This window comes from Hymenobacter algoricola (genome assembly GCF_039539525.1).
GTDB classification, from domain to species: domain Bacteria; phylum Bacteroidota; class Bacteroidia; order Cytophagales; family Hymenobacteraceae; genus Hymenobacter; species Hymenobacter algoricola.
This window is the reverse complement of the sequence record NZ_BAABDH010000039.1, coordinates 172253-257921: the sequence shown is the minus strand read 5'-3', so window position 1 is coordinate 257921 and position 85669 is coordinate 172253. Positions and strand designations below refer to the sequence as shown.

Sequence of the window (85669 nt, the reverse complement as noted above, 5' to 3'; positions counted from 1 at the left end):
GCAACAAATCCGCCTCTTTTAACGACCGAATCATGGCCGTAGCTTGTGGAATCTGGAATTGGCATCTGACTAAAAAGAAAGAGGCTATTTAGGAACAAGTCTTTTCTCTAAAAGTAGATACCTCGTCTCCATCAATTAAAGCATCTAGGGCAATAGTCCTCACAGATTCGCATTCCTCGTTTCTATCAGGCCAGCAATGGTCCACGATTTGGCTAGGGGTTAGCTTGCTGCATGTATCCAGATGGCCTAAGAGTAGTTTATAACGCTCTATCAACTCGGTGCAGTAACGAGGTGCTTTTGCCTCTTCTGCAAGTACCAAGTCAAGAAACTCTTTGGGGCTAATCCCTGCGGCTTTAGCTTCTGCCACCAAGCTTCTATAGGGCGCAACACGTTTGTCTGGTCTATCAATACCCAACCAAGCTCGTAGGGCCGTTCTATCGTTTGGGTCTACCAAAAGGCTAAGGATGCTGAAGCCTTGCTTAGCAATTTCAGTATTCAAGCAGTCTTCCGCAAAAAAGCTTTGAGCAGGCACACCCGTTCCGTTAAGCATATTTCGCAATGCATATCCGGACTGCTTACGCGGAGATAGGATTAAGACTTCGCCAGGATTTACGTCCGGATTTTCTGCCAAGTACCATTTGATGTAAGCAGCAGTAAGGCTAACCTCATGCGAGTCTGATTCATGCTGCACAATGTGAACATCGCCTTCTGGATTAGTTGCGAACGGCAGTAGGATTGCATCATTGCCTCTCTCGTTATGGAGTATTAAAGCGTTGGCCATCTTGAGCACCTTCTTAGGGCACCTTCTGCACTCTAATAGCTCTACATCATGAGTTTCGGGATGTACATCATCGAACCCCGTTATAGCCTCGGGATGAGCGTGACGAAAGCTGTATATTGATTGGTCTTCATCTCCGATGGCAGTCAATGCACCGTCACTAGCTAATATTTCTATCAGTTCTTGGTCAGCGCGGTTTAGGTCTTGGTATTCATCTACCAGAACATGAGCGTAGCCAAGAGCTTCCGCAGCAGCAGGATTGGTTTTTAAGTAGCGGAGTGCTAAAACAACCACCTCGCCAATAAGCATCGATTGATGATAACGGAGCCACCTTTCCAATGCGATTTCGAATCGTTGTTCGGTTGGGTCATCAGATGGATTAGGGTCTTCACTCTGTAAAGTGGCCCAGTAGCTTTCAAAGGATTCTAATAAGTCTCTCGTCTTATCGATACCATCGAAGGAATACGCCAAATCCGCTATCAAACACTCAACTTCAAAATCCATCATCGGCCTTGAATTGCGGTTCAATGCCTCAAAAACAGCTTTTTTGTTGAGGATACGAAATGCCAAGCTATGTAGAGTACAGGCATTTACTAGCTCTGCACCTGGGGCATCTAACTCTTGCAGCTTTGTAATAAGGTCTTGTGCTGCTGTTCTGGTAAAAGAGACAGCCAAAATTGTCTTGGGGTCTACTCCTTCTTCCAACAGCCGAGTTACTCGACGCATAAGAGCGTAAGTTTTTCCTGTACCTGGACCTGCTTTTACTCGCAAGTAATCGGTCCCATCGTAAGCGGCCATTTCCAAATGTGGACCTATCAGGCCGGCATTCCATTTTGGGGTAAGCATGATTATATAGCTGAAAACATGTGGTGAGGTTAAAAAATAAGGAAGAGGTCAACCCTCTCCCTTATGAAACTTACGACCCACACGCCTCGCACCCTTCCGGGTTATCCAGCGAGCAGCTCATGTCGGATTGGTTCTGCTCCACCAGGGCCATGGGCTCCAGGGTTTCGGCGGCTTGCTTTTCCACCGTGAACTTGATGGCGTCGGCGGCGGCTTTGGTGCGCAGGTAGTACATGCCGGTTTTCAGGCCGCGCTTCCAGCTGTGGAAGTGCATGCTGGTGAGCTTGCCGAAGTTCACGTTCAGCACGTGCAGGTTCAGGCTCTGGCTCTGGCAGATGTAGGCCCCGCGGTCGGCGGCCTGGTCGATGATGCGGCGCTGCGAAATCTCCCACACCGTCTTGTACAGGTCCTTGATGTGCTGCGGGATGCGGGCAATGCCCTGCACCGAGCCGTTGGCGGCGATGATTTCCTGCTTCATGGCGTCGTTCCAGAGGCCCAGGGCCACCAGGTCCTTCAGCAGGTGCTTGTTGACCACCATAAACTCGCCTGAGAGCACGCGGCGCACGTAGATGTTGCTCGTGTAGGGCTCAAACGACTCGTTGTTGCCCAGAATCTGGGCGGTGCTGGCCGTGGGCATGGGCGCCACCAGCAGCGAGTTGCGGGCCCCGTGCTTCACCACCTCGGCGCGCAGGCTCTCCCAGTCCCAGCGGCCCGAGTCGGGCGTCACGTTCCAGAGGTCGAACTGGAACTTGCCCTGGCTCAGGGGCGAGCCAGGGAAGGTTTCGTAGGCCCCGTCCTTGATGGCGAGGTCCTTCGAGGCCGTCATGGCCGCGAAGTAGATGGTTTCGAAGATGTCCTTGTTCAGGCCCGAGGCTTCGTCGCTCTCGAAGGGCATGCGCAGGGCAATGAACGTATCGGCCAGCCCCTGCACGCCCAGCCCGATGGGGCGGTGGCGGAAGTTCGACTTCTGCGTTTCGGGCACCGGGTAGTAGTTCACGTCAATCACCTTGTTCAGGTTCAGCGTGGCCTGGTAGGTCACCTCGTACAGCTTCTGGTGGTCGAAGGTGGTGTTACCCTTGGCGTCGGTCACGAGGTAGCGGGGCAGGGCCAGCGAGGCCAGGTTGCAGACCGCAATTTCGTCGGCGTCGGTGTACTCAATAATCTCGGTGCAGAGGTTGCTCGACTTAATCGTGCCCAGGTTCTGCTGGTTGGATTTGCCGTTGGCGGCGTCCTTGAACAGCATGTAGGGCGTGCCCGTCTCGGTCTGGCTTTCCAGGATGGCGAACCACAGCTCCTGCGCCTTGATGGTTTTGCGGCCCCGGCCCTCGCGCTCATACTTCATATACAGCTTCTCGAATTCCGGACCCCAGCTGTTCTCCATGCCGGGGCACTCGTGGGGGCACATCAGCGTCCAGTCGCCGTTTTCCTCCACGCGCTTCATAAACAAGTCGGGCGTCCAGAGGGCGTAAAACAGGTCACGGGCGCGCATTTCCTCCTTGCCGTGGTTCTTCTTCAGGTCCAGGAATTCGAAAATGTCGGCGTGCCAGGGCTCCAGGTAAATGGCGAAAGCGCCCTTGCGCTTGCCGCCGCCCTGGTCCACGTAGCGGGCCGTGTCGTTGAACACCTTCAGCATGGGCACCAGCCCGTTGGAGTTGCCATTCGTGCCCTTGATGTAGGAGCCCGTGGCCCGCACGTTGCTCACCGAAAGCCCGATGCCGCCGGCCGACTGCGAAATCAGCGCGCAGTTCTTCAGCGTGTCATAAATCCCGTCAATCGAGTCGTCCTTCATCGTGAGCAGGAAGCACGACGACATCTGCGGCTTGGGCGTGCCGGCGTTGAACAGCGTGGGCGTGGCGTGGGTAAACCACCGCTCACTGAGCAGGTTGTAGGTTTTGATAACCGAGTCGATGTCGTCCTTGTGGATGCCCACCGACACGCGCATCAGCATGTGCTGCGGCCGCTCCACCACCTTGCCCTCCAGGCGCAGCAGGTAGGAGCGCTCCAGGGTCTTGAAGCCGAAGAAGTCGTAGTTGTAGTCGCGGTCGTAGATGATGGCCGAGTCCAGGGTGGCGGCATTCTTATGGATCACCTCCCACACGTCGGTAGCCAGTAGCGAGGCATTGTCGCCATTCTTGGGGTCCTCGTAGGTATAGAGCCGCTTCATGGTGCTGCTGAACGACTTGGAGGTGACCTTGTGCAGGTTGCTGACGGCAATGCGGGCGGCCAGGATGGCGTAGTCGGGGTGCTTGGTGGTGAGCGAGGCGGCGGTTTCGGCGGCCAGGTTGTCGAGCTCCACCGTGGTCACGCCGTCGTAGATGCCATCAATCACCTTCTTGGCGACCTCAATCGGGGAGATGAAGTTCTGGTTGAGCCCGTAGCAGAGCTTTTCGATGCGCGCCGTGACTTTGTCGAATTTCACGGATTCGCGGCGGCCGTCGCGTTTGATTACCAGCATGAGCGTGCGAGGTTGGGTTGGTTGGGAGTATGGAAACGCCACGCCGGGAACGGGCGGGCACTAGTTCGAAAAGCGGGGCGCCGGGAGCCATTCCGGCATTCTTGATGCGGAAGATATCCGCTTCTGCCGGGTACGACAAGCCTAACGTTTAGAAGTTTTCCACATTAGGCTAAAACGGTGCGGTTCAGGCCCTTTTTTGGAATTGGCAGTGAGCTGTACGACCCCAAAATGAACCCGCAAATAGGGTTGAGGTTCTGCCGCAAATTTGATAGTATCGGAGTTGCCGCCGAGGTGATACACGCAAAAAGCCCCCGACCTTCTGCGGGGGCTTTTGGGCTATTCAGGAGCAGGGCTACTTCCAGGCGTAGCTAAAGCAGCTGCTCAACCTACGAATGCTTTCCTGCTTGAGAAACGGATACGCTACCCGCAGGGCCTGTTATACGCTGGCTATGGCTTCAGAGTAGGTTGTCACTGACCAATCAACCGGGTAGTCGACGGAGAAGCGGTAGGCTTCCTGCACGAAGCAATAGGTCGCGAAGCCATACTCGGCCTGGATAGCAGCACCGCGTTTTTCGTCGAGCCAGGAGCCCAGGTGGAGCAAAATGGCGTCGTTAGCCCGGGCTTGAACCGTTGGTAGAATTTCCGTGCGTAAACCCACAACCGCCGGCTACTGCACCACCAGGCGCGCCAGCGGGCTGAAGCCCGCTGCCGTCACGACCTGCACCGTGTAGAGCCCCGCCGCTACCCCTGCCAGGGGAAGAGGGACTTTGGTAGCGGCAGCGGCAAAAGCAACCTGCTGCACGAGGCGGCCGGCCAGGTCGCGCATTACTACGTAGCCCACGTGGGGCTGGGACGGCAGGCTTACCGTCGTCGTAGCGTCGGTGGGGTTGGGATACACCGCCAGGGCCGGCAGCACCTGGCCGGGCTTGGCGGCCGTTATTCCCGACGTCAGCCGGGCAATGAAAGGCTCATAGGTGGCACTGTTGGCGGCCAGCAGGAAGCTGCCGAGCTGCACCGGCCCCACGGCGACCCCGGCAATATAGACCTGACCACTCGGGTCGAGGCCAATGCCGCTGCCGCCCATCTCGCCACTGTCGTTGCGCAGGCTCCAGCGGAGCGTGCCCTGGGGCGTCAGGGCAATAACGCAAAGGTTGACGGCCGTAGGCGCGGAGCCGGTCAGGGTGACGCCGGCCAGCGTGATGCTGCCCATGAAGGCCTGATCGAGGTAGCTGTTGCCCGCGGCATCCGTCACGATACCAACGTTGTAGCTATCCTCGGAGGGGCTGGAAAGGAAGCTCCACGCCAGAGCGCCCTGGGGAGTGTAGCGCGCTACAAAGGACCGGAAATTAGAGGGGCCGGCCGGGGGCCGCTCTTCGCCATTGCCGATCAGGCTTACGTTGCCGGCCGGGTCGGCGCTCAGGTGCCGCACAATGTTCTCTCTCAGGCCGGCAATAGCCGGGGGCATGCCGGTAGCCCATTGGGGGGTACCGGCCGCGCTGTACTTGGCCACAAATCCCTCGGTCTTGTAGAGCGTACCCGGCAGGATTATCGTGCCAAAGGTGGCATCGCCGCCGTAGCTGCCGCCGACGTAGATGTTGTTGCTGGCATCGACGCTCAGGTCCGAGGGGCCTTCGCCGCCCTGGCCGCCATCGTGGCGCGCCCACAGCACCGTACCCTGGGGGTCGAGCTTGGCCAGCAGAATATCCTGGCTGGGATAGGAGCCGTTGGCGTCGACGTACAAGGTGCTGGTGAGCGTGGTAGTACCTATCGTCACGGACCCGGAAAACCACCCGCCCAGCACTACGTTGCCCGCGGCATCCACGGCGATGCCACTACCGCCGGCGCTGCCGCTGCTACCAGTGGCCGCGCCCAGGCGCTGGGCCCAGAGTAGGGCCCCCGTGGGGCTGAACTTCGCCACGTAGCCGTTCAGCTGGGTGCCCCCAGGGGTGTAGGTAGGGTCCGTAAGCGTGATGCCCCCGACGCTGACAGACCCGTAGAAGGAGCCGGTCAGGTAGGCGTTGCCGCCGGCATCCAGCGCTACGGCGGGCGCCACGGTTTCGTAGTTGGCGCCGTTCAAGTGCTTGGCCCAGAGCAGGGTGCCACTGGGGCTGTACTTTGCCAGGTAGCTGTCGTAGCCGTCCGGCGACGACAGGACCGTGCCGCCTACGTCCAGAGTGCCGTGAAAGTCGCCCACCACGTACATGTTGCCGCCGGCATCGACCCGGATACCGTCGGCCGAGCCACCATCCCGCGTGGGGTCGATGCCGCCACTGGTCAGCCGCCTGGCCAGCGTCCAGCCCGGAGCAGTTTGGGCCCAGGACGGTGCGCCCGGGAGCAGGAAGCCCGCGCAAAGAGCGATTCGGAGGCCGGCCAATCCGTGTGTAAAAAATTGCATTGAGGACAAAAAAAGAGGTAACACAAAAAAGCCCGGCCGCCCCTGGCGTAGTAGTAGTAGTAGGCCGCAACCAGTAAACTTGAAATAGAACGGCTTGCCCAGAACGCAGCGCGCATTACCGCCCGGGCCTATCGGACGCCCAGCCAGTATCCTGCGGGCAGCTGGTTGTTGCGGCAAACTTAACCCCTGCGTATTCAGGCCGCAAATCCGGCAAAATCAAGCCCGGCTCTCTTTGCAGATGAGCCGGGCTGAAAACGGGCGGTACTACGTTCGAAAAGTGGGGCGCCGGGAGCCATTCCGGCGTTCTTGATGCGGAAGATATCCGCTTCCGTCGGGTACGACAAACCAAAAGTTTAGAAGTTTTCCACAAAGCCCGGAACCACACGGTATGAGGGGTTTTGATTGCTAAAGGGAATAGCCGCCAGCCTATGGTAAGAAGGCGAAATGAGGTTGCGGGTTTTGGGGAAAAGTGGTAGGCGGGTGGCCCCGGAAAGCAAGACGCCCGCGGCTGACAGCGCGGGCGGAGTGAGGTGGCCTGGTTAGGCAGGCTTACTTGGTTTGAGTCAGGCCCGTGTACTCCAGCCCAAACCGCTTGGCGTAGGTAGCCAGCGGCTCCATACCAAGGGCGGCCCGGCGCTCGTCCACGTGGGCTTCGTCTTCGATGGGCGAGAAAACGGTTTTGTTGGTTACCGGGTCGGTGTGGAGTTGGCTGCCATAAATCTGGGGTTTACCTTGGCCTACCAAAATCCGGTCCTGTAGTAGCGCCAGCGCCGATCTGGACAGGTCGCCGCGCTCAGCCGCTTGTTTGGCCATTGGGAAATACTTTTCCATGGCCGGCAGGTTGGAGTGCTGAATGACCAGGAAAACCGTTTCATTACCCATTTTGCCAACCTGGGCTTTCGTCGGCCAGCCGTACTGGTCCAGCAGCGCAGTTATTATCTTCAGATTACGGGCGTCTGTTTCCTCCATCTCCTTCCACAACGCCTTCATCTGCGGCGATTTCACGCCGTATTGCTTCTCAACGGCATCATACTTCACGCGCCCGCCCTGGTCGGAGGCGTAGATGGAGTCGAGCTGCTGCTTGAGGGGCTTGTTGTAGCCGGCCTCCATCCTGGCCAACGGCAGCCTCCAGCTTCATGAGCATGGGCTGCCAGCGCTTATCGGCGTGGAGGGTGGTCAGGTCGGTGTCCTGCTTCACGTGGCCCACGTTTTCCCAGCCCGCCGTGGTGGCCCGATCCAGGTACTGGAAGGCCTTGGTAGCCTCGCCGGCCCGCGCCCAGCTGCAGGCCGCGTTGTAGAGTTCGGCGCTGGAAAGTTGGGCCTGCGGCTGTCGAAAAGCCTGGTCGTAGAATTCACCCGACTGCCGGTAGTTTTTTGCGCTGTAGGCGTCGGCTGCCCGCTGATTCAGGTTTACGGCTTTGCCCTGAGCCACCAGCAGATGGCCGGTGAGTAGCAGCGCGGCAAGGATGGAAGCGTTTTTTTGCACAGTGGGTAGTAGATGGATAAGGGTCCGATTTGGGTTGGATATCCGCAGGAATCGCTACAGTCCGGCCGCTATTGCAGGCGCCCAAATAAAGTAATTTGCTATACTAGCTATACTAAACGAATAGCGGGAGCCCGTCCTACGACCGGCTCCCGCTGATTTTCAACGCCCAAGACCGGCGTGGGCTCAAAAGTCCTCGTCGAGCGAGAAGGCATTTTCGGTCCGCTCGCTCATCACGCCGGCTTTCTGGTACTCGGCCACGCGCTTCTCGAAGAAGTTGGTTTTGCCCTGCAGCGAAATCATTTCCATGAAGTCGAAGGGGTTGCTGGAGTTGTAGATCTTGCTGTAGCCCAGGCTCTGCAGCAGGCGGTCGGCCACAAACTCGATGTACTGCGACATGGTCACCGAGTTCATCCCGATCAGGTTCACGGGCAGCGCGTCGGTCACGAACTCCTGCTCGATGCTCACCGCGTCGCGGATGATGGCATGCACGCGCTCCTCGGGCAGCTTGTTTTGCAGGTAGCTGTAGAGCAGGCAGGCGAAGTCGCAGTGCAGGCCCTCATCGCGCGAAATCAGCTCGTTGGAAAACGTCAGGCCCGGCATCAGGCCGCGCTTCTTGAGCCAGAAGATCGAGCAGAACGAGCCGGAGAAGAAGATGCCTTCCACGGCGGCAAAGGCAATGATGCGCTCGGCAAAGTCCTCGGAGTTGATCCACTTCAGGGCCCACTCGCCCTTCTTCTTCACGCAGGGCACGGTTTCCAGCGCGTTGAAGAGGCGGTCCTTCTCCTTGGGGTCTTTGATGTAGGTGTCGATCAGCAGGGAGTAGGTTTCCGAATGGATGTTTTCCATCATGATCTGGAAGCCGTAGAAGCAGCGCGCCTCGGGCATCTGCACCTCCTGCATGAAGTTGACGGCCAGGTTCTCGTTCACGATGCCGTCGGAGGCCGCAAAGAAGGCCAGCACGTGGCTGATGAAGTGCCGCTCGCCGTCGTTGAGGTTGTCCCAGTCCTTCTGGTCCTGGCTCAGGTCGATTTCCTCGGCGGTCCAGAACGAGGCTTCCGCCTTCTTGTAGAACTGCCACACGTCGTTGTTCTGAATCGGAAAAAGAACGAAGCGGTTGGGGTTTTCGGTGAGCAGCGGTTCCATAGGCGAGGAAGAAAAGTAAGCTTAAAATAACCGGCATCCGGACGGAAGCAGTGGCTTCGGAACCCGGGGCGCCAGGAAATGTTTGGCGCTCCCGGCCCGGGAAAAAACCGGTGGCCGGAGCATCAAATATAAACCTGACGTTCGGGAACCCAGCCCCGGCTGGCCGTTTTTTCTGTGTTAATTTTTCTGTATGCCCGGTCCCGGCGCTGCTGTTACCGGGTTGCCTGGCGGTGGCTAAAACCGGCCGAAATCCGCCCAGAAACCGCTGATTTACAAAAGTTATCCACATTTTAACTGTGGACAATTTGACTTATCCACAAAAATGCTATGCGCGGGCCCGTTCGGGCGTCCTTCATGAGTAAAGAATTACCGGCGCTTACGGGGGCATCAGGGCCGTTCTGCCGCCGAGTAGATGATGATTAGTGAGTTAGGTTTGGTTTTGTGAAAGGATACTTCTACTTTTGCCTTCCAATTTTCAGAAAACGCGAAGACGCCGATGTACGCAATTGTCAACATAGCCGGGAAGCAGACCAAGGTCGAAGCCAATAAATTTGTATACGCTCACCGCTTGGCTGGCAACGTCGGCGATACGGTGGAGCTGGGGAAAGCCATGATGACCGACAGTGACGGGACCATCACCATTGGCTCGCCCCTGCTGGACGTAGCCGTAATGGGCACCATCCTGTCGCACGTAAAGGGCGACAAGGTATTGGTATTCAAGAAGAAGCGCCGCAAGGGCTACAAGAAGCTGAACGGCCACCGTCAGCAGTTCACCAAAGTAATGATCAACAGCATCGGCTAATTATTGAGCTGCAAGCTGTCAGCTGCAAGCTGCAAGCTTTTGATTCAATTTGCCGGGCTTATCCCTTCCAACACACAGCTTGCAGCTTATAGCTGTCGGCCTGAAGCTCAAACAATATGGCACACAAGAAAGGCGTAGGTAGCTCCAACAACGGCCGCGAATCTCATTCTAAGCGCCTGGGCGTGAAGATCTTCGGCGGTCAAGAAATCATTGCCGGCAACATCATCGTGCGTCAGCGCGGCACCAAGCACCACCCCGGCCAGAACGTGGGTATCGGCAAGGACCACACGCTGTTTGCCATGGTCGACGGCCGCGTGCAGTTCCGCAAGGGCCGCAAAGACCGTTCGTTCGTGACGGTAGTGCCGGTGGCTGAAGCCGCCGCCGCTTAGTTTTAAAGTTCACCCGGCTTTCCCAAGCCGTTTGTGCACCGGAAAGGGACCCTCCGCAAGGACGGTCCCTTTTTGCATTGGCCCGGACGGATGCGGGGCTAACTCAGCGCGTACAGCACGGGCTTGCTGGGGCTGGCATCCAGCTCCAGACTGGTGACCTGCAGATTAAGCAGGTACAGGCCGTCTGCCACGCCGTCGGGCACGAAGACAAGCTCGGTGATGGTGGCGGCCGTGCGCGGGGCCTGAGGGTACTGCCAGAAGGCGTGGTGGGCCAGCAGCGCGCCCTGGTCCTCCTCCCGATCTACGCTGGGCAGGTCGAGGAGCAGGTGCTGGATGTGCTGGGCTACCAGATAGTGCGCCAGCGCCGGCTCGACATACGTCGGGTTGGTGCCCGAATACTGGCGGTGGCGCTTGGCCAGCTCGTTGGGCAGGGTCCGCAGAATCAGGGCTTCCGGCGCGGCCCCGGCGGCCTCCAGCAGCGGCTGTACGTCGGCCAGCAGCACGACCAGGTCGCCGTTGGGCTGGCGGCGCGGCAGCACCGACACCAGCTGGGCCACGAACAGAAAGCGGCGCAGGCAGCGGTTGAGGGTGGCGGCCGGGTCGGGACTGATATGGCCGTAGCACTCGGTGTGGGTACCGTTGCCGTGGGGCGTGAGGTGGACGCGCTGGTAGTTGGTGCTGCCGCCCAGCGCCACGCTGCCCACAAAGCTGCCCACCCGAATGGTATCGAACTGCACCGGCTCGGCCCAGAAGCAGCTGACCTGATCGGGGCCGGGGGCCAGCGGCAGCGAAATATCCAGCGGGGCGGTGGGGTCGAAGGAAAAGGCGCGGTCTTGGTGGGGGTAGGTAGCGAGCATCGGACAGACGAGCGAAAGGCAGCAACGGGCAACAGGGCCCAAGGTAGCAGCCGGCCAGCTCAACTTCCTAAACGCGCCGCCGCTATTCTGCCTCCGCCAGCCCGTTGAGAATCCGGCTGATTTCCTCCGCCCGGCTCAGAATCATGAAGTGGGTGCCGCCCTGAATCAGGTAGTCTACGGGCGCGGCGCCCCGGGGCAGCACCCGGTCGTGGGTGCCGTGAATCCGAATGGCGGCGCCGATGCCGCGGCTGTCCCAGTGCAGGAGCCGGTAGATAGCCCAGCGGGCGTAGGCGGGGTCGGTATCCTGCAGAATCTGCTTGAACAGCTGGTAGTCGGCGCCGTTTTTTATCCCGAAATACCACTGGCCGGCGCGGGGCAGCCGCTTGAGCAGCTGGGGCGGCCCCGCGCCTATACACGCCGCTGGCGCGCATCAGCCGAAGCAGCGGCGGCAAGGCCCCCGCCGTCGGAATGCCGGACACCAGCACAACCGTGGCGTGGGGCCGCAGCCGCCCGATTTCCAGCGCGACTACGCCCCCGAACGATACCCCCACGACGAAACACGGCTGCCCCGGGGCAATTCCTTCGGCCACCCGGGCCGCGTACCCGGGCAGCGTTTCGGCCGGCGCCGGGGTGAGCCAGGGCATTACGTGGGTTTCGCCCCGCAGCCGGGGCAGCAGGTCGCGAAACACCCGCTCATCGGCTCCAAGTCCCGGAATCAAATAGAGTACTGGTGGCCACATATATTTTTAAAGCGGAACGGCTAGGGCTCGATGCGCAGAAACACGCCTTCGAGGTAGAAGATGTTGTGCGGGGCGCTGGCTTCGCAGTCTTCTTCGTCGTCATCGTCTTCCCCATCCTCAGTGCCCGGATCCAGCTCCGAGAGGTCCTCCGGGCTGCCTTCCTCGTCATCGTCGTCCTCGAAGTCTTCGGCGGGATAGGTGCAGGAAACCTTCATGGCCACGCCCGGCAGCGGCACCGGCGGCTTCTTGGCGGTGGTATATTCCAGCAGGCAGGGCCACTCGGTCACGGTAGCCAGGGCATCGGCCACGTCTTCCTGCAGCGCCTCGGCGCGGGGGCCCGCCAGGCGCAGCAGCAGGTCGAGGGACGGAAACTGCAGGCCCAGGTGGAAGAAATGCTGGCTTTCGTCAAAAAACGTGGTAGCCCACACCGTCACGTCGTCCGTGTTGTCGAAGACAATGGCCGTAATCTGGACTTGCTCGATGAAAAAGTCGGCATCGTCGGCGAGGGCGTCAATCAGGCGTTTCATTGCCTGAACATACGCAAAACTACCGCTTCCATCTAGCGGCAGGACCGCGGAATCAGCCGGCCAAAAACAGCTCCAGCGTGATGTGGTCGGCCAGCAGCTTGCCCCGGTCGGTAAGGCGCAGCGTGACACCCTCCAGCGTAGCCCAGCCGTTTTGCTGCAGCGCCCCCAGATACTCAGCGCGTTGGCCGGGCAAGTCGACGCCCAGCGCGTCGCGCAGGTAAGCCAGGTCGCAGCCGCGGGCCGTGCGCAGGCTGGTCATCAGGTACTCGTTGGCGCGGTCGGTGGCGGAAAGAATTTCGTGGGTAACCGGCACCTGCCCCTGCTCCAGCACCGCCGTCACGTACTGCGGGTTGCTGGCCACGGCATACTCGCGGCTCAGCCCGTTGAAGGAGTGGGCGCTGGGGCCCACGCCCAGGTAGGGCACCCCGCGCCAGTAGTTGGCGTTGTGGCGCGACTCGCGCCCGGGCCGGCAGAAGTTCGATATTTCGTACTGCTCGTAGCCCCGGGCGGGCAGCGCGGCGAGCAGCATTTCAAACTGGGCGGCCACAAACTCGTCGGGCGGGGCCACGAAGGTGCCTTTGCGCAGGCGGCGGCCGAAGACCGTATCGGGCTCGATGGTGAGGGCGTAGCAGGACAGGTGGGGCACCTGCAGGGCAAAGGCCTGCTCCAGGTCCCGCGCCCAGATGCCGTGGTCGGGGGCCGGCACGCCGTAGATCAGGTCGATGGAGATATTCTCGAAGCCCGCCGCCTGGGCCCGCCGCACGCTGGCCGCCGACTCCGGGGCCGAGTGGGCCCGGTTCATCAGGCGCAGGTGGGGCTCATGAAAGCTTTGCAGGCCGATGCTGAGGCGGTTGATGGGCGACGCCGCCAGCTCGCGCAGCTTGGCGGCCGTGAGGTCGTCGGGGTTGGCTTCCAGGGTTATTTCCGCGGCCGGCGCCACCCGGAAGTTCCGGTGGATGGCGTCGAACAGCTGGTCCAGCTCGGCGGCCGTGAGCAGCGAGGGCGTGCCGCCGCCGAAGTAGATGGTTTCCAGCTCCGGCGCCGGCCCCAGGTACTCCGCCCGCAGCGCCAGTTCCCGGACCAGCGCCTCCACCAGCCGGCTTTTCAGCCCCAGCGAGGTGCTGAAGTGGAAGTCGCAGTAGTGGCAGGCCTGCTTGCAGAAGGGAATGTGAAGGTACAGGCCGGGCATCGGGGGAGGCAAGCAGCCCGCCGCGGTAGGCGGCGGGCCTGGGTGAAAGGAAGAATGGTGGCACCGCCCGCTTTTTGTTGGGCCGGGGCTAGCCGACAGCTGCCCGCTTCTTCAGACCTTCGGGAAATTAAAAGCGCAGTTCTGCGTTTGTGTTCCCAAATGTACGCCCGGGCCCTCGTTTTCTTCCTGCTGAGTCTGCTGCTGGCGTGGCCCGGGGCCGCGTGGGCCCAAACGCTGCCCGCCCCCGGCCTGGTTCCGACGCTCACGCCCGCCTTTCCGCCCGCCCAATCCCGGCCCGACAGCCTCCGGCGCCGCAAGCTGCCGCCGCCGGCGCGCAAAGTCATCCGCCTGCGCACCGAAGCCGCCGACGCGCCCCTGCTCAGGCACTACCGCCACCGGGCCTCGGCGTCCGACTCGCTGAGTGCCCTGCGCGAAGTGCGCAACCTGGTGCTGGCCTTGCAGGCCGACGCCTACCTGACGGCCTCCGCCGACGACCTGCGCTGGCAGCACGATACGCTGAGCGTGCAGCTGTACGTGGGCGAGAAGTTCCGCTGGGCCCGCCTGCGCAACGGCAACCTCGGCGACGCGCTGCTCACCCGGGCCGGCTTCCGCGACAAGCTCTACCAGAACCGGCCCTTCGAACCGAGCGAGTGGGCCAAGTTCCAGCAGAAGATTCTGGCCGAAGCCGAAAACCAGGGCTACCCCTTCGCCACCGTCCGCCTCGACTCGGTGCAGCTGCGCGGGGCCGACATCGAAGGGCGGGTAGTGCTGGACCGGGGCCGGGTGGTGGTGTTCGACTCGATTCAGATTGTGGGCAAAACCAAAACCAAGAAGCGGTTTCTGACCAAGTACCTGCAGATTTTCCCCAACCAGCCCTACAGCCAGCAGCGGGTAGATGCCGCGGCCCGGCTGCTGCGCCAGCTGCCCTACCTGCAGGTGCGTGCCGACCCGGAAGTGCGCTTCGCCAAGGGCCGGGCCCGGGTGTACCTGCTCATCGACGATAGGGCCGCCAACCAGTTCGACGCCATTGTGGGGGTGCTGCCCAATCCGGCCCCGGCCGCGGGCCAGAAGAAAGTGCAGATTACCGGCGACGTGACCATCAACCTGCGCAACATCAGCGGGGGCGGCAAGCAGCTGGGGCTGCAGTGGCGCAAGCTCGACGTGGCCTCCCAGTTGTTTGATGCCCAGTATGTGCACCCCAACTTTTTCGGCACCCCGCTGGAGCTGGGCGGCTCCTTCAATCTGTACAAGCAGTCCAACGCCTTTCTCACCCTCCGGCCGCGGCTGCAGCTCACCTACCCCAGCGCCCGGGTCGGCCGCCTCACCTTCTTCACCGAGCGCCGCAGCTCCCGCCTGCTCTCCGACTCCACCTACCGCACCCGGACCGTGCTGCCCGACACCATCGACTCGCAGTTCAACTCCTACGGCCTGGAGTTTGTCCGCAACACTCTGGACGACTTGTTCTTTCCCCGGCGCGGGCTGCTGGCCAGCGGCCTGGGCGCCGTGGGCACCAAGGTCATCAGCAAAAATGCCGACCTCAACGACACACTCTACCGGCGCCTGCCGCTGCGCTCCACCCAGGTCACGCTGGGGCTGCGGGTAGAGCAGTACTTCCCCGTGGGCAAAGGCGGCGTGGTGCTGGTCCGCTTCCGGGGGGAGTCACTGGTAAACAAGCGGCTGTTTCTGAACGACATGTTCCGCCTGGGCGGACTGGCCACGCTGCGGGGCTTCAACGAGTACGCCTTTTACGCCAGCTCCTACGGCATCGGCACCGTCGAGTTCCGGCAGTTCACCGGCGGCGACGCCTACGTGTTCGTCTTTGCCGACCAGGGCTACCTGCGCCGCGACCTGAGCAACGACCAGACCAGCAGCACGCCCACCGGCCTGGGGGCGGGCCTGAGCTTCCGCACGGCGGCGGGCCTGTTTCAGTTCGTGTACTCCGTTGGCCGCACCCAGGGCCAGCCATTTTCCCTGAACGCGTCCAAAATTCACTTCGGCATCACCAGCCGGTTTTGATGAGCGGCCGGCCAGCGCTACCATTGCCAGCAGGGCGCCGTTTGTGTACGGCTCTGCATAAACGCAGAAAGCCCCGACGTATGTCTACGCCGGGACTTTTTGTTCATATGAGCTTGCAGGGTTGCGCCGGACGGATTACCGCCGCTGGCTACGCGGCCGGCCGTTTTGCCTCGCCATAACGAGGCGCCCGGACGCTAGCCGTATTTGGTCCAGCAAAGAACCTGCTCCTTACTGCAGGGCTTTCTTCAGCTCGCCGGCAGCCAGGGCCTGGGCTTCCTTCGCCTGGGGCACTACGGCGCCCATGCCGAAGAATTCGTGGGTCACGTTGTCGTAGAGCTGGTAGGTGACCGGAACGCCGGCGGCCTTGAGCTTGTCGGCGTAGGTTTTACCCTCGCTCATCAGCGGGTCGATGCCGGCTCCAATGACGGTAGCGGGGGCCAGGCCCTTCAGATTGGGGGCCGTTACCAGCGAAATCATCGGGCTCTTGCCGTCGGCCGGCGTGCGCAGGTACTTATCGAAGAACCAGGCCATAAACGGCTTGCTCAGCGGCTTGGCAGCGGCATTTTTCTGGTAGGAAGGCGTGTTCAGGTCGTAGCCGGCAATGGGATACACCAGCAGCTGGTGCTTGGGCTGCATGATGCCCTTGTCGCGGGCCATCATGCACACGGCGGCGGCCAGGTTGCCGCCGGCACTTTCCCCGGCCACGGCCACGCGCTTGGGGTCACCCTTGATGGAGGCGGCATTTTTCAGCACCCACTGGTAGGCGGCAAAGGAATCGTTATGGGCCGTGGGAAACTTGTTCTCCGGAGCCTGCCGGTACGCCACCGACACGAAAATGGCGCCCGTCTGCTCGGCCAGCGCGCGTACCGAAGGATCATACGTGTCAAGGTTGGCAATAACCCAGCCGCCGCCGTGGTAATACACCACCACCGGCAGCGGACCGGTAGCGCCTTTAGGCACGTAGATGCGGGCTTTCACGCCCGGCGCCACTTCCCGGCTCATCGTATCCAGCGGCGAGGGCGGCGTCTGAATGCCGAAGTCCTTCATCACGGCCATAGTGGCATCGGTAGCCGAAGGGCCTTTGCGCACTTCCGCCACGGGCAGCTTTTCGGGCGGTGTGGGGCCACTCAGGCTGGCCAGCTTCTCGATGACAGTCTGCATTTCCGGCGCAATATTCGGAGCCCAGGCGGGGGCGGCGCCGGCGGGCTGCACTGGTTTCGGGGCGCCCATGGCACTGGTATCCATAGCCATGGCGGTGGAGTCAGTGGCCATACCCGCCGAGCTGGTTTCGCTGGTAGTGTTGCTGTTGCAGGCGGCCAGGCCGACCAGTGAGGCCACCAGCGGCGTAAGCAGCCAGAACCGGCTACCGGCAAAAAGGGAGGAAGAACGAGTCATGTGGTTTGGCAGAAAAAGTAGTAGATGAAAGAATAACACCCTCTACGCGCTGGCTACCCGTTCCGGTTAAGAAAGGCCCTAATATTAACGAGGCTGCCCACCTACCGCGGAGCCTTCAGTCGGGCAGGACTGCCAGGCCGGCAAAATAATCTAACTGATACTCAGCCCGGAAGCCGCTGTGGGCGAGTAATAATGACCCTGCATGACGTTTTTCCCGAAAACCCTCCTACATTTGCAGAACCAAACAGTGCGGGGTGGAGCAGTTGGTAGCTCGTTGGGCTCATAACCCAAAGGTCACAGGTTCGAGTCCTGTCCCCGCTACCTAAAAGGGCGTTTCCAAGCTGGAAACACCCTTTTTCTTTTGCCCCTAGAACAGCTTATTAGGCAAAAGCGAGGCAATCACAGGAGTAACGGACAGTGAAAGGACGGATAGCTCTTCTGTTACGGCGGCAAAAACCAGGGGACGGTGCCCGCCAAACGACGTAAACACGACGAGGCCTTTAAGGTTGAAGCGCTACGTCTGGCTTCTGCAACATTGAGTCCGAGCCCCAAAGTAGCAAGCAAGCGAAAGATGCTTCGCAAGCGCCTACCTGCTGACGGGCAACTGCTGCCCGCTACCGCCGGCACTGATTCACCAACAGCGCCGGCAGCACGAACGGTGAAAAGCAAGGAACTAACCCTGGTTTGACCGATCCACTGCTCACTGGCCTTCATTACCCTGGCGGCTGTAGGCGGGGGACCAGAACCTAAGGGGACTACAAACTGACTCCCCGTTTAAAGTCCAGGCGGGAGGCAGCCCGGAACCCGTGCGGGCCGTAACAGGCCGAGGCGGGCCCCTGGCCGCTTGTTTTGCAGCTGATTACTTTACTTCGCCTTCTGCCATGTCTGTCCGTCCCTATATTCTCGCCGAAACCACCTGGCAAACCGTGCGCGCCACCAAGTACCAGGTGGTCGTGCTGCCCTGGGGTGCCACTGAGGCGCACAACTACCACCTGCCTTACGCTACCGACAACTTTCAGTGCGACTACGTGGCCGCGGAGGCCGCCCGCAAGGCCTGGGAGCAGGGAGCCAAAGTGGTGGTGCTGCCCACGGTTCCCTTCGGCGTGAATACCGGCCAGCTTGATATTACGCTCAATATGAACCTGAACCCGAGCACCCAGCTGCTGATTTTGCGCGACCTGGTGCAGGTGCTCGACCGGCAGGGCATACCGAAACTGGTGGTGCTGAACGGGCACGGCGGCAACGACTTTCGGCAGATGCTGCGCGAGCTGCAGGCCGAATTCCCCGCCGTGTTCCTGTCCACGGTCAACTGGTTCAAAGCCGCTGACCGCAGTCAGTACTTTCAGGCCCCTGGCGACCATGCCGATGCCTTGGAAACCAGTGCGATGCTGCACATTGCGCCCACTTTGGTCCGGCCGCTGGCGGAAGCCGGCAGCGGGGCGGCCAAGCAGTTCCGCATTCAGGCGCTGCGGCAGGGCTGGGCCTGGGCCCAGCGCGAATGGAGCCAGGTTTCGGCCGACACCGGCGTGGGCGACCCCAGTGAGGCCACGGCGGCTCAGGGTCAGGCATTTCTGGACGCCGCCACTACCAACATCGCCCGGTTTCTGGTGGAGCTGGCCGCCGCTGACCCGCAGGACCTGTACGAGTAAGAGCCAGCGTAGACAGCACTGGTACTGCTCGCCGGCAGCGGTAGCCAGCCTGTTCGTTATTCCAGGTGCCGGTAGCCCCCTCAGGCTACGCATGCTCGCCGGCCAGCCCGGTCAGAGCGTCCACCAACCGCCGCCGGAGCCCTAAAAGATTCAGCCGCACCTTCCCGAAGGAAAGTGCGGCTGAGGCAGTGAATTGACGGTAGTCCGGCAGGTTATTGCGGCTGCTTGGGCATAGTACCCGTTGGCGCATCTACCTTGATGACACCCTGTGGCTTGCGTACGGCGCGCGGGGCAGTGCGCTTCAGCTTGGCCTGACGACGCAGCTTCATACGGCGGAACATACCCGGCTTGCGGTGCTTGCTGCGGCTGTTGCCGCGGTAGCGCTTGTATACGGGGCGCGGCACCCGGGGGTAGGCCACGGTTTCGGTCAGGGCCGCAGTACCCTCGGCTGATTCGGCTTGGGCGGCGGTAGGCTCTCCCAGCATCAGGAAGGCGCACAGCAGGAAAAGAAGGAATTTCGTCATACAGAGGAGGGTAAAGCGGGTTCAGCCTGGGCGCTGGCTTTGTCAAAGATTAAGCCAACCTCGCCGCACTTGCTTTTTCCGGGGTTCTGGTGAGCTTCGTAACGAACGGCCGGGAGCCGACGACGTCCAGTCGCGGCCTAAGCTGGCAGCGGGAACGGGCAGACCCTGCGAGCAAAATGCAGTTACCTAAGATACGTGCAACTTGCCAGGAAGGATTTCATGCCGGCCACGCGGCGGGCTGCTGGCCGCCCCTACTGCTGCGCTTCCAGATTCTGCAGCGGCATAGGCACTTCCACGTTGATGGACTTTGGGAAAGCCAGAAAGTGCGTGACATGGGGCGGAACGGAGCCGGTGTGAAACTGCTGGACCTGCGCCTCGATGGCCTGATCTTCCTTGGTAAACCGCAGGTGCTGCCGCTGGTGCTCTCCCCAGGTAGCCACGTAGAAAAACTCGGTAATCCGCTCCGGGTGGGCCATGTCGGCAAACACGCCGGCCCGCAGGGCCCCGTCGCGCAGCCGCAGCCGGGTGAGCAGCTCGGCCGCCTGCCGGAACGCGGGCCAGTCCTGGGGCGCTACCAGGTATTCGACCATCACCACCACCGGGCCGTCGTCGGGGTCCACTTCGCCCTGTACTTCGGGCGTGGGCCAGTGCCCGGCCGGGTCCAGGTTCAGGTTTTCGCCGGAGCGCATGGGAAAAGGAAGGGCCAGCCCGGAACTCAGCAGCATCCAGCCCGCGGCCCCCAGCAAAGCTACCGTTAGCGTGGTGCGGTCGGCCAGCTCCCCCCACACGAGGCTACCCACCGAGAGCCCCGCCTGAAACACGAGCATGTAAATGCTGATAACGCGGGCCTGCACCCACTTGGGCACGTTCAGCTGTACCGTCGTGCTGAAGCTGGTCATCACCATCAGCCAGGCTATTCCGGACAAAAACATGACCGGATACAGCCAATAGACTGCCGTGAACAGCGCCAGCGCCACATTGGTCCCCACAAAGGCCAGCCCGCCCAGCAGCACCCGCTGGTTGAAGTTGAGGCGGGAGCCGGCCCGGCCCATCAGAAAGGCTCCGGCCACGGCCCCGGCGCCCAGCCACGACAGCATGGTGCCGTAGTGCCCGGAGCTCAGGTGCAGCTTGCGGGCAACGACCACCGACACCAGCGCCCACATGGCGCTGGCCCCGAAGGAGAAGGCAAACGTCCGAACCAGCACTCCGTACAGCGCCGGCGAATACTGCACGTAGCGCATCCCGGCCCGCAGGGCCCCGATGAAGTTCTCCGCCGGCCCGGCTACGGCCGTGGGGGTGCGGCGCCAGGCATACACCACGGCCCAGGTACCCAGAAATGAGAGGCCATTGAGCAGAAACACGAACCCCGGCGAATAATACGCAATGACCAAGCCGCCGATAGCCGGCCCGATAGCCCGGGCAATATTGTTGCTGACCCCGTTCAGCGTAATGGCAAAGGGCAGCACCGGCCGCGGCACCAGCTCCGTCACCACCGTCTGCCAGATGGGCGCGTTCAGGGCTGACCCCATGCCCAGCAGAAACGTGAAGCCCAGCACGGCCAGCGCCGAAATGCCTCCCGTCAGGGTGAGCACGCCCAGCACGGCGGCTACCACGGCCATGAAAGCCTGGGTGAACAGCAGCAGCCGGCGCCGGTCAATCAGGTCGGCCAGGACGCCCGAAGGCAGGCTCAGCAGGAAAGCGGGCAGGCTGGTGGCCGTCTGCATCAGGGCTACCAGCAGCGCCGAGGTGGTCAGCGTCGTGACCAGCCACACCCCGGCCACGTTCTGCATCCAGGTGCCCACGTTCGACACCAGGCCGGCAACCCAGATGGCGCGGAAAACGGCGTGGGCAAAGGGCGTCCACAGCGTGGCCGGGGCGGCAGGCATAGTAGCAGCAGGGGTAGTCATAGCGCGGCGCCGGAAACGGCCGGCCTACCTGGTGCGGGAGCCGACGTAGCTGAAACAGCTTGGTACGGCGTTTGGCCGGATCAGGATCCTGAAACACGTGACAACCGGGCAGCAACGCCCCGGCTACCGCGTTTGAGGCGGTCAGCGGCCGGGCCAGGGACCGTCGAGTCAGACTGCTGTCAGCGTAGGTGTCGCTTCATTAAGACGCGGCAAGGAGCTCGAAGCAGCGGTAGGTGCGCTGGCGGAAAATCAGGTTATCCTTGAACTCGAAAATCATGCTCATCTGGGCCGCTAGTCGCGTCCCGCGCTGCAGCAGGCTGAAGTTGCCCATCACGCTGGCGTGCCAGTAGGTTTCCAGCAGCACGCTGTCGGGCGTAACGGACTGCAGCGTCGTATTCTCGAACTGCGGATTCAGCAGCAGCTCGCGGCCGGCGCGCACATTGTCGATAATAGCCTCGAAGGAGCGCACCTGCGTGGTTTTGGTGAGCAGGTTGGGGTATTCGGTCTGCTCTACTTCGGGGTGCAGCACGGGCCCGTACGCCGCCGGATCAATTTCCAGAGCCTGACTCAATCGGAGGTAAGCTTCAACAACAGTGAAATGGGTATTCATACAAAAGCAATAGGCGAGTGGAAAATGAGAGCGAAAGCAAGACAGGGCAAGATAAGGATGCGCGCGGGCTTCTCCTTTACATCTGGCAGGGGCCTGATCCGGCGCAAAACGGCCGGGCAGCGGTTTTCGTGTATGACCGAAAGGCATTGGCGGAACAAATAGCGCCTTCCTCAACTATTGCCTGCTGCTCTCGGCCCCGCAAAAGAATTCCGCCGGTTCTACAATGCATTAAAGATGCTCCCGACTCAGCTTCTCGTACTGCCATTTCCCGCTACCGTCGCGGTACCGCCCCGTGGCCCGGTGCCGGCAGGGCCGCAGCCCTGTTTTGCTAAACAACTGCTGAATGTACCGTTGCCGGCCACGTACCACGGGCCGGAGTGGCAGCCTAGTAAAACACAACTATCCCTGCCGCGTGCCATCTGGAAGAGGCACACGACAGGGACAAGCTGCCGGCGAGGCAATACGCCGGGTTTAGAGAGTGGTGCGTCTTGCGCGGGTCGGGGCCATTTTGTGCGCTTTAGCCTTGTGCTTGGCCTTGACGCGGAGCCGCCACCGCTTCCACACCCCGAGTTTTCGGGGCTTGTGGCGGCTGTTGCCGCGGTAGCGCTTGTAGTTAGGGGAATGGGCTGTTTCGGTAACGCGGCTTTTAGCTCGGAACAGGAAAATACCGGGAGGGGCGGCCAATACCGGTTGCGCATCTGCAAAGATCATCAATGCGCAAAACAACAGGAGTAGTATTTTGGACATAAGAGAGATGAAGGAGGTTGAGCACTTCTGCTGCAGAGAACAAAGGATGGGTCATCATCCAATCCGAACGCTACATATAACGAATATAAAGCCTTTGTATTAGAAATATTCAAGTTCTTGAAAATAAATATTTTTCAAATATTAGTATGATAAAATTTAATTATTCCACTACATTATTTCGAATTATTCCGACATTAATTTAGTACCGCCAAGCAATCCACCTAAAGCCTTTATCGGATAAATACAAATTTTACCGAAGTATCCCAGCTGCCACCCACTACCTGCTGCCCTACCCTGCTGCCAAAATCGGCGCCTGCATCCTGAGAAGGGGGTTTAGGGCCAGCATAGCGGCTTGGCGGGAGCCGCATATCGAGGTAACCAGCTGTCCTGCTGAGCAAAACCCGGAACAGCCCCTGCTTCTGCCAGCCAATTCCCGGATTCAGCGGGGCCTGCTTACTCTAACGCTGGGCGGCAGACTGCGGGCACGCTGGCGCTTCTGCCCGTTCGTTTGGGCGGTAGGTGCCGGCCCGGCGGTTGCGGGGGGCAGCAGAAACAATCGGGCGGGAAGCACGGTATGCGGGGTCCTGCGGTTCCTTTCCCGCTTTTTCCCGTTTCCCTATACGTACCGTCAAAAAACAGCACCCTGCCATCAGCGCCCCTATTGCCGGCCTGATTACGTACCGGGCCCTGCCGGCGCCGGCGCTGGAGCACCTCGACCCGTTTTTGTTTCTGAACCACCACGGTCCGCAGCACTACGCGCCCCACAACCGCGGCCTGCCATTTGGGCCGCACCCGCACCGGGCTTCGAAACCGCCACGTTTATCCTGGCCGGCGACATCACGCACCAGGACAGCGGCGGCCACCAGAGCGTGATTGAAGCGGGTGGCATTCAGTGGATGACGGCCGGCAGCGACCTGATTCACAGTGAAATATCATTCCCCGAATTCAAGAAATCTGGCGGCAACCTGGAAATGCTGCAGCTCTGGGTGAATCTGCCGGCCAAGGACAAGATGGTGGCGCCGCGCCACCTCGGGCTGCAGCAGACCGATATTCCGGCCGTAGTACCGCCCGCAGGCCGCGTGACGGTACACGCCGTGTCGGGCGAATGGCTCGGGACGGCCGGCGCCGTGCAGCCCCTCACCGATATGAGTCTGGCCACGACTGACTTTCAAGCCGGGGGCCAGCTGCAGCTCGCCATGCCGACCGACCACACCGTATTCTTCTATGCCATCCGGGGCCGGCTGCGGGTAAACGGGCAGCAAACCGAGGCCCGCAAGCTCCCCGAGTTCCACTACGACGGCACGGAGCTGCAGATCGAAGCGCTGACCGATGCCGTGCTTTTGTTGGGCCACGCCGCGCCGTTCCAGGAGCCTAATATAGCCTATGACCCTTTCGTGATGAATACGGCAGCGGAAATCCGGCAGGCCTACCAGGCTCATGAGGCCGGCAGGTTCGGCACCTGGCAAGGCTAGCCGGCGGCGGGCTGGTCGGGTTTAGCATAGTGCTAGCTTCCCGGGCTGCCGGCCGCTGCCGGGCTTTTTAGCGGGCGCCGTCTTTCGGCCGGGGCTGGGCACGAGCTCCGGCGGCTAGGCCTCGATTATCAGCTCGTGCTGGCTGAGCAGGCCGGGCAGGCCACTCAGGGCAAAGCGGGCTTTGCGCAAGACGTTGGTTTCGGGGTTGATGCTGAAGCCAGTGGCGGTGGTAAGGTCGGCGCCGGAAAGCTGGGTGCGCTCAAACAGCGCCCCGGTCAGGTTGCAGTCGAAAAAAACCGCTTCCGTGAGGTCAGCACCGCCGAAGTCGGCATCGGTCAGGGTGCAGCCGTGGAAGCGCGTGTGGGGCATCTTCCGCCCGTAGAATGAGGTGTAGGGCATCTGGCACTGCTCGAAGTACACGCCGAACAGCAGGTCGCGGCAGGCCGCGAACTGCAGCCCCGAGAGCTTGCAGGCGTCGAAGGCCACGTTTTGCAGGCCGGTGCCCGCCAGCGTGGCCGAGGCCAGGTTGCAGCGCTCAAACAGGCAGTCGACAAACAGCAGGTTGCCCAGGCTGGCCCCCGAGAAGTCGGCGCCGATAAAGTGGCACTGCTCAAACTCGCGGCCGTGGCGCAGCAGCCGGGCCGCGTCCCAGCGCTCAAAGACGTTTTCGGCGGGAAAGGAATCCGGCTTGCGCGAAAGGCTGGGTTTGCGGCGGGGCTTCACGAGAACCGGGAAGGGGTGGTAGTACGGATGAGGCTTTTCAGCCGTTGGCGGCAGTAGCAGACTGCTGCTGGTTGAGCCAGCTGATGGCGTCGCCCTCGTCGCCGAAGAAAGCAATGACAAACGGCTGACCATCGTAGGCAGCCGGTCCCACAAATCCGGGACCCGCCAGAATGGCTTCCATCAGCGTGGGGCCGACGAGGTAGGCAACTGACAGACGGCCGCCCAGCAGGTGCCCCATTTCGGGGAAAAACTCGGTCAGCAGCCACTGGGTTACTTCCGGATCATTGAAGGAGCGCCGCCGGATGTCCTGGAGCCAGAAAGGGCAACCCGCGGCCAGGGCCTGCTGCTTCAGCTCCTGGTACACGGCGGGCAGTGCAGCGGCCGTGGGCTGATACCCCCAGCGCCCCACGAAGATACCCAGATCGGTGCGGTGGGTCAGGTGAAGTAGTTCGGAGGCGTCGGAGTTCATACGGCAGATTGAGGCTGCAAAGTAGCTACTATCCGGCCAGCAGCACCCGCGCCCGGTGGGCCGACCCGGGGCGTAAACAAAAGCAGGGCGCCCTGTGCATTACAAGGCGCCCTGCTTCGGGAGTCACGGCTTCAGCCTGGCTTACCAGATCTTGGCGCGCTCGTTCTGGGCGCGCACCATCTTGGCGTCGTCCTTGCAGCCGAAAGCCTCGAAGAACTCGGGCATGTTCATCAGCGGGCCGTTGGTGCGGAACTGGGCCGGGGAGTGCGAGTCCGTCAGCACCTGCTGGCGCAGGTACTCGGGGCGGGCATTGGTGCGCCACACCTGCGCCCACGATAGAAAGAAGCGCTGCTCGGGCGTGAGGCCGTCGTACAGGGGCCGGGGGTTGGCGCCGTACTGCTTCTGCAGCTGCTTTTGCAGGGCTGAGTACGCCAGGCTGAGGCCGCCGAAGTCGGCCAGATTCTCGCCCATGGTCAGCTTGCCGTTCACGTACACCGAGTCCAGGGGCGCGAAAGCCGAGTACTGCCGGCCCACCATGTCGGCGCGCTGGGTAAACTTTTCGGCGTCTTCCTTGGTCCACCAGTCGCGCAGGTTGCCGTCGGCATCCGACTGCCGGCCCCGGTCGTCGAAGCCGTGGGTGATTTCGTGGCCGATAACGGCGCCCATGCCGCCGTAGTTGACGGCATCATCGGCTTTGGGGTCGAAGAACGGCGGCTGCATGATGCCGGCCGGAAACACAATTTCGTTGAGCGACGAGTTGTAGTAGGCATTTACCGTGGGCGGAGTCATGCCCCAGTCGCCGCGGCGGATGGGGCCGCCAAAGCGCTTCAGGTTGTCCTTGCTTTCCCACTCGCGGGCCGTCAGCACATTCTTCACGTACGACTCGCGCGAGATGGCGAGGCCCGAATAGTCCTTCCACTGGTCGGGGTAGCCGATTTTCACGACGAAGGCGTTCAGCTTCTTCGTGGCTTCAACCTTGGTGGCCGCACTCATCCAGTCGCTCTGCTGAATGTGCTCCCCCATGGCCTCACGAATGTTGTTCACCATTTCCAGGGCCTTCTTCTTGGTTTCGGGCGAGAAGGCCTTGTCGACGTAGAGCTGGCCGAAGGCTTCGCCCAAAGAGCCATCGGTGGCGCGCAGCATGCGCTTCCAGCGGGGCTGCTGCTGCTTGGCGCCGCTGAGCACCTGGTTGTAGCGGAAGTTCTCCTCGACAAATGCCCTGGGCAGCGCCCCGGCCACCGACGACACCAGGTGCCAGCGCAGGTAGGTTTTCCAGTCGCCCAGGGGCTCCGTCTTGAGCATGGTGCTGGCTTCCTTCAGAAACTCGGGCTGCCCTACGATAACCTCCTTGGCCGAGGCCAGGCCCGCCTGCTGCATCTGTACCGGCAAGGCCAGGTTGGGAAACTGCCGGGCCGCCTCGGCCACGGTCATCTTGTTGTAGTTGGCGTACGGGTCGCGCATCGCCACCCGGTCCTTGGACGCCTTGGCGAGCCGGGTTTCCAGGCGCAGCACGGTGGCCGCATTTTTCTGGGCCGCAGCGGCATTGTCGCCGAGCTGGCGGAAGGTGTTGGTCAGGTAGGTGACGTAGGCCGCCCGCACGGTCTTGGAGCGGGCGTCGTCCTTGAGGTAGTAGTCCCGGTCGGGCATGGTGAGGCCGCCCTGGTTGAGGTAGACGGCGTACTCGGTGCTTTTCTTGCGGTCCTGGCCCACGCTCAGGCCAAATACGGGACCGGTACGCAGCATCTGCTGGTGGCTGAACGCCAGCTGCAGGCCTTTGAGGTCTTTGATGGCCGCCAGGCGGTCCAGCTCGGGCTTGAGATACTTCAGCCCCGCGGCCTCAATGGCTGCCGAGTCCATGGAGGAAGCATAGAAGTCCCCGACCTTTTGCAGGTTGCTGCCCTTGGGCGCGCTGATACTGGTGGCGGCCTCGTCCAGAATCTGCCGCATCACGGCCTCATTCTGATTGATGAGCAGGTTCCAGGAGCTCCAGCGCGACTCAGCGGCCGGCACCGGGTTGTTTTTCAGCCAGGTGCCCGAGGCATACTGGAAGAAATTGTCGCACGGCGACACCGACTTATCGGCGTTGGCCATGTCCAGGCCCACGCCTTTCAGCACGGGTGCCTCCGTGGCCATAGCCGTTGGGCTGACGGCTTCCGGCGTGGCGGACACGGCGGTGGGGTTGGTGGTTTTGCTGGTGGCGCAGCCCCAGAGCGTGAGGCCGGAGGCCGCACCCAGGGCGAGCAGCAGGTTCGTTTTTCTGATCATGGGAGTTGGAAACGGTGGGAAATTCAAGGTAGAGGGGTAGATACGGCGCATCCGCCAGCCCCGGCCGGACCGCGGGCCGCGGCTACCAGATTTCGGCCCGCTCGGCGTCGGGGCGGACCATCTTCTGGCCGGGCTGGCAGCCGAAGGCCTGGTAGAACTGGGGCATGTTCATCAGCGGGCCCATGGTGCGGTACTGGTCGGGGGAGTGCGGGTCGGTGAGGATCTGCTGGCGCAGGGCTTCAGGCCGGATGTTGGAGCGCCGCAGCTGGGCCCACGACAGGAAAAAGCGCTGCTCGGGCGTAAGGCCGTCGTACAGGGGCCGGGGGTTGGTGCCGTACTGCTTCTGCAGCTGCTTTTGCAGGGCGCCATACACCACCGTGAGGCCGGCAAAGTCGGCCAGGTTCTCGCCCATGGTCAGCTTGCCGTTCACGTGCACCGAGTCCAGGGGGAAGAACGTGTCGTACTGGCGGCCCACCACGGCGGCGCGCTTGGTAAACTCGGCCCCGTCGGCGGCGGTCCACCAGTCGCGCAGGTTGCCGTCTGAGTCGTACTGCCGGCCGTTGTCGTCGAAGCCGTGGGTCATCTCGTGGCCCATCACTCCGCCGATGGCGCCGTAGTTGACGGCATCGTCGGCGTTGGGGTCGAAGAACGGGGGCTGGAGGTAGCCGGCCGGAAACACCATCTCGTTGAGCGACGCATTGTAGTAGGCGTTGATGGTCGGCGGCGTCATGCCCCACTCGTTGCGGTCGATGGGGCCGCCGTACTTTTTGGCTTCCTCCCGATAGTCCCACTCCCGGGCCGCCAGCACGTTCTTCAGGTACGACTCCCGGCTTATACTCAGGGCCGAGTAGTCCTTCCACTGGTCGGGGTAGCCGATCTTTACGCGCAGGGCGCTGAGCTTTTTCAGGGCTTCGGCCTTGGTGGGGGCACTCATCCAGGTGTTGGTCCGGATATGGTCGGCCATGCTTTCTCTGATGTTGCCCAGCATTTCCAGGGCTTTCTGCTTGGCCGCCGGCGAGAAAGCCTTGTCGACGTAGAGCTGCCCGAAGGCTTCGCCCAGGGCCCCGTCGGTGGAGGCCAGCAGGCGCTTCCAGCGGGTGGTCTGCTGCTTGGCCCCGGTCAGCACCTGGTTGTAGCGGAAGCTTTCCTCGACAAACGCCTTTGGCAGCGCCCCCGCCACGGAATGCACCAGGTGCAGGCGCAGGTAGGTTTTCAGGTCGCTGAGCGGCTCGGCTTTCAGGGCCGCGTTCAGCTCGGCGAAGAACTCGGGCTGGCCCACGTTTATTTCCTGGGCCGCGCCCAGCTGCACGCCGGTCAGCAGGCGGGGCAGGTCCAGGTTGGGGTAGCGCTGCCGGGCCGCGGCCAGGGGCAGCTTGTTATAGTTGGCCTGAGGGTCGCGCAGGGCCACGCGGGTGCGCGAGGCCTGCGCCAGCCGCGTTTCGATGCGCTCCACGGTGGCGGCGTTCTTCTTCGCCGTGGCCGCGTTGTCGCCCAGCAGGGCAAACAGGTTGGTCAGGTAGCTCCGGTACGCCGTCCGGATGGTCTGGGTGCGGGCGTCGTCCTTGAAGTAGTAGTCCCGGTCGGGCAGGGTCAGGCCGCCCTGGTTGAAACCGACGATGTAGACGGTGGAGTTCTTATCGTCTACTTCCACGCCGCCGCGGAAAAAGGAGCCCATGCCGAGCATGAAGTGGCGGGCCATAATATCGGTCAGGCCGCGGGCATCCTTGACCGCCGCCAGGCGGGCCAGCTCGGGCTGCAGGTATTTGAGGCCGGCCTTTTCGATGGCGGCCGAGTCCATGCCGGCGGCGTAGAAGTCGCCCACCTTCTGCTGATTGCTGCCCCTGGGAGCCGTGGTGGAAGCCGCTGCCTCGTCCAGAATCTGGCGCAGCAGGGCCTGGGTCCGCTCCCCGAGCAGGTTGCGCGGACCCCAGCGGGTGGCGTAGCTGGGCACCGGGTTGGCCCGCAGCCAGTTGCCGCCGGAGTACTGATAGAAATTGTCGCAGGGCGACACCGAGCGGTCCAGGTCGTTCAGGTCCAGCCCTACGCCTTTCAGCACGGGGGCGGCGGCCGTGGCCGGCTCGGGGGCCGCCTGGGCCGCGGCGGTAGTGGCCGGGGCAGTCTGGCTGGTAGCGCAGCCGGCGAGCAGCAGGGCCGAAGCGGCGGCCAGCAGGCGGGCGCGGGGGGAAGCAGATGAAATCATACGGCAGGAGGACGGGGAAGGAACGGAAGAACGGCAGTCAGCCAAAGATACCAAGCCGGACGAAAGGCTGCATCAGTCCCCGGCCGCCCGACGCGCAACTATTGCGGCCGCAGCCGGACGACGGGAGAAGACGGGTTTCGCTCTTCCCCGTGCAGTCAGGTATTGCCCGCGCCGAGCCCCCGTGGCCAGTCCACGACCGTACCAGCCGGCCCCAAAACCCGGGCCGCGCCTTCGGAAGCCTGGCTGACGGTTTTCACCACGCGCCGACGCCGGTGCCGCGCTTAGCGCTGCCGGCGCGGCCTGGCCCGCTCGTACTGCACGGGCCAGGCTACGTCGGCGCCCAGCTCGAAGGCCGCGTGCAGCGGGAAGTATGGGTCGCGCAAAAACTCCCGGGCCATGATAACCAGGTCGGCCTGGCCGGTGGTGATGACGGCGTCGGCCTCGGCCGCGGTGGTGATCAGGCCCACGGCCCCGGTGGGCATACCGGTTTCGCGCTTCATCCGCTCGGCAAATTCCACCTGGTACAGCGGTCCGACGGGAATGGGGGCCGCGGGCACGTTGCCGCCGGTCGAGCAGTCGACAAGGTCCACGCCTTTGGTCTTCAGAATGGCCGCCAGGGCTACCGACTCGTCGGCGGTCCAGCCGCCCGCGGTCCAGTCGGTGGCCGAGATGCGCACGAGCAGGGGCAGCGCGGCGGGCCATACGGCGCGGGTAGCCGCCACCACTTCCAGCAGCAGGCGGATGCGGTTGTCGAAGGAGCCGCCGTACTGGTCGGTGCGCTGGTTGCTCAGGGGCGAAAAGAACTCGTGGAGCAGGTACCCGTGGGCCGCGTGGATTTCGATGAGCTGAAACCCGGCGGCCAGCGCCCGGACGGTCGCGGCGCGGAAGTCGGCCACCACCCGGGCCAGGCCGGCCGCGTCCAGGGCCACCGGCGTGGGGTAGGCATCGGCAAATGGTACGGCGCTGGGGGCCACCGTGGTCCAGCCCCCGTCGGCCTGGGCCACTTGGCCCGCCCCTTTCCACGAGGTGTAGGTGCTGGCCTTGCGCCCGGCGTGGGCCAGCTGAATGCCGGCCGCCACGCCCTGGGCCCGGATAAACGTAGTAATACGCCGCAGCCCCTCAATGTGCTCGTCTTTCCAGATGCCCAGGTCGTCGGGGGTGATGCGGCCCTCGGGGGCCACGGCGGCGGCTTCGGTGATGATGAGGCCCGCGCCGCCCACAGCCCGACTGCCCAGGTGAACCAGGTGCCAGTCGTTGGCGAAGCCGTCGTGGCTGCTGTACATGCACATGGGCGAGACAACGATTCTGTTGGTGAGCGTGAGGCTACGCAGGGTCAGGGGAGTGAAGAGGCTGGACATGGCGTTGGGGAGAAGCAGGAAGCCGGCTGGGGCCGTGAGTTGCTCTAAACTCCGGGCCGGGGCTTAGGGTTTGCCAAATGCCGCGCCGTACTTTTGAGCGCGCCCGGCGTATCCGGCCCCATCGTCCCCGCTCCCCTGATGACCAGCATCGACAAAATTGCCTGGCTGCACCTGTCCGCAGGCCGGCTGCTGAGCACCCGCAGCTTCGGCAAAGACCGGTATTACATTCCCGGCGGCAAGCGCGAAGCCGGGGAAACCGACGTCCAGACCCTGCTCCGCGAAATCAAAGAGGAGCTGACCGTGGACCTCGACCCGGCCAGCCTGCGCTACGCGGGCACGTTTGAGGCCCAGGCCCACGGCCATCCTACCGGCCTGCTCGTGCGCATGACGTGCTACTACGCCCACTACCAGGGCACGCTGCAGCCCGCCGCCGAAATCGAGCAGCTGGTCTGGCTCACCTACCGCCACCGCCCCGAAGTGTCGCCGGTCGACCAGCTGATTTTCGACTGGCTGCGGGCTCAGGCCCTGCTGGCCGACTAAGGCCGTAAGCTGGGCTGCGGGCCGCACTACGCTTTGCAAGCCGGTTTTTGTAGCTTGACGGCCTCTTTCACGCTCATTCGTCTCCGTTGTATGCTCCAAGGCCTGCGCACCATCGTGTACCCGGTTGGTAACCTGAACAAAGCACGCGAGTGGTACCGCGCCGTGCTGGAGCAGGAGCCCTATTTCGACGAGCCCTACTACGTCGGCTTCAGCGTGGGCGGCTACGAGCTGGGCCTGGTACCCGACGGCCCGGTGGCGGGCCCGGCCGGGCCGGTTACCTACTGGGGTGTGCCCGATGCCCAGGCGGCCTACGAGCGGCTGCTGACCCTGGGTGCGCAGGCCCACGAGGCCGTCCACGACGTGGGCGGCGGCATTCTGCTGGGCTCGGTGCAGGACCCGTTTGCCAACCTGCTGGGCATCATTCAGAATCCGCACTTTGCCCTGCCCACCACCTAGAGCCTGCCCTTCCCACGAGCATGAGTACTCCCATTCAGACCGGCCTGCTGGCCTACGGCATGTCGGGCAAGGTTTTCCAGGCCCCGTTTCTCAGTGTCCATCCCGGCTTCGGGTTCCGGGCTTTGGTGGAGCGCAGCCGCCGGGAAGCTCACGAAACCTACCCCGGCGTCGTCAGCTACGCCTCGGTGGCGGAGCTGCTGGCCGACCCGGAAATCGAGCTGGTCATCGTCAACACCCCCAACGACACCCACGCCGAGCTGACCCGGCAGGCCCTGCGCGCGGGCAAGCACGTGCTGCTGGAAAAGCCCGTGGCCACGTCGGTAGCCGAGTTTGAGGAGCTGTGGGCCCTGGCCCGGCAGAGCGGCCGGCAGCTGCTGGCCTACCAGAACCGCCGCTGGGACTCCGACTTTCAGGCCGTGCGCCAGGTGGTCGACAGCGGGCAGCTGGGCCAGCTTATCGAGGTCCATTTCCGCTTCGACCGGTTTAAGCCCGCCCTGCACTTCAAGAAGTTCAAGGAAGAGCCCGTGCCCGGCAGCGGCCTGCTCTACGACCTGGGCCCCCACCTGCTGGATCAGGTCATCAGCCTGTTTGGGCGCCCGCTGCGCAGCCGCAAAACCACCGGCCGCTACCGCCCCGGCTCCCAGGTCGACGACTACTTCACCTACCACCTGCAGTACCCGGCCGGGCTGAACGTGTTCGTGACCAGCGGGCTGCTCATTGCCCAGCCGCTGCCGTCGTTTGTGCTGCACGGCACCCAGGGCAGTTTCGTCAAACCCCGCAGCGACGTGCAGGAGGCGCAGCTGCTGCGGGGTATGTCGCCGCGGGCCCCGGAGTATGGCCTGGACCCGGAGCCCGGCACGCTGACCCTGGCTGCTGCCGACCACAAAGTCACCACCGTCTACCCTACCCCGCCGGGCAACTACGCCGGCCTGTTTGAAGCCGTGTACCAGAGTATTCGCCACGGGGCGCCTTTTCCGGTCCGGGAAGATGAGCTGCGCTGGCAGAATGAGCTGCTGGCCCAGGCGCCGGACTAGCCCCGGCCGCGCGGCGTTTACTCAGACTTCGCGGCCTGGCCCAGTGGTGCCGGCCCGGAATGTCGGCCGGTCTGCAGCCACTCCACCGCCTGCCGCTCATCCACAAACCGGGTTGCGTCGTAGGGCTTATCGGCAAAAAAGGCGGCGGGGGGAAAAGCGCCATCGGCCGCCAGGTCGCGCAGCTGGGGCGGGGGCAGCAGGTAGGCCAGGCGCACGCGGCCCCCCAGCCGGGCGGCCGCACCGTCCAGGAAGCCGCTGATCAGCCAGCGCTGAATGCCCGGGTCCGTATTGTTGCGACGGCGCGCGTCGAGCAGCCAGCCGCGGCAGCCGGCCGGCGCCGCCACCTCCAGCAGCGCCTGGTAGCCCTGCTGCAGCTCCGCCAGCGACGCCTGGCGCATCCAGCGGCCTACCACCACCTGCAGATCGGCGCGATACTCAAGCTGCAGAAAGTCAAGGGTGTAGGTTTCGGGCATAATAAGCAAGGCATCAGGGCAGACAGCGGCGCGAAATACGAATGTAGCTACCAACCCCGGGTGGGCTGCTTTGTTGGCGCCAGCTACCTGGGGCGGGCTTTTTTGTTTGGCGGAAACTGCGGGTTCATGGCCAGCAGCGCGTCGCGCAGGGTTCGGGCCACTACGTGCGCCTTGTACCAGTTCTGGTCGGCGGGCACCAGGTGCCAGGGGCAGCCGGGCGGGCTGCAGTGCCTGAACACGTCGGCGTACACGGCCCGGTACCGCGGCCACTGCCTGGCTTTGTCAGCGTCGCCGGCCTCGTACTTCCACTGCTTGTTGGGGTCTTGTTCGCGCTCCTGCAGCCGCTCGTGCTGCTCCTGCTCCGATATATGCAGGTAAAACTTAAGGATGGTAGTCCCGGCCTGCTGCAAGAGCTTTTCGAAGGCATTGATGGCCGTGAAGCGCCGCCGGGCCTCCCCGGCCGTCACCAGTCCCAGCACCCGGGTAATCAGCACGTCCTCGTAATGGGAGCGGTTGAAGACCTGAATCATGCCGTGCCGGGGAGTGTGCTGGTGAATACGCCACAGAAAATCGTGCGCCAGCTCTTCAGCAGTAGGCTCCTTGAACGGCTGCACCCGCACGCCCTGCGGGTTGATACCGCTGAACACCTTCCGGATCAGGCCATCCTTGCCGCTGGCGTCCATCCCCTGTAGCACAACGAGCACGCTGCGCTGGTTTTCGGCGTACAGGCGCTCCTGCAGGCCAACCAGCTCCTGCCGGATGCGCTTCGTTTCGCGCTTGGTGTCGTCTTTGTGAATAGCATGTGGAGCCCGGGCCGAGACGCTGAGCAGGTCGAAAGGATTCACTGAGTTCATACCGATCGGGAAAGGGAGGAGCCGGGCAGGGCTGTACGCGCCCGGGTTGCCATAGCGCATTCGGCAGCCTGAAGCAGCCTATCTGGGGCTTGAAATACCTTTATTTCAGCCACTATGGCTGGCAAAATATTCTCTGCATTCGTATTTCAGGACATTATGACCTGATTTATACTCATGAGCCGGGAATTCCATGTTGGTACAGCATTTGACTTATCCCCGCTGTACCAAGAAATAGGAGAAGCAGAAACCATGAATCTAATCAGCAAGCAATTCATCCGCAACATTGCCCCGCAACTCGACCTGCTGAACACGGTAGGGGGCGGTAGTGCGCAGGTCATGCTGCGCGTGGACAAGGGCGAGCAGGGCGTGGTCGTACGGGTAGCGGCCCCTTCGGTGCGGCCCGAGAACTTCCACGTCGTGCTCAACGACAGCAACCTGACCGTGTACTGCGAATACCGCCATCAGCCCGGGGACAAGCTGGGCGCGCCGCTGTTCAGCCAGACGCTGGCGTTGCCGCTGAACCTGGACCTGAGCCGCATCGACGCCATCTTCGAGGGCCACGAGCTGCGCGTGCGGATTCCGTATAAGGACCCCGCCGCCCAGCAGCGCGAAATCGACATCACCCAGCGCTAGCCGCTGCCTTTTTATATCGTCGGGGCCGACCGACGCTTTTGTCTCACCCAAGCCGCTGCTAGCCACAGGGGCTTTTTTTAGGGCCGGCTGCTAATAGTCGAACAGCGGAATCAGCAGCAGGAAGCCCGTGAGCAGCGACAGGTAAAACCAGCCCATGACCTGCCCGCGGTAGCGGCGGGGCAGGCCGTTGCTGAGCACCAGCACTGCCGCCACCACCAGCCCCAGGTGCAGCAGCATGAAGACCACCGTCTTCACCCAGTTGCTGACAATCGTGTTTTCGGGCTGCATCTGATTCTGGATGCCCAGCCCCGAGGTGGCAAACTTCAACAGGTAGTAGGCGCCGACTTCGAACAGCACAAAGCAGCCAAAGCCGGCCATCAGGGCCAGCCCACCAGAATTCTTGGAAACGTCGGCCATGAGTACACGGAGTGGAGAGCCGTAAAAAAACAAAAATCATCCTGGACCAGGATGATTTTTGTTTTTAAGCCGCAGAAAGCGCCGGGGACTACTTCTTGTTTTTGCCTTTCCCATTGCCGTTGGGCTTACGCTCAAACGTGAGGGTAACGGCGCCGGAAGTTTCAGTCGTGGCTACCGAATTGTACACCTGGCCCTTCGTGGGGCCGTCGACTACTTCGGTGTAGGTTGAGTTGAAGACGACGCGCTGGGCCGGCCGCTGGTTTTCGGGCAGGGTGCCTTTCCAGGTAGCAAAGGAATTACCGCTAGGCGTCACGATGAATTTCTCCTGGGTCATGTTGACGCAGCCATTGGCTGGCACCGTAGGAATGCCCAGCAGGGTGTTGGTCATGCACTCGGCCCGCTCGGTTTTGAGCACGTAGGCCCCTTTGCCCTGCTGCACGGCGTCGCCGATGCGGTTTTGGGCCAGGGCGGCGTTGCCCGCCAGGGTCAAGCCAACGAATAGCACGGCACTGGCGAGTTTTTGGATGAGCTTTTTCATGAGAAGCAGTAGATAGCGTGAGAAGCAGAATTGCTGGCTAGAGCGAAGCCAATAACTATACCAAGCCCCTGCCTATCACCGCGAAAGGGGGATCCTACGCCAAAAATTTTATTTGGTTACTGCTATTTTTCCTCTTTTTTCTCCTGCCCCGCCGCCACGTCGACACTGCGGGTCTGCACGTATAGTTCTTCTACTTTAGCCCGCGCCCAGGGAGTGCGGCGCAGAAACGTAAGGCTGGACTTAATGCTCGGATTCACCGAAAAGCAGTTGATGCGGATCCGCTCATCCAGCCCCGGCCAGCCGTAGCGGGCCACCAGGTATTCCAGAATCTGGGCCAGGGTAATGCCGTGCAGTTCGCGGATCAGGTGGCCGGATTCGTCGCGGGCGTCAGAAAGCTTGGTCATGCAGCAGGGAGGTAAGTAGCGGGAGGCGCAAAGGTCGGTAAAAGCCGGGCAAAGGTCCGGGCCTGAGGGCGGCGGGGCGGCCAAAACCAGGCTTTTACTCCGCCCCGGACACCTTGGGCCCCGCATTGTACGTTACCTTTGGGATGGCCATGCTGAAGACTCCGACCAAACGTCCTGCCTCGTCCCGCCGCCCGGCGGCCCGCTGGCGCCGTCCGCTGGGACGGGCCGCGCTGCTGCTGGCGCTGGTGCTGCTGCTGGGCTATGGCTTCTACCGCCGCCAGATAAACCGCTACGTGCGCCGGGCCTACGCCACGCTCACGCTGAGCCACCTCACCGGCCGGGAAAAAACGCCCCTGCTGGCGGGCTACTCCGTACACGGCATCGACGTCTCCGCCTACCAGGGCCGCATCGACTGGCCGATGGTGGCCCGCCACCAGGTGCGCTTTGCCTTCATCAAGGCCACCGAGGGCATCACCCTGCACGACTCCCGCTTCCGGGCCAACTGGCAGGCGGCCCACCGGGCGGGAGTATACCGCGGCGCCTACCACTACTTCCAGCCCAACTACGACGGCGCCCAGCAGGCCGACCTGTTTGTGCGCACCGTGCCGCTGGCTCCCGGCGACCTGCCGCCCGTGCTTGACGTGGAGGCCCCGCAGTTTCACGATGTGGCCTACATGCGTCGGAACGTGGCTACCTGGCTGCGCCTGGTGGAGCGCCACTACGGCGTGCGGCCCATTCTGTACTCCAACTACACCTTTTACAAGCGCTACCTGGCCGGGCACTTCGACCAGTATCCGCTCTGGCTGGCCCATTATGAGGTAGAGACGCCGCAGCTGCCCCGCGAGCGGTGGATTATCTGGCAGCACAGCGACGAGGCCCACGTGCCCGGTATCCGCGGCGCCGTTGACTTCAACGTCTTCCAGGGCAACTTTGCCAACCTGCTGGCCCTGCGCATCCCGGCCGCGGACAAAGCCGCCCAAAGCCCCGACTAGAAACCCGTTCCCGATGAAAGCAACGCTGCTCCGTATTACGGGCCTGATCCTGCTGCTGGCCGCCCTCAACGGCTGTGCCGCCAGCCGCACCTTCACCCAGAGCGGGCAGGCGTCGTTCTACGCCGACAAATTTGAGGGCCGCGCCACCACCAGCGGCGCCATCTACCGGCACAGCAAGCTCACGGCGGCCCACAACACGCTGCCCTTCGGCACGGTGGTGCTGGTGACCAACGAGCGGACCAACAAATCAGTGAAAGTCACCGTCAACGACCGGGGGCCGCACGCCAAGGGCCGCGTGATTGACCTCTCGAAGAAGGCGGCCCACCAGATCGGGCTGGTCGATGGCCTGGCGCCGGTGACGCTCAAGGTGGTGAAAGCCGCTACGCCGGTTCGCCGCTGATTACCCGTTTACTTCACCCTCGCTTTTGCCCCACCATGAGAATCCGTAAGAAAATCCAGTGGACACCCCCCGCCCAGGCCGACCGGTTTGCGGCCCTGAGCGACTTCGTAAAAACGGCCGAAGCCGAAGGCTGGACCGAGGCGGAAGTGCAATTTGTAATCGATGAGGTAGTGGAAGCCCGCGACGAGGCCGAAGTGCAGGCCATCTGGCAGGATTATTCCAAAAGATAAAAAAGCAGCGGCCCGGAAACGCTCCGGGCCGCTGCTTTTCCTGGGTTTCAGCTGTTGCTGCTTACTTGGTCTTCATCTTCAGTTTGCCCTTCTTGCCATACTTGGCCATCAGCGCCAGGCTATCCTGCTCGGCTTTCATGGCCATGGTGGTCAGGCGGCCGCTGAGCGATAGTACGTCGCCTTCCCGGAGCATCGCCGTGGTGCCGTCGGCCATGGTTAGGGAGCCGTCGGCCATGATTTTGGTGCCATTGACGAGGCTGACGGGCTGGGTCACGGGGCTGGTCTGGCCCTGCTGGGTGAAGAACACCTTGCCCTCCTTCATAATGGCCCCGTCCTTCATAGTCTCCCCTTTGATGACCACCTTCTGGCGGGGAGCCACCGGCTTGCGGGGGGGCATCTTGGTTTGGGCCTGGACCGTCAGGCTGGCACCGGCCACGAGGAGCAATGCAACGAGAGAAACGCGTGATTTCATAAACTGTGGGATTGAGAGGTGGGAGAACGGAAACTGTAAAGGCTTGTAAAATACAAAAAGCCCGGTAAAAGTTCGCCGTGGCCCCATAACCCGAGGCATGGCTCCTGCGTTGAGCCGGCAAGAGGCCTGCGCGGGCCTAATACGGGCTTGCTATTGCGCTTTTGCCCGGCAGCCGATGGCAATGCAGGCCCGGCGCGGAGCCGCTCAAAGCAGAGCTCCCGTCAGAAAGTCCCACCTTGCACCCCACCAACCGGCAGGCAAAGGCTGGGCGCCGGCCCCATAGGTTGACCCGCCAGGAAACCAGCATTCAAAATTCTCCGATTGTGGATTACAAAGACTACTACAAGATTCTGGGCGTCGAGAAAACCGCTACCACCGACCAGATCAAGAAAGCCTACCGCAAGCTGGCCCGCCAGCATCACCCCGATGTGAACCCCAACGACCCGAAAGCGGAACAGAAGTTCAAGGAGGTAAACGAGGCCAACGAAGTCCTCAGCGACGAAGACAAGCGCCGCAAGTACGACCAGCTCGGCGCCGACTACCAGCGCTACCAACAAGGTGGCGGGCGCCGCCCGGGCAGCGGCGGCTTCGACTGGTCGCAGTACTCGCAGCAGGGCAGCGGCGCGGGCGGCGGCCAGGACCCGTTCGGCGGCACCGACTTCTCCGACTTTTTCAGCTCCATCTTCGGGGGCATGGGCGGCGGGCAGCGGGCCGGCGGCCAGCGGGCCGGGGCCGGCCAAGATTACCAGGCCGAGCTGGAGCTAACCCTGGAAGATGCGTTCTGCGGCGGCCCCCGCACGCTCACCGTCAACGGCAAAAGCCTGCGCATCAGCATCAAGCCGGGGGCCGAAGACGGGCAAACCATCCGCCTGCGCGAGCAGGGCGGCCCCGGCCGCCACGGCGGCCCCGCCGGCTCCCTCTACATCACGCTGCGCCTGCAGCCCGACCCGCGCTACACCCGCACCGGCGACGACCTGACCATGGACGTGCCGGTGAGCCTCTACAAAGCCGTGCTGGGCGGCGAGCAGGTGGTTGAAACGCTGTCGGGGCCGGTCAAAATCAAGATCAAGCCCGATACGGCCAGCGGCACCCGGCTGCGGCTGCGCGGCAAGGGCTTTCCAAACTACCAGAGCCCCGGCCAGGTCGGCGACCTGTACCTGCGGCTCACCCTGACGCTGCCCCACAACCTGACCGACCAGGAAAAGGCTCTCTTTGAGCAGCTGGCGGCTCTGCGTCAGGAATAAGGCCGCCGCTGGCGGCGGCGGTGCCGTCCTGCATTTTTGCTTCGTCCACACCTACCACGCGCTTGGCATCAGCAAGGAGGCCATCGACATTGTAGTGGCCATGCGCCGGCGGCGGCTGGATATGCAGGAGGCCCTGGCCCGGCAGACCGCCCGGGCCGCCCAGCCGGAGCGCTACCTGCACGGCAGTGGCCCGGTGCTGGACTCCGACGGCGAGTAGCCGCCAAACGACTCAGGGCTGCACGATGTCTACGGCCAGCGCCAGGGCGCAGCCGGCCAGCGTAGCCGCCAGCTTGGGCCAGTTGAGCTTGTGCTCCGGGCTGATTTCGAAGAGAATGGTGGTGGAGACGTGCAGAAAGTTGCCGGCCACCAGGCCCAGCAGCGCGGCATACAGCCCGCCGGTCAGCAGCTGCTCCAGCACCACGTAGTTGCTGACGATGATGCCTGCTGGCGCGGCCAGGGCAAACAGCACCAGATAAGGCAGCGCCCGCCGGAAGCTGTTCAGCCGCAGCAGCAGCGCGGCCATCAGGGCGAAGGCGGCCGGAATGTGGTGCAGGGCCACGCCGGTCAGGATGGCGTAGAAATCCTGGCTGACGGCCCCGACTTCGGGGGATTTCACCAGGATGCTGCCTTCCAGAAACGAGTGAATGACCAGGGAAAACAGCAGCATAAACGGCACCTGCCCGGCGTGGGCAGTATTGTGGTGTACGTGGCCGTGCTCGACGCCCTGAGAAAACACTTCCAGAATCAGCTGCCCGAAAAAGCCGGCCAGCACGTAGTAGCCCACGCGGTGCGTGGCCGTGGGCGCCAGCGCCAGCGCCTCGGGCAGCAGGTGCGTCACGGTGAGCGTAAACAGGTAAGCGCCGCTAAAAGCCAGCAGCGGCTTCATCCAGGTGGTGCGGGCCGTGGGCACGAAGCGGGTGAGCCACCCGGCCCCGAGTACGGTAAGAAACAGCAGCAGAACGGCAATCCACATAGTAATTGGGTATTTGTTTGGTGCGCGAGGCGGCCAGCCCGGCACGACCAGCTGCTGCGGCTCCCGTGCCGGCCCGGCACCTCAGCCCAGCGGCCTACTTTTTCAGCACGAAGATCATGCGCGGGCTGCGGTGCCCGTCATAAGGCGTCAGGTGATAGTCGCCCAGGACTTCGGCCAGGCGCAGGCCAGCCATCAGGAAGTACTCCTCGAACTGCACCCGCCGCAGGGCCCGCACCCGCTCCTCGAAAAACTGGGCCCGGCCTTCGGGGTCGGTAAAACGGATTTCCTTCACAATAAAGCCGTTGTCGAGGTGGCGGCGCAGGTGGAAGGTGATGCCGTCGACAGTTTTTTCCTCGCGGCCCACCAGCTCAAATACGGCCCGCTCGGTGTTCATGAAGTCGATGACCATCTTGCCGCCGGGGCGCAGCGCCGCCGCTGCCGAGCGCAGCGCCACCACGTTCTCAGTTTCCTCGGCGAAGTAGCCGAAGCTGGTAAACAGGTTGAAGATGAAATCGAACGGCCCCCAGGGCAGCGGGTCGCGCATGTCGTGCACCTCAAAGTGCAGCTGCGGCTGAGCAAACTGGCGGGCATAGACAATGCTTTCCGGGGAAAGGTCGACCCCGGTTACATCGTACCCTTTTTCGCTCAGGTAAATGGCGTGCCGGCCTTTGCCACAGGCCAGATCCAGCAGCCGCGTCCCGGGCTTGGGGTGCAGGTGCACCAGCAGCGCGTCGATAAAGTCCCGGGCCTCCTGTTGGTCTCGGTCGCGGTACAGCAGATGGTAGTACGGCGAGTCGAACCACGTGCTAAACCACTCGATTTCGGTTGACATCAGAACGAAAAAAAAAGCCTGGCCGCCCCGGCGCGGACGGCCGGTACCAGTGGAAAGAAACCCGCTTCGGAAAGGCGCCAGACCACCGGGCGGAGTGGTAGTTGCCCCAAACGATAACTGCCGCCAACTCAGCGTCGGCGGCAGTTAGTGCCCGGCAAACGCTGCCGAACTATTCCTCTTTCAGCTGGCCGCCGCTGGTACCGCGGGGCATGGCGTGGGGCTCGGCTTTCAGCTTGGCGGCATCAGAGCCCTGCTTGGTACGCTCCACCTCTTCCGCGTTGGCGCTCATGGCTTTCTCGGCCGAGGGCTTGTTGCGCACGTTCACATCGACCTCGTCCACTGCACCGTTGGTGCTGATGGGGTGCGCAATAGCCGCGCCCTTGGCTTGGTGCGGAGCTTCCGCCGAGGCCTGATCGAAGTTGTCAGACGAGCGGGTACCGGGAGCCACCATGTCCAGGGACACTTTCTTGTCGGGGCGGTAGTCGGAAGGCTCGCTGCTGCAGGCGTTCAGCGCGAGGGTAGCCAGGGCAAGGCCGGAGAGCAGAAGATTTTTGGTCATAATCGTGAGCGGTTGAAGAGCCGCCGGGCGGCAGAAATGGAGAGCACCGCACGAGTGCGGCGCAAAAGTAAACACGGAAGAGCAAATGCCGCGGCCTGGGCGCCGCCGACCTCGGCCGGCAAGCTGATACCGGCCGCCGCCGCGAAAAGTTACGCGGCCGGGGGGCCGGCGGCGGCGGGCGGCGCCGCTACCGGCACTTCCAGCGCGGGCAGCAGGTTTTTGCGGCGCAGCATCGAGTCGAACAGCTTGATGTCGTTCGGCGAGTTGAAGATGCGCAGGGGCAGGTGCAGGAATACGGGCACGGTGAACGTGCGGCCCAGCCAGCCGCGGAAGCCCGGCAGCTGCTCGGCCTCGGCGGGCGGCTGCAGCCAGAGCAGGTAGGCGTCGGCGTCGCGGCGGGCCTTGCCAATCATGTCCCAGGTCAGGCCCATGCCCTTGGTCTCGTTCAGGCGCAGCAGAATCTGCTTGTTGTCGATTTCATAGTTCAGCCGCTCAAACAGGGCCTTGCTCTGCTCCATCTGGGCCACGCCGGTAATCTGGGCCGAGCGCAGCAGCACGTAGAGCAGCGTGAGCACCACGGCCAGCAGCAGCCACCACCACGAGGGCCAGATGGCGGCGGGCAGCACCCCGACGGCAAAGGGAATCAGGGCGTACCACCACTCCTTTTTCCACACCTGGCTCATGGCCATGCGGGTATAGGTGTCGGTGCTGAGCTGGTATTTCTTGGTGCGGATGGCCATCGGGCTCGGGCCCTGGCCCTGCGCCTGGCGGTAGCCACCGCGCTGATTGGGTTGTTGCATTGACGTAATGGGCTGTATTTGGTTCAGGTGCGGAGGTACTGCTTCTTGATGCGCCGCTTGGCCGGGGTCCGCTCGACCAGGGGCCAGCCCCGCCACAGCGCTTGGCTCATCAAACAAACCGCACCTCAATAAGCTTTCAGGCTCAGGTCCAGGCTTTTGACGGAGTGGGTCAGGGCGCCGACGGAGATAAAGTCGACGCCGGTACCGGCCACTTCGGCAATGGTCTGCTCGTTGATGCCGCCGGAAGCCTCGGTAGGGAAGCGGCCGGCCACCAGCGCCACGGCCTTGCGCAGCAGCGTGGGGGCCATGTTGTCGAGCATGATGCGGGTGATGCCGCCGGTGTCGAGCACCTGCTGCACCTCGGCCAGCGTGCGGGTTTCCACCACGATGGGCAGCTGCCGGCCAGTGCGGGCCAGGTAGGCGTGGGTAGCTTCAATGGCCAGCCGGATGCCGCCGGCGTAGTCGACGTGGTTGTCCTTGAGGATAATGCCGTCGAACAGGCCGTAGCGGTGGTTGACGCCGCCGCCGATGAGCACGGCCCACTTCTCGCAGAGGCGGAAGTTAGGGGTCGTTTTGCGGGTATCGAGCAGCTTGGCGCTGGTACCGGCCAGCAGGCTGGTAAGGTGGGCCGTGTAGGTGGCAATGGCGCTCATGCGCTGCATGCAGTTGAGCACCAGCCGCTCGGCAGTCAGGATGCTCTGGGCTTTGCCTTCCACGGTAAAAGCAATGTCGCCGTGCTTGACGCGGGTGCCGTCGTTGAGTAGCTGGGTGACGCGCAGGTCGGCGTCTACTTCGCTAAAGATCAGGTGGGCCAGCTCGATGCCGGCCAGCAGGCCCTCACTTTTCACTAAAAGATGGGCGCGGTTCCGGGCCTCGGCGGGAATGGAAGCCAGGGAAGAATGGTCACCGTCGCCGATATCTTCGGCCAGGGCCGTACGAATAAAGGCGGTGAGGGCTTCCGGGGTGAGGTAAGGAGCTTTTTGCACGGTGCAAAAATAGAAAAAGGCCCCGACTTGCGCCGGGGCCTTGGCAAAGAAAGCTGAATTTCGGAAGCTACGAACCGGGGAAAAGCAACCGGAGTAAGTAGTTTTTTCTCAAACGGTTACCGTAGCGCGTTAGCAGGCAGCAGGTTATTCCTTGGTGAAGTCGATGGTGTCGATGACCAGGTTGCCCTGCGCCGATTTCATCTTGACGAACATCCGGTAGGCGCCGCTTTTGCTCACGTACTTGCCCACGGCGTAGGGCGTGCCCTCGTTGCTGCCGCCGTAATGCACGAAGTCGAAGCCGGCGGGAGAGTTCTTGGCGAAGAAGTCTTTCATCACAAACTCGGCCTGCGTGGCGCTGTAGCTCTGCTTGTCGCCGTCGAAGCTCAGCTCCACGGTAGAGCCGAAATGCTGCGCCAGCTCTTTGGACGAACCGCCCCGGATGGCGTTACGCACCGGTGCGAACCCTTCACCCTGGGCGTTTACTGTTACGGAGAGGAGCACCAGCCAGACGATGGCCACTGCATGAAGGAGGGTACGTTTCATACTAGGGGAGGGAATGCATCAGGCTGTTTGCTAAAACTATGCCAACTGCCCCATACGAATAAAAGATTCTGATGGCCGAACCGTGCTGGGGGTAAGTTAACGTAAATGAACAGAAACCAACTTAATGCGTACGTTCCGGGCCTCGGCCCCTATCTTTGCAGCTATGAACAAACAGGTATTGTTGGTGATTCTGGACGGCTGGGGTCTGGCGCAGAACAAAGAGGCGTCGGCAGTAGACAAGGCCCAAACGCCTTTCGTTGACTCCTTGTTCCAACGCTTCCCGCACAGCAAGCTTCAGGCCTCCGGCGAGGCCGTGGGCCTGCCCGACGGACAGATGGGCAACTCCGAAGTCGGCCACATGAACATCGGGGCCGGCCGCGTGGTGTACCAGGATCTGGTGCGCATCAACAAAGCCATTCGGGAGCGGAAGCTGGGCACGGTACCGGCGCTGGAAAAGGCGTTTGAGTACGCCCGCACCACCGGCAAGAATCTGCACTTCATCGGCCTGCTCTCCGACGGCGGCGTGCATTCCCACATCGACCACCTCAAAGCCCTTTGCACCCTGGCCCACGACGCCGACGTGCACAAGGTGTTCATCCACGCCTTCACCGACGGCCGCGACACCGACCCCAAAGGCGGCGTGAACTACGTCAACGACCTGGAGCAGCATCTGGAGCGTAGCGGCGCCAAGATTGCCTCCATCGTGGGCCGCTACTACGCCATGGACCGCGACAACCGCTGGGAACGGGTGAAAGTGGCGTATGACCTGCTGGTGAATGGCACCGGCACGCCCTCGCAGAACCTGATCCAGAACATGCTCGACTCCTATAAAGAGGGCGTGACGGATGAGTTTCTGAAGCCCATTGTAAAAGTAGGGGCCGATGGGCAGCCGCTGGCCACCATTCAGGAAGGCGACGTGGTTGTCTGCTTCAACTTCCGCACCGACCGGGGCCGCGAAATTACGCAGGCGCTGACGCAGCAGGACTTCCATGCCTTCAACATGCACCGCCTGAACCTGAACTACCTGACCCTGACCAACTACGACGCCACCTTCGTGGGCGTCACCCCGGTTTTCGACAAGGACAACCTTGAAAATACCCTCGGGGAAGTGCTGGCCGCGCACGCCAAAAAGCAGATCCGCATTGCCGAAACCGAGAAGTACCCGCACGTGACGTTCTTTTTCAGCGGCGGCCGGGAGCTGGAGTTCGAGGGCGAAACCCGCATCATGCGCGCTTCGCCCAAGGTGGCCACCTACGATTTGCAGCCCGAGATGAGTGCCTACGACCTGCGCGACGCCCTGGTGCCGGAGCTGCAGGCCCGCTCGGCCGACTTCATCGTGCTCAACTTCGCCAACCCCGACATGGTGGGCCACACCGGCGTGTTTGATGCGGTGGTGAAAGCAGTGGAAACCACCGACACCTGCGCCCGCGACGTGGTGGAAGCCGCCCTGGCCAATGACTATGCCTGCATTATCATCGCCGACCACGGCAACGCCGAGGTGATGATAAACCCCGACGGCAGCCCCAATACCGCCCACAGCACCAACCTGGTGCCCTGCATCCTGGCCGACAACGACTACCAGGGCAGCCTCACCGATGGCCGGCTGGGCGACATTGCGCCCACGATCCTGGAGCTGATGGGCCTGCCCCAGCCGGCTGATATGACCGGACTGTCGTTGCTGCACCCAAACGGCGCGGCGCTCCTGCTGCCGAATGCGTAGCCCCTGGCTGGCCGCGCCGCTGCTGCTGCTGGTCGGCGCCTGCGGGCCCGAGGAAGCCGCGCAGGCGGGCCAACCCACCCGGCCGCCGCTGTACTTTGACGTAAAGGGCCTGCTCGACGCCCAGACGGCCCTGCTCACCCGGCAGAACCCGGCGGTGGAAAAGCAGGTGCAGCTGCGCGGCGGAGCGCAGGAAACGGCGCGGGTAGCGCACGTGGACTGGAGCAAGGAGCTCCAGGTTTTCTACCAGGCCGACATCAACAAAACGGCGCTGCTCGGGGCTTACGCGGCGCTGCCCCCCGAGCCCACGGCCGCCGGCCTGCGGCAAACCTACGTGCGCAAGCCCGGCATCGAGCACGCCGTGGAGCAGCTGGCCGTAGTGTCCGACCGTGCAGGGGTACGGGAAGTCACGGCCACTCTTTCCCAGGACAATCCGCTGTTTTTCTCGCAGAAGAAGCTGGTGCTGAGCTACGAGGCCGGCAGGCTGCGCAGCTACCGGGTGCGGGGCCTGCAGAAGCTGGTGCTGTTTGACACGCTGCGCTATTCGGCGGCGGTACGGGTACTGTAGCGCGGCTACTCGCCCATGAGCGTCACTACCACCCAGCGCCGGCCGCCATGGTTGCGGTGCTCCCCCAGATAGATTCCCTGCCAGGTGCCCAGCGCCAGCTGCCCGTTGGTAATCGGGATGGTGACGGACGCGCCCAGCAGGGCCGCCTTCAGGTGGGCAGGCATGTCGTCGGGGCCTTCCTGGGTGTGGTGGAAGTAAGGAGCATTTTCGGGGGCCGCGCGGTTGAAGAACTCCTCGAAGTCGTGGCGGACCGTGGGGTCGGCGTTTTCGTTGATGCTCAGGCTGGCCGAGGTGTGCTGCAGGAAGAAGTGCGCCGTGCCCACCGTCAGTGCTTCCAGCTCGGGCAGCTCGGCCACCAGCAGATCGGTAACGAGGTGGAAGCCCCGGCGCACGGCCGGCAGCCGCAGGCGTTTCTGAATCCAGCGCATCGTACAGTCTAAGGGTTAGTCCGCTCGTAGGCGCCCAAGTCGGGAGCAGCGCCGCGGGGTACGTGCAGCAGGTCGAAGTCGAGGCGGGCCCCGCGGGCGGGCCGATTGCTGGCCGGGGAAAGCGTGTCGAGGCGGTAGTCGAACTTATCGGCAAACCCGTTGTCGGGGGCGCGCCTGAACTTGGGGTTGCTGTTGATCAGGTTGTCGTTGACGCCGAGCTGGGTGCGGAAGGCCTTGGTGCGCAGGATGCTGTTCTGCACCGCAATCGGGTAGGGCGTCCCGTTGTTTTCAAAGCCCAGCTCGTCCTCCAGGGAACCCCAGATAATCGAGTTCTGAATCGTGATGCTGGTCTGAATCGGGTTGGCCAGGTTGGCCCGCAGGGCTTTATTGGTAAAAAACAGCGAGCTGGTTTCCCGCCGGAACTGGGGCGTATAGTTGGCCACCGTGCAGAAGTTCAGATTGTACTGGCCCCCGCCCACGGCGCGCAGGGCGTACTCGCCGCAGTTGGTGAGCAGGCAGTTGTTGAGGGTAAAATCGCCGGAGAAGCTGAAGATGCCGGCCCCTTCAAACGCCTGCCCGCCGTTGGCAAACGACAGCGTGGCGCCGGAAATGTTCTTAATCACCGTATGCTCAAGCAGCACGTTGGGGCGGGGCTGCTGGTTGCCGGGGTTGTACACGAGCAGGGCAAACGAGGCGTTCTTGATTTCGGCGTAGCGCACCACGTTGTTGCGGCTGGTAGAGTCGAACTGGATGCCCGCCCACTGCCCCGGCACGTCGTTGTAGGCCGGTTCCAGCCGGTCGGCGGCAAAGCGGACGATGTTGCGGTCATCGGCCTTGAGCGGGGTGGTGGGCGCAAAGTCCGGATTGACCCGCAGCGTGCCCCGCACGATGATGGCCGCGCCGGCGTGCGAGTACACGCGGGTACCGGGCTGAATGGTGAGCACGCAGCCCGGCCTCACCAGCACGGCCCCGAAGATGACATGGGGCCGGTCATTCTTCCACTCCTCAATGCAGGGCAGAATCTGGTTGCGGTGGAAGTAGGCGTTGCGGCCGTACGATATCAGCTTCACGTCCTGGTTGTTGCCGTTGGTGCGAAACTGCAGCCGGTCCTCCACCAGAAACGGCTTGTCCTCGGTTTGCTGCCCGGGACCGAGCAGGGCGCGCACCAGGATCTGCAAACTGTCCTCGCCCCGGATTTCCACGTTGTTGGCGGCCGGGCCCTCGTTGCCGTTGATGACCAGCGAATACGGCGTGCCGCCGGGATTCGCCAGCGTAATCTGCTCCACCTTCACGGCCCGGCGGTTGCGGTTATACACCCACAGCCGCTTGGTCACGGTGCCCACCTGGGCAAAGACCGTGTCGAACATCACCGTGTCGGTCGAGAATGCCAGCCGGGCGCCGGCATCCGTAGTCAGCAGATTTTCCTTCGGCTCGCAGCCGGGCAGCGCCGTGAGCAGGCAGGAGGCAACGAATAGCAGCGGTAGCAGAAAGCGCATGAGAGGCGGGCAAGAGCAGCTTAAAAACGGGTCATCCTGGGCTTGTAAAGGACCTTATCCCGGGCCACGACGCGCGCCGGGGGGATAAGGTTCTTCGCAGGCTCAGGATGACAAACGGTTTGGGAACCGGCTTAGTGCAAAAGACTACGAAACGCCTTCCTTCAAGCGCTCTGCGCTTTCGGCAATGCGCAGCTGCTCCACGAAGTCGTCGATGTTGCCTTCCATCACGCTGGCCAGGTTGTGCACCGTGTAGCCGATGCGGTGGTCGGTCACGCGGCCCTGGGGGTAGTTGTAGGTGCGGATTTTGTCGCTCCGGTCGCCGCTGCCAATCATGCTTTTGCGCTGGGCGCCTTCGGCCTCGTTTTTCTTGGCCAGCTCGATTTCGTAGATCCGCGAGCGAAGTACCTGCAGGGCCTTGTCGAAGTTCTTGAGCTGCGACTTCTGGTCCTGGCACTGCGCCACCAGGCCCGTGGGCAGGTGGGTGAGGCGCACGGCCGAGTAGGTCGTGTTTACCGACTGCCCGCCGGGGCCCGATGACATAAACAGGTCCTTGCGCACGTCGTTCATGTCGATCTGCACGTCCAGCTCCTCCGCTTCGGGCATCACCACGATGGAGGCCACCGAGGTGTGAATGCGGCCCTGGGTTTCGGTGGCCGGTACGCGCTGCACGCGGTGCACGCCGCTCTCAAACTTGAGCTTGCCGTACACGTCCTCGCCCTTCACGGCCAGAATAATTTCCTTGTAGCCGCCCGAGGTGCCTTCGGTGGCGTCGATGAGGTCCATCTTCAGGCCGTTCTTTTCGGCGTAGCGCATGTACATGCGCTGCAGGTCGCCGGCGAAAATGGCCGCTTCGTCGCCGCCGGCGCCGGCCCGGATTTCCATGATAACGTCCTTGGAGTCGTTCGGGTCGCGGGGCAGCAGCAAATCCTTGATGACGGTTTCGAGGCGGTCCTGCTCGGGCAGCAGGCCTTCGAGCTCGTCCTTGGCCATCTGGCGGAAGTCCTCGTCCTTCTCGGTCGAAATAACTTCGCGGGCTCCTTCAATATTGGACAGCACCTCCTGGTAGCGGCGGTACTCCGTCACGATTTTGCCCAGGTCCTTGTATTCCTTGTTCAGAGACTTGTAGCGCTTCATGTCGCTCATAGCCTCGGGCTGCATCAGCTGTTCGTTGACGTCTTCGTAGCGCTGGCGAATGGCTTCCAGTTTATCTAGCATCTTGCCTTCAGAGAGTTGTATTAGGCTGTAAAGATACGGAATCTAACACCACAAATCCGGGCCCTTGTTGCCGCTTCCCAGCACTACCAGCCGGACCAGCGCCGGCCGATGCACGCCGGCGCTGGTCCGGCCGGGCGGTAGTACCTTTCTTATTGGGTACTGGTTTGGCCGGGAAAAATTCCTACTTTGGCCCCACACTCCTGCCCGAATGGTTCAGCGTCTCCCGAATCTTCCGTTTGCCCCCGCCCCGACTGCTTCCTTCGCAGTCACGCCCACACGCATGGTCACTACCCGCTAGCGGGCTGCCCATTCCCCCCACTCCTTCTTCGAGTTCAGCAGCCCGCCGCCCCCCGCATTCTTCGGAATCCGGACGGACGCAGCGGGCTTTTTCATGCGCGTTCCAACTCCCTCGTTTATGCAGGTTCTAAAATTCGGCGGTACGTCCGTGGCCAATGGGGCCAACATTCTCAGGGTACTGGACATCGTTCTGGAGGCCGCGCGGCAGGATACCGTAGTGGTCGTGGTGTCGGCCCTGGGTGGCATCACCGACGCGCTGATGGCGGCCGGGCAGCGGGCCGCCGCGGGCCAGGCAGCCTACCAGGAGCTGCTGCTGCACATCGAGCAGCGCCACCTGGAGGCGGTGAAAGAGCTGATTCCGGTGGCCAGCCAGAGCGCGGCGCTGAGTCAGGTGAAGCGCCGCTGCAACGAGCTGGAAGCCATCTGCAGCAGTGTGTTTGCCCTCGGCGAGCTATCCGCGCGCACCTTGGACCGGCTCATGAGCTTCGGCGAGCTGCTCTCCTCGCAGCTGGTGGCCGCGCGGCTGCAGGCCACCGGCACGGCCCACGCCTGGCACGACAGCCGGGCGCTGATTCGCACCAACTCCCGCTTCGGCGCCGCGGAGGTAGACTTCGCCACCACCAACCAGCTGATCCGCGACTGCGTGGCCGCCGGGCCGCAAGCCATCCACGTGGTGCCGGGTTTCATTGCCGCCGACGCGGCGGGCACCACCACCACGCTGGGCCGCGGCGGCTCCGACTACAGCGGGGCCATCTTCGCCGTGGCCCTGCAAGCCAGCCGCCTGGAAATCTGGACCGACGTGAGCGGCATGATGACGGCCGACCCGCGGCTGGTGCGCCACGCCCAGCCCATTGCGCACATTTCCTACCAGGAGGCCATGGAGCTGTCGCACTTCGGGGCCAAGGTGCTGTATCCGCCCACCATTCAGCCGGTGATGCACGCGGGCATTCCGCTCCGGATCAAAAACACCTTCGCCCCGGCCGACTACGGCACCCTGGTGGAAGTGGCCCCGCCCCGGACCCGGGACACGGTGCGCGGCATCTCCAGCATCGGCGGCCTGACCCTGCTTAACCTGGAAGGCAGCGGCATGGTGGGCGTACCGGGCTTTAGTAAGCGGCTGTTTGAGGCCCTGGCCCGGGAGCGCGTCAACGTCATTCTCATCACCCAAAGCTCCTCGGAGCACTCCATTTCGGTGGCCGTGGGCGCAGCCGATGCCGAACGCGCCAGGACGGCCGTGGACGAGGAGTTTGCCCACGAAATCAGCACCCGCCGGCTGGAGCCGCTACGGCTGGAAACCGGGCTGGCCATTGTGGCGCTGGTGGGGGAAAGCATGAAGAACCATCCCGGCATCAGCGGCCGCCTGTTCAGCGCCCTGGGCCACAACGGGGTCAACATCCGCGCCATCGCCCAGGGCTCGTCGGAGAAGAACATTTCCACCGTCATTCAGGCCTCGGATGTCAAGAAGGCCATCAACGTGCTGCACGAAGCCTTTTTTGAGGTCGAGTACAAGCAGATCAACGTGTTTATCGTGGGCGTGGGCAACGTGGGCCGCAAGCTGCTCGGCCAGCTCCAGCAGCAGCAGCGCTACCTGCTCGACAAGCTGCAACTGCAGCTGCGCGTGGTGGCGCTGGCCAACAGCCGGCAATACGTGCTGGACCCCAACGGCCTCGACCTGAACACCTGGGAAGACCGCCTGGCCCAGGGCCAGGAGCTGCAGCTCAACGACCTGGTTGAGCAGATTCACGCGCTGAACCTGCGCAACTCAGTGTTTGTGGACGTGACGGCGGCGGCGGAAGTGGCCGACTGCTACGCGGCGCTGCTGGCCAAAAGCGTGGCGGTGGTGGCCTGCAACAAGGTGGCCTGCGCCTCGGCCTACCAGAACTACGCCCGGCTGAAAAGCCTGGCCCGGGAGTTCAACACCAGCTTCCTGTTCGAAACCAACGTGGGCGCGGCCTTGCCCGTCATCGGCACGCTCAACGACTTACTGCGCAGCGGCGACGTGGTGCAGCGCATGGAAGCGGTATTGTCGGGCACGCTCAACTTCGTCTTCAACCACTACGACGGCCGCCGCCCGTTTGCCGAGGTGGTGCGTCAGGCCCAGGACGAGGGCTACACCGAGCCCGACCCACGCCTCGACCTGAGCGGCACCGACGTGGCCCGCAAAATCCTGATTCTGGCCCGCGAGGCCGGCGTGACGATGGAAATGGCCGACATCGACAACACCGCCTTCCTGCCCGCCGCCTGCCTGGCCGGCGACGTGCCCGCGTTTTACGAGCAGCTCGCCGCCCACGAAAGCCACTTCCGCCAGCTCTACGACGCGGCCACCGCCGCCGGCCGGAAGCTGCGCTTCGTGGCTTCGTACAACGATGGGCAGGCCGCCGTGGGCCTGCAGGCAGTAGGCCCCGACCACGACCTGTACCAGCTGAAAGGCAAGGACAACGTGGTGCTGTTCTACACCAACCGCTACGCCGAGCAGCCGTTGGTGGTGAAAGGCGCCGGGGCCGGGGCCGACGTCACGGCCGCCGGGGTTTTTGCCGACCTGATGCGCGCCGCCCGGGTTTAGCCGGCTCCATTCTGTTGTTCCCGTTCTGCCCGCCCTATGCTTCCCCCTTCCTTCTCTCCCGACGCCATCACCATCCTCGCGCCCGGCACGGTAGCCAACGTGGTCTGCGGCTTCGACGTGCTCGGCTTCGCCCTCAGCCAGCCCTACGACACGATGACGATGCGCCTGACGGCGCAGCGCGGCATCATCATCATCATCAACCGCGACGACTACAACCTGCCCACCGAGCCCGCGCGCAACGTGGCTGGCGCGGCCCTGCTGGCGCTGCTGAAGGCCGTGCCGGAAGAGGTCGGGTTTGAGGTGGAAATTGCCAAGGGAATCAAGCCCGGCAGCGGCATCGGCAGCAGCGCCGCCAGCGCGGCGGGGGCCGTGGTGGGCGCCAACCACCTGCTGGGCCACCGGTTTTCGCCCGCCGAGCTGGTTGAGTTTGCCACCTACGGCGAGGAAGTAGCCTCCGGGGTGCGCCACGCCGACAACATCGCGCCCGCCATCTACGGCGGCGTCACCCTGATCCGCTCTACCACCCCGCTCGACATCATCCCGATTCCGGCCCCGCTGCTCTACGTGACGGTGGTCCACCCCCAGATTGAGGTAAAAACCTCCGACGCCCGCGAAATCCTGAAAAAGGAAGTGCTGCTCAGGGATGCCATTACCCAGTGGGGCAACGTGGGCGGCCTGATTGCGGGCCTGATGAAAGGCGACTACGACCTGATTGGCCGCAGCCTGGAAGACGTCATCATCGAGCCCGTGCGCAGCATCCTGATTCCGTGCTTCGCCGCGGTGAAGGCCCAGAGCCTGGCGGCCGGGGCCCTGGGCGGCGGCATTTCCGGCTCGGGGCCCTCCATCTTCATGCTGAGCCGCGACGAGGCCACAGCCCACCGCGTGGCCGCCGCCATGCGCGCCATCTACACCGGCGCCGGCATCGACTTTCATACCTACGTGAGCACCATCAATCCCGACGGCGTGCGGATTCTGCCGGCGGCGGCGACCGTGCCGGCCGTAGCTTTCTAATTGCGGCGTGACGGCTCACACTGCCTCCCGATTTGCCCTCTACCATGCTCTACTACAGCCTCCGCCACCAGGCGCCGCCGGTTGACTTTCGTCAGGCTACCATTGCCGGGCAGGCCCCGGACGGCGGCCTCTACTTCCCCGAGCGTATTCCGCAGTTTTCCGCCAGGTTCCTGCGCGAGCTGAAAACCCTGGACCCGGCCACCGTTGCCTTCGAGGTGATGCGGCCTTACGTGGGTGACACACTTCCCGAGGCCGTGCTGCGCCACATCTGCGCCGAGGCGGTGGACTTCGCGTTTCCGCTGGTGGAAGTCACGGCGCGGAGCAGCGCGCTGGAGCTGTTTCACGGCCCCACGCTGGCTTTCAAGGACGTGGGGGCGCGGTTTATGAGCCGGTGCCTGGGCTACTTTTCCCGGCAGGGGCAGGCCAAAGTAACCGTGCTGGTCGCTACCTCCGGCGACACCGGCGGGGCCGTGGCCAGCGGCTTTCTGGGCGTGGAAGGCGTCGAGGTCATCATTCTCTACCCGGCGGGCAAGGTCAGCTCGGTGCAGGAGCTGCAGCTGACCACGCTGGGCCGCAATATCACGGCGCTGGAGGTGCAGGGCACGTTCGACGACTGCCAGCGGCTGGTGAAGCAGGCCTTCGGGGATGCCGAGCTGGGCCGCCGCTACTTCCTCACGTCGGCTAATTCCATCAACGTGGCCCGCTGGCTGCCCCAGCAGCTGTACTACTGCTTTGCCTGGCAGCAGTGGCCCCACGCCGGGCCGCCGGTTTTCGCGGTGCCCAGCGGCAATTTCGGCAACCTCTGCGCCGGGCTGCTGGCCTACGCGTCGGGGCTGCCGGCCCAGCATTTCCTGGCCGCCTGCAATGCCAACGACGCCGTGCCGGAGTACCTGCGCAGCGGCCGCTTCCTCCCGCAGGAGGCCGTGGCCACCATTTCCAACGCCATGGACGTAGGCAACCCGAGCAACTTCGTGCGCATCCTGGAGCTGTTCGGCCAGGAGTTTGAGGCAATGCAACGGCGCATCAGCGGCTATACCGTGTCGGATACCCGGACGGCGGCCGCTATCCGGGCCGTGTATGAGCAGCACGGGTACCTGCTCGACCCGCACGGCGCGGTGGCCTATGAGGCCCTGCAGCAGTATCTGGCCCACCACCCGGCGGCGCACGGTATTTTCCTCGCCACGGCCCACCCGGTGAAGTTCTACGACGTGGTGGAGCCCATTATCGGAACCCGGGTGCCGGTGCCGGAAGCGCTGGGCGACCTGCTGACGCGGGAAAAACAAAGCGTGGTGCTGCCGGCGACCTTCGCGGCGCTGCAGCAGTATCTGCTGGCCCGATAACCGGCGGGCCCGGCGGCGGGTTTACCTTTGACTTCTGCTTTCACTGCGTCGGGCCCCACTGGGGTAAGGCGGTTTTTTTTCTGCTGCGTATGCGTTTTGTCGTTCGTGCTACCGGGGTTGTTGCGGGGCTGGGGTTGTTGCTGTCTGCCTGCCGTCCCGACCAGATTGAGCACATCCGCAACGGGAAGCAGATTGCCACCACCCTCGAAAACATGACGGTGAAGCGCATCCTGCCCGCCGGCCTGCTCCGCGCCGCCCGCTGGGCCGGCGACTCGCTCACCCGCTCCGCCGATCAGGAGCTGCGCCGCCAGCTCGCGGCCCGGCTGTCGGCCGGTGGCGTGGCCGCGGCGCTGCCCGTCTGCCGCCCCGAAGGCTACGCCACCACCGACTCCCTGGCCCGCATCTTCCGGGCCGTGCCGCGCCGCCTGAGCCGCCGGCCGCGCAACCCGCAGAACCAGGCCCCGCTCACTGCCGCCGACCTCCGCCCCGATACGGCCACGGCCCACCTCGTACGGCGGATCGACGCCGAAACCTTCGTCTACCAGCGCCCCATCACCCTCACCGACGCCCAGTGCCTGCGCTGCCACGGTACCGTGGGCCGGGACGTTGCCGCGGCCGACTACGCCCTGATCAAGCAGCAATACCCCGCCGACCAGGCCACCGGCTACCGCCTCGGCGACGCTATGGGCGTGTGGCAGGTGCGCCTGCACCGCGACGGCGTGGCCGAGCTGTACACGATGAAAACCCGCAAGGTGATGAAGAAGCGCAAGCCGCTGTTTTAACCCGTCAGCAGCCCGGCGCCGTAACCCTGGGCTACCTTTTGCGGTTTGCCAAGGCATGACTGCTACCGATCCTGCTTCGCCCAAACCAATCATCATTATCGGGGCCGGCATGGCGGGCCTGGCCTGTGCCAGCTACCTGCACCGCGCCGGCCGCACCGTGCTGGTGCTCGAAGCCGATGATGCCGTCGGCGGCCGGGTGCGCACCGACGTGACGCCCGACGGCTTCCGCCTCGACCGGGGCTTCCAGGTGCTGCTCACCAAGTACCCCGAGGTGCAGCGCCTGCTCGACTACGGCGCCCTGCAGCTGCGCGCCTTCCGTTCCGGCGCGGTGATCCGGCTGGAAGACGGGCGCGAAACGACGCTGCAGAACCCGCTCCAACAGCCTTTGGCGGCCTTTACGGCCCTCACCTCTTCCATCGGCACGCTGGCCGACAAGCTTCGGATTCTGAGCTTCGTGCAGCAGATTCAGCGCCAGACCAGCGCCCAGCTGCTGGCGCACCCGTCTACCGATACGCTTACCTTTCTGCGCAGCTACGGCTGGAGTGAGCAGATCATCAACCGCTTCTTCCGCCCGTTCTTCGGGGGCGTGTTTCTGGACCGGGAGCTGACCACGGCCAGTAACTTCTTCGAATTCGTGTTTCAGCAATTCGTGCGGGGCGAGGCGACCGTGCCCGCCCTGGGTATGCAGCAGATTCCCGAGCAGCTGGCCGCCCGCCTCCCCACCGGCGCGGTACGCCTTGGCACCAGGGTGGCAGCTATAGAAGGCCAAACCGTCCGCCTGGCGGACGGGGAAACGCTGGAAGCAGCCGCCGTGGTAGTGGCCGTGGATGGCGAAGCCGCCGCCCGCCTGCTGCCCACGCTCCGGCAGCCGGTGCCAACTGCCTGGCGGCGCACTACCTGCACCTATTTCGCCGCCGACCACTCGCCGGGCCGCGCCGACCAGCTGCTGCGCCTGAACGCCGCCCCGGACAGCCTGGCCCACAACGTGGCCTTTCCCAGCGACGTGGCCCCGGCGTATGCCCCCGCGGGCCGCACCCTGATTTCGGTCAGCACCCACGGCTCCCAGACCATGACGGAGCAAGAGCTGACGGCCCGCCTGCGCGGGGAGCTGACGGCGTGGTTTGGGCCCGCTGCGGCGCACTGGCAGCACCTGCGCACCTACCACATTCCGCACGCGCTGCCCACCTACGCCGCCGGCCAGCCGGTGCAGCAGCCCCTGCAGCTGGGCGAGGGGCTCTACCGCTGCGGCGACTACACGGCATACCCGTCTCTGAACGCCGCCGTGGCTTCCGGCCGGGAAGTGGCCGAGCTGCTGTTGGGGTAAAAACGCGGGCCCGGTGAAGCTCCCTCCACCGGGCCCGCGTTTATATGACCAGTTCCACGAACACCGGGCAATGGTCGGAGTGCACCGCATCGGTCATATGCCCCGCCGCCTTGATGCGGGGCTGCAGACCGGCATCAACCAGCAGGTGGTCGAGGCGCCAGCCCACGTTGCGGGCCCGGGCGCCGGAGCGGAACGTCCACCAGGAGTAATGGCCGGACGCGTCGCCGTGGTGGTGGCGGAAGGCGTCGGTGAAGCCATCGGCCAGAAAGTCGGCAAACCAGGCCCGCTCCGCGGGGGTAAAGCCGGGGCTGTTCTGGTTGGTTTTGGCGTTGTGCAGGTCGATGTCGCGCTGGCAGCAGTTGAAGTCGCCGCCGATAACCAGCCCCGGCAGCGTGGCGCGCAGGGTGCGCACGTACTCGCGGAAGAAGCGTAGCCACTCCAGCTTAAAGGCCTGCCGCTCGTCGCCGCTCGTGCCCGAGGGCATGTAGGTATTCAGCACCGAGAAATCCTCAAAATCCAGGCGCAGCACCCGGCCTTCCAGATCGTAGCACTCGGTTCCGCAGCCAACCACCACGGCCTTGGGCGGCTGCTTGCTGAAGATGGCCACGCCGCTGTAGCCGGGCTTGTGCGCCGGATGCAGGTAGGCCCGGTAGCCCAGCGCCTCAAACTCCGACACGTCCAGCGGCTCCCGGCCCGCCTTGATTTCCTGCAGGCACAGCACGTCGGGGTCGGCTTCCCGGACCCAGTCGAGCAGCCCTTTGCTCAAAGCCGAGCGCAGGCCGTTGACGTTGTAGGTAATGATTTTCAAAGCCGGGTTTTTTTGTCAGCCGTCATGCTGAGCGTAGTGCAACGGAGCCGAAGCATCGCCACCGCTTCGTCGCAACAACGTTGATTACTATGGTGGTAGAGATACTTCGGCAAGCAGACGCCAGATGGAGCATGACTCACGCCGACATACGGCTTACTCTTCCTTCATGAAGGCGTCAAAATACTCCAGGATATGCCATTTCAGCATCCGCTCCTGCTCTTTCAGGTTGGCAAAGGGAACGGGGCGCACGAGCTGGTAGTGGGGCCAGCCGTCGGCGTCCACACTGGCCAGGGCGTAGTGGCCCGACAAACTGAACAGGCGGCAGGTGGCAATGTGCATCAGATCCTGCTTCTGCTCCTTGGTGAAAGGGCCGGCGCCCTGCCCCAGCTCCTGCACGCCGATGAGCAGCAGCAGCGCGTTGAGGTCGGGCTTTTTGCCGAAGCGCTCCTTCAGCTGGTTCATCAGCTCCCACCAGCGGGCCTCAAACTGGGCTTCGCTCTCGTCGATGTGGAGCTGGCTCATACCTCGTGGTGGTGTTCGGGCGCGGGCGCGGTGGCTTCGTCCTTCAGGATTTCCCAGTATTCCACCGCCCGCCGGAAGTGCGGAATCACGATGCTGCCGCCGATGAGGTTGGCAATGGCAAACACCTCGTAAATCTCCTCGTCGGTGAGCTTTTCCTCGAAGCACTTGCCCAGGTGGTACTTGATGCAGTCGTCGCAGCGCAACACCATGGAGCAGGCCAGGCCCAGCATCTCCTTGGTCTTTACGTCCACGGCCCCGGCCTGGTAGGTGTTGGTATCGAGGTTGAAGAAGCGCTTGATGACCTTGTTGTCGGCCGCCAGGATCTTCTCGTTCATGCGCTGGCGGTACTCGTTGAATTCAGTGACCTGGGACATTTGCTGCTGATTTTGATAAGAGGAATGAGCCAACGAGCTGGCTTGCGGCGCGGCCGGCTGTTTCAGGGGCCGGACCAGACTCAATCTGCTGGAGCAGACCGGCGTGGGGAAGTCGCGTTAAAACCTTAAAATTAAGGAGAAGTTCCGCTCCGTCTTACCGGCGTCCTCGTTTGGGGGGCCATTCTACCTAGTGCATATCCTTATTCGCTTCATTCCTATGGTCTTACTATTCCTGCTTTATGCGTATTCCGACCGCGCTTGCCGACTTTGTAGCCCTGATTTTTCCGCGTACCTGTCTGGCCTGCGTCGAGCCGCTGGCCCGTGGGGAAGACCATATCTGCACCGGCTGCCGGGCTCGGCTGCCCTACACCGACTACCATAAGCTGCCCGAAAAGGAAAACCCGCTGGCCCGCCGCTTCTGGGGCAAGCTGCCCGTGCGCCACGCCCTGAGCTACCTGCGCTTTCTGCGCCACGGCCGCGTGCAGCACCTGCTGCACCAGCTCAAATACCAGGGTCAGCGCGACGTAGGCCTGGTGCTGGGCCGCTGGTACGGGGCCGAGCTGACCAGCCACGGCCTCGCCGCCGACTTCGACCTGATCGTGCCCGTGCCGCTGCACCGAACCAAGCTGGCCAGGCGGGGCTTCAACCAGTCCGACACCTTTGCCGAAGGCCTAGCGCTGGGTCTGGCAGTGCCCTGGAGTGCCCACGTCCTGCGGCGCACCGAGCACACGGCTTCCCAAACCCGAAAGAACCGCACCGAGCGGTGGCTGAACGTGGCCACAGTTTTTGAAGTAGCCGACCCGGCCGCTATCCTGGGCCGGCGCATTCTGCTGGTGGATGACGTGCTGACCACCGGGGCCACGCTCGAAGCCTGCGCGGCCGTACTGCTGGCCGCGGGCTGCCGCGACGTCAGCATTGCCACCATCGCCTGCGCCGAGCATTAAGGCGACTGGTGCAACGGCGGAAAAAGAAGAAGCCCGAGCTGCGGACAGCTCGGGCTTCTTTAAAATTCTAACGCGTCAGCCTACTTGTTCGAGCCGGCGTTGATCATGGCGCAGCGGAAGCCGATGGCAGCCGTAGCCGAATCCTCGGCCATAAAGCGGCGCGTACCGGGCGACAGCCAGTAGGCTACGTCGCGCCACGAGCCACCTTTGTAGACGCGGACATGGTCATCGATGAGCGACTGGTAGCCCTTCTTGTCGTACTTCTCGGCCGGGTCCAGGTAGCCATTCCGACGGAAGGGGTTGAGATCTTCCACGTCGTCGAATGAGAGCGGACGGTAGATGTCCTGTACCCATTCGTTTACGTTGCCGGCCATGTTGTAGAGGCCGTAGTCGTTTGGTGGGTAAGCGTAGATGTATTCCGTAATCATGGCGCCGTCGTTCAGGCTACCGGCAATACCGGCATAGTCACCGCGGCCACGCTTGAAGTTGGCCAGGAACGTGCCCATGCTCTTACCGTAGGGGTTACGGACCTGACGGCCATCCCAGGGGTAGATGCGCTTGTTTTCCTGGTTTTCGTTACCCGCTTCCTGGGTGCCGATGAGGGCCTGGGCAGCGTACTCCCACTCAGCCTCGGTGGGCAGGCGGTAGTTGGGCAGCGTATTGCCGTTTTCGATGGAGATTTTAGCCTTGCCATCACCGTCGGTGCCTTCCGCCGCGTCACCGTCCTTCTTCTTTTTCTTGAAGAGGCCACCGCCGCCACCGCTGCTGCTGCTGCCGTCGTCACCGTCCGATGCCAGCTTCTCGTTCACCTTGGCCGTACGCCAGGTGCAATAGTCATTGGCCTGCAGCCAGCTCACGCCCACCACGGGGAAGTAGCGGAAGCCGGGGTAGCGCAGGTAGTAATCCACGTAGGGGTCGTTGAACGACAGCTCCCGCGCCCACACCGTCGTGTCGGGCAGTGCCGACTGGTAGAATTCCTCGGAGGAGTCCTTGCGGGCGTAGTGCAGGTATTCGAGCCAGTGAATGTTGGCTACTTCGGCTTCGTCCATGTAGAACGAGGCAATGGTCACGGTACGCTCGATGTTGTCGTGCGTCATCGTGACGTCCTCCTCCTGGGAGCCCAGCACCGTGCGGCCGCCTTCGATGAAGATCAGACCGGGGCCTTCGGGAATGCCCTGGTAGTCGGCCACCTTCATGCCTTCCTCAGTGTTGTACTCCAGGCCCGTGGTCGAGCTGTACTTACCAGGTTTGGTTGCCGTTGGCGGGCCACCCTTACACGAAGCCAGCGCGCAGGCTGCTCCTACGACCGCAAAACGCAGGTACTTGGAAAAATTCATGATCAAGTTGAAACTACCTGAGAGAAAATGATTTATAGAAGGCAATTCGGATGCAAGTATACGGAAATTTAGAAGGCCGGGCAAGGAATTGATGGGTAATTCCTGCGTTTTAACCGGCGCCAGGCCGCTTCCAGCGAGTCGAACTGCCGCACGCTGAGGGATACTTCGTGGGCGCCGCCCAGCTCGGCGCTCAGCTGCGTCAGGCTGATGTCGTAGCTGTAGCCCAGCCGCAGCGGCCCGGCCGTCAGCCCGGCCAGGGCCGTCAGCACCTGCTGGGGGCTGCGCGAGCCGGGCAGCGGTATGCCCCGGTACACGAGGCCTACCGTCAGGGGCGTGACGGTGCCGTACAAGCCGACCTCAGCCCGCTGGGAGGCGCCTTGGCGGGTGTAGCTCACGGTGGGAGAAAGGCTGACTTCGCGGTACACTTGCTTGCTGGTGGCTTTGACGAAGAAATGCTTGAGGCCGCCGTTAAAGTTCAAGCGCATAGGCAGTTTCGTCTGCGTGACGAAGCCCAGATCCGGCTGGTTGACGTGGTGGGCCGCCACGCCCGCCCAGAAGTTGTCGTTGTAGAGGATAAATCCCGTGCCCAGACTCAGGTAGCTTACGGGCTTGAAATCCAGTATCTCGGCCGACGGCCCACCAATGGTGCCGTCGTCGGCCAGCTGGTCGCCGAAGAGGAGGTTGCCGTAGCTGATGCGCTGGTTGCCGTAGCTAGCCTGCACGCCGCCACTGAGGCTGAGGTGCTCTGCCAGCCGGGCATGATAGGCGTAGATGCCGCCCACCTCCAGGCGGGTGTAGCCGATTGCACCGCTGCGGTCAGTGTTCAGCAGCAGCCCCACGGCGCTGCTCTGGTCGGCGAAGCGGTAGTCGGCGGCCAGCTGCCCGGTCTGGAAGGTGCCGGCCAGGGTAGGAAACTGGTTGCGGTAGCTGAGCGTGATGCTATAGTCGTCGAGCAGGCCGGCAAAGGCGGGGTTAGCGTGCAGGCGCGCGGCGTAGGGCTGGGCAAAGTACAAATCCTGGCCCTGCGCGGCCTCGGGCGCGGCCCAGCTCAGCCCCAGCGCCAGCGCTGCCGCCGCCGGCCAGCAGCCGGGGCGGCGGCACGGCGAGCGAAGCACAAGAACATCAGGCGGATAAGGAAGCATAAGCGGACGGGTAACGCCGCCCCCGGCTGGTTTGGTACACCGGGGGCTGCCAACGTCGGAACTAAAATGCCGATTTCCTTCCTATTTATAAACCGGCCGCTTCCTTTTCGCCGCTAACCCGGTAGTACCACGCAGCCGGGACCGGCGTTATAAGGGCCGGCCGGTGGTGCTTCGCCCGATATCTATTCTACTTTTGCCGGGCGGGCCGGGCTTTGAAGCAGGAGCTGCCGGCGCGGCTTTCTTTTCGCCTTACTCTTTCCAACGATGCGCAAATTCTTTTTCGGCCTGCTGATTTTTCTGGTGGTCTTGGTAGCTGCCGTGGCCCTGACCCCGGTTTTGTTCAAAGACAAGATCAAGCAGCAGCTCGACAAGCAGCTGGCCCAGCGGGTGGCAGCCAGGGTCGAATACGACCCCGCCAACGTGAGCCTGAGCCTGTTCAGCACCTTTCCCGACCTGGCCTTGCGCATCGACCAGCTGCGGGTGGTCGGCGTCGATTCTTTTTCGCGCGACACGCTGGCTTACCTGCCCTCCTTCCGCGTGGGCCTCGACCTGATGAGCGTCATCAAGGGCGAGCAAATCAAGATTAAATCCATTCAACTCGACCAGCCCGACCTGAGCTTGAAAGTGCTGAAGAGCGGCCGGGCCAACTGGGACATTATGATTTCGGACTCGGCCGCGGCGGCCAAGGGCCAGGATACGAGCCAGGTCAGCCTGGCCATCAAGGGCTGGGAAATCAAGAACGGCAAGCTGCGCTACGAGGACCGCACCCTGCCGTTTGCCATGCAGGCACGGGGCGTAAATCACACCGGCGCCGGCGACTTTGAGCAGAACGTGTTCGACATGGTCAGCCAGACCACGGCCGAAAGCTTTACCATGAACTACGCCGGCGTGGACTACATCAGCAACAAGAAGCTGGACGCCGACGTGACCGTGGCCATGGACCTGGGCAAGATGCTCTTCACCTTCAAGGATAACAAGGTGAAGCTGAACGACTTTTCCGCCACCTTCCAGGGCAGCGTGGGGCTGCCCAACGCCACCGACATCACCTACGACCTGACCTTCAAGGCCCTGGAAACCGACTTCAAAACCATCCTGAGTCTGGTGCCCGGGGTGTATACCGCCCAGTTCAAGGACGTGGAAGCCGACGGAAAAGTGGCCTTCGACGGCTACCTGAAAGGCGTGCAGAACGAGCTGCGTCTGCCCGGCTACGGCGTGAACCTGCAGATCAGCAACGGTATGTTTCACTACCCGCAGCTGCCCCAGGCGGCCCGCAACATCAACGTGGACCTGAACGTGGACAACCCTTCGGGCTTTACCAACAACGTGAAGGTGAACGTGAAGCGGTTTCACCTCGACCTGGGCAAGAACCCCGTGGATGGCAACGTGATTATCGACGGGCTGGAGCCGATGAAGGTGGATGGCCGGGTGAAAGCCAACGTGGACCTGGCCGAGATGCTGAAGGTGTACCCGGTGCCGGATATGGTGCTGCGCGGCCTGCTGTTTGTGGATGCCACGGCCAAGGGCACGTATTCGAAAACCCAGATGCCGGTGGTGAATGCCAAGCTGAACCTGACCAACGGCTACGTGAAGAGCAAGCAGTTTCCGGCCCCCATCGAGAACCTGACCCTGAACGGCACGGTCGTCAACACCACCGGGCAGGTAAACGATACCCGCATCGACATCCCGCAGTTCCGCATGCGGCTCGACGGCGAGCCGCTGGAAGGCCGCGTGGCGGTGCAGAACATCAACAAGCCCGTGTTTGACGCCAACGTGAAGGGCGTGGTCGACCTGACCAAAATCACCAAGATCTTCCCGCTCGACGGCATGACGGTGACGGGCCGCCTGAACGGCAACGTGGCCGCCAAGGGCCGGATGGCCGACATCGAGGCCGGGCGCTACCAGAGCGTGGTGGCCTCGGGCACGGTGCAGGCCCAGAACGTAACGTATAAGAGTGCCGACCTGCCCCAGGGCCTGAAGGTGACCCGGGCCACGGCCACGTTCAACAACGACCAGATTGTGCTGCAGAACCTGGCCGGGTTCGTGGGCTCCTCCGACATTGCTGCCTCGGGCACCATCTCCAACTACATGGGCTACCTGTTTACGCCCGGTCAGCCCCTGCGGGGTAACCTGACGGTCAACTCCCAGCGCTTCAACGTGAACGAGTGGATGGTCGACGAGGTATCGGCCAAGCCCACGCCGGGGGCCACCGCGGCGACCAGGGCTCCGGCCGCTGCCACCAAGGCCGACGGCGTGCTGCAGATTCCCAAGTTCTTCGACCTGACGCTGAACAGCACCGTGGGCCAGGTGGTGTACGACAACCTCAAGCTCGACAACGTGAAGGGCGTGGTGACCGTGCGCGACGAAACGGCCAAGCTCAGCAACCTGACGTTCAACACCCTCGGCGGCGCCTTTGCCACCAACGGCTCGTACAGCAGCAAGAACCTGGCGCACCCCAAGTTCGACTTCGGGCTCAACATCAGGAACCTGAACTTCCAGAATGCCTTTACCGCCTTCAACTCCATCAAAACCCTGATACCCCTGGCCAAGAACCTGGAAGGCATCTTCTCCACCAACTTCAGCGTGAGCGGGGAAATGGGCCCCGACATGATGCCCAACTATAGCACCCTCACCGGCAAGGGTCTGTTTGAGGTGGTGCGGGCCGTGGTCGGCAACTCCGACGTGCTCACCAAAATCAGCACCCTGACCCAGTTTCAGGAGCTGAAAAGCTTTGCCGTCAACAACAAGGACGTGGCCGCCGAAATCATTAACGGCAACTTCATCGTGAAGCCTTTCGACCTGACGGTGGGTCAGATCAAGATGACCGTGGGCGGCTCCAACAACATCAGCAGCGGCGGCCTGCAGTACGTGACGGCGCTGGACGTGCCGACCGGCAAGGTGGGCAACGCCCTGAACGGCCAGCTTACCCGCCTCACCGGTGTAAAGGACATCAAAGGCACGGAGCGCGTGACGCTGGGCCTCAACATCGGCGGCACCGTCAGCAACCCTATCGTGAAGCTGACCACCGGCGGGGTCAAAACCCAGGCCAAGGACGTCGCCAAGAGCCTGGTGACGAGCGTAGTGCAAAGCCAGGTCGACAACGCCAAGCTCAAGCTGGCCGCCAAAACCCAGGTAGCCCAGGACAGCCTGCAGCGGGAGCTGCAGCGCAAGCAGCAGGAACTGACCAACAAGGCCCAGCTGGAAATTGAGAAGCGCCGGCTGGAAGCCCAGGCCAAGCTCAAAGCCCAGGCGGCCCAGGGGTTGGGCAACTTATTCGGGGGCAAAAAGAAAGCCCCGGTCAAGACGCCGGAGCCCGTACCCACGGACACCTCAAAATCCGGGCAATAGTATTAAAGCAAGCCAGCAGGCTAAAAAGTGGCCGAATAATTGCTCAAAACGAGGAGGTGCCGCCGGCCTACGCGCGGCACCTCTTTTGTTTCACCCATTTTCAGCCCGGTATGAAATTCAACCGCTTCCTTTCTTTTGCCGCCCTAGCAGCTTTGGCCCTCACCGGTTGCAGCAAGGACAGCGACTCTGCCTCTGCCAACTCCTCGAAGCTGGAAGTGCGCCTGACCGACGCGCCCGGCGACTTCCGCAGCGTTACGCTGGATGTGCGCCAGGTTGAGGTTCACCTCAAGGATGAGGCTCAGGCCGACGGCTGGCAGTTTCTGAGCTTCACTCCCCAGATGGTTGACATCCTGAACTACGTCAACGGCAAGTCGGCCCTGCTGGTCAGCACTGATTTCGCACCCGGCGACATCAAGGAAATTCGCCTGATTCTGGGTCCCAACAGTACCGTTACGGGCAACGACGGCTTCGTCTACGATCTGAAAACGCCGAGCGGACAGAGCTCCGGCGTTAAGCTCAAGCTCGATAAAGTGACGCTACGCCCCAACGAGACCTTCCAGCTTCTGCTCGACTTCGATGTGGCTAAGTCCATCAAGGAGCGCGGCAACTGGGATAAGAACAAGAAAAAGGAGGAGCGCTACATCCTGAAGCCGGTTATCCGCCTCATCAGCCAGGAAATAGCCGGGGTCCTGTTCGGACAAGTGACGCCCGCTGCCGCTCTACCCCAAATCCTGGCCATTCGCTCCTCCCTCACCCCAGCCGACACCTTCAGCACTTTCGCGGATGCCAGCGGTGCCTTCCGCCTGCAGGGCCTGCCCTCCGGCACCTACCGCGTCGAGTTTTACCCTACCACAACGGCTCCGGCTGGGCAGCCTGCCTACCGCAGCATGACCCTGACCGGTAAAACTGTGACGAATAACCAAGCCACTGATCTGCAAGTAACCCGGCTCGACTAGCCGGGTTTGTGGTCAGCAGCACTGCAGAACGGCTTGGCGTCAGCGCCAAGCCGTTCTTTCTGTAGCTACCGTGAGCCTGGATTACGGGCCCGGAATACCGGGCCCGTTTCCATTACCTTACTGGACTGAGCAACAAGTTTGTATCTGCAGATATTTTTTATTTAATATTGCAACATGATTGGAATTTTCTAATTTTAACCCAGCAAAATCTACTTCTACCTCCCTACTGCACTCTGCCCATGAAAAATCATCTACTGCTTGCGAGCCTGCTTGGAACAGGCCTGTTTTTTACCGGCTGTCAGAAAGCCCTCGACGACGTTGCTGTTCAATCCGTTGCGAGTGTTGCCGATGGCAAGAAGGTGCCGACTTCCTATCAGGCGGTCAACATTGACCTGATAAGGGTCGAAGTGAGCCAGGATAATAACGATAACACCAGCAACTGGACGACGCTGGCCGGCGTGCAGCCCGGTTTGCGCGACTTACTTCAGACGGGGAGTTCTAACTCTCCCTTGCTTACGAGCAGTGGGTTTCAAACCGGTACGGTTAAGCAGCTACGATTGGTACTGGGAGCAGGCAGTACTATCGTACTAGCCAATGGTCAGGTTTTACCACTTGACACCCCCAGCGGCCAAACGTCCGGACTGAAGGTGAAAGTAAACCAAGCTACCTCCAGTGGAGTGCCTTACTCCGTTCTGATTGCCATTGATGCCGACCGTCAAGTGGTAGCCCGTGGGAATGGCACTTATGGCCTGAAACCGGTTCTCGACGGAACCCTGATAATAGGAGCCGGCCGGGAGCGGAACAGCGGACAGTAGTTCCCTCCTCCTTCCCGGGCTTTAAGAGGCCGCTTCTCCATCCTGAGAGGCGGCCTCTTGCTTTTGCGGCAGTTGCCCTAGCAAAACCAGCAATTCCCCCTGGGTGGTCTGGGTTTTGTCGTGGGCGTACCAGCCGTGCACCTGCTCGGCGTATTCTTCGTGCGTGGCCCCCTGGGCCTTCAGGTCGAGCAGCAGCTTCTGGGCGGGGGCGGGGCGCGGGCCCCAGTGGGTAATTTCCGCCCGGGTGGCCGGGTCGAGTACTACCAGCTTGGGAATAGCGCGGGCCCCGTTGGTGAGGTAGGCATCCATCAGGGCCGGGTGCTCGTCGCGCAGCAGATAATGGGTCGTGATTTTGCCGCCCGAGGCCTGGGCTATGGCCTCCAGCACGGGCACGATCTGCGAGGCGTCGCCGCACCAGCCTTCCGTGATGATCAGCCAGCGGTACGACCTGGTCAGCGCGGCCAGCGCGCTTTGCACGGCGGGCAGCAGCCGCACGGTTTTGTCGAGGCGGCGCATCCGCTGCACGTTCAGCCGGGTATAGTCGGTCAGCTCGGCCGACTGCTGGGGGCCGGTGGTTTTGTCCGCGGCCAGCAGCTCATCAATCAGCTGACGGTAGGCGGCGTAGGAATAGGCCGAAGCCAGCTGGGCGGAGGTGATGACCGGCAAGAAAGCAGAAGAAGTCATGAAGCGGGAAAACGGGGGATTCAACGCCCTGTTAACCCCAAAAACCCCGGCCGGGTTGCGCCGGCCGGGGTTTGCACTGCTTTTGGCGGCCTGCTTACAGGCTCACCGTTTCGCGGCCCGCCGCCGACAGCTCCCGGCAGTAGGTGATGTAGTCGGTGTTGATGGGCTCCAGGCCCGCTTCGCGCAGCTTGGTGGCTACCTGCCCGCGGTGGTAGTTGCCGTGAATGGGCAGGTGGGTAAAGATGTCGGATACCTGGCTGGTGAAAGACTCGCCGGCGGAATTGGTGTAGCTGATCTGGCGGTGCAGCTCCATGTCATCGGCTTCGGCGGCCATGCGGTACACCCGGGCCGTGGACTGCTCGTGCCAGTAGTGCAGCCCGGCCAGGTCGTGCTCCTGCCATACTTTTACCGGGCTCGGCGTAGTGGTGAGGCGGCCAATCCAGATGGACTGGGCATTGAAGATATGGCTGAACAGGCGCAGCACGCTGGCCGGAACAGCGGCGCCGCCGGCCACCAGGCCGTCGAGGTGGCGCAGCAGCGTTTCATTGGCCCACACGTTGTAGGCCCCTAGTTTTTCAATGGTGTTAATCATGTTGCGGGGTAGGCTGATTCTGGGGGATGCTGGTAGGGTAAGTGCGACGAGGCCGATTTGTTGGCGGGCAGCCCGGAATTTGGCCGTGCGCTTTGCCCGGTAGCCCCCTATTGGCGGGGGTCCTGCCAGACCAGCATTTCGGAGGAGCGGTTCTTGACAAAGTCGGTGCACTGGCCGTCGCCGCGGCCGGTGAGGCCGCCGTCGGGGTGGCAGAGCACTTTGCCCTTCCGGTCGTAGATGGTGCTGAACTGGTCGCAGCAGGGCGCCGTTTCGAAGTACACCAGCTGGTCGTTGTACTGGTAGCGGTAGATGTGGACCGGCGGGTTCTGCTTTTTCTCGGCCAGGTGGTTCTGAATGCGGGTTTCCAGCCACAGCGGCCGGGCCGTGGTGTCGAAGGCCGTGGCGCGGTTGCGGGTCAGGTCGGTGGTGTTGGCACTGGTGGGGTTGGGCGTATCGGTACCGCTCACGCTGCCCGAAACCGGGGCATCGGTGGGCGTGGTGACGGCCACCCCGCTCTGGCAGGCACCAGTGAGCAACAGAGCGGCCGCAGTGACGGCGAAAAGCAGGGACGGGCGCATGGCAGTGAGATTAAGGGGGCGAAAGTAGTGAACGGACGCCAAAGGCCGGGGTTGCCTCCGCCCTTCCGCTCAGGCACCCAGCCACCGCGCCCACAGCGGCGGCCCGAATACCAGCAGCCCCACCACCAGCGCGCCCAGGGCTACCACCAGCACGGCCCCGGCCGCCACGTCCTTGGCCTTGCCCGCCAGGGCGTGGTATTCCGGCGAAACCAGGTCCGTCAGCGCCTCCACGGCCGTATTCAGCAGCTCGGCGCCCCACACCGCCCCGATGGCCAGCGCCACCAGGGCCCACTCCAGCCGCGGGATGCCCAGGTACCAGCCCAGCCCCACTGCCCCGGCCGCCGCCGCCGCGTGAAAGCGCAGGTGCACTTCCGAGCCCAGGGCCGCGCCCACGCCCCGGAAGGCGTAGCCGAAGCTGGCCAGGCGGCGGCGCAGCAGACCGGGGCGGGCTGCGGGCTTAGCCACGGGCGTCGAATTCGCGGAACACGCCCTGGCGCAGCGCGTCCCACTCGGGCCGCAGGATGCTGTAGTACACCGAGTCGCGGCGGCGGCCGGTGGGCAGCACCAGGTGGCTGCGCAGAACGCCTTCCTCGGTGGCGCCCATGCGCCGCATGGCTTCCCGCGACTTCAGGTTCAGCGCGTCGGCCTTCAGCTCTACCCGCTCGCAGCCCAGCTCGCCAAAGGCGTACTTGAGCAGCAGGTGCTTGGCCGCCCGGTTGAGCCCGGTGCGCTGAAACTCGCGGCCCACCCAGGTCCACCCGATTTCCAGGCGCCGGTCGGGCATCGAAAAGCTGCCGTAGCTGGTGCTGCCCACCACGCGCCCGGTGGCCCGGTCGATGATGGCGAAGGCGTAGCGGGTGCCCTGGGCGCGGTCGTGCCCGGCTTTATTCAGATAAGCCGCCAGCCCCAACGCATCAGTTGGGGTGGGCAGCGAGCTGAACTGCCACAGCTCCGCATCAAAGATAACGCGCTTGAGGTCTTCGAAGTCGGTGGGCTCCAGCGGGCGCAGGCGGACGCGGGAGTTTTCGAGGGTGATGCAGCGGGAGCAGTCCATGGGGCGCTAAGGGCTGGCTAATAGAAAGGCTTCAGCAAGGAAAAGCAAGAACGTCATTCCGAGCTTGTCGAGGAATCGCGCGTGCTGATGTTGTAATGGTATTAATTACCATTGCACGCGAGATTCCTCGGCTTCGCTCGGAATGACGTTCTTATCCTATTACTTCTTTATCTCGCCCACCATGTCCTCGGGCTTGAGCCACTCGTTGAACTGCTCCTCGGTGAGGTAGCCGAGCTGGAGCGCCGTTTCCTTGAGCGTCGAGCCGTTTTTGTGGGCCGTCTGGGCAATTTCGGCGGCTTTGTAGTAGCCAATGTGGGGGTTCAGGGCCGTGACCAGCATCAGACTGCTGTCGACGTGCTTTTTGATGTTGGCTTCGATGGGCTGGATGCCTTCGGCGCACCGGTCGTTGAACGACACGCACACGTCGCCGATGAGGCGGGCCGAGTGCAGGAAGTTGTAGATCATGACCGGCTTGAACACGTTCAGCTCGAAGTGCCCGCTCATGCCGCCGATGTTGATGGCCACGTCGTTGCCCATTACCTGGGCCGCCACCATCGTCATGGCCTCGCACTGGGTGGGGTTCACCTTGCCGGGCATGATGCTGGAGCCGGGCTCGTTGTCCGGGATGTGCAGCTCGCCGATGCCGGCGCGCGGGCCCGAGGCCAGCAGGCGGATGTCGTTGGCAATCTTCATCAGCGAAGCCGCCACCGTCTTCAGCGCGCCGTGCGACTCGACGATGGCGTCGTGGGCGGCCAGGGCCTCAAACTTGTTTTCGGCCGTGATGAAGGGCAGGCCGGTGAGGTCGGCAATGTGCCGGGCCACGTTCTCGGAGTAGCCGGCCGGGGTGTTGATGCCGGTGCCCACGGCGGTGCCGCCCAGGGCCAGCTCGCTCAGGTGGGCCAGCGTGTGCTTGATGGCGCGCAGGCCGTGGTCGAGCTGCGACACGTAGCCCGAAAACTCCTGGCCCACGGTCAGCGGCGTGGCGTCCATCAGGTGGGTGCGCCCGATCTTGACCACGTGCATAAACTCCTCGCTCTTGCGCTTGAGCGTGTCGCGCAGCTTCTCCAGGCCGGGCATGGTCACTTCCACCAGGATCTTATAGGCGGCAATGTGCATGGCCGTCGGAAACGTGTCGTTGGAGCTCTGGCTCTTGTTCACGTCGTCGTTGGGGGCCAGCACCTTCTTCTCGTCACTGAGGCTGCCGCCCTGCAGCACGTGGCCGCGGTAGGCAATGACCTCGTTCACGTTCATGTTGCTCTGCGTGCCCGAGCCCGTCTGCCACACCACCAGCGGAAACTCCTGGTCGAGCTGGCCGGCCAGGATTTCGTCGGCCACGCGCCCAATGAGCTCCGCCTTTTCGGCCGTCAGGATGCCCGCGTCGCGGTTGGTGAGGGCGGCGGCTTTCTTGAGGATGGCAAAGGCGCGGATGATTTCCCTGGGCATCCGGTTGATGTCCTGGGCAATCTGGAAGTTGTCGATGCTGCGCTGGGTCTGGGCGCCGAAGTAGGCGTCGGCCGGCACCTGCACGGTGCCCATAGTGTCTTTCTCGGTGCGGAACTGAGTCATGCTGCTAGTGGGTAGGGGAGAATAAGAAAGCAAGCGCGCCGCAAGCCGGCACGCGGCAAAAGTACGCAACTGCACCCCGTGCGCCACGGCTCCCCCAAAATTCTGCCCTCGGCCGCCCTTCGGCCGCGGGGCTGCGTATAGCCCGGTACCTAACCAGCTGTTCTCCGCCATGAAAAAGACCTTCGAAGACGAATCCGACGCCCTGTCGGCCCACCCCACCCAGCCGACCACCGCCCAGCCCGCCGCCACCACTACCCCGGCAGCCACCGGGGAAACCCCGGTGCCCGTAGCCGGCAACGGCGCGCCCGACTACAGTAAGGTCGCAATCAAGACCGAGCCCGAGCTGCCCCGGGAAGTAGAGCCCGGCGGCAGCGCCACCGAGCCCGAAAGCGGGGGCGGCTACAGCGGCTAGCTGCTGAGTACGCCCCTGAAACAGGCCCGGCCGACCACTACTGGTCGGCCGGGCCTGTTTCAGGGAGACGGCGGCATCAAAAGCCCACGGATATTTCCACCACCTGGTCGGCGCGGCGGCCGTTGGCGGCGCCGGGCTGCCAGGCAGGGCCTTCGCAGAGCAGGCGGATGGCCTCCGCGTCGTAGTCGGCGCGCATGCTGCGCACCACCCGGAAGTTTTCCAGCTGGCCGGCAGCCGTCACCGTGAACGTCAGGTGCACGTAGCCGCTCAGCCCTTTAGCCGGCGCTTCAGGAATGAAGTTCACTTCGCGGTGCAGATAGTCGCGCAGGCCGCGGTAGCCCCCCACCGGCTGCGGACTGATGGTAACGGCCGGCGGCAGGTTCGCCTTGCGGGCCGCGCCGCTTTCCCGGGCCACAACTTTCGCCTCGGCCCGGCCGACAGTCCCCGCCGCGGCCCCGGCGCTGCTGTCGGGTGCTACGGGCGCGGCGGCGGCGCGGGCGGCCACCGGAGCTGGCGCGGCTGCTAGTCCTTCTTTCTCAGTCAGGCCGGCGGGCCGGGGCGCTTCGGCCAGCACCACGGCCACGTCAGCGCTGGTAGCAGCGGGCTCGGCTACGGCGGGTGTACGGGCCGGGCGGCGCGCCCGGGAGCGGGCGGCCACCGTCGGGGCCGGGCGGGCAGACGCGGGCGCCGCGGCCGCCGTCATCGTTTCAGCGGCCGGCGCGGCCGCTATCGGGGCCGATAATGGGGCCGTCGCCGCCGGGGCCGCGCGGCTGGCCGCCGCTGCCGGCGCGGTGGCGGCTACTTCCGGCTGGCTGGCCTGCCGGCTACCGGGGTGCAACCCCAGCCAGGCGGCGGTACTCAGCACCAGCAGCAACAGGACAGCCGCCACGGCCCGCCAGGCGACCACGCCCCGGGCCGGCTCGGCTTCCCGGGCCAGGCGCTGGTGCAGGCGGGTGCGCAGCGCGGCCAGGGCCGCGTCGGTGGTGGGGGCGTCGGTGGCGGCCAGGCCGTCGAGTACGTCGGCGCAGCAGGGGCAGCTCAGGGTATGGGCCTCGATGCGGTGCTGCTCGGCCGCGGGCAGCGTGCCGGCCACGTACTGCCGCAGCAGGGGCAGCGGCAGGTGCCCGGCCGCATCGGCGGCAGGCAGCTGGGGAGGCACGGGAGGCAGGTTAGCGGGCCGCATTGGCGTTGGAGCTGGAGCTGGGACTGGGACTGGAAGTCGGGGCAGAGTCGAAGTAGCGCTTCAGGCTGCGCTTGCCGTTTTGCAGATGGCTTTTTACGAGGCCCGGGGCGAAGCCGGTTTCCTGGGCAATGGTGCGGTAGCACTTCTTTTCGAGGTAAAACAGCTCCAGGCAGCGGCGCTGGGCGGGAGGCAGCCCGGCCAGGGCGTGTTCCAGGGCCTGGAGGCGGGCTTCGGTGAGTTCCTGTTCTTCGGCATCTTCCCCCAGATGCGCCGACCCCGCCGATTCCACACCGGCGGCATCGGGAAACTGCACCAGGATGGGCCCGCTCTCCGGCCCGGCCCGCTGCCGGCTGCGCAACAGCATCAGGCAGTGGTTGCGGGCCGTGGCGTGCAGCCAGGCCGGGAAGTTGTCGACTTCGTGGCGGCGCAGCGTGTCGAGCAGCTTTTCAAACAGCTGCATCACGGCATCCTGAGCGTCTTCGTCGGGGCGCAGGTACCTGCGGCAGATGGCAAACACCGCGGACATGTGGCGCTCGTAGAGCACGCCCAGGTCGGCCACCGCGCCCTGCTGGCGGTAGCGGGTGAGCAGCTCCGCATCGGAAAGCTCAGTGGGCGACGGAGGACGGCGGGAGAAAAACATGCAGCAGGCAGCCAGGTGGCGCCTCAAGATACAGCATCGGCCGCGGCTGCGCGAATACCGGCTCCGGCCCTGTTGCTCCCGGCAGCGTCATCCTCCGGCAGTACCGTCCTCAGGTGGCGTCGTTTGCCGGTGATATCGTCCTCCGGCAGTGCCGTCCTCGGGTAGCGTCGTCCCTCGGTAGTACCCTTCCCCGGCACTGTCATGCCTGCTCTGGTGGTAGCGGGCTAGCGCCGCGCGGCCCCCAGGCGCGCTGATGCGACTCGGAGCCGCGATGTTGCGGCAAAAAGGTGCTATGGCGCGGCTCGGAGTCGCAATGTTGCGGCAAAAAGGTGCGAGTTCCCACCTCGGCGCCGCGACCTCGCGGCTCCGAGGCGGGAGGGACGATGACGTAGCCAACTAGTGGTACAAAGAAGACTTCCGCAGCTAGGTTTATAGTCGAAGCGGCCTTGGGTGATGCGCACCGTATCGCAGCCGGTCTGCACCAGCTTGGCCTCGAAGGCGCCGGCGATGATGCCTGCTTGTAAGTCCAGACGTGTGATTTTAAGTGTGCCAGAGCAATAGTAGCCGGTGTTCTTGTAACGATACTCACCACAAATGCCTTGTCTATTTGCATCCATATAGCTTAATCCAGCAGTGCCTGTTTTATTAATAAGACTTGTTCCCAAATAGTACTTTTGGGGATGCTTGATGTGCACACGATTACGGGTGATCGGCAAATGCGGGCGCTGACGGGGTTGGATTTGGCCACTTTTTGCGCCTTGGCTGAACCGTTTGCGGCGAGTTGCCAAGCGGAGGCCGATGCGCGCTTTTCGGTGCAGCAGCCGCGCCAACGTCGGGCCGGTGGAGGGCGCAAAGGCGTGCTGGCCAGCCCGGAACAGAAGTTATTCTTCCTGCTATTTTACTTGAAAACGTATCCGACCTTTGACGTACTCGGGGCCAGCTTTGGCTTGCCGCGCTCCAAAGCCTGCGAACACGCGCATCAGCTGGCCAAGGCCCTGGAGCGCTGCTTGCGCACGCTGGGCGTGCTGCCGGCGCGGACTGTTGACTCGCTGGCGCAGATGCAGGCCGTGTTTGCCGACGTGCCGGTGCTGTTGCTCGATGCCACGGAGCGCCCCTACCGCCGGGCGTCCGCCGCCGTAGACCGACCGGCGGACTATTCGGGTAAAAAAAAGGCCCACTCGTAAAAACACGCTCATCGCCGACCCCGCCCGCTACATCCATTACCTGGGGCCGACCACCTGCGGGGCCACGCACGACTACCAGATGCTCAAAAACGAGTTGGACGTCAATCTGGGCCTGTTGGATCTGTTCACCTTGCTGGCCGATTTGGGGTATCTGGGAGTAGTCCGCGACTACGACGTGCCCGCCAAGAGCCTGCCCCATCGCAAGCCCCGACGCAGCAAAAACAACCCGCTTACGGTCTTGGCCGAGGCGCAGCGTGCCGACAACTGCATCCACGCTCGCCGCCGCGTGAAAGTGGAACACGCCATTAGCGGAGCCAAACGCCTGGGCTGCGTCACGCAAGCCTACCGCAACAAGTCCTTGGCGTTCAACGACCGGGTGATGGCCTTGGCTTGTGGTATCTGGAATTGGCATCTGACCAAAAAGTGAGAAGCTATTTGGGAACAGCTCTATAAACTACCGCCCGCCGTGCCCGGGTCGTAGGTCAGGCGAAAGTTGGAGGTGCCATTATTCCCATTGGGAATCCAGACCTGCCCATCAACGAGGCAGCCGAAGATGTGGCGGCCCTCCTGAGTGGCTGCGGGCAGCTGGTCTTCGGGCGTGGGGACTTTCTTTTTACACTGGCTCAGGCCCAGCACGGCCACAAGGAGGAAGAAGAATAGGAGGGGTTTCATGGGGCGGGGAGTAGCGGGCGTGGCCCGAAGCAACGGCCGCGGCGGCCGAAGCGCAAACCAGAAAGCGGGGTTATCAGACCTGGGGCCGGGCGCCTTCCGCGGCTAAAAAGCATACTGAGACCATCCAGGCGGCGAATAAAGCCCGGTATCCCAGACTTCGGGCGCCGGCAAAAAAATAATCCGCGCCGGCCGTGTGGAATCCCCGCGCCGGGCGCATCAGTCTGCTGAACCCACCACCGAAAGCCCTTCCTGATGCCCCAGCTGCCCGCTCCCGTCCGCCCCGTCCGCCCCGGCCCACCGCCCCGCCGCCCCGGCCCCGGTCCGCCGTGCCCCGGCGGCAAAAAGCTTTTCTGCCGCCGGGGCTGACAACCAATCCGGGGCGGGGTGACTCTTCGTACGGAAGGAGGCCACGGCCCTGGTAGTCAGCACCCTCAGCCGCCCACCGGGAACCCACTTTGGTGCCGCTGGCCGGCCCGGCAAACCACGAGCTACGAGCCCGGTGCCCCGGAGCCCGGACGGCCCCGGCCAGGCAGCCGGCGGGCCGCTCCGCTAGTCGGCGGGGAAGTTGCGGAACAGCAAATTCGGACTGAATGCACCTGTTGCAGCAGATGGATTCTCCGGCGCCGCGCTTCCCCGCCCTGCCGCGGGCCCACCCCCACCCCGCCAGATTTACTTTCTTCGGCTCTTCCTCTGTCCTTCCTGTTTCCTATGCGCCAGCCTGCGGTTACCCTCCAGATTCCTTCGCCCTGCGCCGAGCCGTGGCAGGCCATGACGCCCCAGGGCGCGGGCCGGCACTGCGCCAGCTGCCAGAAAGTGGTCATCGACTTTGCCCGGAAATCGGACGCCGAAATCCTGGCCATTCTGAGTAAGTCGGCATCAGGCACTACCTGCGGCCGGTTTACGGCCACTCAGCTCAACCGAACGCTGCGTCAGCCCGAAGTCGGCCGCGCCGGCTGGTGGTCGACGGCCGTAGCCGCCACGGTGGCGCTGCTGCTGGGACGGAGCGGGGCCGCGCCCGAGGCCCGGGCCCAGGCCCCGGCAAAACAGCACCCCAGCTTCGGGCGCCACTCCCCGGAGCCGGAGTTCTGGCAGGCGGCCAGGCCTGCCCTGGTGGCTGTGGTGCCGGGTGCGCCTACGGAGGCGGTGGTAGCTGATACTGCTATGCCGGCCCAGGTCCACGGGCAGGTGGTAGACCAGCAAACCGGGGAAGGAGTGCCCGGCGTAACGGTGCTGCTGCAAGGCACCACGCATGGCGTTTCCACCGGCGCCGACGGCCGCTTTCAGCTCCCGGTGTTGCTGGCTGATAAGCACCGCTCTATCCAAGTTACCTCCATTGGCTATCTGACAACCGTCGTTTCCCAGCCCCTCACCAACCAGCCGCTGCGGGTTGTCTTAGCGACAGATAACCGCATGCTGGGCGAAGTGGTCGTCTCAGGGGGCATTTTCTATTCCCCGATTTACACGCCCCGCGGCCTGTGGAGCCGGGTGCGCAGCATTCCGTACCGCGTGGCTTACCTGTTCCGCTAGGTCCGAGCTGGCCGGCCCGGTCCGCCGAAACAACTTTTTCCGGGTTAGCGCTTGTTATCTACCAATCCTTTTTGACCTTTGACCCGTTCTAAGTCTGAACTCACGATGCGTACCACCCCGGCCCAGTATTACGTTAGCTACTACTTTTTCTACGCCAGCGCGTAGAACCGAGGCCGTGTGTTTAGCATCCTAAGCATACTTCGAAAGAGCCTCTCGCACCCCGGGAGGCTCTTTTTTTATTCCGTTGCCCCAGCTACCATGTCCGCTCAGCACTGCTTTTATTACGGGTTTACCTACCGCTTCTACCCGAAGCCGCGGATGCCCTATTGCCTGGCCTGACCAACCCTCAGGAACCCCCAGCCAACGACCAGGGCCCCGCACACGGAGGCCCTTTTTTATTGCCTTTTTCTCTTTCCCAACCATGACCTCATCCGTCGCCATTCAGGGTTTTGCCGGCAGCTTCCACGACGTGGCAGCCCGCCACTACTTCGGCCCCGCCACGGCCACCGCACCCTGCGCTACCTTCGGCGAGGTGGTGCGGCGGGTAGCCGACGGCACGGCCGGGCACGGGCTGATGGCCATTGAAAACTCCATTGCCGGCAGCATTCTGCCCAACTACACGCTGCTGCGCAACGCCGGCCTGCGCGTCGCCGGCGAGGTGTACCTGCACATCCGCCAGCACCTGCTGGTGCTGCCCGGCCAGCCGCTGGCCGCCATCCGGGAGGTGCACTCCCACCCCATGGCCCTGCTGCAGTGCGCCGACTTTCTCGGTCAGCACCCCTGGCGGCTGGTCGAGACGGAAGACACGGCCCTGAGCGCCCGGCGCATCCGGGAAGGGCAACTGACGGGCGTTGCCGCCGTGGCCGGGGCCCGGGCCGCCGAGCTGTACGACCTGGAAATTCTGACTCCCGACATTCACGCCGAGCCGAAAAACTACACCCGCTTCCTGGTGCTGGCCCGGCCCGCAGACACTCCGGAAGCAGCCCGGCCCGACAAAGCCTCGCTGTGCTTCCACACGGCCCACGCCCAGGGCAGCCTGGCCCGGGTGCTGGTTTGCATTGCCGAGCAGGGCATCAACCTCTCCAAGCTGCAGTCGTGCCCCCAGCCGGGCAGCACCTGGCACTACTCCTTTCACGCCGACCTCGAATTTGATGATCCCGCCCGGCTCGACGCGGCCCTGCGCGCCATCGAACCCCTGACGGAAAATGTGCAGGTGCTGGGCCGCTACCGCCGGGGCGCCACGCACTGAAAAACAACGAACCTCCTCTGGCCGCCGCTGACGGAAGCAGCAGCCCCCCTCGAAAACGCTATCAACCCATGAACATTCCCGTAGCCAGCCGCCTGCAGCACACCAGCGAGTACTACTTCTCCCGGAAGCTGCGCGAAATCGACGCGCTGAACCAGACCGGCGCCCCGGTTATCAACCTGGGCATCGGCAGCCCCGACCTGCCGCCCCACCCCAGCGTGGTAGCGGCCCTGACCACCGCGGCCCAGCGGCCCGACACCCACGCCTACCAGAACTACAAGGGCGTGCCCGCCCTGCGCCAGGCTATGGCCGCCTGGTACCAGCGCCAATACGGCGTGACGCTGGATGCCGACTCGGAAGTGCTGCCCCTGCTGGGCTCCAAGGAAGGCATCATGCACGTGAGCATGACGTTTCTGGAAGCCGGCGACGAGGTGCTGCTGCCCAACCCCGGCTACCCCGCCTACCGTGCCGCCGCCCAGCTCAGCGGTGCCACGCCCGTCGACTATGACCTGACGGCGGCCAATAACTGGCTGCCCGACCTCGATGCCCTGGCCCAGCAGGACCTGAGCCGGGTGAAGCTGATGTGGGTCAACTACCCCCACATGCCCACCGGCACCGCCGCCGATCCGGCGTTCTTCGCCCGGCTGGTGGCCTTTGCCACCGCCCACAACATCCTGCTGGTCCACGACAACCCGTACAGCTTCATTCTCAACCACGACGCGCCGCAGAGTCTGCTGGCAGTGCCGGGAGCCCGGGAAGTGGCGCTGGAGCTGAACTCGCTGAGCAAGTCGCACAACCTGGCGGGCTGGCGCGTGGGCATGCTGGCGGGCCGCGCCGACCTGCTGCAGGAAGTGCTGCGCTTCAAGAGCAACCTCGACTCGGGCATGTTTCTGCCCGTGCAGCTGGCCGCCGTGGCCGCGCTGGCGCTGGACGACACCTGGTACGCCGGACTGAATGCCCACTACCAGGCCCGGCGGGAGCTGGTATTCGCCTTGCTCGACGCCCTCGGCTGCCCGTACGAGCCCAACCAGGTGGGCCTGTTCGTGTGGGCGGCCCTGCCGGCCGGCTACGCCGACGGCTACGCCCTGAGCGACGAGCTGCTGCGCGCGGCCCGGGTGTTTATCACGCCCGGCGGCATCTTCGGCTCCAATGGCAACAGCTTCATCCGGGTGAGTCTGTGCCAGACCACGTCGGTGCTGGAAGCTGCGCTGGGGCGCATTCGCGCGGTGCAGCCGCAACCTTCTTTTCCGTCTTCGGCCCGATGAAAACAGTAACGATAATAGGACTGGGCCTGATTGGCGGCTCCCTGGCCATCAGCCTGCAAGAGCAGGGCCTCGTCACGCACCGCATCGGCGTGGACCTGAGCGCCGAGAACCGGCAGCAGGCCCTGGCGCTGGGCCTCGTGGATGAAGCCAGCGCCGACCTGGCCGCCGCCGTGCGCCGCGCCGACCTGGTGGTGGTGGCCGTACCCATGGATGCCATGCTCACGGTGCTGCCCCAGGTGCTCGATGCGGTAGACCACCAGGTGGTTATCGACGTGGGCTCCACCAAATCCATGCTGCTGGCGGCGGTGGCGGGCCACCCGCGGCGGGGCCGGTTCGTGGCCGTGCACCCCATGGCCGGTACCGAGTTTTCGGGCCCGGCAGCAGCAGTAGCGGGGTTGTTCGACGACAAGACGCTGGTAATCTGCGACGCCGCGCAGAGTGATGCCGACGCGGTGGCAACGGTGGAGCAGCTCTTTACCCGGCTCAACATGCGCATCGAATACCTCGACGCCGCCGCCCACGACCTGCACACGGCCTACGTGTCGCACATTTCCCACATCACTTCCTTTGCCCTGGCCCTGACGGTGCTGAAAAAGGAAAAGGAGGAGCAGCAGATTTTCGCCCTGGCCAGCGGCGGCTTCGCCTCCACGGTGCGCCTGGCCAAAAGCTCACCCGCCATGTGGGTGCCCATCTTCCGCCAGAACCGCGTGAACGTGCTCGACGTGCTCGATGAGCACATCCAGCAGCTCCAGCACCTGCGCCAGCTCATTGATGCCGACGATGCCGCCGCCCTGCACCAGCAGATCGAGCAGGCCAACCTGATCAGTAAAATCCTGAAGTGAGACTGGCCTGAACCAAACAAAAAGAACGTTATGCTGAGCGAAGTCGAAGCATCTCGCGTGCTTCGTTGAGTTACCGTTGCAACGAAGCGGGCGAGATGCTTCGACTTCCTCAGCATGGCAGACGAATTTTTCCAACCAACCCCAAAACCTCAAACCCAACCCATATCATGCAATCCGCCCTTTTCAACCGCCAGCCCGACGACAAGCCCTACCTGATTGCCGGGCCCTGCTCGGCCGAAACCGAGGAGCAGGTCCTCGATACCTGCCAGCGCCTGGCTGCTACCGGCAAGGTGCAGGCCCTGCGCGCCGGCATCTGGAAACCCCGCACCAAGCCCGGCGGCTTCGAGGGCGTGGGCACCAAGGGCCTGCCCTGGCTGAAGAAAGCCAGCGAGCTGACCGGCCTGCCCATTGCCGTGGAAGTGGCCACCGCCAAGCACGTGGAAGACTGCCTGGCCTTTGGCGTCGATATTCTGTGGGTGGGTGCGCGCACCACCGGCAACCCGTTTTCGGTGCAGGAAATTGCCAACGTGCTGCGCGGCGTGCAGGTACCGGTGCTGGTCAAGAACCCCATTCACCCCGAGCTGGAGCTGTGGGTGGGCGCCGTGGAGCGCCTGCAAAAGGCCGGCCTGGAGCAGGTGGGCCTCATTCACCGCGGCTTCAGCTCTTACGGCAACACCGACTTCCGCAACGCGCCCATGTGGCACCTGCCCATCGAGATGAAACGCCGCCACCCCGATATGCCCATGCTCTGCGACCCCAGCCACATCTGCGGCCGCCGCGACACGCTGTTTGCCGTGGCCCAGCAGGCCCTGAACCTGGGCTTCGAAGGCAACATGATTGAAAGCCACCAGAACCCCGACGCGGCCTGGAGCGACGCCAAGCAGCAAATCACGCCCGAGGTGCTCCACGACCTGATCGAAGGCCTGGTATGGCGCCACGTCACCACCGACCAGCGCGAGTTCCTCACCGCCCTGGCCGGCCTGCGCGAGCAGATCAACCAGATCGACGCCGAAATCATCCAGTTGCTGGGCCGGCGCATGGGCGTGGCCGAGAAGATCGGGCAGTACAAGAAGGAAAATGACATCACCATTCTGCAAACCAGCCGCTGGAACCAGGTGCTGGAGCAGGCCCAGCGCCAGGGCAGCTCCGTGGGCCTCACCCCCGGGTTCGTGGAGCAGTACCTGGCGGCCGTGCACCTGGAGTCCATTGGCCGCCAGAACCAGGTGCTGGAAGGATAATACGACAAAGACCCCGCACCAAGCGGTGCGGGGTCTGGTTGTTCGTAGCTAGCGCAGCGGTTACTTGATCTGAATCTGTTCCCGATTCAGCACTCTAGTGCCGTCCAGCGTATGCAGGAAGTAAATACCAGGCTGCAACTCCCGGGTGTCTAGCTGCAACGTGGTGCCGGTTAGCTGTCCGGTCAGCCGCTCACGGCTATAGGCATCGTAGAGACGAATAGTCAGGGCGCCGGCGCCGATAGTCTGGCGTTGCACGGTTAGGGTTTCGTGGGCCGGGTTTGGGTAAGCCATTACGACGACAGGCGCAGTGACAGTGCCTCTGACGGCACAAGAACGCCCCGGAGGCAGATTGGGCGAGCTTACAAACGCACGGCCATTCACCCGGCTAGTGCAGCTACTGGCCGAAGCAACAGCCGAAGTGCCACCGGCCCTGGCATCTACCTCAATCTCTGCCAAACCATCATACTGGTGATTCACCACGTTGTTGATCGACCACTCAAAATCAGTGTTGGTGCCGATGGCCTGAGCAATAAAAGTCAGGGGAATACCAGGGCAGGCGGTAGTAGCGGAGGCGGTAACCTGAATGCGACCCGTGCCAATGGCTACTTGTAGCGGCTGCGAATCTCTGGTAAGGCAGCCATTTCCCAACTGCGCCGTGATGGTAATAACTCCGGAACCGGTACCAGTTGGCGTAACCGTCAGCGTAGGGGAGCCGCCTGTGGTGCTGCTGGTGGTAACGAGCCCGGCTGGTGATACCGTCCAGCCCGTCACCGAGCCGAAAGGAGGCGTGATAACATAAGTGCCTGCCGCCGTTCCCGAGCAGATAACATTCGGGCCGTTGATAGGAACCAGCGGATATGGATTACACTGGGAGGTGCAGTTCAAAACCGTGTTGCTACGACCTTCCAGCTCGTTGAACATCCACTGCCCGTTGCGGTCCGTGAAAATGGTGTGGGGCTGGTTGTAATACAAGCGGTTGAAGGTGGTGAAACTTTCCTGGGCAATAAATTTGTCAACCTGCGGCGTGCTGTTGGCTCCGTAGATGTAAGCATTTTGCAGGCTGTTCTGGTCGAGTACGGAAGCATCGAGGCCGCTGGCGGTGGGAAGAAAGCTAAACGACTCCACGACGTTCACGTTCAGCGATGCCTCGACGAAGGGCAGCCAGCTGCCGCCGAAACGTTTCAAGAAGCCGCCGGGCACCCCCGATACCGGCTCGGTTCCGCCCGGCACGCCGTCCCAGGCCAGCAAGCCGCTGGGGCAGGTATAGGACCGCTGGAAAAGATTACGGGTAATGTCCACAAGACCAAAGAACATGCGCAGCCGCTGCTTCAGCACCATGTAGGCAACTCGGCTAGACTGTCCGCCGGCCGGCAGGGCATTCACGATAACCTCCGTTTCGTAGCTCACGCGACTGATCCAAGGCAGCGGGGAAACGAACAACCGGCCATTGACCCGAATCATCTCCGCGTAGGGGGCAAACAGCCCTACACCGCATTGCGAGCCTTGGCTAACCGCTACCGTTCGGTAAGCGGGAGTCAGCGAGCCCCCGGTAAACGTAATCATCGGGCGGTATACGCCGTCGAGGAAGGTGTTGGCCTGAAAACCGCCGAAGGCATCGGTAGCACGATGCACCAGCAGCTGGCGGGTAGCCGGCTCATCGAGCAACAGGTTGCCTTCGCGCAATTCGTCGCTGGCATCGGCGGTCGAGAACGGGCCGATATTGAACACGGCCTGCCGGGTTAAAGCCTGAATGCCTAGCGGCACGTTGGCCCCGCGTTGTGGACTATCATGTAGCAGCAGCAAGCGGGTGTGCGAGTTGCGGCTGGCTTTGGTCATTTCTGCCAGCTTATAACGGGCAATGAGTCCGCCCATTGAAACACCCATCACGGCATTATGCTGACCCGCCGCAATGCCGCCTACCTTGTTGCTGTTCACGTAGTTCACCACTTCCTCAAACACCATCGCATTGCGCAACAAGTCATCAGTGCCGTTCTTGAAGTCAATGAACACAATATCGTACTGGCCCAGGTTGTCTAGGTCGCTGCCGAAGTTGTAGTTGCCGGGGGTGCTGATTTCCTGTAAAAACTGCGTAATCGAGTAATTTTCCTTTTGAATGGACGGCGCGACATGATGCTTGTCGTATCCTTCCACTACAATCAGGGGCTTCGTCAGCTGCGTATGGTTGCCCCCGTAGCGGATGGAAACCGTGGCGCCCGAGTGCACCCCAGGTACCGCCGGAAAATTGACGTTGGGTACCGGTGTAGTGTAGCGGCAGTTGGTACAGGCGACGTTGGCCTGGGCCACTTCCATATCGAAGTGGCTTTCGTAATAAATGGTAGTTTTAAAGAAAGTCGAAAGCCGATAGCCCGCCCGCACCTTAATACGCTTGGTGCCCGCAGTCGCGTAGCTGGCTGCAACCGGCTGGCCAAAAGTGGTTGTCACGTAGCCGCGGCCATCACCGAAGTCAACGCCCAGCGTCGAAGGAGACGCTCCTGCACTCTGAATGAATAGGTCCTGCTGAAATACAAACGATACTGTTCCCGAAGCCGAGTAGTTGGTGGCGGGCGCGGCGGCAAATACCACCCGCTGCTCATACGGACTGGCTGTGCGGCCGGGCACGTCGTACGCCTGACCGTTTTGCAGTGAGAGCAGGTTTGCGCTGAAAGCGTCTGCACGAATGGCAGCGTAGCCGATACGCTGCACCATCAGCGGGATGGTGGTGCCGGCCGTTGCTACGGCCGCACTTACCCGGCTGTTGAGCGTCTGGAGCGTAGGCAATGGGTTGGTGCCATAGATGTTGGCTGTGTAGGCCGTGCCGTACAACGCCCGGAAGCCGTTGGGGGTAGTACGGCTGCTATCGGTCAGAGTGCCGTTAAACACGTCGAGCGGCACCAAGGGAATGGCATAGTCGCTTAAAAAGCCGGTCGGAATCTGGCTTTTGTCGAGCGGGGCCAACACGTAGGCTTGATCCTGCTGATCAACCTGTTGCATCGGCACACTGAAGACTGCCGGGTTCTGGGCCTGCACCTGGCCCATACTGGCCAGAAACAGCGCTAAAATCAAGTACTTTTTTTTCATGGTTATTTACTTAAATGGGTTTCGTTGGCATCTATAAAATTGGTTTTCCCAGCCTTTCAGCACACACATGATTATGCAACCAGTGTTTTTTCAGGCCATGGCAAAAAATTTCTATTTTTCGCAGTTAGCTCCGGAGTAATAGCTCACGAGCATAAGGCTCCCGGCTGTCAGCGCCGTAAAGAGCTTCACTCCAAAGTATTGTAAACCAATAAAAACACTTCCACCAACTGCATATTCCCCACCAGATCAGCAGGAAGCTGACTGTGCGCATTTAGCTGAGCAGGCATTTTTCACCTTTATCGATGATTATTTCCTGCAGCAATAATCGTCACCACCTGAATTGCAAAAAACATTTATACACCAATCGGTTTTTTAGCAGGACCAACCCTTTTTACCCCCGCTTTTTTAAAGGTAGCGGTGCCGGGGGGCGCCGGATCTGCCCGGGGCACCGGCGGTTGGCCGTCCGCGCCAATTGGCCGTACTTAGCCCCATGCTCTTCTATACCGTTATGAAGCCCGTGGTGCAGGTGGCGCTGCGCGTGTTCTTCCGCCGCCTCGAAATCCGCCACCGCGAGCGGCTCGACCTGCCGGGCCCGCTGCTGCTGG

At 63.1% G+C, this 85669-nt stretch carries 85 protein-coding genes and 1 tRNA gene (1 of these 86 only partly in view); 35 read left to right on the top strand and 51 right to left on the bottom strand.

Features of this window, described 5'->3' with window-relative positions:
* Positions 1–88: 88 nt before the first annotated feature.
* The 6 genes from ABD842_RS12020 to ABD842_RS11995 all read right to left on the bottom strand — a co-directional run bounded on the left by ABD842_RS12020 (position 89) and on the right by ABD842_RS11995 (position 9100).
* Complete coding sequence (locus ABD842_RS12020; protein WP_345113986.1) at positions 89–1624, bottom strand: UvrD-helicase domain-containing protein; 1536 nt, start codon at positions 1622–1624, stop codon at positions 89–91.
* Positions 1625–1694: 70 nt separating this feature from the next.
* Positions 1695–4076 (bottom strand): ribonucleoside-diphosphate reductase subunit alpha, encoded by a 2382-nt coding sequence (locus ABD842_RS12015; RefSeq protein WP_345113983.1) that lies wholly within the window; start codon positions 4074–4076, stop codon positions 1695–1697.
* 667 nt (positions 4077–4743) lie between these two features.
* A complete protein-coding gene (locus ABD842_RS12010) occupies positions 4744–6450 on the bottom strand; it encodes a T9SS type A sorting domain-containing protein (RefSeq protein ID WP_345113980.1) in 1707 nt (568 codons plus the stop codon).
* A 570-nt stretch (positions 6451–7020) separates the two neighbouring features.
* Entirely contained in the window at positions 7021–7581 is a 561-nt protein-coding gene (locus tag ABD842_RS12005) for a DUF6624 domain-containing protein (RefSeq protein WP_345113977.1), read from the bottom strand.
* Positions 7499–7957, bottom strand: a complete 459-nt coding sequence (locus ABD842_RS12000) for a TPR end-of-group domain-containing protein (protein WP_345113974.1) — start codon at positions 7955–7957, stop codon at positions 7499–7501. The genes ABD842_RS12005 and ABD842_RS12000 overlap by 83 nt, the downstream gene beginning before the upstream one ends.
* 183 nt (positions 7958–8140) lie before the next feature.
* Positions 8141–9100: a ribonucleoside-diphosphate reductase small subunit gene (locus tag ABD842_RS11995; protein ID WP_345113971.1), complete on the bottom strand. Its 960-nt coding sequence runs from the start codon at positions 9098–9100 to the stop codon at positions 8141–8143.
* A 496-nt stretch (positions 9101–9596) separates the two neighbouring features.
* Here ABD842_RS11995 and rplU point away from each other — a divergent pair, with 496 nt between their 5' ends.
* Positions 9597–9902 (top strand): 50S ribosomal protein L21, encoded by a 306-nt coding sequence (gene rplU / locus ABD842_RS11990; protein WP_345113968.1) that lies wholly within the window; start codon positions 9597–9599, stop codon positions 9900–9902.
* 116 nt (positions 9903–10018) lie between these two features.
* On the top strand, positions 10019–10291 hold the full coding sequence (gene rpmA / locus ABD842_RS11985) for a 50S ribosomal protein L27 (protein WP_345113966.1): 273 nt from the start codon (positions 10019–10021) through the stop codon (positions 10289–10291).
* A 98-nt stretch (positions 10292–10389) separates the two neighbouring features.
* On the opposite strand, the gene ABD842_RS11980 is transcribed toward rpmA, so the two are convergent.
* The 4 genes from ABD842_RS11980 to hemW are packed head-to-tail and all read right to left on the bottom strand — an operon-like array spanning position 10390 to position 13604.
* On the bottom strand, positions 10390–11148 hold the full coding sequence (locus ABD842_RS11980; RefSeq protein WP_345113964.1) for a cyclase family protein: 759 nt from the start codon (positions 11146–11148) through the stop codon (positions 10390–10392).
* A gap of 59 nt (positions 11149–11207) precedes the next feature.
* The gene (locus tag ABD842_RS21190) at positions 11208–11888 is read right to left on the bottom strand and encodes an alpha/beta fold hydrolase (RefSeq protein ID WP_425553184.1); all 681 of its coding nucleotides are present in this window, start codon (positions 11886–11888) and stop codon (positions 11208–11210) included.
* Between the two features lie 20 nt (positions 11889–11908).
* Entirely contained in the window at positions 11909–12415 is a 507-nt protein-coding gene (locus tag ABD842_RS11975) for a hypothetical protein (protein WP_345113962.1), read from the bottom strand.
* Between the two features lie 52 nt (positions 12416–12467).
* Positions 12468–13604, bottom strand: a complete 1137-nt coding sequence (hemW, locus tag ABD842_RS11970) for a radical SAM family heme chaperone HemW (RefSeq protein WP_345113960.1) — start codon at positions 13602–13604, stop codon at positions 12468–12470.
* Between the two features lie 159 nt (positions 13605–13763).
* Between hemW and ABD842_RS11965 the strand changes: the two genes are divergently transcribed.
* Positions 13764–15620 carry a BamA/TamA family outer membrane protein gene (locus ABD842_RS11965; protein WP_345113957.1) on the top strand — a complete coding sequence of 619 codons (1857 nt, stop codon included), beginning with the start codon at positions 13764–13766 and terminating at the stop codon, positions 15618–15620.
* Positions 15621–15848: 228 nt separating this feature from the next.
* Here ABD842_RS11965 and ABD842_RS11960 read toward each other — a convergent pair whose 3' ends face one another.
* A complete protein-coding gene (locus ABD842_RS11960; protein ID WP_345113954.1) occupies positions 15849–17015 on the bottom strand; it encodes an alpha/beta hydrolase in 1167 nt (388 codons plus the stop codon).
* 248 nt (positions 17016–17263) lie between these two features.
* Here ABD842_RS11960 and ABD842_RS11955 point away from each other — a divergent pair.
* Together ABD842_RS11955 and ABD842_RS11950 are read left to right on the top strand one after the other, a co-directional pair.
* A tRNA-Met gene (locus tag ABD842_RS11955) sits at positions 17264–17336 on the top strand.
* Positions 17337–17896: 560 nt separating this feature from the next.
* Positions 17897–18664 (top strand): creatininase family protein, encoded by a 768-nt coding sequence (locus ABD842_RS11950; RefSeq protein ID WP_345113951.1) that lies wholly within the window; start codon positions 17897–17899, stop codon positions 18662–18664.
* A gap of 212 nt (positions 18665–18876) precedes the next feature.
* Here the strand turns inward: ABD842_RS11950 and ABD842_RS11945 are convergent, their stop codons facing one another.
* The 4 genes from ABD842_RS11945 to ABD842_RS11930 all read right to left on the bottom strand — a co-directional run bounded on the left by ABD842_RS11945 (position 18877) and on the right by ABD842_RS11930 (position 22452).
* On the bottom strand, positions 18877–19188 hold the full coding sequence (locus tag ABD842_RS11945) for a hypothetical protein (RefSeq protein WP_345113948.1): 312 nt from the start codon (positions 19186–19188) through the stop codon (positions 18877–18879).
* Positions 19189–19439: 251 nt separating this feature from the next.
* Complete coding sequence (locus tag ABD842_RS11940; protein ID WP_345113945.1) at positions 19440–21095, bottom strand: MFS transporter; 1656 nt, start codon at positions 21093–21095, stop codon at positions 19440–19442.
* A 199-nt stretch (positions 21096–21294) separates the two neighbouring features.
* Positions 21295–21705 (bottom strand): nuclear transport factor 2-like protein, encoded by a 411-nt coding sequence (locus ABD842_RS11935; protein WP_345113942.1) that lies wholly within the window; start codon positions 21703–21705, stop codon positions 21295–21297.
* Positions 21706–22176: 471 nt separating this feature from the next.
* Positions 22177–22452, bottom strand: a complete 276-nt coding sequence (locus tag ABD842_RS11930) for a hypothetical protein (protein WP_345113939.1) — start codon at positions 22450–22452, stop codon at positions 22177–22179.
* A gap of 779 nt (positions 22453–23231) precedes the next feature.
* Between ABD842_RS11930 and ABD842_RS11925 the strand changes: the two genes are divergently transcribed.
* The gene (locus ABD842_RS11925) at positions 23232–23924 is read left to right on the top strand and encodes a pirin family protein (protein WP_345113997.1); all 693 of its coding nucleotides are present in this window, start codon (positions 23232–23234) and stop codon (positions 23922–23924) included.
* A 114-nt stretch (positions 23925–24038) separates the two neighbouring features.
* On the opposite strand, the gene ABD842_RS11920 is transcribed toward ABD842_RS11925, so the two are convergent.
* From ABD842_RS11920 to ABD842_RS11900, 5 genes are all read right to left on the bottom strand, one after another.
* Complete coding sequence (locus tag ABD842_RS11920) at positions 24039–24647, bottom strand: pentapeptide repeat-containing protein (RefSeq protein WP_345113936.1); 609 nt, start codon at positions 24645–24647, stop codon at positions 24039–24041.
* Between the two features lie 37 nt (positions 24648–24684).
* Positions 24685–25116, bottom strand: a complete 432-nt coding sequence (locus ABD842_RS11915) for a hypothetical protein (RefSeq protein ID WP_345113933.1) — start codon at positions 25114–25116, stop codon at positions 24685–24687.
* A gap of 141 nt (positions 25117–25257) precedes the next feature.
* The gene (locus ABD842_RS11910; protein ID WP_345113930.1) at positions 25258–27381 is read right to left on the bottom strand and encodes a M13 family metallopeptidase; all 2124 of its coding nucleotides are present in this window, start codon (positions 27379–27381) and stop codon (positions 25258–25260) included.
* Between the two features lie 82 nt (positions 27382–27463).
* Positions 27464–29581, bottom strand: a complete 2118-nt coding sequence (locus ABD842_RS11905; RefSeq protein ID WP_345113927.1) for a M13 family metallopeptidase — start codon at positions 29579–29581, stop codon at positions 27464–27466.
* A 281-nt stretch (positions 29582–29862) separates the two neighbouring features.
* Complete coding sequence (locus ABD842_RS11900) at positions 29863–30939, bottom strand: NADH:flavin oxidoreductase/NADH oxidase (protein ID WP_345113924.1); 1077 nt, start codon at positions 30937–30939, stop codon at positions 29863–29865.
* 93 nt (positions 30940–31032) lie between these two features.
* Here ABD842_RS11900 and ABD842_RS11895 point away from each other — a divergent pair, with 93 nt between their 5' ends.
* The 3 genes from ABD842_RS11895 to ABD842_RS11885 all read left to right on the top strand — a co-directional run bounded on the left by ABD842_RS11895 (position 31033) and on the right by ABD842_RS11885 (position 32969).
* Positions 31033–31479: an NUDIX hydrolase gene (locus tag ABD842_RS11895; protein ID WP_345113921.1), complete on the top strand. Its 447-nt coding sequence runs from the start codon at positions 31033–31035 to the stop codon at positions 31477–31479.
* A 90-nt stretch (positions 31480–31569) separates the two neighbouring features.
* A complete protein-coding gene (locus tag ABD842_RS11890; protein WP_345113918.1) occupies positions 31570–31935 on the top strand; it encodes a VOC family protein in 366 nt (121 codons plus the stop codon).
* Positions 31936–31955: 20 nt separating this feature from the next.
* On the top strand, positions 31956–32969 hold the full coding sequence (locus ABD842_RS11885; protein ID WP_345113915.1) for a Gfo/Idh/MocA family oxidoreductase: 1014 nt from the start codon (positions 31956–31958) through the stop codon (positions 32967–32969).
* Positions 32970–32986: 17 nt separating this feature from the next.
* On the opposite strand, the gene ABD842_RS11880 is transcribed toward ABD842_RS11885, so the two are convergent.
* A complete protein-coding gene (locus ABD842_RS11880; RefSeq protein WP_345113912.1) occupies positions 32987–33442 on the bottom strand; it encodes a hypothetical protein in 456 nt (151 codons plus the stop codon).
* A gap of 83 nt (positions 33443–33525) precedes the next feature.
* Positions 33526–34296, bottom strand: coding sequence for a PPK2 family polyphosphate kinase (locus tag ABD842_RS11875; protein ID WP_345113909.1), 771 nt, complete (start codon positions 34294–34296; stop codon positions 33526–33528).
* A gap of 249 nt (positions 34297–34545) precedes the next feature.
* On the opposite strand from ABD842_RS11875, the gene ABD842_RS11870 reads away from it, so the two are divergent.
* Positions 34546–34929 carry an Hsp20/alpha crystallin family protein gene (locus tag ABD842_RS11870; protein WP_345113906.1) on the top strand — a complete coding sequence of 128 codons (384 nt, stop codon included), beginning with the start codon at positions 34546–34548 and terminating at the stop codon, positions 34927–34929.
* Between the two features lie 90 nt (positions 34930–35019).
* Here ABD842_RS11870 and ABD842_RS11865 read toward each other — a convergent pair whose 3' ends face one another.
* From ABD842_RS11865 to ABD842_RS11855, 3 genes are all read right to left on the bottom strand, one after another.
* Positions 35020–35346 (bottom strand): hypothetical protein, encoded by a 327-nt coding sequence (locus ABD842_RS11865; RefSeq protein WP_345113903.1) that lies wholly within the window; start codon positions 35344–35346, stop codon positions 35020–35022.
* 88 nt (positions 35347–35434) lie between these two features.
* Positions 35435–35884: a hypothetical protein gene (locus ABD842_RS11860; protein ID WP_345113900.1), complete on the bottom strand. Its 450-nt coding sequence runs from the start codon at positions 35882–35884 to the stop codon at positions 35435–35437.
* 122 nt (positions 35885–36006) lie between these two features.
* Positions 36007–36288: a VF530 family protein gene (locus ABD842_RS11855; protein WP_345113897.1), complete on the bottom strand. Its 282-nt coding sequence runs from the start codon at positions 36286–36288 to the stop codon at positions 36007–36009.
* A 149-nt stretch (positions 36289–36437) separates the two neighbouring features.
* Between ABD842_RS11855 and ABD842_RS11850 the strand changes: the two genes are divergently transcribed.
* Genes ABD842_RS11850 through ABD842_RS11840 form a run of 3 tightly spaced genes read left to right on the top strand, consistent with a single transcriptional unit; the run spans position 36438 to position 37910 of the window.
* Positions 36438–37280: a glycoside hydrolase family 25 protein gene (locus tag ABD842_RS11850; RefSeq protein ID WP_345113894.1), complete on the top strand. Its 843-nt coding sequence runs from the start codon at positions 36438–36440 to the stop codon at positions 37278–37280.
* 13 nt (positions 37281–37293) lie between these two features.
* Entirely contained in the window at positions 37294–37680 is a 387-nt protein-coding gene (locus ABD842_RS11845; protein ID WP_345113891.1) for a septal ring lytic transglycosylase RlpA family protein, read from the top strand.
* Between the two features lie 35 nt (positions 37681–37715).
* Positions 37716–37910, top strand: coding sequence for a hypothetical protein (locus ABD842_RS11840; RefSeq protein ID WP_345113888.1), 195 nt, complete (start codon positions 37716–37718; stop codon positions 37908–37910).
* A gap of 61 nt (positions 37911–37971) precedes the next feature.
* Here ABD842_RS11840 and ABD842_RS11835 read toward each other — a convergent pair whose 3' ends face one another.
* The gene (locus ABD842_RS11835; RefSeq protein WP_345113885.1) at positions 37972–38382 is read right to left on the bottom strand and encodes a DUF6799 domain-containing protein; all 411 of its coding nucleotides are present in this window, start codon (positions 38380–38382) and stop codon (positions 37972–37974) included.
* A gap of 323 nt (positions 38383–38705) precedes the next feature.
* Here ABD842_RS11835 and ABD842_RS11830 point away from each other — a divergent pair, with 323 nt between their 5' ends.
* Together ABD842_RS11830 and ABD842_RS11825 are read left to right on the top strand one after the other, a co-directional pair.
* Entirely contained in the window at positions 38706–39626 is a 921-nt protein-coding gene (locus tag ABD842_RS11830) for a DnaJ C-terminal domain-containing protein (protein ID WP_345113882.1), read from the top strand.
* Positions 39595–39843 (top strand): hypothetical protein, encoded by a 249-nt coding sequence (locus tag ABD842_RS11825; protein WP_345113880.1) that lies wholly within the window; start codon positions 39595–39597, stop codon positions 39841–39843. The genes ABD842_RS11830 and ABD842_RS11825 overlap by 32 nt, the downstream gene beginning before the upstream one ends.
* A gap of 12 nt (positions 39844–39855) precedes the next feature.
* On the opposite strand, the gene ABD842_RS11820 is transcribed toward ABD842_RS11825, so the two are convergent.
* The 6 genes from ABD842_RS11820 to ABD842_RS11795 all read right to left on the bottom strand — a co-directional run bounded on the left by ABD842_RS11820 (position 39856) and on the right by ABD842_RS11795 (position 44319).
* Positions 39856–40599, bottom strand: a complete 744-nt coding sequence (locus tag ABD842_RS11820; RefSeq protein ID WP_345113878.1) for a ZIP family metal transporter — start codon at positions 40597–40599, stop codon at positions 39856–39858.
* A gap of 94 nt (positions 40600–40693) precedes the next feature.
* Positions 40694–41431, bottom strand: a complete 738-nt coding sequence (locus ABD842_RS11815; protein ID WP_345113875.1) for an SAM-dependent methyltransferase — start codon at positions 41429–41431, stop codon at positions 40694–40696.
* A gap of 169 nt (positions 41432–41600) precedes the next feature.
* Positions 41601–41990, bottom strand: coding sequence for a hypothetical protein (locus ABD842_RS11810; RefSeq protein WP_345113872.1), 390 nt, complete (start codon positions 41988–41990; stop codon positions 41601–41603).
* A 149-nt stretch (positions 41991–42139) separates the two neighbouring features.
* The gene (locus ABD842_RS11805; RefSeq protein ID WP_345113869.1) at positions 42140–42790 is read right to left on the bottom strand and encodes a hypothetical protein; all 651 of its coding nucleotides are present in this window, start codon (positions 42788–42790) and stop codon (positions 42140–42142) included.
* 125 nt (positions 42791–42915) lie between these two features.
* The gene (gene nadC, locus ABD842_RS11800; RefSeq protein WP_345113867.1) at positions 42916–43776 is read right to left on the bottom strand and encodes a carboxylating nicotinate-nucleotide diphosphorylase; all 861 of its coding nucleotides are present in this window, start codon (positions 43774–43776) and stop codon (positions 42916–42918) included.
* Positions 43777–43920: 144 nt separating this feature from the next.
* Positions 43921–44319, bottom strand: a complete 399-nt coding sequence (locus ABD842_RS11795) for a DUF4783 domain-containing protein (protein WP_345113864.1) — start codon at positions 44317–44319, stop codon at positions 43921–43923.
* Positions 44320–44482: 163 nt separating this feature from the next.
* Between ABD842_RS11795 and gpmI the strand changes: the two genes are divergently transcribed.
* Positions 44483–46039, top strand: coding sequence for a 2,3-bisphosphoglycerate-independent phosphoglycerate mutase (gene gpmI, locus ABD842_RS11790; RefSeq protein WP_345113861.1), 1557 nt, complete (start codon positions 44483–44485; stop codon positions 46037–46039).
* Entirely contained in the window at positions 46032–46604 is a 573-nt protein-coding gene (locus ABD842_RS11785; RefSeq protein WP_345113858.1) for a hypothetical protein, read from the top strand. The genes gpmI and ABD842_RS11785 overlap by 8 nt, the downstream gene beginning before the upstream one ends.
* 5 nt (positions 46605–46609) lie before the next feature.
* Here ABD842_RS11785 and ABD842_RS11780 read toward each other — a convergent pair whose 3' ends face one another.
* From ABD842_RS11780 to prfA, 3 genes are all read right to left on the bottom strand, one after another.
* On the bottom strand, positions 46610–47032 hold the full coding sequence (locus ABD842_RS11780; RefSeq protein ID WP_345113855.1) for a secondary thiamine-phosphate synthase enzyme YjbQ: 423 nt from the start codon (positions 47030–47032) through the stop codon (positions 46610–46612).
* A gap of 8 nt (positions 47033–47040) precedes the next feature.
* Positions 47041–48528, bottom strand: coding sequence for a hypothetical protein (locus ABD842_RS11775; protein WP_345113852.1), 1488 nt, complete (start codon positions 48526–48528; stop codon positions 47041–47043).
* Between the two features lie 144 nt (positions 48529–48672).
* Positions 48673–49743 (bottom strand): peptide chain release factor 1, encoded by a 1071-nt coding sequence (gene prfA / locus ABD842_RS11770; RefSeq protein WP_345113849.1) that lies wholly within the window; start codon positions 49741–49743, stop codon positions 48673–48675.
* Positions 49744–50158: 415 nt separating this feature from the next.
* On the opposite strand from prfA, the gene thrA reads away from it, so the two are divergent.
* From thrA to ABD842_RS11745, 5 genes are all read left to right on the top strand, one after another.
* Positions 50159–52603 carry a bifunctional aspartate kinase/homoserine dehydrogenase I gene (gene thrA / locus ABD842_RS11765; RefSeq protein ID WP_345113846.1) on the top strand — a complete coding sequence of 815 codons (2445 nt, stop codon included), beginning with the start codon at positions 50159–50161 and terminating at the stop codon, positions 52601–52603.
* Between the two features lie 36 nt (positions 52604–52639).
* On the top strand, positions 52640–53614 hold the full coding sequence (locus ABD842_RS11760; protein ID WP_345113843.1) for a homoserine kinase: 975 nt from the start codon (positions 52640–52642) through the stop codon (positions 53612–53614).
* A gap of 44 nt (positions 53615–53658) precedes the next feature.
* Positions 53659–54954 (top strand): threonine synthase, encoded by a 1296-nt coding sequence (gene thrC, locus ABD842_RS11755; RefSeq protein WP_345113840.1) that lies wholly within the window; start codon positions 53659–53661, stop codon positions 54952–54954.
* Between the two features lie 89 nt (positions 54955–55043).
* Positions 55044–55736, top strand: coding sequence for a c-type heme family protein (locus ABD842_RS11750; protein ID WP_345113837.1), 693 nt, complete (start codon positions 55044–55046; stop codon positions 55734–55736).
* 55 nt (positions 55737–55791) lie between these two features.
* The gene (locus ABD842_RS11745; RefSeq protein ID WP_345113834.1) at positions 55792–57060 is read left to right on the top strand and encodes a protoporphyrinogen/coproporphyrinogen oxidase; all 1269 of its coding nucleotides are present in this window, start codon (positions 55792–55794) and stop codon (positions 57058–57060) included.
* Between the two features lie 40 nt (positions 57061–57100).
* Here ABD842_RS11745 and ABD842_RS11740 read toward each other — a convergent pair whose 3' ends face one another.
* The 3 genes from ABD842_RS11740 to ABD842_RS11730 form a co-directional block, all read right to left on the bottom strand.
* The gene (locus ABD842_RS11740; RefSeq protein WP_345113831.1) at positions 57101–57868 is read right to left on the bottom strand and encodes an exodeoxyribonuclease III; all 768 of its coding nucleotides are present in this window, start codon (positions 57866–57868) and stop codon (positions 57101–57103) included.
* A gap of 153 nt (positions 57869–58021) precedes the next feature.
* On the bottom strand, positions 58022–58390 hold the full coding sequence (locus ABD842_RS11735) for a hypothetical protein (protein WP_345113828.1): 369 nt from the start codon (positions 58388–58390) through the stop codon (positions 58022–58024).
* Positions 58387–58764 carry a carboxymuconolactone decarboxylase family protein gene (locus tag ABD842_RS11730; protein WP_345113825.1) on the bottom strand — a complete coding sequence of 126 codons (378 nt, stop codon included), beginning with the start codon at positions 58762–58764 and terminating at the stop codon, positions 58387–58389. Before ABD842_RS11730 ends, ABD842_RS11735 begins: the two co-directional genes overlap by 4 nt.
* 239 nt (positions 58765–59003) lie before the next feature.
* On the opposite strand from ABD842_RS11730, the gene ABD842_RS11725 reads away from it, so the two are divergent.
* Positions 59004–59708 carry a ComF family protein gene (locus ABD842_RS11725; RefSeq protein WP_345113822.1) on the top strand — a complete coding sequence of 235 codons (705 nt, stop codon included), beginning with the start codon at positions 59004–59006 and terminating at the stop codon, positions 59706–59708.
* Positions 59709–59788: 80 nt separating this feature from the next.
* Here ABD842_RS11725 and ABD842_RS11720 read toward each other — a convergent pair whose 3' ends face one another.
* A complete protein-coding gene (locus tag ABD842_RS11720) occupies positions 59789–61045 on the bottom strand; it encodes an SUMF1/EgtB/PvdO family nonheme iron enzyme (RefSeq protein ID WP_345113820.1) in 1257 nt (418 codons plus the stop codon).
* A gap of 68 nt (positions 61046–61113) precedes the next feature.
* Positions 61114–62160 (bottom strand): PorP/SprF family type IX secretion system membrane protein, encoded by a 1047-nt coding sequence (locus ABD842_RS11715; RefSeq protein ID WP_345113818.1) that lies wholly within the window; start codon positions 62158–62160, stop codon positions 61114–61116.
* Between the two features lie 291 nt (positions 62161–62451).
* Between ABD842_RS11715 and ABD842_RS11710 the strand changes: the two genes are divergently transcribed.
* The 3 genes from ABD842_RS11710 (at position 62452) to ABD842_RS11700 (ending at position 67303) form a co-directional block, all read left to right on the top strand.
* A complete protein-coding gene (locus ABD842_RS11710) occupies positions 62452–65532 on the top strand; it encodes an AsmA family protein (RefSeq protein ID WP_345113815.1) in 3081 nt (1026 codons plus the stop codon).
* A 110-nt stretch (positions 65533–65642) separates the two neighbouring features.
* Positions 65643–66488 carry a DUF4382 domain-containing protein gene (locus ABD842_RS11705; RefSeq protein WP_345113813.1) on the top strand — a complete coding sequence of 282 codons (846 nt, stop codon included), beginning with the start codon at positions 65643–65645 and terminating at the stop codon, positions 66486–66488.
* A 239-nt stretch (positions 66489–66727) separates the two neighbouring features.
* Entirely contained in the window at positions 66728–67303 is a 576-nt protein-coding gene (locus tag ABD842_RS11700; RefSeq protein ID WP_345113810.1) for a DUF4382 domain-containing protein, read from the top strand.
* Positions 67304–67324: 21 nt separating this feature from the next.
* Here the strand turns inward: ABD842_RS11700 and ABD842_RS11695 are convergent, their stop codons facing one another.
* From ABD842_RS11695 to fumC, 6 genes are all read right to left on the bottom strand, one after another.
* Complete coding sequence (locus ABD842_RS11695; protein ID WP_345113808.1) at positions 67325–67987, bottom strand: thioredoxin family protein; 663 nt, start codon at positions 67985–67987, stop codon at positions 67325–67327.
* A 94-nt stretch (positions 67988–68081) separates the two neighbouring features.
* The gene (locus tag ABD842_RS11690) at positions 68082–68579 is read right to left on the bottom strand and encodes a DinB family protein (RefSeq protein ID WP_345113806.1); all 498 of its coding nucleotides are present in this window, start codon (positions 68577–68579) and stop codon (positions 68082–68084) included.
* A gap of 107 nt (positions 68580–68686) precedes the next feature.
* Entirely contained in the window at positions 68687–69157 is a 471-nt protein-coding gene (locus tag ABD842_RS11685) for a DUF6970 domain-containing protein (RefSeq protein ID WP_345113804.1), read from the bottom strand.
* A gap of 69 nt (positions 69158–69226) precedes the next feature.
* Entirely contained in the window at positions 69227–69622 is a 396-nt protein-coding gene (locus ABD842_RS11680; protein ID WP_345113802.1) for a diacylglycerol kinase family protein, read from the bottom strand.
* Positions 69615–70211, bottom strand: a complete 597-nt coding sequence (locus ABD842_RS11675) for a GNAT family N-acetyltransferase (protein ID WP_345113800.1) — start codon at positions 70209–70211, stop codon at positions 69615–69617. The genes ABD842_RS11680 and ABD842_RS11675 overlap by 8 nt, the downstream gene beginning before the upstream one ends.
* A 159-nt stretch (positions 70212–70370) precedes the next feature.
* On the bottom strand, positions 70371–71777 hold the full coding sequence (fumC, locus tag ABD842_RS11670) for a class II fumarate hydratase (protein WP_345113797.1): 1407 nt from the start codon (positions 71775–71777) through the stop codon (positions 70371–70373).
* Positions 71778–71946: 169 nt separating this feature from the next.
* Here fumC and ABD842_RS11665 point away from each other — a divergent pair, with 169 nt between their 5' ends.
* Complete coding sequence (locus ABD842_RS11665) at positions 71947–72189, top strand: hypothetical protein (protein WP_345113794.1); 243 nt, start codon at positions 71947–71949, stop codon at positions 72187–72189.
* A gap of 76 nt (positions 72190–72265) precedes the next feature.
* Here ABD842_RS11665 and ABD842_RS11660 read toward each other — a convergent pair whose 3' ends face one another.
* The 3 genes from ABD842_RS11660 to ABD842_RS21250 all read right to left on the bottom strand — a co-directional run bounded on the left by ABD842_RS11660 (position 72266) and on the right by ABD842_RS21250 (position 74707).
* A complete protein-coding gene (locus tag ABD842_RS11660; RefSeq protein ID WP_345113791.1) occupies positions 72266–73348 on the bottom strand; it encodes an energy transducer TonB in 1083 nt (360 codons plus the stop codon).
* 10 nt (positions 73349–73358) lie between these two features.
* A complete protein-coding gene (locus ABD842_RS11655) occupies positions 73359–74012 on the bottom strand; it encodes an RNA polymerase sigma factor (RefSeq protein WP_345113788.1) in 654 nt (217 codons plus the stop codon).
* Between the two features lie 290 nt (positions 74013–74302).
* Positions 74303–74707: a Riean_0653 family protein gene (locus ABD842_RS21250; protein WP_486327003.1), complete on the bottom strand. Its 405-nt coding sequence runs from the start codon at positions 74705–74707 to the stop codon at positions 74303–74305.
* On the opposite strand from ABD842_RS21250, the gene ABD842_RS11650 reads away from it, so the two are divergent.
* Together ABD842_RS11650 and ABD842_RS11645 are read left to right on the top strand one after the other, a co-directional pair.
* Positions 74693–75196, top strand: a complete 504-nt coding sequence (locus ABD842_RS11650) for a helix-turn-helix domain-containing protein (protein ID WP_345113785.1) — start codon at positions 74693–74695, stop codon at positions 75194–75196. The two genes, ABD842_RS21250 and ABD842_RS11650, sit on opposite strands and share 15 nt — an antisense overlap.
* Positions 75168–75623, top strand: a complete 456-nt coding sequence (locus ABD842_RS11645; RefSeq protein ID WP_345113994.1) for a transposase family protein — start codon at positions 75168–75170, stop codon at positions 75621–75623. The genes ABD842_RS11650 and ABD842_RS11645 overlap by 29 nt, the downstream gene beginning before the upstream one ends.
* A gap of 20 nt (positions 75624–75643) precedes the next feature.
* On the opposite strand, the gene ABD842_RS11640 is transcribed toward ABD842_RS11645, so the two are convergent.
* Complete coding sequence (locus tag ABD842_RS11640; RefSeq protein WP_345113782.1) at positions 75644–75868, bottom strand: Riean_0653 family protein; 225 nt, start codon at positions 75866–75868, stop codon at positions 75644–75646.
* A gap of 708 nt (positions 75869–76576) precedes the next feature.
* On the opposite strand from ABD842_RS11640, the gene ABD842_RS11635 reads away from it, so the two are divergent.
* The 5 genes from ABD842_RS11635 to ABD842_RS11615 all read left to right on the top strand — a co-directional run bounded on the left by ABD842_RS11635 (position 76577) and on the right by ABD842_RS11615 (position 81986).
* Positions 76577–77395: a carboxypeptidase-like regulatory domain-containing protein gene (locus tag ABD842_RS11635; protein ID WP_345113779.1), complete on the top strand. Its 819-nt coding sequence runs from the start codon at positions 76577–76579 to the stop codon at positions 77393–77395.
* A gap of 421 nt (positions 77396–77816) precedes the next feature.
* Positions 77817–78644, top strand: coding sequence for a prephenate dehydratase (locus tag ABD842_RS11630; RefSeq protein ID WP_345113776.1), 828 nt, complete (start codon positions 77817–77819; stop codon positions 78642–78644).
* Between the two features lie 68 nt (positions 78645–78712).
* The gene (locus ABD842_RS11625) at positions 78713–79906 is read left to right on the top strand and encodes a pyridoxal phosphate-dependent aminotransferase (RefSeq protein ID WP_345113773.1); all 1194 of its coding nucleotides are present in this window, start codon (positions 78713–78715) and stop codon (positions 79904–79906) included.
* Entirely contained in the window at positions 79903–80748 is an 846-nt protein-coding gene (locus ABD842_RS11620; protein ID WP_345113770.1) for a prephenate dehydrogenase, read from the top strand. Before ABD842_RS11625 ends, ABD842_RS11620 begins: the two co-directional genes overlap by 4 nt.
* A 167-nt stretch (positions 80749–80915) precedes the next feature.
* Positions 80916–81986, top strand: coding sequence for a chorismate mutase (locus tag ABD842_RS11615; protein ID WP_345113768.1), 1071 nt, complete (start codon positions 80916–80918; stop codon positions 81984–81986).
* A gap of 60 nt (positions 81987–82046) precedes the next feature.
* Here the strand turns inward: ABD842_RS11615 and ABD842_RS11610 are convergent, their stop codons facing one another.
* The gene (locus tag ABD842_RS11610; protein WP_345113766.1) at positions 82047–85064 is read right to left on the bottom strand and encodes a T9SS type A sorting domain-containing protein; all 3018 of its coding nucleotides are present in this window, start codon (positions 85062–85064) and stop codon (positions 82047–82049) included.
* 490 nt (positions 85065–85554) lie between these two features.
* Here ABD842_RS11610 and ABD842_RS11605 point away from each other — a divergent pair, with 490 nt between their 5' ends.
* Positions 85555–85669 carry the beginning of a lysophospholipid acyltransferase family protein gene (locus ABD842_RS11605; protein ID WP_345113763.1) on the top strand. Its footprint extends 1271 nt past the window's final position, so only the first 115 of its 1386 coding nucleotides appear in the window; the start codon lies at positions 85555–85557; its stop codon lies beyond the right edge, outside the window.

Excerpts from the sequence above, each read along its gene's own strand:
- ABD842_RS12020 (WP_345113986.1), bottom strand. The coding sequence starts at position 1,624 with ATGCTTACCCCAAAATGGAATGCCGGCCTGATAGGTCCACATTTGGAA.
- ABD842_RS12015 (WP_345113983.1), bottom strand. The coding sequence starts at position 4,076 with ATGCTGGTAATCAAACGCGACGGCCGCCGCGAATCCGTGAAATTCGAC.
- ABD842_RS12005 (WP_345113977.1), bottom strand. The coding sequence starts at position 7,581 with ATGGAGGCCGGCTACAACAAGCCCCTCAAGCAGCAGCTCGACTCCATC.
- ABD842_RS11995 (WP_345113971.1), bottom strand. The coding sequence starts at position 9,100 with ATGGAACCGCTGCTCACCGAAAACCCCAACCGCTTCGTTCTTTTTCCG.
- rplU (WP_345113968.1), top strand. The coding sequence starts at position 9,597 with ATGTACGCAATTGTCAACATAGCCGGGAAGCAGACCAAGGTCGAAGCC.
- rpmA (WP_345113966.1), top strand. The coding sequence starts at position 10,019 with ATGGCACACAAGAAAGGCGTAGGTAGCTCCAACAACGGCCGCGAATCT.
- ABD842_RS11980 (WP_345113964.1), bottom strand. The coding sequence starts at position 11,148 with ATGCTCGCTACCTACCCCCACCAAGACCGCGCCTTTTCCTTCGACCCC.
- ABD842_RS21190 (WP_425553184.1), bottom strand. The coding sequence starts at position 11,888 with ATGTGGCCACCAGTACTCTATTTGATTCCGGGACTTGGAGCCGATGAG.
- ABD842_RS11975 (WP_345113962.1), bottom strand. The coding sequence starts at position 12,415 with ATGAAACGCCTGATTGACGCCCTCGCCGACGATGCCGACTTTTTCATC.
- hemW (WP_345113960.1), bottom strand. The coding sequence starts at position 13,604 with ATGCCCGGCCTGTACCTTCACATTCCCTTCTGCAAGCAGGCCTGCCAC.
- ABD842_RS11965 (WP_345113957.1), top strand. The coding sequence starts at position 13,764 with ATGTACGCCCGGGCCCTCGTTTTCTTCCTGCTGAGTCTGCTGCTGGCG.
- ABD842_RS11960 (WP_345113954.1), bottom strand. The coding sequence starts at position 17,015 with ATGACTCGTTCTTCCTCCCTTTTTGCCGGTAGCCGGTTCTGGCTGCTT.
- ABD842_RS11950 (WP_345113951.1), top strand. The coding sequence starts at position 17,897 with ATGTCTGTCCGTCCCTATATTCTCGCCGAAACCACCTGGCAAACCGTG.
- ABD842_RS11945 (WP_345113948.1), bottom strand. The coding sequence starts at position 19,188 with ATGACGAAATTCCTTCTTTTCCTGCTGTGCGCCTTCCTGATGCTGGGA.
- ABD842_RS11940 (WP_345113945.1), bottom strand. The coding sequence starts at position 21,095 with ATGACTACCCCTGCTGCTACTATGCCTGCCGCCCCGGCCACGCTGTGG.
- ABD842_RS11935 (WP_345113942.1), bottom strand. The coding sequence starts at position 21,705 with ATGAATACCCATTTCACTGTTGTTGAAGCTTACCTCCGATTGAGTCAG.
- ABD842_RS11930 (WP_345113939.1), bottom strand. The coding sequence starts at position 22,452 with ATGTCCAAAATACTACTCCTGTTGTTTTGCGCATTGATGATCTTTGCA.
- ABD842_RS11915 (WP_345113933.1), bottom strand. The coding sequence starts at position 25,116 with ATGAACTCCGACGCCTCCGAACTACTTCACCTGACCCACCGCACCGAT.
- ABD842_RS11910 (WP_345113930.1), bottom strand. The coding sequence starts at position 27,381 with ATGATCAGAAAAACGAACCTGCTGCTCGCCCTGGGTGCGGCCTCCGGC.
- ABD842_RS11905 (WP_345113927.1), bottom strand. The coding sequence starts at position 29,581 with ATGATTTCATCTGCTTCCCCCCGCGCCCGCCTGCTGGCCGCCGCTTCG.
- ABD842_RS11900 (WP_345113924.1), bottom strand. The coding sequence starts at position 30,939 with ATGTCCAGCCTCTTCACTCCCCTGACCCTGCGTAGCCTCACGCTCACC.
- ABD842_RS11890 (WP_345113918.1), top strand. The coding sequence starts at position 31,570 with ATGCTCCAAGGCCTGCGCACCATCGTGTACCCGGTTGGTAACCTGAAC.
- ABD842_RS11885 (WP_345113915.1), top strand. The coding sequence starts at position 31,956 with ATGAGTACTCCCATTCAGACCGGCCTGCTGGCCTACGGCATGTCGGGC.
- ABD842_RS11880 (WP_345113912.1), bottom strand. The coding sequence starts at position 33,442 with ATGCCCGAAACCTACACCCTTGACTTTCTGCAGCTTGAGTATCGCGCC.
- ABD842_RS11875 (WP_345113909.1), bottom strand. The coding sequence starts at position 34,296 with ATGAACTCAGTGAATCCTTTCGACCTGCTCAGCGTCTCGGCCCGGGCT.
- ABD842_RS11870 (WP_345113906.1), top strand. The coding sequence starts at position 34,546 with ATGAATCTAATCAGCAAGCAATTCATCCGCAACATTGCCCCGCAACTC.
- ABD842_RS11865 (WP_345113903.1), bottom strand. The coding sequence starts at position 35,346 with ATGGCCGACGTTTCCAAGAATTCTGGTGGGCTGGCCCTGATGGCCGGC.
- ABD842_RS11860 (WP_345113900.1), bottom strand. The coding sequence starts at position 35,884 with ATGAAAAAGCTCATCCAAAAACTCGCCAGTGCCGTGCTATTCGTTGGC.
- ABD842_RS11855 (WP_345113897.1), bottom strand. The coding sequence starts at position 36,288 with ATGACCAAGCTTTCTGACGCCCGCGACGAATCCGGCCACCTGATCCGC.
- ABD842_RS11850 (WP_345113894.1), top strand. The coding sequence starts at position 36,438 with ATGCTGAAGACTCCGACCAAACGTCCTGCCTCGTCCCGCCGCCCGGCG.
- ABD842_RS11845 (WP_345113891.1), top strand. The coding sequence starts at position 37,294 with ATGAAAGCAACGCTGCTCCGTATTACGGGCCTGATCCTGCTGCTGGCC.
- ABD842_RS11840 (WP_345113888.1), top strand. The coding sequence starts at position 37,716 with ATGAGAATCCGTAAGAAAATCCAGTGGACACCCCCCGCCCAGGCCGAC.
- ABD842_RS11835 (WP_345113885.1), bottom strand. The coding sequence starts at position 38,382 with ATGAAATCACGCGTTTCTCTCGTTGCATTGCTCCTCGTGGCCGGTGCC.
- ABD842_RS11820 (WP_345113878.1), bottom strand. The coding sequence starts at position 40,599 with ATGTGGATTGCCGTTCTGCTGCTGTTTCTTACCGTACTCGGGGCCGGG.
- ABD842_RS11815 (WP_345113875.1), bottom strand. The coding sequence starts at position 41,431 with ATGTCAACCGAAATCGAGTGGTTTAGCACGTGGTTCGACTCGCCGTAC.
- ABD842_RS11810 (WP_345113872.1), bottom strand. The coding sequence starts at position 41,990 with ATGACCAAAAATCTTCTGCTCTCCGGCCTTGCCCTGGCTACCCTCGCG.
- ABD842_RS11805 (WP_345113869.1), bottom strand. The coding sequence starts at position 42,790 with ATGCAACAACCCAATCAGCGCGGTGGCTACCGCCAGGCGCAGGGCCAG.
- ABD842_RS11795 (WP_345113864.1), bottom strand. The coding sequence starts at position 44,319 with ATGAAACGTACCCTCCTTCATGCAGTGGCCATCGTCTGGCTGGTGCTC.
- gpmI (WP_345113861.1), top strand. The coding sequence starts at position 44,483 with ATGAACAAACAGGTATTGTTGGTGATTCTGGACGGCTGGGGTCTGGCG.
- ABD842_RS11785 (WP_345113858.1), top strand. The coding sequence starts at position 46,032 with ATGCGTAGCCCCTGGCTGGCCGCGCCGCTGCTGCTGCTGGTCGGCGCC.
- ABD842_RS11780 (WP_345113855.1), bottom strand. The coding sequence starts at position 47,032 with ATGCGCTGGATTCAGAAACGCCTGCGGCTGCCGGCCGTGCGCCGGGGC.
- ABD842_RS11775 (WP_345113852.1), bottom strand. The coding sequence starts at position 48,528 with ATGCGCTTTCTGCTACCGCTGCTATTCGTTGCCTCCTGCCTGCTCACG.
- prfA (WP_345113849.1), bottom strand. The coding sequence starts at position 49,743 with ATGCTAGATAAACTGGAAGCCATTCGCCAGCGCTACGAAGACGTCAAC.
- thrA (WP_345113846.1), top strand. The coding sequence starts at position 50,159 with ATGCAGGTTCTAAAATTCGGCGGTACGTCCGTGGCCAATGGGGCCAAC.
- ABD842_RS11760 (WP_345113843.1), top strand. The coding sequence starts at position 52,640 with ATGCTTCCCCCTTCCTTCTCTCCCGACGCCATCACCATCCTCGCGCCC.
- thrC (WP_345113840.1), top strand. The coding sequence starts at position 53,659 with ATGCTCTACTACAGCCTCCGCCACCAGGCGCCGCCGGTTGACTTTCGT.
- ABD842_RS11750 (WP_345113837.1), top strand. The coding sequence starts at position 55,044 with ATGCGTTTTGTCGTTCGTGCTACCGGGGTTGTTGCGGGGCTGGGGTTG.
- ABD842_RS11745 (WP_345113834.1), top strand. The coding sequence starts at position 55,792 with ATGACTGCTACCGATCCTGCTTCGCCCAAACCAATCATCATTATCGGG.
- ABD842_RS11735 (WP_345113828.1), bottom strand. The coding sequence starts at position 58,390 with ATGAGCCAGCTCCACATCGACGAGAGCGAAGCCCAGTTTGAGGCCCGC.
- ABD842_RS11730 (WP_345113825.1), bottom strand. The coding sequence starts at position 58,764 with ATGTCCCAGGTCACTGAATTCAACGAGTACCGCCAGCGCATGAACGAG.
- ABD842_RS11725 (WP_345113822.1), top strand. The coding sequence starts at position 59,004 with ATGCGTATTCCGACCGCGCTTGCCGACTTTGTAGCCCTGATTTTTCCG.
- ABD842_RS11720 (WP_345113820.1), bottom strand. The coding sequence starts at position 61,045 with ATGAATTTTTCCAAGTACCTGCGTTTTGCGGTCGTAGGAGCAGCCTGC.
- ABD842_RS11710 (WP_345113815.1), top strand. The coding sequence starts at position 62,452 with ATGCGCAAATTCTTTTTCGGCCTGCTGATTTTTCTGGTGGTCTTGGTA.
- ABD842_RS11705 (WP_345113813.1), top strand. The coding sequence starts at position 65,643 with ATGAAATTCAACCGCTTCCTTTCTTTTGCCGCCCTAGCAGCTTTGGCC.
- ABD842_RS11700 (WP_345113810.1), top strand. The coding sequence starts at position 66,728 with ATGAAAAATCATCTACTGCTTGCGAGCCTGCTTGGAACAGGCCTGTTT.
- ABD842_RS11695 (WP_345113808.1), bottom strand. The coding sequence starts at position 67,987 with ATGACTTCTTCTGCTTTCTTGCCGGTCATCACCTCCGCCCAGCTGGCT.
- ABD842_RS11690 (WP_345113806.1), bottom strand. The coding sequence starts at position 68,579 with ATGATTAACACCATTGAAAAACTAGGGGCCTACAACGTGTGGGCCAAT.
- ABD842_RS11685 (WP_345113804.1), bottom strand. The coding sequence starts at position 69,157 with ATGCGCCCGTCCCTGCTTTTCGCCGTCACTGCGGCCGCTCTGTTGCTC.
- ABD842_RS11675 (WP_345113800.1), bottom strand. The coding sequence starts at position 70,211 with ATGGACTGCTCCCGCTGCATCACCCTCGAAAACTCCCGCGTCCGCCTG.
- fumC (WP_345113797.1), bottom strand. The coding sequence starts at position 71,777 with ATGACTCAGTTCCGCACCGAGAAAGACACTATGGGCACCGTGCAGGTG.
- ABD842_RS11665 (WP_345113794.1), top strand. The coding sequence starts at position 71,947 with ATGAAAAAGACCTTCGAAGACGAATCCGACGCCCTGTCGGCCCACCCC.
- ABD842_RS11655 (WP_345113788.1), bottom strand. The coding sequence starts at position 74,012 with ATGTTTTTCTCCCGCCGTCCTCCGTCGCCCACTGAGCTTTCCGATGCG.
- ABD842_RS11650 (WP_345113785.1), top strand. The coding sequence starts at position 74,693 with ATGCTTGATGTGCACACGATTACGGGTGATCGGCAAATGCGGGCGCTG.
- ABD842_RS11640 (WP_345113782.1), bottom strand. The coding sequence starts at position 75,868 with ATGAAACCCCTCCTATTCTTCTTCCTCCTTGTGGCCGTGCTGGGCCTG.
- ABD842_RS11635 (WP_345113779.1), top strand. The coding sequence starts at position 76,577 with ATGCGCCAGCCTGCGGTTACCCTCCAGATTCCTTCGCCCTGCGCCGAG.
- ABD842_RS11630 (WP_345113776.1), top strand. The coding sequence starts at position 77,817 with ATGACCTCATCCGTCGCCATTCAGGGTTTTGCCGGCAGCTTCCACGAC.
- ABD842_RS11625 (WP_345113773.1), top strand. The coding sequence starts at position 78,713 with ATGAACATTCCCGTAGCCAGCCGCCTGCAGCACACCAGCGAGTACTAC.
- ABD842_RS11620 (WP_345113770.1), top strand. The coding sequence starts at position 79,903 with ATGAAAACAGTAACGATAATAGGACTGGGCCTGATTGGCGGCTCCCTG.
- ABD842_RS11615 (WP_345113768.1), top strand. The coding sequence starts at position 80,916 with ATGCAATCCGCCCTTTTCAACCGCCAGCCCGACGACAAGCCCTACCTG.
- ABD842_RS11610 (WP_345113766.1), bottom strand. The coding sequence starts at position 85,064 with ATGAAAAAAAAGTACTTGATTTTAGCGCTGTTTCTGGCCAGTATGGGC.